108 protein-coding genes, 2 tRNA genes, 2 pseudogenes and 4 riboswitches (2 of these 116 cut by a window edge) are annotated in these 113941 nt (G+C 65.7%); of the genes and pseudogenes, 50 read left to right on the plus strand and 62 right to left on the minus strand.

What is annotated here, in order from left to right:
• The 6 genes from GGR48_RS00800 to GGR48_RS00825 all read right to left on the minus strand — a co-directional run.
• On the minus strand, positions 1-1101 hold the 5' portion of the coding sequence (locus tag GGR48_RS00800; protein WP_183949884.1) for a hypothetical protein. The gene continues 729 nt to the left of window position 1, outside the view; 1101 of the gene's 1830 nt are visible here — the first part of the coding sequence; its start codon is at positions 1099-1101; the stop codon falls past the left edge of the window.
• Positions 1102-1142: 41 nt separating this feature from the next.
• The gene (locus GGR48_RS00805; RefSeq protein WP_183949886.1) at positions 1143-2099 is read right to left on the minus strand and encodes a TniB family NTP-binding protein; all 957 of its coding nucleotides are present in this window, start codon (positions 2097-2099) and stop codon (positions 1143-1145) included.
• A complete protein-coding gene (locus GGR48_RS00810) occupies positions 2096-4252 on the minus strand; it encodes an integrase (RefSeq protein WP_183949888.1) in 2157 nt (718 codons plus the stop codon). Before GGR48_RS00810 ends, GGR48_RS00805 begins: the two co-directional genes overlap by 4 nt.
• Positions 4253-4375: 123 nt before the next feature.
• Positions 4376-5203: a hypothetical protein gene (locus GGR48_RS00815; RefSeq protein ID WP_183949890.1), complete on the minus strand. Its 828-nt coding sequence runs from the start codon at positions 5201-5203 to the stop codon at positions 4376-4378.
• 29 nt (positions 5204-5232) lie between these two features.
• Positions 5233-5616, minus strand: coding sequence for a hypothetical protein (locus GGR48_RS00820; protein ID WP_183949892.1), 384 nt, complete (start codon positions 5614-5616; stop codon positions 5233-5235).
• A 116-nt stretch (positions 5617-5732) separates the two neighbouring features.
• Entirely contained in the window at positions 5733-6230 is a 498-nt protein-coding gene (locus tag GGR48_RS00825) for a hypothetical protein (RefSeq protein WP_206362530.1), read from the minus strand.
• 104 nt (positions 6231-6334) lie between these two features.
• On the opposite strand from GGR48_RS00825, the gene GGR48_RS00830 reads away from it, so the two are divergent.
• Positions 6335-7510, plus strand: a complete 1176-nt coding sequence (locus GGR48_RS00830; RefSeq protein ID WP_183949895.1) for a hypothetical protein — start codon at positions 6335-6337, stop codon at positions 7508-7510.
• Here GGR48_RS00830 and GGR48_RS00835 read toward each other — a convergent pair.
• From GGR48_RS00835 to GGR48_RS00855, 5 genes are all read right to left on the minus strand, one after another.
• Positions 7505-8203 (minus strand): hypothetical protein, encoded by a 699-nt coding sequence (locus GGR48_RS00835; RefSeq protein ID WP_183949897.1) that lies wholly within the window; start codon positions 8201-8203, stop codon positions 7505-7507. The genes GGR48_RS00830 and GGR48_RS00835 overlap by 6 nt on opposite strands.
• Positions 8204-8329: 126 nt before the next feature.
• Complete coding sequence (locus tag GGR48_RS00840) at positions 8330-8821, minus strand: hypothetical protein (protein WP_183949899.1); 492 nt, start codon at positions 8819-8821, stop codon at positions 8330-8332.
• Positions 8818-10788 (minus strand): topoisomerase DNA-binding C4 zinc finger domain-containing protein, encoded by a 1971-nt coding sequence (locus tag GGR48_RS00845; protein ID WP_183949901.1) that lies wholly within the window; start codon positions 10786-10788, stop codon positions 8818-8820. Before GGR48_RS00845 ends, GGR48_RS00840 begins: the two co-directional genes overlap by 4 nt.
• Positions 10789-10865: 77 nt before the next feature.
• A complete protein-coding gene (locus GGR48_RS00850; protein ID WP_183949903.1) occupies positions 10866-11627 on the minus strand; it encodes a PP2C family serine/threonine-protein phosphatase in 762 nt (253 codons plus the stop codon).
• A 4-nt stretch (positions 11628-11631) separates the two neighbouring features.
• On the minus strand, positions 11632-12309 hold the full coding sequence (locus GGR48_RS00855) for a vWA domain-containing protein (protein WP_183949905.1): 678 nt from the start codon (positions 12307-12309) through the stop codon (positions 11632-11634).
• A 630-nt stretch (positions 12310-12939) separates the two neighbouring features.
• Between GGR48_RS00855 and GGR48_RS00860 the strand changes: the two genes are divergently transcribed.
• Both GGR48_RS00860 and GGR48_RS00865 read left to right on the plus strand, forming a co-directional pair.
• Positions 12940-14163: a hypothetical protein gene (locus GGR48_RS00860; RefSeq protein ID WP_183949907.1), complete on the plus strand. Its 1224-nt coding sequence runs from the start codon at positions 12940-12942 to the stop codon at positions 14161-14163.
• A 96-nt stretch (positions 14164-14259) separates the two neighbouring features.
• Positions 14260-15401 (plus strand): IS3 family transposase gene (locus tag GGR48_RS00865; protein WP_183949910.1). Its coding sequence is split into 2 segments (ribosomal slippage): positions 14260-14500 and positions 14500-15401, totalling 1143 coding nucleotides; the frame shifts between segments, so codons are not numbered across the junction.
• Between the two features lie 176 nt (positions 15402-15577).
• Here GGR48_RS00865 and GGR48_RS00870 read toward each other — a convergent pair.
• The 6 genes from GGR48_RS00870 to GGR48_RS00895 all read right to left on the minus strand — a co-directional run bounded on the left by GGR48_RS00870 (position 15578) and on the right by GGR48_RS00895 (position 22388).
• The gene (locus GGR48_RS00870; RefSeq protein ID WP_183949912.1) at positions 15578-16573 is read right to left on the minus strand and encodes a DUF6925 family protein; all 996 of its coding nucleotides are present in this window, start codon (positions 16571-16573) and stop codon (positions 15578-15580) included.
• 13 nt (positions 16574-16586) lie between these two features.
• Complete coding sequence (locus GGR48_RS00875) at positions 16587-17354, minus strand: ABC transporter ATP-binding protein (RefSeq protein ID WP_183949914.1); 768 nt, start codon at positions 17352-17354, stop codon at positions 16587-16589.
• The gene (locus tag GGR48_RS00880; RefSeq protein WP_183949916.1) at positions 17351-18334 is read right to left on the minus strand and encodes an iron chelate uptake ABC transporter family permease subunit; all 984 of its coding nucleotides are present in this window, start codon (positions 18332-18334) and stop codon (positions 17351-17353) included. Before GGR48_RS00880 ends, GGR48_RS00875 begins: the two co-directional genes overlap by 4 nt.
• Positions 18331-19143, minus strand: coding sequence for an ABC transporter substrate-binding protein (locus tag GGR48_RS00885; RefSeq protein ID WP_183949918.1), 813 nt, complete (start codon positions 19141-19143; stop codon positions 18331-18333). The genes GGR48_RS00880 and GGR48_RS00885 overlap by 4 nt, the downstream gene beginning before the upstream one ends.
• An 80-nt stretch (positions 19144-19223) precedes the next feature.
• Positions 19224-21173 carry a TonB-dependent receptor plug domain-containing protein gene (locus GGR48_RS00890; RefSeq protein ID WP_183949920.1) on the minus strand — a complete coding sequence of 650 codons (1950 nt, stop codon included), beginning with the start codon at positions 21171-21173 and terminating at the stop codon, positions 19224-19226.
• A gap of 182 nt (positions 21174-21355) precedes the next feature.
• Positions 21356-21578: riboswitch (cobalamin riboswitch) on the minus strand.
• Between the two features lie 78 nt (positions 21579-21656).
• Complete coding sequence (locus GGR48_RS00895) at positions 21657-22388, minus strand: acyl-CoA thioesterase (RefSeq protein ID WP_183949922.1); 732 nt, start codon at positions 22386-22388, stop codon at positions 21657-21659.
• Positions 22389-22535: 147 nt separating this feature from the next.
• Positions 22536-22735, minus strand: a riboswitch (cobalamin riboswitch).
• A 146-nt stretch (positions 22736-22881) separates the two neighbouring features.
• Positions 22882-23103, plus strand: a riboswitch (cobalamin riboswitch).
• A 126-nt stretch (positions 23104-23229) separates the two neighbouring features.
• Here GGR48_RS00895 and GGR48_RS00900 point away from each other — a divergent pair.
• Together GGR48_RS00900 and GGR48_RS00905 are read left to right on the plus strand one after the other, a co-directional pair.
• Positions 23230-24213: a DUF1852 domain-containing protein gene (locus tag GGR48_RS00900; protein ID WP_183949924.1), complete on the plus strand. Its 984-nt coding sequence runs from the start codon at positions 23230-23232 to the stop codon at positions 24211-24213.
• Between the two features lie 29 nt (positions 24214-24242).
• Positions 24243-25271, plus strand: coding sequence for a methionine synthase (locus GGR48_RS00905; protein WP_183949926.1), 1029 nt, complete (start codon positions 24243-24245; stop codon positions 25269-25271).
• A gap of 62 nt (positions 25272-25333) precedes the next feature.
• Here the strand turns inward: GGR48_RS00905 and GGR48_RS00910 are convergent, their stop codons facing one another.
• Together GGR48_RS00910 and GGR48_RS00915 are read right to left on the minus strand one after the other, a co-directional pair.
• Positions 25334-27376: a TonB-dependent receptor gene (locus GGR48_RS00910; protein ID WP_183949928.1), complete on the minus strand. Its 2043-nt coding sequence runs from the start codon at positions 27374-27376 to the stop codon at positions 25334-25336.
• A gap of 170 nt (positions 27377-27546) precedes the next feature.
• Positions 27547-27784, minus strand: a riboswitch (cobalamin riboswitch).
• A 155-nt stretch (positions 27785-27939) separates the two neighbouring features.
• On the minus strand, positions 27940-28236 hold the full coding sequence (locus tag GGR48_RS00915) for an ArsR/SmtB family transcription factor (protein WP_183949929.1): 297 nt from the start codon (positions 28234-28236) through the stop codon (positions 27940-27942).
• A 177-nt stretch (positions 28237-28413) separates the two neighbouring features.
• Between GGR48_RS00915 and GGR48_RS00920 the strand changes: the two genes are divergently transcribed.
• From GGR48_RS00920 to GGR48_RS18040, 3 genes and pseudogenes are all read left to right on the plus strand, one after another.
• On the plus strand, positions 28414-29139 hold the full coding sequence (locus GGR48_RS00920; protein ID WP_183949931.1) for a hypothetical protein: 726 nt from the start codon (positions 28414-28416) through the stop codon (positions 29137-29139).
• 209 nt (positions 29140-29348) lie between these two features.
• A pseudogene (locus GGR48_RS18035) lies at positions 29349-29522 on the plus strand (hypothetical protein); the annotation flags it as partial.
• A gap of 140 nt (positions 29523-29662) precedes the next feature.
• Complete coding sequence (locus GGR48_RS18040) at positions 29663-30034, plus strand: hypothetical protein (RefSeq protein ID WP_240456227.1); 372 nt, start codon at positions 29663-29665, stop codon at positions 30032-30034.
• A gap of 563 nt (positions 30035-30597) precedes the next feature.
• On the opposite strand, the gene GGR48_RS00930 is transcribed toward GGR48_RS18040, so the two are convergent.
• The 5 genes from GGR48_RS00930 to zorA form a co-directional block, all read right to left on the minus strand.
• Complete coding sequence (locus GGR48_RS00930; RefSeq protein WP_183949933.1) at positions 30598-30951, minus strand: hypothetical protein; 354 nt, start codon at positions 30949-30951, stop codon at positions 30598-30600.
• Positions 30952-31018: 67 nt separating this feature from the next.
• The gene (locus GGR48_RS00935; RefSeq protein ID WP_206362532.1) at positions 31019-34237 is read right to left on the minus strand and encodes a DEAD/DEAH box helicase; all 3219 of its coding nucleotides are present in this window, start codon (positions 34235-34237) and stop codon (positions 31019-31021) included.
• Positions 34234-36000 (minus strand): EH signature domain-containing protein, encoded by a 1767-nt coding sequence (locus GGR48_RS00940; RefSeq protein WP_183949937.1) that lies wholly within the window; start codon positions 35998-36000, stop codon positions 34234-34236. Before GGR48_RS00940 ends, GGR48_RS00935 begins: the two co-directional genes overlap by 4 nt.
• Positions 35988-36704, minus strand: coding sequence for an OmpA/MotB family protein (locus GGR48_RS00945; protein ID WP_183949939.1), 717 nt, complete (start codon positions 36702-36704; stop codon positions 35988-35990). The genes GGR48_RS00940 and GGR48_RS00945 overlap by 13 nt, the downstream gene beginning before the upstream one ends.
• A gap of 5 nt (positions 36705-36709) precedes the next feature.
• Positions 36710-38680, minus strand: coding sequence for an anti-phage ZorAB system protein ZorA (gene zorA / locus GGR48_RS00950; RefSeq protein ID WP_183949941.1), 1971 nt, complete (start codon positions 38678-38680; stop codon positions 36710-36712).
• Between the two features lie 206 nt (positions 38681-38886).
• Here zorA and GGR48_RS00955 point away from each other — a divergent pair, with 206 nt between their 5' ends.
• From GGR48_RS00955 to GGR48_RS00965, 3 genes are read left to right on the plus strand one after another with little or no spacing between them, the layout of a single operon-like run.
• Positions 38887-41463, plus strand: coding sequence for a tellurite resistance TerB family protein (locus GGR48_RS00955; protein WP_183949943.1), 2577 nt, complete (start codon positions 38887-38889; stop codon positions 41461-41463).
• Positions 41460-42743 carry an ATP-binding protein gene (locus tag GGR48_RS00960; protein ID WP_183949945.1) on the plus strand — a complete coding sequence of 428 codons (1284 nt, stop codon included), beginning with the start codon at positions 41460-41462 and terminating at the stop codon, positions 42741-42743. The genes GGR48_RS00955 and GGR48_RS00960 overlap by 4 nt, the downstream gene beginning before the upstream one ends.
• On the plus strand, positions 42694-44928 hold the full coding sequence (locus tag GGR48_RS00965; protein ID WP_183949948.1) for a DEAD/DEAH box helicase: 2235 nt from the start codon (positions 42694-42696) through the stop codon (positions 44926-44928). Before GGR48_RS00960 ends, GGR48_RS00965 begins: the two co-directional genes overlap by 50 nt.
• A gap of 207 nt (positions 44929-45135) precedes the next feature.
• Here the strand turns inward: GGR48_RS00965 and GGR48_RS00970 are convergent, their stop codons facing one another.
• The gene (locus GGR48_RS00970; protein ID WP_183949950.1) at positions 45136-46143 is read right to left on the minus strand and encodes a hypothetical protein; all 1008 of its coding nucleotides are present in this window, start codon (positions 46141-46143) and stop codon (positions 45136-45138) included.
• A 469-nt stretch (positions 46144-46612) separates the two neighbouring features.
• Between GGR48_RS00970 and GGR48_RS00975 the strand changes: the two genes are divergently transcribed.
• Entirely contained in the window at positions 46613-47980 is a 1368-nt protein-coding gene (locus GGR48_RS00975) for a DUF6161 domain-containing protein (protein WP_183949951.1), read from the plus strand.
• A gap of 120 nt (positions 47981-48100) precedes the next feature.
• Entirely contained in the window at positions 48101-48499 is a 399-nt protein-coding gene (locus GGR48_RS00980) for a hypothetical protein (protein ID WP_183949953.1), read from the plus strand.
• A 204-nt stretch (positions 48500-48703) separates the two neighbouring features.
• On the opposite strand, the gene GGR48_RS00985 is transcribed toward GGR48_RS00980, so the two are convergent.
• Positions 48704-49753 carry a toll/interleukin-1 receptor domain-containing protein gene (locus GGR48_RS00985; protein WP_183949955.1) on the minus strand — a complete coding sequence of 350 codons (1050 nt, stop codon included), beginning with the start codon at positions 49751-49753 and terminating at the stop codon, positions 48704-48706.
• Between the two features lie 685 nt (positions 49754-50438).
• Between GGR48_RS00985 and GGR48_RS00990 the strand changes: the two genes are divergently transcribed.
• The 7 genes from GGR48_RS00990 to GGR48_RS01020 all read left to right on the plus strand — a co-directional run bounded on the left by GGR48_RS00990 (position 50439) and on the right by GGR48_RS01020 (position 58225).
• Positions 50439-52514 (plus strand): S8 family serine peptidase, encoded by a 2076-nt coding sequence (locus GGR48_RS00990; protein WP_183949957.1) that lies wholly within the window; start codon positions 50439-50441, stop codon positions 52512-52514.
• Between the two features lie 31 nt (positions 52515-52545).
• Positions 52546-53193 (plus strand): hypothetical protein, encoded by a 648-nt coding sequence (locus GGR48_RS00995; RefSeq protein ID WP_183949959.1) that lies wholly within the window; start codon positions 52546-52548, stop codon positions 53191-53193.
• 62 nt (positions 53194-53255) lie between these two features.
• Positions 53256-53966, plus strand: coding sequence for a hypothetical protein (locus GGR48_RS01000; RefSeq protein WP_183949961.1), 711 nt, complete (start codon positions 53256-53258; stop codon positions 53964-53966).
• Positions 53966-54403, plus strand: a complete 438-nt coding sequence (locus tag GGR48_RS01005) for a hypothetical protein (RefSeq protein ID WP_183949963.1) — start codon at positions 53966-53968, stop codon at positions 54401-54403. The genes GGR48_RS01000 and GGR48_RS01005 overlap by 1 nt, the downstream gene beginning before the upstream one ends.
• A 242-nt stretch (positions 54404-54645) precedes the next feature.
• The gene (locus tag GGR48_RS01010; RefSeq protein ID WP_221211332.1) at positions 54646-55770 is read left to right on the plus strand and encodes an ABC-three component system protein; all 1125 of its coding nucleotides are present in this window, start codon (positions 54646-54648) and stop codon (positions 55768-55770) included.
• The gene (locus GGR48_RS01015; protein WP_183949965.1) at positions 55770-56288 is read left to right on the plus strand and encodes a three component ABC system middle component; all 519 of its coding nucleotides are present in this window, start codon (positions 55770-55772) and stop codon (positions 56286-56288) included. Before GGR48_RS01010 ends, GGR48_RS01015 begins: the two co-directional genes overlap by 1 nt.
• Positions 56285-58225, plus strand: a complete 1941-nt coding sequence (locus GGR48_RS01020; RefSeq protein ID WP_183949967.1) for a DUF3732 domain-containing protein — start codon at positions 56285-56287, stop codon at positions 58223-58225. Before GGR48_RS01015 ends, GGR48_RS01020 begins: the two co-directional genes overlap by 4 nt.
• 242 nt (positions 58226-58467) lie before the next feature.
• Here the strand turns inward: GGR48_RS01020 and GGR48_RS01025 are convergent, their stop codons facing one another.
• From GGR48_RS01025 to GGR48_RS01100, 16 genes are all read right to left on the minus strand, one after another.
• On the minus strand, positions 58468-59604 hold the full coding sequence (locus tag GGR48_RS01025) for a hypothetical protein (RefSeq protein ID WP_206362533.1): 1137 nt from the start codon (positions 59602-59604) through the stop codon (positions 58468-58470).
• Positions 59552-60019: a hypothetical protein gene (locus GGR48_RS01030; RefSeq protein ID WP_183949971.1), complete on the minus strand. Its 468-nt coding sequence runs from the start codon at positions 60017-60019 to the stop codon at positions 59552-59554. The genes GGR48_RS01025 and GGR48_RS01030 overlap by 53 nt, the downstream gene beginning before the upstream one ends.
• 169 nt (positions 60020-60188) lie before the next feature.
• Complete coding sequence (locus GGR48_RS01035; RefSeq protein ID WP_183949973.1) at positions 60189-61913, minus strand: ATP-binding protein; 1725 nt, start codon at positions 61911-61913, stop codon at positions 60189-60191.
• Positions 61910-63181 carry an SIR2 family protein gene (locus GGR48_RS01040; RefSeq protein ID WP_183949975.1) on the minus strand — a complete coding sequence of 424 codons (1272 nt, stop codon included), beginning with the start codon at positions 63179-63181 and terminating at the stop codon, positions 61910-61912. Before GGR48_RS01040 ends, GGR48_RS01035 begins: the two co-directional genes overlap by 4 nt.
• Positions 63182-63621: 440 nt before the next feature.
• Positions 63622-63697, minus strand: a tRNA-Phe gene (locus GGR48_RS01045).
• Positions 63698-63728: 31 nt separating this feature from the next.
• The gene (locus GGR48_RS01050; RefSeq protein ID WP_076709552.1) at positions 63729-63896 is read right to left on the minus strand and encodes a DNA gyrase inhibitor YacG; all 168 of its coding nucleotides are present in this window, start codon (positions 63894-63896) and stop codon (positions 63729-63731) included.
• Positions 63893-64843 carry a ribonuclease gene (locus GGR48_RS01055; RefSeq protein WP_183949977.1) on the minus strand — a complete coding sequence of 317 codons (951 nt, stop codon included), beginning with the start codon at positions 64841-64843 and terminating at the stop codon, positions 63893-63895. Before GGR48_RS01055 ends, GGR48_RS01050 begins: the two co-directional genes overlap by 4 nt.
• Positions 64836-65405 carry a Maf family protein gene (locus GGR48_RS01060; protein WP_183949979.1) on the minus strand — a complete coding sequence of 190 codons (570 nt, stop codon included), beginning with the start codon at positions 65403-65405 and terminating at the stop codon, positions 64836-64838. Before GGR48_RS01060 ends, GGR48_RS01055 begins: the two co-directional genes overlap by 8 nt.
• 14 nt (positions 65406-65419) lie before the next feature.
• Positions 65420-65638: a translation initiation factor IF-1 gene (gene infA / locus GGR48_RS01065; protein WP_007403889.1), complete on the minus strand. Its 219-nt coding sequence runs from the start codon at positions 65636-65638 to the stop codon at positions 65420-65422.
• A gap of 287 nt (positions 65639-65925) precedes the next feature.
• Complete coding sequence (locus GGR48_RS01070) at positions 65926-67884, minus strand: alpha/beta hydrolase family protein (protein WP_420854085.1); 1959 nt, start codon at positions 67882-67884, stop codon at positions 65926-65928.
• 103 nt (positions 67885-67987) lie between these two features.
• Positions 67988-68893 carry a thiamine-phosphate kinase gene (gene thiL, locus GGR48_RS01075; RefSeq protein ID WP_183949983.1) on the minus strand — a complete coding sequence of 302 codons (906 nt, stop codon included), beginning with the start codon at positions 68891-68893 and terminating at the stop codon, positions 67988-67990.
• 10 nt (positions 68894-68903) lie between these two features.
• Complete coding sequence (nusB, locus tag GGR48_RS01080; protein ID WP_183949985.1) at positions 68904-69359, minus strand: transcription antitermination factor NusB; 456 nt, start codon at positions 69357-69359, stop codon at positions 68904-68906.
• A gap of 180 nt (positions 69360-69539) precedes the next feature.
• Positions 69540-69956 carry an aminoglycoside 6'-N-acetyltransferase gene (gene aac(6') / locus GGR48_RS01085; protein ID WP_183949987.1) on the minus strand — a complete coding sequence of 139 codons (417 nt, stop codon included), beginning with the start codon at positions 69954-69956 and terminating at the stop codon, positions 69540-69542.
• On the minus strand, positions 69953-71248 hold the full coding sequence (hisD, locus tag GGR48_RS01090) for a histidinol dehydrogenase (RefSeq protein ID WP_183949989.1): 1296 nt from the start codon (positions 71246-71248) through the stop codon (positions 69953-69955). Before hisD ends, aac(6') begins: the two co-directional genes overlap by 4 nt.
• Positions 71245-71907 carry an ATP phosphoribosyltransferase gene (gene hisG, locus GGR48_RS01095; protein WP_183949991.1) on the minus strand — a complete coding sequence of 221 codons (663 nt, stop codon included), beginning with the start codon at positions 71905-71907 and terminating at the stop codon, positions 71245-71247. Before hisG ends, hisD begins: the two co-directional genes overlap by 4 nt.
• A gap of 177 nt (positions 71908-72084) precedes the next feature.
• Positions 72085-72810 carry a murein L,D-transpeptidase catalytic domain family protein gene (locus GGR48_RS01100; protein WP_183949993.1) on the minus strand — a complete coding sequence of 242 codons (726 nt, stop codon included), beginning with the start codon at positions 72808-72810 and terminating at the stop codon, positions 72085-72087.
• A gap of 198 nt (positions 72811-73008) precedes the next feature.
• Between GGR48_RS01100 and GGR48_RS01105 the strand changes: the two genes are divergently transcribed.
• Complete coding sequence (locus GGR48_RS01105; protein WP_183949995.1) at positions 73009-73614, plus strand: L,D-transpeptidase family protein; 606 nt, start codon at positions 73009-73011, stop codon at positions 73612-73614.
• A 107-nt stretch (positions 73615-73721) separates the two neighbouring features.
• Here GGR48_RS01105 and GGR48_RS01110 read toward each other — a convergent pair whose 3' ends face one another.
• Both GGR48_RS01110 and ykgO read right to left on the minus strand, forming a co-directional pair.
• The gene (locus GGR48_RS01110; protein ID WP_338110550.1) at positions 73722-74375 is read right to left on the minus strand and encodes an HAD family hydrolase; all 654 of its coding nucleotides are present in this window, start codon (positions 74373-74375) and stop codon (positions 73722-73724) included.
• Positions 74376-74390: 15 nt separating this feature from the next.
• Positions 74391-74516, minus strand: coding sequence for a type B 50S ribosomal protein L36 (gene ykgO / locus GGR48_RS01115; protein ID WP_003046794.1), 126 nt, complete (start codon positions 74514-74516; stop codon positions 74391-74393).
• A gap of 188 nt (positions 74517-74704) precedes the next feature.
• Here ykgO and GGR48_RS01120 point away from each other — a divergent pair, with 188 nt between their 5' ends.
• Together GGR48_RS01120 and GGR48_RS01125 are read left to right on the plus strand one after the other, a co-directional pair.
• On the plus strand, positions 74705-75322 hold the full coding sequence (locus GGR48_RS01120) for a DUF4136 domain-containing protein (protein WP_183949997.1): 618 nt from the start codon (positions 74705-74707) through the stop codon (positions 75320-75322).
• Position 75323: 1 nt separating this feature from the next.
• Positions 75324-76433 (plus strand): carboxypeptidase family protein, encoded by a 1110-nt coding sequence (locus tag GGR48_RS01125; RefSeq protein ID WP_183949999.1) that lies wholly within the window; start codon positions 75324-75326, stop codon positions 76431-76433.
• Positions 76434-76759: 326 nt separating this feature from the next.
• Here GGR48_RS01125 and pgmG read toward each other — a convergent pair whose 3' ends face one another.
• Genes pgmG through GGR48_RS01140 form a run of 3 tightly spaced genes read right to left on the minus strand, consistent with a single transcriptional unit; the run spans position 76760 to position 79217 of the window.
• Positions 76760-78133 carry a phosphoglucomutase/phosphomannomutase PgmG gene (pgmG, locus tag GGR48_RS01130; RefSeq protein ID WP_183950000.1) on the minus strand — a complete coding sequence of 458 codons (1374 nt, stop codon included), beginning with the start codon at positions 78131-78133 and terminating at the stop codon, positions 76760-76762.
• Positions 78126-78395 carry a DnaJ domain-containing protein gene (locus tag GGR48_RS01135; protein WP_183950002.1) on the minus strand — a complete coding sequence of 90 codons (270 nt, stop codon included), beginning with the start codon at positions 78393-78395 and terminating at the stop codon, positions 78126-78128. Before GGR48_RS01135 ends, pgmG begins: the two co-directional genes overlap by 8 nt.
• A gap of 12 nt (positions 78396-78407) precedes the next feature.
• The gene (locus GGR48_RS01140; RefSeq protein ID WP_183950004.1) at positions 78408-79217 is read right to left on the minus strand and encodes a division plane positioning ATPase MipZ; all 810 of its coding nucleotides are present in this window, start codon (positions 79215-79217) and stop codon (positions 78408-78410) included.
• A gap of 75 nt (positions 79218-79292) precedes the next feature.
• Here GGR48_RS01140 and panC point away from each other — a divergent pair, with 75 nt between their 5' ends.
• Both panC and GGR48_RS01150 read left to right on the plus strand, forming a co-directional pair.
• Positions 79293-80135 (plus strand): pantoate--beta-alanine ligase, encoded by an 843-nt coding sequence (gene panC, locus GGR48_RS01145; RefSeq protein ID WP_183950006.1) that lies wholly within the window; start codon positions 79293-79295, stop codon positions 80133-80135.
• A 77-nt stretch (positions 80136-80212) separates the two neighbouring features.
• Positions 80213-80521, plus strand: a complete 309-nt coding sequence (locus GGR48_RS01150; protein ID WP_183950008.1) for a hypothetical protein — start codon at positions 80213-80215, stop codon at positions 80519-80521.
• 43 nt (positions 80522-80564) lie between these two features.
• On the opposite strand, the gene topA is transcribed toward GGR48_RS01150, so the two are convergent.
• From topA to plsY, 4 genes are all read right to left on the minus strand, one after another.
• Entirely contained in the window at positions 80565-83162 is a 2598-nt protein-coding gene (topA, locus tag GGR48_RS01155) for a type I DNA topoisomerase (protein ID WP_183950010.1), read from the minus strand.
• 210 nt (positions 83163-83372) lie between these two features.
• A complete protein-coding gene (locus GGR48_RS01160) occupies positions 83373-83879 on the minus strand; it encodes a GNAT family N-acetyltransferase (protein WP_183950012.1) in 507 nt (168 codons plus the stop codon).
• Positions 83876-84955, minus strand: a complete 1080-nt coding sequence (dprA, locus tag GGR48_RS01165) for a DNA-processing protein DprA (protein WP_183950014.1) — start codon at positions 84953-84955, stop codon at positions 83876-83878. Before dprA ends, GGR48_RS01160 begins: the two co-directional genes overlap by 4 nt.
• The gene (plsY, locus tag GGR48_RS01170) at positions 84948-85553 is read right to left on the minus strand and encodes a glycerol-3-phosphate 1-O-acyltransferase PlsY (RefSeq protein ID WP_183950015.1); all 606 of its coding nucleotides are present in this window, start codon (positions 85551-85553) and stop codon (positions 84948-84950) included. Before plsY ends, dprA begins: the two co-directional genes overlap by 8 nt.
• Positions 85554-85657: 104 nt before the next feature.
• Here plsY and murI point away from each other — a divergent pair, with 104 nt between their 5' ends.
• Complete coding sequence (gene murI, locus GGR48_RS01175) at positions 85658-86455, plus strand: glutamate racemase (RefSeq protein ID WP_183950017.1); 798 nt, start codon at positions 85658-85660, stop codon at positions 86453-86455.
• Positions 86456-86706: 251 nt separating this feature from the next.
• A complete protein-coding gene (hemA, locus tag GGR48_RS01180) occupies positions 86707-87948 on the plus strand; it encodes a 5-aminolevulinate synthase (RefSeq protein ID WP_221211334.1) in 1242 nt (413 codons plus the stop codon).
• Positions 87949-88206: 258 nt separating this feature from the next.
• On the opposite strand, the gene GGR48_RS01185 is transcribed toward hemA, so the two are convergent.
• Together GGR48_RS01185 and GGR48_RS01190 are read right to left on the minus strand one after the other, a co-directional pair.
• Positions 88207-88755 carry a Uma2 family endonuclease gene (locus tag GGR48_RS01185; RefSeq protein WP_183950021.1) on the minus strand — a complete coding sequence of 183 codons (549 nt, stop codon included), beginning with the start codon at positions 88753-88755 and terminating at the stop codon, positions 88207-88209.
• Between the two features lie 44 nt (positions 88756-88799).
• On the minus strand, positions 88800-89246 hold the full coding sequence (locus tag GGR48_RS01190) for a hypothetical protein (protein ID WP_183950023.1): 447 nt from the start codon (positions 89244-89246) through the stop codon (positions 88800-88802).
• Positions 89247-89362: 116 nt separating this feature from the next.
• Here GGR48_RS01190 and rpiB point away from each other — a divergent pair, with 116 nt between their 5' ends.
• The 5 genes and pseudogenes from rpiB (at position 89363) to GGR48_RS01220 (ending at position 93082) form a co-directional block, all read left to right on the plus strand.
• Positions 89363-89806, plus strand: a complete 444-nt coding sequence (rpiB, locus tag GGR48_RS01195; protein ID WP_183950025.1) for a ribose 5-phosphate isomerase B — start codon at positions 89363-89365, stop codon at positions 89804-89806.
• A 20-nt stretch (positions 89807-89826) separates the two neighbouring features.
• The gene (gene glyA / locus GGR48_RS01200) at positions 89827-91122 is read left to right on the plus strand and encodes a serine hydroxymethyltransferase (RefSeq protein WP_276208023.1); all 1296 of its coding nucleotides are present in this window, start codon (positions 89827-89829) and stop codon (positions 91120-91122) included.
• Between the two features lie 11 nt (positions 91123-91133).
• Positions 91134-91325: a hypothetical protein gene (locus tag GGR48_RS01205; RefSeq protein ID WP_183950027.1), complete on the plus strand. Its 192-nt coding sequence runs from the start codon at positions 91134-91136 to the stop codon at positions 91323-91325.
• On the plus strand, positions 91326-91793 hold the full coding sequence (gene nrdR / locus GGR48_RS01210) for a transcriptional regulator NrdR (protein ID WP_183950028.1): 468 nt from the start codon (positions 91326-91328) through the stop codon (positions 91791-91793).
• A gap of 186 nt (positions 91794-91979) precedes the next feature.
• Positions 91980-93082 (plus strand): annotated as a pseudogene (locus GGR48_RS01220) (TrmH family RNA methyltransferase).
• A gap of 145 nt (positions 93083-93227) precedes the next feature.
• Here GGR48_RS01220 and GGR48_RS01225 read toward each other — a convergent pair.
• Complete coding sequence (locus GGR48_RS01225) at positions 93228-93536, minus strand: chorismate mutase (RefSeq protein ID WP_183950034.1); 309 nt, start codon at positions 93534-93536, stop codon at positions 93228-93230.
• A 104-nt stretch (positions 93537-93640) separates the two neighbouring features.
• Between GGR48_RS01225 and GGR48_RS01230 the strand changes: the two genes are divergently transcribed.
• The 3 genes from GGR48_RS01230 to GGR48_RS01240 all read left to right on the plus strand — a co-directional run bounded on the left by GGR48_RS01230 (position 93641) and on the right by GGR48_RS01240 (position 95136).
• Positions 93641-93865 (plus strand): hypothetical protein, encoded by a 225-nt coding sequence (locus GGR48_RS01230; RefSeq protein WP_183950036.1) that lies wholly within the window; start codon positions 93641-93643, stop codon positions 93863-93865.
• 160 nt (positions 93866-94025) lie between these two features.
• Entirely contained in the window at positions 94026-94640 is a 615-nt protein-coding gene (rpsD, locus tag GGR48_RS01235; RefSeq protein ID WP_183950038.1) for a 30S ribosomal protein S4, read from the plus strand.
• Positions 94641-94764: 124 nt separating this feature from the next.
• Positions 94765-95136: a hypothetical protein gene (locus GGR48_RS01240; RefSeq protein WP_183950040.1), complete on the plus strand. Its 372-nt coding sequence runs from the start codon at positions 94765-94767 to the stop codon at positions 95134-95136.
• A 23-nt stretch (positions 95137-95159) separates the two neighbouring features.
• On the opposite strand, the gene GGR48_RS01245 is transcribed toward GGR48_RS01240, so the two are convergent.
• The 3 genes from GGR48_RS01245 to GGR48_RS01255 form a co-directional block, all read right to left on the minus strand.
• Complete coding sequence (locus GGR48_RS01245; RefSeq protein ID WP_183950042.1) at positions 95160-95537, minus strand: lysozyme inhibitor LprI family protein; 378 nt, start codon at positions 95535-95537, stop codon at positions 95160-95162.
• Between the two features lie 81 nt (positions 95538-95618).
• Positions 95619-96077: a hypothetical protein gene (locus tag GGR48_RS01250; RefSeq protein ID WP_183950044.1), complete on the minus strand. Its 459-nt coding sequence runs from the start codon at positions 96075-96077 to the stop codon at positions 95619-95621.
• Complete coding sequence (locus GGR48_RS01255; RefSeq protein WP_183950046.1) at positions 96070-96960, minus strand: M15 family metallopeptidase; 891 nt, start codon at positions 96958-96960, stop codon at positions 96070-96072. Before GGR48_RS01255 ends, GGR48_RS01250 begins: the two co-directional genes overlap by 8 nt.
• 178 nt (positions 96961-97138) lie before the next feature.
• Between GGR48_RS01255 and GGR48_RS01260 the strand changes: the two genes are divergently transcribed.
• The 4 genes from GGR48_RS01260 to aguB all read left to right on the plus strand — a co-directional run bounded on the left by GGR48_RS01260 (position 97139) and on the right by aguB (position 101370).
• Complete coding sequence (locus tag GGR48_RS01260; RefSeq protein WP_183950048.1) at positions 97139-98782, plus strand: M28 family peptidase; 1644 nt, start codon at positions 97139-97141, stop codon at positions 98780-98782.
• A complete protein-coding gene (locus GGR48_RS01265; RefSeq protein ID WP_183950050.1) occupies positions 98779-99774 on the plus strand; it encodes an agmatine deiminase family protein in 996 nt (331 codons plus the stop codon). The genes GGR48_RS01260 and GGR48_RS01265 overlap by 4 nt, the downstream gene beginning before the upstream one ends.
• A 279-nt stretch (positions 99775-100053) precedes the next feature.
• On the plus strand, positions 100054-100488 hold the full coding sequence (locus tag GGR48_RS01270; RefSeq protein WP_183950051.1) for a hypothetical protein: 435 nt from the start codon (positions 100054-100056) through the stop codon (positions 100486-100488).
• A 33-nt stretch (positions 100489-100521) separates the two neighbouring features.
• Complete coding sequence (gene aguB, locus GGR48_RS01275) at positions 100522-101370, plus strand: N-carbamoylputrescine amidase (protein WP_183950053.1); 849 nt, start codon at positions 100522-100524, stop codon at positions 101368-101370.
• Positions 101371-101403: 33 nt separating this feature from the next.
• On the opposite strand, the gene GGR48_RS01280 is transcribed toward aguB, so the two are convergent.
• Entirely contained in the window at positions 101404-102075 is a 672-nt protein-coding gene (locus GGR48_RS01280; RefSeq protein ID WP_183950055.1) for a uracil-DNA glycosylase, read from the minus strand.
• A 22-nt stretch (positions 102076-102097) separates the two neighbouring features.
• On the opposite strand from GGR48_RS01280, the gene folK reads away from it, so the two are divergent.
• A complete protein-coding gene (folK, locus tag GGR48_RS01285; RefSeq protein WP_183950057.1) occupies positions 102098-102574 on the plus strand; it encodes a 2-amino-4-hydroxy-6-hydroxymethyldihydropteridine diphosphokinase in 477 nt (158 codons plus the stop codon).
• Between the two features lie 20 nt (positions 102575-102594).
• Positions 102595-102670 (plus strand) — tRNA-Lys (locus GGR48_RS01290).
• Between the two features lie 119 nt (positions 102671-102789).
• Here GGR48_RS01290 and GGR48_RS18260 read toward each other — a convergent pair.
• Complete coding sequence (locus GGR48_RS18260; protein ID WP_276208024.1) at positions 102790-102915, minus strand: hypothetical protein; 126 nt, start codon at positions 102913-102915, stop codon at positions 102790-102792.
• Between the two features lie 251 nt (positions 102916-103166).
• On the opposite strand from GGR48_RS18260, the gene GGR48_RS01295 reads away from it, so the two are divergent.
• Positions 103167-103865 carry a phosphatase PAP2 family protein gene (locus GGR48_RS01295; RefSeq protein WP_240456142.1) on the plus strand — a complete coding sequence of 233 codons (699 nt, stop codon included), beginning with the start codon at positions 103167-103169 and terminating at the stop codon, positions 103863-103865.
• On the opposite strand, the gene GGR48_RS01300 is transcribed toward GGR48_RS01295, so the two are convergent.
• Both GGR48_RS01300 and galE read right to left on the minus strand, forming a co-directional pair.
• A complete protein-coding gene (locus tag GGR48_RS01300; protein WP_183950061.1) occupies positions 103842-104681 on the minus strand; it encodes an HpcH/HpaI aldolase/citrate lyase family protein in 840 nt (279 codons plus the stop codon). The two genes, GGR48_RS01295 and GGR48_RS01300, sit on opposite strands and share 24 nt — an antisense overlap.
• A gap of 6 nt (positions 104682-104687) precedes the next feature.
• On the minus strand, positions 104688-105692 hold the full coding sequence (gene galE, locus GGR48_RS01305) for a UDP-glucose 4-epimerase GalE (RefSeq protein WP_183950063.1): 1005 nt from the start codon (positions 105690-105692) through the stop codon (positions 104688-104690).
• 80 nt (positions 105693-105772) lie between these two features.
• Here galE and msrA point away from each other — a divergent pair, with 80 nt between their 5' ends.
• Positions 105773-106312, plus strand: coding sequence for a peptide-methionine (S)-S-oxide reductase MsrA (gene msrA, locus GGR48_RS01310; protein ID WP_183950065.1), 540 nt, complete (start codon positions 105773-105775; stop codon positions 106310-106312).
• 116 nt (positions 106313-106428) lie between these two features.
• On the opposite strand, the gene GGR48_RS01315 is transcribed toward msrA, so the two are convergent.
• Entirely contained in the window at positions 106429-107364 is a 936-nt protein-coding gene (locus GGR48_RS01315) for an L-threonylcarbamoyladenylate synthase (protein WP_183950067.1), read from the minus strand.
• A gap of 87 nt (positions 107365-107451) precedes the next feature.
• Between GGR48_RS01315 and GGR48_RS01320 the strand changes: the two genes are divergently transcribed.
• From GGR48_RS01320 to GGR48_RS01350, 7 genes are all read left to right on the plus strand, one after another.
• Positions 107452-108270 (plus strand): arylamine N-acetyltransferase family protein, encoded by an 819-nt coding sequence (locus GGR48_RS01320; RefSeq protein WP_183950069.1) that lies wholly within the window; start codon positions 107452-107454, stop codon positions 108268-108270.
• Positions 108271-108738: 468 nt separating this feature from the next.
• Positions 108739-109053 (plus strand): STAS domain-containing protein, encoded by a 315-nt coding sequence (locus GGR48_RS01325; RefSeq protein ID WP_183950071.1) that lies wholly within the window; start codon positions 108739-108741, stop codon positions 109051-109053.
• Positions 109050-109418: a response regulator gene (locus tag GGR48_RS01330; RefSeq protein ID WP_183950073.1), complete on the plus strand. Its 369-nt coding sequence runs from the start codon at positions 109050-109052 to the stop codon at positions 109416-109418. Before GGR48_RS01325 ends, GGR48_RS01330 begins: the two co-directional genes overlap by 4 nt.
• Positions 109415-111367 carry a chemotaxis protein CheA gene (locus GGR48_RS01335; protein WP_183950075.1) on the plus strand — a complete coding sequence of 651 codons (1953 nt, stop codon included), beginning with the start codon at positions 109415-109417 and terminating at the stop codon, positions 111365-111367. Before GGR48_RS01330 ends, GGR48_RS01335 begins: the two co-directional genes overlap by 4 nt.
• Complete coding sequence (locus GGR48_RS01340) at positions 111354-111881, plus strand: chemotaxis protein CheW (RefSeq protein ID WP_420854078.1); 528 nt, start codon at positions 111354-111356, stop codon at positions 111879-111881. The genes GGR48_RS01335 and GGR48_RS01340 overlap by 14 nt, the downstream gene beginning before the upstream one ends.
• Before the next feature lie 26 nt (positions 111882-111907).
• Positions 111908-113707 carry a methyl-accepting chemotaxis protein gene (locus tag GGR48_RS01345; protein ID WP_183950077.1) on the plus strand — a complete coding sequence of 600 codons (1800 nt, stop codon included), beginning with the start codon at positions 111908-111910 and terminating at the stop codon, positions 113705-113707.
• A gap of 208 nt (positions 113708-113915) precedes the next feature.
• Positions 113916-113941, plus strand: the 5' portion of a protein-coding gene (locus GGR48_RS01350) for a methyl-accepting chemotaxis protein (protein WP_183950079.1). It continues 1657 nt past the right edge of the window; only the first 26 of its 1683 coding nucleotides appear in the window; its start codon is at positions 113916-113918; its stop codon lies off the right edge, out of view.

A 113941-nucleotide genomic window follows, 5' to 3' on the forward strand; every position in this document is an offset into this window, starting at 1 on the left:
CCACGCCGAGGCGGCTTCGTCGATGGCGCTGGATTCGTAGAGCGCGCGGCGATAGCCGCGCTCCACAACCCCTTCAGCGACAAACATGCCGGCATCGGCGTGCCGCCGGAGGGCGGCATGCGAGATGCCGAGGCGCCCTGCGGCATCGCTACCGAGCAGCCTCGCCCCGTCGATGCCGATGAACGACCGCCCTACCTCGCCTCGGATTTCCGGAAGCGCGGAGAGCAGGATGGACGGTGCCCCGGCATCATCTGACGGCAGCACGGAGGCGGCAGCCAGCATTCCTGCCCGCAGCCTGCGCCTAGCGGTACCATCCGCGGATCCGCGTCCTGCGAGTTCACGGCGGATCTCGGCTCGCAGTCCAAGCGGCCATTGCCTCAGAGCGGCGGCCCCTCGCGCCGCGGCACGGGACCGCTCAGCTGGCGTCGCATCGGTCAGGGCCTTGCGGGGAGAAGACGTCGAGTCCTGAAGAGCCAGGCCGAGCCTGAAGACGAAGTCGATCAGAATCACCGGCGGAAGTTCCGCCAGTACCGGCGCGAGGGCGGCGCGGGCGATCTCCCGTTCCTGTGGGACGGGCGAGCATAGGCCTGCGAACGTTCGATAGTCTGCCGCCAGTTCAGCGGGAAGAGGCTCTCCGATCGCGTCGAGCGGCCCGCAGCCGCGTTGGTCGCACCAGCCCAGTCCTTCGGCCGCGAGCCACCGCTGATCGCGTCCGCAACGCGCACATCGATCGACGAGCGCCTCCAGCGTTTCGGGACAGTGTCCAAGCAGCCGATTGCACCAGGTCGCGCGGTGATGCTCGGACGAGTGGAGTGAACCGGGAGCCACTCGGCGCAATCGGGAGTCCAGCCATTCTCGCCTGATGGCGCCGTCGCCCCATCGCACTACTGCCCCGTCCCGCCCGTCTATCGGAGGCGTGGAGGCGGCGACGATCGTCGCTTCCGGACAGCCGAGCCGCGCGGCGAGCGCGGCTTCGTGCCCGACGACGAGCCCCGCGACGTACCCCGGGCGAAGCGGAAGGCCGGCCGATCGGAGCACCGGCTTGACGTCCCCGAGCACGTTCAGCCTGGCGGAAGCTGCGACGAGACCCGGCAGGCTCACGCCGACCGGGGCGTATGGAACGAGCAGAAGCGGGCGCGGCCTCACCATGCCTCGGGTTCCGGGAATGGATTGGCGACGCACCAGCCCGCCGGTATGGCGAGGTGGGCGACCGCGAACGACAGGTCGAAGTCCTCGATGGAGTCCGCTCCCCGGGCGCAGGCATGCTCGAATGCAGCGGCGACGATGCGGCAGATGCGCCCCACGTGCCCGCTGCCGCTCCTTCCAATGCGCTGGACCCGCTTCCCCTTTGCGAGGCCAGAAATGCCCGTTAGCCCTGTGCCCGCCATCCTTTCGTCGAGCGAAGCGAGGAATTCACGCAGGTTCTTGACCTCGCCCGCCACCTTCGGGTTCGCCGCCGGCAGGCTCAGCGGCGCACCGAGGCGACCGCGGAGCTGGGGGTTGACCTCGAAGATCTCGCCGGCCTGCTCGTTGCCGGCGAACAGTATGCCCACCACTCCCTGATCCAGCATCGACTTGAGGGCGTCGGCGACCTCGTAATTACTCGACGTCTGTTTCCCGATAAGCTGCACCTCGTCGACCGCGAGGAGCTCGACGCCGACGCTGGGCAGCAGCTCCTCGCAGCGCTGCCGTAGGATCTCGAGGCTGTAGCGGCCGAAGGCCTCGGGATCGCCGATGCACGTCAGGATGCGCTGATACAGCATCTTGATCGTGATCCGCTCCGTCAGGCCGACATGCAGCATGCGGTTCGGGTTGGCTGGTTCCTCCGCATTGATCCTTGCCGCGCATTCGCTGATCGCCCGGCTCTTGCCGGCTTGGCTCGGAGCGCTGAGGCTGCGACCCGGCAGAGGCATCCCGTTCAGCCCGGCGCAGCTACGGTGGAACGTGCGGATCCGGGTGATCAGCGCCTCCTGCACCATGGTGGGCTGATAGAGGTCGATCGAGAAGCGGGCCGCGGCAGCGGCCCTGTCCCCGTGCGTCTCGTAGTCGCAGACGGGGGATCCCGTCTGCGGTGCGGCACTGCCCTCGACCCCGCTCAATCGTCCGCTCCCGCATCGTCCCCGTCCTCGAAGCGCGCATCGTCGTCCCAGCCGTCCGATGGCCGAGCCGTGCGGGGTGCAGGTGCACGCTCGACCCGAGGCGTGGGCCCGCCCCTTCCGAGGGTGTCGGGATGCTGTTCGATCGGCGACACGGTGAAGAGCGGCTTGCCCGCGAGTTCCCGGAGGTGGGGCGACGCGAGCAGTGCCCCCATCTTCGCCCGGGCGCGGAACTTGGACCTGGGCAGCATCTCCTCGTGCAGACGCCGCGTCTCCTGCATCGACTTCAGTCGAGCGGTCTGACTGCCGAACGCCTCGCGACGACGCTTGGCGGCCTGCGCGTACTGAAGATGCTCCCAGTAGGACAGCCCCGCCGTGTATCCGGGCTGGGTGGAGGGCAGGACCGTCCATCGCTCGGCATGCTCGTCATAGACCTCGATCCGGTCCATGTCGCCATCGGCGCGGCGAGCGCGCATGCGGAACCCGTGCGACTTCCTCGCGCCGCCCATGCGACCGGCGTTGTTGTTGTACAGGACGTCGATGACTGCGGCGTCGCGATACCGTATGCCGTCCTTTTCGACGCCGTTCCGCGTGAGGTATGCGTCGAAGTGGCTGCACAGGTTCGCCCGGACGAACGAGGCGTCCTCGAACGGATCTGTTGCGCGCGTACCGGAGCGCACCGCGAGCATCTCGATGGGGCTCATCCTGCCAGGCAGGCCCTTCGATTCCGAGACGTTATGCTGGGCGGCCGCTTGGGCCACGTGCACGCGCAGCTCGTGCATCGTCATCTCCGCCATGCCCTCCACCATCTCGAAGCCGAGTTCCGATGCCCGCCGGGGGTCCACCAGGGTACCGGGGAGCGAGGCGAGGATGCCCTTGAGCGTACGGAAGAACCGCTCCAGCGCCGCCTTCGCGGTGGGCATCCCGACGGGAGCAGGGATGACAACCATTCCCGCCGCGTTGTATCCCGGCAGCGTGTCGGGACCGATCAGCGCCTTCTCATTGTCCGGGAGCAGGGCGGCGGGCCGCCCGAACGCGAGACGCAGCTGCGGGTGCATCTGCACCATTCGCGGAGGGAACTTGTTCGGCTCGAGGCAGTGCAGGACGGCCTGAGCGGAGGTCTCCGCACGGTTCGGTCCAGCGTACACGTGCCAGCCGAAAAGCGTGTGGGTCAGGCAGTCCAGCACCGCCACGATCCGCATCTTGAGGCAGGGGATCGTACGATCCTCGTCGAACACGACGATCTGCTCGAGTTCGGTCGCGTCCATCAGGCATATTTCGAGGACGTGATCGACCAGCAGCGGCTCGCCGGCACCGCGGTACTTCCTTTCGGCGGCCTCGCGTCCATGCTTCGCTTCCCACGTCTCGATGCATTCGAGCTTCTCGATGCGGAGGCGGAGGGACTGGCGGGACGGCTTCCTGAAGCTGCGGCCGGGATTCTCTTCATTCAGCCGACAGACGAGGCCGTCCAGGTATGCATCGGCGGCGGCCTGGCTGAAGCCCGGACCAGCGCTGTAGAAGAACAGGGCCGCCTCGTTGAGCGCGGCGTCGACCTCAGGCGGAAGCTGCGAGTGGTTGCGCGGACGACCGGCCTGAGAGACGAGCGCACCGATCCGCATGCCTCCCTTTCGCAATGTACGCATCCAGCGACGCAAGGAACTGCCGGAGGGACGGGGGAAGGCGAGATCCCCCGGCTGGATGCCGTAGTTTGCGGCGAGCCACTCGGCGCAGGACGCGTCGGTACAGACGACGCGGTCCGAGCTGGCGCGCCATGCCAGCGAGTGCCTCCACGTCGCCTTCGCGTCGCGGATGGAGGCGGAGCTCGCATCCATGGACAGGAAGCGTGCCTGCCGTTCGGATACGGTCTCCTTGGATCCCGCGACCGACGACAGCCTGCCGGCGGCGTATTCTCCGCGCAGCCATTCCACGGTCGGACGCGCCGTCGTTCCGTCCGGATTGCGGACGACTAGCAGCGCGCCCGTCTTCGAACTGCGTAGATCGAGACCTCCGTCGGCTTCGATGCGTTCCAAGCGGACGCGGGCAGTGCCGTGCCAGAATTCCCTGCCCGCGGTGAGCCCGTAGTCGAGGCCGTCAACGCGTCGATCGTGCGCGAGCGGCGTCGGCGGTGCCGCGAGAGGATCGATGGAGGAAGACATTTGCGCAGCTCCTTGGTGGTGGGTGCGATCGTTCGGTGCGGCGAAGCGGGACGATATGGCGATGATTGGCATCTCCCGGTCGGAGTCCGCGCGCTGCGTCGTCCTCGATCGGTGCTGCCTGTCTCAGATCGTCAGCGACTCCAGCCGACGGTCCTCTTGAATCGGACGGGCTGCGGAAATTTCGAGATCCGGCGTGACTCCTGCAGAGAGATCGTAGGAGGCCACGCGCCGAACCAGCAGTGAATTGACGACCCTGACACGATCGGCGTCGGCCACTTCCAGCCGTTCGCCGAGGCGCGCGAGAGGGACGGAGCCGCCGGCGAGCACGTCCCGCGCCTGCTGTTCGATGTGTACGTCGAGGCGTCCGAGTCCATCGGCGAACGCGCGGCAGACGTTGAAGCGGCGGCGGCGATCGGCGCAGAGTGCGTCGCCCGTGATACGCGCCAGCCTGATGCCGGCGGTGGCCAGTCCCTTCTCTACCGCCGTCAGGAGCGCGGCCGTAGCGGGTTCGGTAAAGTAGGTGTCGCTCGCCTTCACTTCGCCGCATACGACGTGCCCATTGGCATCGCACCAGACGGCGTCGGGGCCATACGTGGTGACGCTCCCGTCTTCGTGCGTGAACCAGGCCCGGTGACCGTGGAGGCGGTAGGGACCCCCATCCGGCGTGGTCTCGAGGTGCTTCGCGAGGAGCAGCTCCCAAGGCCCCTCGCCCTGTTGCACGTGACCCGTCCGGACGCTGTGGAAAGCGAAGGTGAGGCGCTTGCGTCCGAAGTTGACGGTCCTCTCCGGCTCGACCGTCCGGAACGCGAAGCGGGCCGTGGCGGGATCCGTCAGGGGGGACGGATCGGTGGCACGCCAGTACACGTCGTGCGAGCGTCCTCCGCCGCAGCGGCAGGCAGCGGGGAGGGCGTTGAACTGGTCGATGTTGGCGGTCGGTACAGTCGTGGTCATGGTCGCGTCCTCGTGTAGGGTGGCAGGTTTCAGGCGAATTCGTGCTGCTTGGCCTCGATCTGCTCCGGGGCGGAATCCGCCCGATCCTCGATCGGCGAACCGGCGAGAGCGGCAGTTGCCGCTGGTGCAGCCGACGAGCGATCGGCATGGGCGCACGAGCGGATGCTCCGACGCGCGGCTTCGAGGAGGAGCCCGTTGACTTCGACTGCTTCGCCAACGCGGATCAGCGTCGCGACGACCGGCCAGGTCATGTGGCGCACGGCCCTGGGCGGAGAGTCGTTGAGCGGAAGGTAGTGCAGTGCGGCCGTGCACTCAGCCTTTGAGGCGGAGAGGGACGGTACGACCGCGAAGAAGTCGCCATGGATCGCCAGGACGAAGGGGGCGGCGTGGTTCGCTTCGGCAGCGTCGGTCATATGGTGTTTCCTCGGGTCGGAGCCTGTCTGAAGGGAGTGGTCGTCGGACTGCGGCACTTGTCGTCTGGGCGGCCTGTCGCCTTCCAGCAGGGGGCATCGGGAGACGGGCGGTGACGTCATGCCCCATCCCCCTTCCGGGCCGCCTTGCGGATGGCCGAGCGCCAGCGCCGGATCCGCCAGGGATCGTCGTGCTCGCCGAAGCGCTCGACGAGGTCAGGCGTCCACGCCTTGGCAAGGAACTGCCAGATGCACTTGTCGCCTTGGGGGACCCCGGCGGCGTCGAGCATGGCGATCTCGAACCGCAGCTTCTCGGTGGGACTGGGACGCGTAACCGGCCGGTGCGGCGTGATGCTGCCCTCAACCATCCCGTCCAGCAGCCAGTGGACCGTGGGAAGCTGAATGCTGCCGTCCACGTCCTGGGTGAGGCAGGGGTGGTGCGTGTCCAACGTGGTGAGAAGCACGCGGTCGTCGACGTAGGCGAGCAGGCGATGCGCCACCCCGTAGACGTCGATCAGGCTGCCGCAGGCGGGAAGCCGGTTCCGCTGATCGAGGGAGGTCCCGTTATCGGAACCGCCGCCGCTCTCGACGGGTGGATGAGTATGTCTCGTACACATGAGCCAGCAAGATATGAGTATAACACGTAGATACAAGACGCGATCGTCCTTGATCGCGAAAATACTTTTTTGACCCTCGGCCAGTGGAGACATACCGGGGTTTGATGAGCAGCGATGACATGGGTGATTCAAAGTCGACCGAGCAGTCCGCGGATGCTCTCGCCGACGCGCTGCGTGCAGCGTGGCCGGACGGGGTGCCTGAGGGGGAACTCATGCTCGCATCGAGGTTGTCCGCAGGAATGCGTGCTACGGTTGCCAGACGGTTGAGGGCGATCATGCGTCCTGACGACGACGGCGATCAGCGGCCGGGAGCCGCCGCCAGACGTGCGGCGGAGGCGGGAGTGAGCCGTAAGCGGTTCTACGCCATGGCACGGGCTTGGAGAGAGACCCGTAGCATCGTCGCTCTCGGTGCCCGCGCCGCGGAAAGTAGAAGCCGGGCATCGAAATTAGGGCAGTCGTTGCGGGCCTCGGCGGAGGAGGTGATCCTCTACATGAGCGTACACCAGCCCGATGCGAGCATAGCAGAAGTATGCCGACGCGTGGCCGAAGCCACGCGGGCGCCAATCTCCCGAACGACAGTGAGACGCATGTGGCTCGATGCCCGGCGAACCGCGCCACCTGGCCTTTTCGGAGAACGTCTCCTGCTGGATAGCGTCGGACTGGATGCATTCTATCTCAGCCACCGCCTTCGTCTCTACGTGGTCATCGACCAGGGCACAGGGCTCGTGCCTGGGTGGGCAATCGCCACCAACGACTCCCGCGCGTGGGGGCACGTGCATGCGGCGGACTTAGCGGTCGACGAGTTGTCGGTCATCGATCTCGACCCCTTCGCCGGTTTTGACGGTCGGCTCGGAATCGACCTCGTGCTGCAACGCGACGACGTCGCTGGGGGGGAGGTGCTCCGGAGGCGTCTAGCGGAAGCGGGAATCGCCTATGAGGTCCACATCGGCAGTGTGGGGCGTCGCGCCGTCGAGGTTCTGGGCGAACGCGTCGGCCCCATATGGGTTGGACCAGGAGAGCGTGGCGACGACGTGAGCTACCGCAACGGGCGGACGGCCCGGATGCCGGAACTGACGTCGGAGATGCACAGCGAGATCAACGACGCGATCCGTACGCACAATCGTGCGCGAGCGGCTGCGGCGGCGAAGGTCCACAAGGAAGGCGCCCCTGCATGTGCGAGAAAAGCCATCGACGTGTTGCGGCTATTGGGATCGGCACACGCGGAGCTCGATGTCCTCCCCGATTATTCGGAAGAGTCCCATCCTGAGAGCCTCCTATGAACTGGGCGTGGGCAGTTTGCCCGCCGCTATCCCGTAGAACCGCTTTAGACTGAGCGGCGTGATGCCTTCCTCCTCGCATGCGCGGACGAAGGCATCATATGCCTTCCTCTTGGTGTCGGTGGGCGCAGTCGTGGCGAGGGCCTCGTCGACCAGCTGAAGTCGCCGGAGATGGTCCGGTCGACGACGCCATGGGGTTCCGCGCCGTTTCGCTCCTGGCAGCATGTCGGCGGCGCCGTGCAACTGCCATGTCCGTAGCAGAACTCGGAACCTTGGGACCGATACGCCGATCTCGGCCGCGGCGGCCTCAATGTCGTCCTCGCCCTGTTCGGCCGCCGAGAGATGGCGTTGCATGATCCTGATGCGGCGCATGATCTCCTCCCGCCGGTCAGGACGCACTTGATCGAGGTCGACTTCGTGCGCCATCACCTTGTCGCGCTCCGCCTCCGAACCAATGACGAGCGCCTTCCTCATGCCCACGAGGAGGGTAGGATCGCGATGCCGCCGCCATACTTCTGCGAGGCGAGTCATGCTGTATACCGAGAGGTTCAGCTCTGATGCCGCCGAGGCGTCGTCATCCGCAGTGGGCAGGTCGATGGCGACGTACCGGTCCAGTACCGCGGCGCGGCGCTCAGCTTCCTCGATCCCCAGATCGCTCCACCTTTGGTTCTTCCTCACTGTTTTGCCTTCCGTCATCGATGCCGACCGGCATCACCGAAGACCTTCGCCTGCCTCCTCTCCTTCCTCTTGCGGCGTGGACGCCGCCGATGCCGCAAGGCGCAGCTTCTAGCCCGACACTCCCTTTCGGAACGGTCGGTGCCGTTACGGCGTCCTGATTACCCACGTCACGACACTGGCGGTGAGCAGGCCCCCGAAGTCGCGGTTGAGGGTGGTGGCGACGGCTCCGCACATCGCCTCGTCCAGGCCGCCGTCGCCGTGGGCGTCGGCCCATCGACGCACGAGCCGCCAGGACCCCTCCGCCGTCACGCCCCTGAGCGCCCTGACGCGCCGGAACGAGGAGAGCGTGCAGTCGTCGAGGAAGCGGATCTCGACGGACGATACGCCGGTGAACGGACGTTCGCGACGGTTCGCCAGGAACGGGCTTACCGCCTCCTCGGCCCGGACGGACGCCATCTCGATCGCCTCGACGGTGAACGCGTCGGTCGTCGCCCAGGCGTTGAAGGGGTGAGCGCGGTCGTAAGTCGGGGCGACCGAAGCGGCAGGCCCGAGGTCCCGTCGAGGTGCGCCATTCTTTCCCGAGGCTGTCCGCGGCCGTCGGCCGCCGCCATTGGCGGTGCGTCGTTCCTCGCTCACGGCGACTTCCGCCGTAGCGGACGTGTGCCGGTGCAGCGAGGATAGTCGGAACAGCCAAGGAAGAAGCGGTTCGGGGAGGTGCCGCCGCGAGCCCACCTTTTGGTCATGGGACCGCCACAGGACGGACATGAGGTGCCCTTCCTCAGCTTCGCCGGCTTCGGGACCGGAGCGACCGGACGGCGGTCGCGCTTGTTCGCCACGACGTTCAGCCCGAGATGGGACAGGTCGAGCAAAGCATGGGCGTGATCGTGCATCGCCTTTGCAAGGCGATGATCCGCCACTTCGGCGCGGCCCGTGAGAGCGTCGACCGCCTGATCGAGTGAGCGCACCAGTCGATGCAGTCGCTCCTCCGCGATGATCCGCCTCCTTGCCCATTCCTCGGTCATGGCCTTCGAAGCGGCATCGACGTCTTCGGGTGAGACGGTCGTACGCCTTGCGATCGCGATGGCCTGCATGTCCCGCCATAGGAGGAGGGCGGCGGTTCCACGATCACCGATGCCACGGACGCCGCTCAGGGTTTCCAGCGTAAGGTCGTTCACCACCCTTATGCCGGCCGCCGCGAGGCGCTCGATCCCGCGCGGGCCGATCGGCGCGGCTTCGGTGTCGGCGATCATCATGCGCGACAGCTCACTTTCCACCGCCGCGTCGTACAGATGGCGATGAATACGGGCGATCTCGGTCTGGTGTCGGCTGTCGGCCTGCCGCAGCCGCTCCGCCTCAATGCGAACCTCGGACGCCTGCCGCGGAACCGCCCAGGCTCCGATCCGCGCGCGCCAGGCGTCCAGCTCGACGCTGAGCGCGCGTTGGGCCTTCGCACGCGCCTTCTCGAATGTCCGCCGTATCTCCGCCTCTACGGCCGCGAAGCCCGTGCTGGTGGTTCCGGCTGCGCGATGGCGACGGAGGGTCTCGGCGGCTTCGGCGGCAGCGGGCGTGGGGCCTGCAGGATCGGCGCCTGCGGGCGGTAGCACGGCCTCCCCGCCGTTTCGATCCGCCCGCGTCGCCGCTCGCATGGCTGCCTCCAAGGCATCTACGTGGCGATAGGGTTGGGGCGTCCGCGAAGGGCGCGTGTCCGTTCCGAAGCTAGCTACCCCGGAGCAGGCATCGATCCGGCACCATGGGCAGTCGCGATCGGGATCCGGCCGCTGGTGTGACGCAATGCGTGCACAGGGCGAGATGCCGCTCTCGATGGTCTCGAGCTCGTGTACCCATTCGGAAGCGAGGGGGCGGACTACGAAACCGGCGAATGCGCGTTCGAACATCGTTGCCAGACCGAGGGGCAGGTCGGACAGGCGGAGGGTGTTCGGCGGAGGCGCGAGGCGGGAGGGCCTGATGCGTGTGTACGCGAACATGTGGTTCGCGATGGCGTCGTTCAGCGCTATTTCCCGGCGCACCGGCACCCCTGCATGCGGATGCCGGCCGAGGAAAAGTATCTGGAAGATCAGGACGGCGAGTGCGAAGGCGTCGTGCTGTTCCGTCCTGAGGACGCCGTCGAGGCTGGTACCCTGGAGTTCGGGAGGGGTGTATTCTGGGACCCCGACACGGCAGGGATGCTGCGAGCCCAGCTGGAAGCTGTCGGCATCGATGAGCGAGACGACAGCTCGATCGGAAACGAGCACGCCTGCCGCGTTAACGTCTCCGATCACGACGCCGGCGCGATGCAGGCCGGCGAAGGCACGGGCGGCGTTGAGTGCTGTCCTCACGAGGAAGCGCCAGTCGGCCAGCGGGAACTCGCTTCGTCGGGAGCGGGGAGAGAACAGTTCGTGGACCGGCTTGGCGTCGGTCACGATCGGCATCACGAACCCCGCGAAGGCGCCATCGTCCGCACGAACGACGAACTCGGGAAAGGCTGCCGCGGGGCAGCGCTTGCGCAGATCCGCGGCGATCATGGCGCGGACCTTCGCATCCCGCGCCGTGTCGGGCGCGTGGTAGAGCTTCACCGCCCGTGTCGGATCGTCCGCGAGCGCCATGACGCATCCTTCGCCACCGCGCCCGAGAAGTTCCCCGATCCGGAGATAACCATGCGGCCCGACGTAGGTGGGCGGGTTCATGCGAAGCACGCCAGCAGGAGCGTCTTGTCGTCGTCGGTGTGCTCGTTGACGCGGTCGGACCCTAGGTACGCGCGAAGGGCGCCTGACAGTTCCGCGTCAAGACCGCCCACGGCCCTAACGGCGAGGGGGGCCGCCATCGGTTCCATGAACGCCGCGTGTGCCCGCGTGGTCGTGAAATCGAGGGCGAGACGCTCCAGACCGTCCGTCATCGCCGCGATCCGGTCGATGCGCCCGTCGTGGACGGCGATGCGGATCGCGGGACCGTCGGGATCGGTAAGGAAGCGGGTGGTGTTCGCGTACTCCCCGTGCTCGGGCCAGCTCAGCGCCAGCCAGTCGCGGGTAGCTGCATCGCGTGCCACGACCGCCCCGTCGCCCACGTGCGCCGTCAGCGTGAGGGAAGCGTCGCTCAGGGTCATGACGGCGGTCGTGGCGAATTCGCACGGCTCGAGTTCATGCGCGGCGGCCGCCTGGGCGATCCGCCGCCTGGCCAGCAGCATCCAGCACGCCAAGGCGTCGGGATGCGGAAGACGTCCGGCATGATCCAGCCATGCCTGCGCGCAGCCTGCGAGGACGCGCGCGGCGATCGTCGCGCCGACGCCCCCGCGGGGGGCGCTGCCCGCTCCGTCACAGGCCACGGCGGCGAACACGCCCGCACCGTCGGGCGTACCGACGATGCGGAAGGCGTCCTGGCGAGGTTCGCCGTGGCGTTCGTGGGAGACGCCACGACGGGAGGCAGCGGCCCAGCTCCATGCGGTCATGCGCTCAGTCCACCATCGCCCAGCCGCCGGGTGCGGCGGGATTGGCGAGCGGTACGGCGGCGTTCGCTGCCGATCGCGACACCGATCCGAGCGAGCTGGAGAGCCAGCGGAACAGTTCGGCGAAGGCCAGACCCCGCAGGCGGAGCGGGGTGCGGACGGAGAGGCGTCCGAGCATGTCCATGTCCGCGCCTTCGACGCCGACCGCGTAGAACGCGACCTGTCGCCTGTCCTCGGCGTCGGCGACGGCCCGGGCTGCTCCCTTCCACTTGTCGGTGGGTTCGCCGTCCGTGATCAGGAAGATCCAGGGGCGGTAGTAGGGGATTCCGCTCTGGCGGTACTGGTCCTTGCGCGCGTCGAGGAGGTCGAGGCCACGCTCCACCGCTTCGCCCATCGGAGTGCCTCCGGCGGCCGTCAGGCGAGGGGGATCGAACGTCTCGACCGTGCCGAACTGGCAGACGGTGTCGACCCGGTCACCGAACGTGATCACCGCGACGTCGACGCGCTTGGCCGCCAGACGGTCCTGCGCGAGTTCGGTGCGGAAGGTCTGCAGCCCTTCGTTGAGCTGCGAGATCGCGTCGCCCTGCATGGAGCCCGACGTGTCGAGGAGTAGCAGGCATGGGCATCGCTGCTCGGCGTTGTCGGCGAATTCGGCGTCCCCGAAGGGCATCTGTACGTCGTCCATGTGGTTGGCGCTCCTGATAGGTTCGGGTCCGCCGGACCGTCCTATCGGCGGCGGTCGGCGTCCGTCTGGCAAGTGGCCCGCGACGGGGCTGTTTGCCATCTGTTCCGCGGTACGCTGGACGCACATCGCGGTACCCTCGCAGTCGACGCCATTCCGATCGCTTGGCACACGTGCAGCAGGACTGGTATTTGATGAAAGTTCTGCGGATCGGGGAAAATCCTCGGTCCCACCACAAGCGAAAGGTGGCTGAAGGGTCTGGTCACGACAGCAGCCTTCGTTGGCCCTTAACAAGTTCGGTGACTAGAGCATGCCGAATGGAAGACCGTCTGCACCACTCTCGAAACCAGGGCCGTGATCCGACCCGTTGAAACGCTGGGTGGGTAGCACCCTGTCCGATTTCGGGTGGTCGCTCGCGGTAAGCAGACGCTCGTCCAGCATTAAGCACTAGCCCTCGTTGAAGCCATCGGGATGCTACCGCCCTCCTTGCACGACGTACCGCTCCCCCCGTGGTTGGATCCTAAGGGCGTGGTGACCCCTCTTACGTGGTCGCGTTTCATCACATCGCAGACAGATCATTGTTGCTTTAAGAATCTTGGTCGCCAACAATGCGGCATGCGAAGATCAATCGACGTGGAGGTCGACCAGAATACTTGGCCGGCCAAAGGAGCGGGTTTGCCGCCGTTCCCCGCCGCTTTTAGTCACGGCGTCACTCCGTATGACCTGGACGTGTTGAGCGCGTTGCTGGTCATTGGGCAGCTCACCACACCACCGATCGCCTCCGGCGCTACTTTGAGTGAGTTCTGGGCGTGGGTCCGCTACGCGACTGCGATCGCCAGCACGTCGGATCTAAGGATCACGAAACCATTTGCAGACCTGGACAGTCATCAGAAGACGATCCTCAGCGACGATTTCGGTATGGGTGTGCCTGTAACCTGGTTGATCGGCGCGCTCGATCTTGTAGCCTGGTGCGATGGGCGGTACTTCCGAGAGCGCATGTCGGCGTTACTGGCGATAGCGCCGCCGCCAGCCAAAAAGAGCGGCCCAGAGAAGTCGCCCGATTTCGTCTTTGAAGATCGCGCTGGTTTTCTTCACGTTGTTGAATGCAAGGGTACGCAGGGCACGCCAAAGGGGCGGGAGACTCAGTTCAACAACACTGATAAGAACGGGAAACCCACTGGCGGTTGTGTTCAGAAGAAGAGCTTCGCGATCGCGCCACCGCTTGCGGGGCAGCGACTGGTTTGCGGACTTGTGCTCGATCATGAGCACGGCAAGGGTTCAAGCAGTATCAAGGTCGTCGACCCGGAGTTTGACGAAACTCCTCTACCCGAAAAGATAGAGATCGAACTCTGGCGGGATCCTCTTGTCCGCGCGACGCTCGCCAAGGCGTTGCGGGCGGCAGGGCTGCTTAATTCGGCCTCAGTCGTGGCGGCACCGAGCGGCGAAACGGCAATCGCCCGACGGCTAACGCAGCCGATCACGGTTCGCCGGGAAGCGGCGAGGGCCGGGACAGTCGAACGTCGTCGCGCTGTCGCACGCGCCGAGTTGACCGCAGCGCTTGATCGCCCACGTATCCAGGTAGGGGATACGGAGCTGGTTGGGCGATCTCTAACTTTCACCTTTCCAGTTCCGTTGATCATTGAGGGGGAGGCGTTTCAGGCGGTGTCGGTTCGTCAAGGTGTCCGGCCGGACTTCCTCGAGAGACTTGCTGATGAAGGCTTTGTCGATGCGCCTGTCATGGAGGGGGCGCCGTGGTTGCGCGAGAGCGCGCTGGGTCTTGGGTTGCACGATCAAGGAAATCGGGGGCTCTTGAAAGTCGGCCAGGAGTTCGTTGCAGAGTTGACGCTTGACCCGTGACGCTTCCGTGGAGAGACGGAAGGTGTCAGTCTCGGACTGAGTAGCCCCTAGATTTCTGGACGCCTTCGATCCTAATTTTGAGGACAGGAGGCGATGATGGGGAAGCCGAATTTCAGTGATGCCTTAAAACGTGACGCGGTGGCCCAGATCACCGAGCGCGGGTATCCGGTATCAGAGGTTTCGCAGCGGCTCGGGGTCAGTGCGCACTCGCTGTATGCGTGGAAGCGGCAGCTGGCGAAGGTCGTATCCGGCGATGTCGGCAAGGATGCCGAGATCCGCCAGCTGAAGCGCGAGTTGGCTCGGGTAACCGAGGAGCGCGACATCCTAAAAAAAGCCACCGCGTATTTCGCTCGGGATGCAAAGTGAGATACGCGTTCATTGCCGAGCATCGTGATCGCTTTGGCGTGCGGGCAATGTGCCGCTGCCTCGCCGTGCAGCCCAGCGGTTTCTATGCTTGGCAGAAGAGCCCGCTGAGCCGGCGGGCTCAGGAAGATGCTCGACAAACGGAGCTGCTGCGGCGGGCCTGGAGAGACAGTGGCAAGGTCTATGGCTACCGCAAGCTGCACGACGACCTGCTGGATCACGGCGAAACCTGCTGCCCGAACCGGGTTGCCAGATTGACCAGATTGGCGGGCATCAAGGCGCAGATCGGCTATAAGCGCCGGCCCTGGAGCCATGAGGGCAAGCCGTCCCTGGCGGTCGACAACACGCTGGACCGCCAGTTCGACGTCGCTGCGCCAGACCGGGCCTGGGTGACGGACATCACCTACATTCGCACCCTGGAAGGCTTCGCCTATCTGGCGGTCGTGATCGACCTGTATTCCCGCCGCGTGGTAGGCTGGTCGATGCAGAGTCGACAAACCACCGATGTGGTGCTGCAGGCGCTGCACCTGGCGGTATGGCGGCGCAAGCCGAAGCAGCTGGTGCTGATCCACTCCGACCAGGGCTCGCAGTTCACCAGCATGGAGTGGGCTACCTTCATCCGGGCTCACAATCTTGAGCACTCAATGAGCCGACGCGGCAACTGCCATGACAATGCCGTCGCCGAGAGCTTCTTCTCCTCGCTCAAGCGCGAGCGCATCCGGCGCCGCACCTATAAAACCCGTGAGGAAGCCCGGCAGGACGTGTTCGATTACGTCGAGATGTTCTACAACCCTGTACGCAAGCAGGTCAGGAACGGGATGCTGTCGCCCGTCGCGTTCGAACGGCAGCAGCTTTTGAAGGCGGAAGGCGTCTAGAAAACTAGGGGCTACTCACACCTAGGTCTTCGCGGCCGACACTGCCCGCAATTAAAATAACGATGTGGGACCTGTCAACCTTATTGGTATTGATAAGTTAATAAAATAGGGCAGTTGCAACAACGCCGGCTACGCTTTTCTTACTGCCGCGGCTTATCATCATGGGCAATCCGCAGCTAAAGACCGATTGGATCATGATCGTGTACTAGAACGGCGTCTGCTTCAGTCCTGTCAGTCCTGCTGTCATGGATCATCCTCCATGCACTCGCTCGAATGTCACCAGCGGCATACAGCCGCCGCAGGACAACCCGGGCCTTATGTCTTCCACGCCGGCTGTCCGGCCATGGCAGTTCCACCTCATCCAAGGCTGTAATGATCGCCGCGCGAACGGCTTCGTCTTCCGCCGACTGATAACACTGGAGCAGCGGCGCGAACATCGCGTCAGTCCTGGGACAGAAGGGACGACGTTCGCCCAACGGGGTCCGCCACGGTGATGGCGGATGCAGGGTCAGCGCCGACTGCCACCCTTCCGGGATGGGCGTGTTCGCGGAATGGGGGCGATCTTTACCGATCAGCTTGGGCAGGAGGTGGGTGTGCGGTCCCTCCGGGCTCTCGCCGCCCGGCATCGGGATCGGCTGGTACACCTCGACCCGTCCGGCTGGCGATATAAGGACGCGGTGGGGTTGGGAGCGCAGGATGCATTCCATAACATCCCCGCTGGCCAGCACCGGCTGGCCCACCGCAGCGTCAAGCGCCGCGATGAGTTCTGCATCCTGGGTGCGGATTGCCATCGTGACGCACCCGGTCCCTACGCCCAGGTCGTAAAGCAGGCCATGCCGATCCTCGTCGCGCAGGGCTTCATGATCGGGACCTCGCGGTCGTATCACCTTGGCGGAAGGCGGTGGCACTGCCACGCACAAGGCCAGCGCATGGCCCCAGGTCTCGCCATCGCTCGACAGCGTGTCCCAGGCGACGCCCGTCAATTCGGTATCGACGACACGGATCGCTCCACGGCCCGTCACTACCTCGATACAATCGGTCGACCGGCGGATGGTCGTTGGCTCGTCGGGATCGCGCATGAACTCCCCGATCGCGCCGAAGCTGCCGATGCTCCAGCCATTGGCTGGATCTTCGATCAGGTCGGCGATCAGGGAAAAGGGTGCGGGTTGCATGTCGATGCTCCGGTCAGGCGTGGAAACGGATCGTGGCGCCATCGGCAGTTCGGGAAACCCGCGCCTCGATGTCGTACAGATCGCTCAGAATCGGGTCGGTCAGCACGGTCTCGGCGAGGCCGTGGGCTTCGATCCTGCCGTTCTTCATGGCAACGACGTCGTCCGCGATCCGCGCGGCAAGGTCGAGATCATGGAGCGCCACGATCACGGCGCATCCCCCATCAGCCAATGTCCTGAGCCGACGCGCCGCATCGAGCGCATGGCGCGGATCGAGACCGGCGGTGGGTTCGTCGACGATCAGCAGCGCGGGGTCGCCGACCGTCGCGCGCGCCAGCATCACCCGGGCGAGTTCGCCGCCCGAGAGTTGCGTGGCAGGCCGGTCGCGCAGATCGACAAGATCAAAGCGATCAAGTGCGAGGTCGATCCTTTCTCGCCATGTCGCCGGAAGGCCGCCAAAAGCCGGGAGATGCGCGGTCAGGCCAAGCGCCACGACGCGCTCGACGCTGATCGCCCAGTCGACCTGGGGGCTCTGGGGCAGGTAGGCGCGGCGCTTCGCCAATTCCCGCCTCGATAGCGAGGAAAGCGACTGCCCGTCGAGCAGCACCCGTCCTGTACCTGGCGGCAGCAGCCCCGCCGCCACGTCGAGCAGCGTCGATTTGCCCGCCCCGTTCGGACCAATGACCACGGCCAGCCGACCCGCGCCGAACTGAACACTGGCCGCATCGAGGACGGTGCGACGTCCGCGCCTGACGGTGACGTCTTCGACCGAGACCATGGTCATGCCACCGTCCTCCGCACGTGAAGGACAAGCCAGAGGAAGAACGGCGCGCCGATGACCGACACGAACACGCCGAGCTTGATGTCTGGACCGAAGCGCAGAACGCGGGTCGCGATGTCGGCGGCCAGTATGATGGCGGCTCCCGCCAGGGTCGCCGGTATCAGCGTTCCGCCCGGACGATGGCCGACAAAGCCGCGGACCAGGTGCGGCGCGATCAGGCCGACGAAGCCGATCGCGCCCGTCACCGCCGTCGCCGCACCGACACCCAGTGCCGTTCCGAACAGTGCCAGGAGACGGACCCCACTCAGGTCGACGCCAAGGCTTTCGGCCTGCCGCTCGCCCAGCGCATGAGCGTCGAGCCCGCGTCCCGTGCATAGAAGCATGGCGGCTCCGACGAGGATGAACGGCCCCGCCAGCAGGACGTGATCCCAGCTGCGGTCGCTGAGCGAACCCATCAGCCAGGTCATGATCTCATAGGCCGCGAACGGATTGGGTGCGAGGTTCAGCGCCAGTGTCACCCCCGCCGATGCGATCGTGGACACCGCGACCCCGGCCAGGATCAGCGACAGCGTGCCACCGCTCCGCGACAGCAGCAACGCGACGCCGATCGTGACCAGTGCCCCGGCCAAACCGAAGAGCGGTGTCGCCAGGGCGAAGGTGGCGGCAAAGCCGTAATAGATGGCAATGACGGCTCCCAACGAGGCCCCCGACGACACGCCCAGCAGACCCGGCTCGGCCAGCGGGTTGCGCAACAGACCCTGCAGCACCGCACCCGAAAGCCCCAATATGCCACCGACGAGCAGCGCGAGGACAAGCCGGGGCAGTCGTACCTCGACGATGACCAGCTGGGCCAGATCCGGACTTGGGTCGAGCAGCGCGGCCAGCGTCCGTCCGGGCGACAGCCAGATGGTGCCCGCCAGCAGCGAGGTGCCAGACAGGGCGAGCAGCAGGAGGATCAGTCCCGGTACCAGCCATCGGTTCACTGTATCGTCTCCTCGATGGGGCGTGCGGGACCCGTCCGTTTCGTGTCGGCGCGGAGCTGGTCGCGCAGCCGGATCGCGGCGTCGCCGATCATCGGCGTGCCGCAGACATAATAGGCCTGGGCCATGGGCAGGATGCGATGCCCCCAGATGCGGCGCACCACGCGGTGCTGCAGGACATCGTCCCCCAATCCCGGCCCTTCGGAGGCCGCCGACCCCTGGACCAGCATCGTCGGGTCCGCCTTCAGCAGGACCTCGACATCGGGCTTGCGATAGCTGAGGGTCATCGGTTCGCGGACCAGATTGCGCGCGCCCGCCGCCCGAAGGATGGTGTCATACAGCGTTCCCTCCCCGGCCGCGAAGCCGGAGCGATCCCAGGCGACCACCCGGATCGGGGGACCGGGATCACGCGCGAGGTCCGCAAGCTGAGCATCCATCCGGGCGATCAGCGCCTCCCCCCTCGCGCGCTCGTCCACCGCGGCGGCCACCTGCCGGGTAATCCGGCGGATGTCGTCGATGCTGCTCGCATGGTCGACCTCGATCATCGGATAGCCCAGGCGCTTCAACATGCCGCGCAGGGCGGGTGTCGTGGAGGTGCCGGCGATCACCAGATCCGGCTTCTGCGCCAGCACCTCTTCGGCCAAGCCATGGTTGACGCCGACCCGCTTGGCCTCGGTGGCCATGACCGAGCCGCCTGGGTCGCGCGACAACCAACTGACCGAGGCGATCCGCTCGGGTGGCAGCAGCGCCAGGACGAGCTGATCGGTGCACTGGTTCATGCTCATCACCGCCAGCGGATGTCGCGTCGCCACGGGAACGGCCGATCCGCCCCCGCTGCAACCACCCATCGCAAGGGAGGCCACCAGCGACAGCAGGATCGGCCGAAACCGCATCAGAAGCGAACCCGAACGCCGCCATAGGCGGCCCGCCCTGGGGTTGCGAAGCTGAACACCTCCTCATAGCGTTCGTCGAACAGGTTCTCGACGCGACCAAATACCGAGATCCGGTTGGTCAGCTTATAGTCGGCGTTCAGGTTCACGAGGACGAACTCCTGCATCGACACGCGGACCGGCACATAGCTCGGGTCGGTATAGGCGACGTCGGTGTTGCGCCCGTTATACCGCACCGTCAGTGTGCCGCTGAACCGCTGATCGGTGCTGAACACCGTGGTGTTGAGGCTGGCGACGTGCTTCGGGCGGCGGACCTCCTCCAGCCCGTTTTCGCGGGCATGAAGATAGGTGTATGCGAGGTCGAACTTGATCTGCGGGATGGGTCGCGCCGACACGAACGCCTCGACGCCGTGCTGCCGCGACTTGGTCGTCCGGTTCGAGGGCGTCGCGATGAAGCTCGGGGCAGGATAGGCCGTGTAGATCTCGTCTTCGAGCTGGCTATCGAAATAGGTCGCGCCGATCGTCGCCTTGCCCCCGGCGAAGTCCTGGTCGACGCCCGCCTCCCAACCTTCCGACTTCTCGGGGCGCAGGTTCGGATTGCCGATATAGCGACCATCGGAATAGCCATAGAGCTCGAAATAGCCGGGGTTCTTGACGCCGGTGCCATAGGCGCCACGCACCCGCAGGCCGAAGGGCAGGCGGTAGCCCGCCTGCGCGCGCCAGGTGGTCGTATCGGCAAAGCGGTTATTTTCGTCGCGGCGGATGCTGGCGCCCGCCGAAAAGGCGTTGTCGACGGTCAGTTCATACTGGCCGACAAAGCCCCAATTGTCGGTCGAGCGTCGCCCCTGGAAGGCGAAGGACGACGGCGTCGTGTTCTGGAATTCCTCACGCTCGAAATCGACCGCGCCGGTCACCCGGTTGACGACGCGCTCGGTGCCGAAGCGATAGCTGGTCTCGAACGTACCCTTGTAGCGCCGCCCCTTGTCGCCATAGTCGAAGCCCTGGGCGTTGTAGCCGCGCCGCGTCGTGTCGGCGAACTGACCTGTCAGCGCGCTGGTCCAGCGACCGTCCGCCAGCGCCAGTTCGGCACGGGTCAGGCCGTAAAAGGCTTCGTTGACGAACCGCACGCCGGGGCGGTCGACGGTGTAGCCGAACAGCGGGCTGGCGGGATCGATCTCGCTGTTGTTCGTGTCGGCGGCGGTGTTGCTGTAGCGACCGACGCCGGTGATCTTGAAGATGTCGGACGGCGTCCAGGTGACCTTGCCGCTGGCTCCGACGCTGGTCGATCCGATGTCGCGGATTCCGCCACGCGCCGTCGGAGTGCCGTCGGTCCTGTAGAGCGAGCCGGACAGGGCATAGTCGAATGTGTCCGTGAAGCCCGCGGCCCGCGCACCGCCGGAGAATGTGCCGAACGATCCGCCCTCGGCCCGCGCCGAGAAGCCCGGCGCTTCGCGGCCGGTCAGCGTGATATACTGGATGACGCCGCCGATCGCATCCGACCCGTAGAGCGAGGACTGCTGTCCGCGCAGCACCTCGACCTTCGCTGCTTCGTCGGCGATCAGGGTGCCGAAGTCATATTCGCCATAATAGGGGTCGGAGGCCTTGATGCCGTCGATCAGGACGAGAACATGGTTCCCCTCGCTGCCGCGAATGCGAATCTGGGTCAGGCCGCCGATCGCGCCCGTCCGACTGACCGCGACGCCGGGCACGTCGCGCAGCACGTCGGACACGATGCGCGTCTGCCGTTCCTGCATATCCTCGTTGCTGATGAGCGTCACCGAGGCGGGCAGGTTCTTCACCTCCGTGCCGTCACCCGAGCGCGAGGCGGTGACGACAATGTCGTTTCCGGCATCATCCTTGGTCGGCACCGTCGGGTTGCTCTGTGCCGTTGCGGGCGCAGCGATCGTCCCGGACAAGGTGAGCGCCAACAGCGATACGAACGTCTTGGTCATTGATAGTCCCCCCGCGTCGAGTCAGAAGACGTGGCGGGGCCGTCCACGCGTGCGGACGCCAGCGTGCGACGAGCGAGCGAACGCGGTGCCCGGCATCACACGACTGTCTGCGGCCCCGGGCCGCGCAGCTTTCGTCGCTCGAACGGAAGTTTCCGTGCCGTGGCCATTCCCTGGACCCAGGCATTGAGCGACCCACGCCGGCAGGTCTCCTGGCTCGCGGGTCATCGCTCGGTGCGCGCCTTCCCAGGTTTCCCCAGTGGCTGCCCGGCGCTTTCGGCCGGTGCATGCGCATCTCGCTCGCCGCTCACAGTTGCAGGGACAGCTGCGGATCGGGGCGACATCAGACCGCCCGTACCGCATTCCCGTTTTCATCCCCTCTCGGGGAACCGGCGCGATCTGTCGTCCCGGTTGGCCGGGTCGACGGACGGTCTGTATCCGCATTTGATCGCTTGGCCAAGTTGACCTGAATCTGGCCGCTGGGGATCAGCCTGGCGTGACTTCTTCCCCGAAAGCCTGAGGGCGGCCGTCTGCGTCGACGCCCACCATCGTGAACAGCGCGGTTGCGGCGTGCCGCCTTTCGCCGGTGATCAGATCTTCGGCAGAGAGGTCCACACCGATGCGCACGGAACTCCGCCCGGTCATGCGCACCTCGGCGGTCAGTTCGACCATCTCGCCTTCCCGGATGGGCGAACGGAAGTCGATCCGGTCCGAGGCCGCCATGACCATCACCGCCCGGGCATGGCGGGTGGAGGCGATGAAGGCCGCCTTGCCCATCATGCGAAGCGCGTCGCCACCATAGAGGGTGCCGTAATGGTTGGTCTGGTTCGGGAAGATCATGTCGACCATCCGAAAGGGCGCCGCCGCATCCTGCGGGACCATCTCCACCATCGGGGGCAAGGGGTCGTCGGTCCCGACCGCGACAAGCGTGAATAGGCCCCGCGTACACAGCCGTCGTTCGCCTGATACCGGTGCCTCCGCGATCAGTTCGACCTCGACGTCGAGCGACTTCCGCCCCACCCGCACGACCCGGCCCGTCACCTCGACCATGTCGCCGATCCGGGCTGGCGCCGCGAAATCGATCTTCTCCGAAGAGGCCGTGACGAAGGCAGCTCGGCCATGACGTGAGGCTGCGAGAAAGGCGACCTTGTCCATATGCGCCAGGGCCACACCGCCGAACAGCGTGCCGTGGTGGTTGGCGTCACCGGGAAAGACCATGTCGATCAGCTGGATGGGAGTGCTGCGATAGTCCTGTGGCATCCTGGTCCTCAATCATTCGCGAGGGCATCCAGACGCCAGCGACCAGCGAGAGAGGCACACCTCCCCCGCAGCAACGCAGCGGCCAGACCGGGCACCCCGCCGGTGGTCGTTATGGCGTCGAAGGCAGGTCTCCTGGCTCGCGGGTCGTCGTCGAAATCCCGGCCTTCCCAGCGCCGAAGCGCCAGTGGCACACGAGGGAATTTTGACTCGCCGCTTACAGTTGCGGGGGCAGCATCGGCATCGAACCGATTTCCCGTCTTAGCCTTCGACCATCCGGCGAAGGAACCTTGACCGTGCCGGGGTCGCAGAAAACGTCGCTTCAGGTCAAGATTAGGCAGTTTCCGGCAGCGCATGGCATGGTCGACGTCATCGCGATCACGAATGTGTTTGGTATGAAATCAAGATATAAAGATATCTTTATATGAATGTTGACACCATCGAACCGATGGTGTTGAAGGGTGGTGTCGAGGTTCTCCATCCCAGGCATGGCGATGGGGCTAAGACGGGAAGCCGGTGGTGTCCTTCGGGGCAGAATCCGGCGCTGCCCCCGCAACTGTAAGCGGCGAGCGGCGGCTCCATTTCGTGTCACTGGGTTCCCGCAAGGAGCCTGGGAAGGCCGGAGCCACCGCGTTGACCCGTGAGCCAGGAGACCTGCCTTCGACGCGATAACGTTCCTCGGACGGGGGTTCCTCCGGTGGATCGCGCTTGATGCGACGGTCCGTGGCTTGCCGCCATCCGGGCCCGTTCATGCCTTGCGCGCTTTCGCCTGACCTCCCGCCCGCAAAGCCAGGGTTGAGTCATGACGAATAGCGGGTTCACATTCTCGATCAGTAGTATCCCGTTCGACGAGGATTATCGTCCGGCCGACAACACGCGGATCACCACCAACTTCGCCAATCTTGCGCGCGGGGACAGCCGGCAGGAGAATTTGCGCAACACCCTGGTGATGATCGACCACCGCTTCAACGCGCTGATGCACTGGGATAATCCCAAGGGTGATCGCTACACGCTAGAGCTGAAGATCGTCTCGGCCGCGCTCACGCTCGGCGACGGCGCGAACGACGAAGCGTTTCCACTGATCGAGATCCTGCACACGACCGTCACCGACCGGATCAGCGGCGAGCGGTCCGACGGCATGGTCGGCAACAACTTCTCGTCCTATGTCCGCGATTACGACTTCAGCGTCGTCCTGCCCGATCACCTGGAGGCAGGGGGTGGCGGCACGCCGGAGGGGTTCGGCGACCTGCACGGCAACCTGTTCAAGCACTTCCTCGCGTCGAGCGCCTACCGCGACCACTTCCGCAAGCCCCCGGTCATCTGCCTCAGCGTGTCGAGCAAGGAGGTCTATCACCGGACCGCCAACGTGCATCCGATCCTGGGCGTCGAGTATCGCAACGACAAATTCTCGCCCACCGATCAGTATTTCGCGAAGATGGGCATGAAGGTGCGGTATTTCATGCCGCCGCACAGCGTCGCGCCGTTCGCCTTCTACCACACCGGCGATCTGGTCAGCGACTACACCAACCTCGAACTCGCCAGCACCATCGCGACGATGGAGACGTTCCAGAAGATCTATCGCCCGGAAATCTACAACGCGAACTCGGTCGCGGCGGAGCATTATCAGCCGAGCCTAAGGTATCAGGACTATTCGCTGACCCGCATCGTCTACGATCGTGAGGAGCGCAGCCGCCTCGCCATCGAGCAGGGCAAATTTGCCGAAGAGCATTTCATCAAGCCGCACTGGCCCGCGCTTCAGCGCTGGTCCGCGACCTGCGGCCTCTGATCCCCACTCACACGACAGGTATTTGCATCATGACGACATTGTTGCCGACGACGACCGCGGGCAGCCTGCCCAAGCCATCCTGGCTGGCTCAGCCCGAGACCCTGTGGTCGCCTTGGAAGCTGGAAGGCGAGGAACTTGTCGCGGGCAAGCAAGACGCGCTGCGCCTGGCGGTCGACGATCAGCGGCAGGCTGGCATCGACATCCTGGGGGACGGCGAGCAGACCCGCCAGCATTTCGTCACGACGTTCATCGAGCATCTGGACGGCGTCGATTTCGAGAAGCGCGAAACGGTGCGCATTCGCAACCGCTATGACGCCAGCGTGCCGACGGTCGTCGGCGCCGTCTCGCGCCCGAAGTCGGTCTTCGTCGACGACGCCTGTTTTCTGCGCGCGCAGACCGATCAGCCCATCAAGTGGACGCTGCCCGGGCCGATGACAATGATCGACACCCTGTACGACGCGCATTACCGGAGCCGCGAGAAGCTGGCATGGGAGTTCGCCCGCATCCTCAACGAGGAAGCACGCGAGCTGGAGGCCGCCGGGGTCGACATCATCCAGTTCGACGAGCCCGCCTTCAACGTGTTTTTCGACGAGGCGAACGACTGGGGCATCGCCACGCTGGAGCGCGCGGCCGAGGGACTGAAGGCCGAGACCGCCGTCCACATCTGCTACGGTTATGGCATCAAGGCCAATACCGACTGGAAGAAGACGCTCGGTTCCGAATGGCGCCAGTATGAGCAGACCTTCCCCAACCTCCAGAGGTCGAAGATCGATATCATATCGCTCGAATGCCAGAACTCGCGCGTGCCGATGGACCTGATTGAGCTGATCCGCGGCAAGAAGGTGATGGTCGGCGCGATCGACGTCGCGACGGACACGATCGAGACGCCGGAGCAGGTCGCCGACACGCTGCGCAACGCGCTGCGCTTCGTCGATGCCGACAAGCTCTTGCCCGCTACCAACTGCGGAATGGCGCCGCTGTCGCGCGACGTCGCACGGGGCAAGCTAAAAGCGCTGGGTGCTGGCGCGGAAATCGTGCGACAAGAGATACTCGGCTGACCACGGCGGTGTTGGATCGCCAGCGTGGGACGTGTCCCCGGCTGGCGATCCGCTCGACCGTGTTAGAAATTGACTCTGGTACCCAGACGCAAGGTTCGTGGCTCGACCACGCGGCTCAACCGTCCATTGGTCGGTCCCGCTGTATCGAAGGCGGGGATATAGGACTCGTAGAAATAGGCGATGTCCTTGTCGCGGCTGTTCAGGATGTTGAGCACTTCGCCATACACCTCGAACCGACCGATCTTGCGGGCGGCACGGACGTTGACGACCGTGCTCCCGGAGTCGCGAACGCTGTTGTCCTCGATCAACGGATAGGGGCCGAGGTGCCGTACGCGGACGCTCGCCTCCCACGGATCGAGCACCAGCGCGATGCCCGCCGATGCCGCGTTCTCAAAGGCATTGGGAATGCGGTCGCCATTGTCATAGCGTGACCGGCTCGCCGTGTAGTTTCCATCTAGCGCAAGCCAAGGCTTCGGTCGCCAGAACGCGACCAGCTCATAGCCGCGCCGCTTGCTGGCGCCCGTCGGCTCCACCGCGTTGGAGTCGCCCACGAAGCGGAGTTCACTGCCCACATCGAGCCACCAATAGGTCGCAGTCAGCGAAAAGCCGGACAACTGCCAGCGCGCGCCGAGTTCACGACCGTCCCCGCGCACCAGCACAGGCACCGGAGTCTCGACATTGACCGCGCCTCGCACGTCGTTCGAGTGAAAGCCACGTCCCCAATTGGCATAGAATTCGAGGCGATCGGTCGGCGAATAGGCCACCGATGCCTTGGGCGACAGGATTGCGTCGTCTCCGCTGCCTTGGCCTGCGATCGCAGCCGCTTCGTCGCGCGCGCGTACGGTGTAATGATAATAGTCCCCTCGGACCCCGCCTATCAGGCGCAGGCCATTGATCGGTGTCCACGTCATGTCGCCGTAAAGGGCAGCCGATGCCTCCTCGACGTGATACCGCCCCAGCGACGACAGGAGCGACCGCGCGCTCGTGCGATAGACGCCTACGCTTCCGATATGGTCATAGCGTTCCTCGGTGCCGATCGACACGGCAAGCGCAGGCCCGAGCGTCCAGCGTTTTTCTCCCCGCGCGCCGACGATCCATCGTCTGTCGAACTGGCGGATCTGCGCACTGGTGCCGTCCGGGTCGGTGTAGGTCGGATTGGAATACATCGACCAGTCGTAGAACTGACCATAGACATTGGCGTGCCAGTCGGGCTGGCGCACCGCGACGTTGCCGACGAGCCGCGTCGTTTCACCCCGCGCCGTCGGATCGGGCGAGCAAAACACGTCCTTGCACAGCGCCGTGCCGATGATCCGCTCGGGGATCTGCTCGGTCGGACGCCAGGTCGCGCGATAGGCGGTGAGCGACGCTTCGACCTGGCCCGCACCGGCGGGAGCGATGTATTTTGCGAACCCCGATGCGTGACGCAGATGCTCGGGTTCCTGCCATGGTCCGTCATAGACCTTGGCCTGCGCCACCAGCGTTAGCTTGCCTGACCCGACATCGTCGATCGTGCCGCCCGCCGCTATCCGGCCATAGCCGTAGGAGCCGCCCTCGACCGACATCCAGGGCCGGGCATAGCCATCGATCGTGGTCATGTAGGCGGCACCCGCCAGTGCGAAATCGCCGCCATCGGCGCGGTACGGCCCTTTGCGAAAGTCCTCGCGCGCGACGATCTCGGGGATCAGCCCGTTCAGATCGAGATAGCCCTGTCCATGACCATGCGTCCGCAGGTTCATCTGGACGCCATCGATATAGGTCGTGAAGTCGGAGCCGTGGTCGAGGTTGAAGCCGCGCAGGAAATACTGGTTCGCCTTGCCGCTTCCGGAGTGCTGCGCGGCGACCATCCCTGGGACCGCTTCGAGCAGTTCGGCGACGCGAAGCAGCGGTCGAACCAGCAGGTCGGCACCGGCAACGGTACCTTCACTCGCCGCGTGCGCTACCCCGATCTTTGCCTCGCCCCGACCGAAGACGACGACCTCGTCGGCTGAAGCCTGTGTCCATCCGGCGTCCGCATCTTTGGTCTGCGCGACTGCGGGCGTGGCGCTGCACGCGATGATTACCGCTGCGCATCCGAGTAACCCTGCGCGTAATTTCAAAACCGTCATGTTCGTCCCCCCATGCGCCAAGCGACTTTGGGCAGGAGCGTCCGCTGCGAACGGTCGGCGCGTGTCGACGGGCGGACGCAGACGCCCCCGACACGAACCGATGCGGCCCCCGCCGCTCGTTCGTCGCTCAGACGGAAGAACCGTGCCCCGACCATCCCCTGGACCAAAGCAAGAGCGACCAGACGCTGGCAGGTCTCCTGGCTCACGGGTCGTTGCTCGACATACGGCCTTCCCGGATCGTGGCCGATGTGGCGGCCGATCCAGTGGCTGCACCTTGCGAGGAAGATGCGCTGTACGTCTCGCTCGCCGCTTACAGTTGCAGGGACAGCCTCGGCTTGGGGGAGATTGCCTCCCTTACCGTGTTCCCTTTTAAACCCCTCTCAGGGCACCAGCGCGATCATTGCCTTTGCCGGAGATAGCCCGACGCGGCAGTTTGCGCGTACGCGTGAGATTGCTGTTCTGCAAGACAGGCCCATGATGTCGAAATTGCCCGGTCGAGAACCTGTCTCCCTTGAAGACGGTGACTGTCGAAACAAGTGGGGCCGCGGTGCTCCTTCAGAGCGTTATGACGACGTTCCTGGGCTGTCGGCCATCCCGGCAAGATAATCCGCAAGCTCTCGGAGCACGTTCCGCCGGACCGTATATGTCACCGTACGACCAGTCTTTAGCGTGTCCACGAGGCCTGCTTTGCTCAGCACGGCGAGATGGGCACTCATCAGGTGCCGGGGCACGCCGACCGCATCGGCGATGTCGCTCGATGCCATCCCCGGATCGGCCAGCCCAGTGAGGATGACGAGCACCTTGAGCCGGGTTGCCTGGGCCAGCGCACTCAGGGTCGTCAGGGCTTCAGTCTGGTGCATCACTCGTATGTATGTGGGTGAAGCCAATGAAGCAACGTTAAATCATTAGAAATCGCATCAATTAAAAATGATGCAAGATCCATTGAATTAAAGTTAACGGGTCGTTATGTATGTTCCTGTCCGGCGCGTCCGCCTCCGGACCCCACGACGGTACATGCTGGCGGCAGGAACTCGGACATGCAGATGGACATCATCGGAAAGAACGTCTCGATCGCGGAACAGGACACGTTCGGCCTCCTGTACGAAGACCCCCTCGAACAGGATGCCCATGACGACGCGCTGGTCGTGATGACCAGGCGCAGTCTCCTGCGCATGGCGCTGGTCGCGACCGAGACTGCGACGCGGTTCGCGCGGGAGCGGATCGACGTCGATCCGATGGCGTGGATGCTGGCCCCTCGGAGGCTGTTCGATGGTCGTTCCGCTCTCGACGGCTGCCTTGATCGCGATGACTGTCTCCGCGCGATCCTTCTCCACGGACTGTCGATCGGTCTGGACGCCGATCCGGACGAGATCGACGCGCTTGGTGAAGACGATGGCGACGACCATGCGTTCGACGAGGACCGGGTGGAAGCGTCTGCCCCGTCCGGTTCGGCCGACGATGCGCGTCGCCCGCAGTTGTGGACGTCGCTGCTGGTCGGCCGATCCGAGTCGGACGAGGTGCAGGCCTTCGATGCCGTCGTGGCTGACGATCGCGTCGAGGCAGAAGCGCGGCTGCGTGCGCGGCACGGCGATGCGCTCGCCGGTGCGATCGAGATCGTGGAGGGCTTCGATCCGAGCCTGCCGCTGGTCGAGGCGCTCGTCTCGTCCGCCCTCACGGACATGCTCGTGCAGGTCGCGAGCGACCCGGCCTCCGCGTTGGCAAAGGGTTTGAGCGTCTCGATCAGGCAGCGGTTCGCCGCATGAGCCCTGTATCGATCTTGGATGCCGCCAGCGCGGATGCGCTCGCTGAGATCGTTGACGGTCACCCGGACTTCCGGGTTCTCCGCCGCATGCGTCCGATGGTCCGTTTCGGCGGATCCTACGGACGATCGAGCAAGACTGTCTGCGGCTGTGCTCTCGACGTCGAGACGACGGGCCTCGATCACCGGGAGCATGCGGTGATCGAGCTCGCGATGCAGCGATTCCAGGCGGACGAGCACGGACGAATCCTGGACGTCGGGCCATCCTTCCGGTGGCTGGAGGATCCGGGGATGGCCATTCCGCCCGAGATCACCGCATTGACCGGAGTCACCGACGCGGCAGTCGCAGGCCGCCGCATCTGCGATGCGGAGGCGACGTGCCTGATCCTGGATGCGGACTTTGTCGTGGCACACAACGCGGGCTTCGACCGTCCGTTCGTCGAGGCCCGTCTGCCGGCGGTGGCCGGCCGTCCGTGGATCTGCAGCATGCGCGACGTGGACTGGCGGTTGAGGGGCTTCGGGGGCGAGTGCTGTCCCACCTCCTCTCGCAGGTCGGCTGGTTCTACGAGGCACATCGGGCCGATGCGGACGTCACCGCACTGCTCCACCTGCTTGACCATGCGCCTATCGGACAGGAGCGGACGGTACTGGCGGAAGCCATCGGCACCGGCGCGCGAGCGGGCTGGATCGTCGAGGCCTCCCGAGCCCCGTTCCATGCCAAGGACCGACTGAAGGCGCGCGGCTATCGATGGGATGCAGCGAAGCGCCACTGGTGGCGGGAGGTGGCGCATGCGAACTTCGACGAAGAATACGGATGGTGCGTCGTCGAAGTCTACGCCGGCGAGGGTAAACCCCGGTTCCGGAGCATCGACTGGACTCAGAGGTACTCTGCGCGCTGACAGCGCTTGGAGAGTGGTTCAGGCGAGCAGAAGGACATGGGCACGGCAGTTTTCGAGCGATTGGTCGTCAACCGATGCTATCAGCCGAGGAATGGGCGGATGCGGCTTGGCTGGCAGTCGACTGGTGCTGTCCTCTGCGTGACAGGCGTCCCGCCAACCCCGGTGTAAATCACCGTCCGAGATGCGAAGTGGTCCGCCCGCCGCGCCAAACGAAAGTTCCGAAATGAAACTCTACCTGAACCCTATTCCTGTCCGAAAGCACGAACTTCCTTGCTGATCTGGACGCCTTCTACGCATTTGAGGCAAATGCCCCTGTCAGGACGGCGTTTGAGGAAGCGTCCGACTGGGCCGGTAATCACCGGGTAATCCAATGGAAACACATCAACGGTCATGGCGATTCTAGGGTGGCTACAGTTTCATGAAGGTGACGTAATCATCTCCGCTGAACTCGCATCAGCGTTACCGATGGGATCTCCTATGGCAAATGGCCGGGTCGAATCGTTGAAGGGCTGACTGCTTGATATCAGTCTGGTTTGCCTTTCCACGGCTTCCCACACGGCTCTCTATTCCGTACTCCTGCCCATCACGATCGCGACCGCCTTGGGTTGACTAGGACCGTTCTTCCCCGAGCCGAGACAATCCATCAGATATGGTTTCGACCCGACATATGCCCACGCGATTCCATTTTCGAGATACCCCTTCGAGAAGAGGGCGTCGTCATCCGCCAAGCCTCCCGAAGAATGAGTCCCACCGTCTTCGAGCGCGAACAAATTGTATGCCGAGACGATTTGAGAGGCAGCCTGTTGGCCGCAGAAGCCTTCGCGTTGTTCGTGGATTCCGGAGAAGAGTGCGCGGGCAAGAGCGAGGCCGATAAACAGGATCGCACCGAAGATGCCGCAAGGCAGCTTGCTGGACACGCTTACCCTTAATCCGTTCCAATGGAAACTTTCTTGCCGGTAAAAGGCGGCACACTTGCCGGTGCGGCTACACGTCGTCGGGGCGCAGTTCATCCACATCGAAGTCGCGAGCGCCGATCTCCCCGGAGCCGTTCAGCATGTCACCGGCGAGCGCACGCTTTCGCTCGAGGAGTTCGTCCAGCTTGACGTCGAACGTCTTGAAGTCCGGTGCGCACACGGTCGGATAGTAGACGAACACGTCCTTGGTCTGACCGATGCGGTAGGCTCGATCGGTGGCCTGGTCCTCCTTGGCGGGGTTCCACGTCCTCGTGAAATGGACCACATGGTTCGCCGCCTGCATGTTCACGCCGAAGCCGACGGCCACGGGCGACAGGATGATCACCCCGAAGCCGGGCCGTTCTTGGAATGCCCTGATGCGGGCCTGCCGCCCGTCCGCAGCCCCGGCGGCGGCCGACGTGTCTCCGTTAATGACATCGACAGGAATGGCGAACGTGATCCTGACGTAGTGGCGGAGCAGGCGCTGTATGTCCTTGAACTCGCAGAAGACGATCGCCTTCTCGTCCCGTCGACGTATTTTCTCGAGCGTCGAGACGAGCCAGTCCAGCTTCGGTGATCTCGTCCTGCAGTCCTCCAGGGGAGGAAACGAGGCTTGACCGCCGGTGGGCTCGGAGCAGAGCATCCGCAGACGATGCAGAAGAGCGAGATGTGCCCCCGGGCGCTGCTCACGCCGGAAGGAATCTATCGCTCCGACGTAGAGGCCGCGTTGGAAAGGGCTCATCGGAAGCAGTCGGCTCGGCTCGTCCACGACCTTGCTCTTGAGGTCGGCGGCGACCTCCGACTTCATTCGTCTCAGCAGCTGAGGCGCGACGAGGGCCCGCAGCTCCTCCACCTTCGTCCTATCGTCGGGCCCGTCCGCCTCGATCGGGCGACGGTAGGTTGCGCCGAACTCGTTCAGGGCACCCAGCAGCCCGGGTTGGACGAAATCGAACAGGCACCACAGATCCACCAGACTGTTCTCTACCGGCGTGCCCGTGCACGCGATCCTGAACCGTGCCTGCTGCTTCTTCGCCGCGCGGGTCATGGCGGCATTGGGATTCTTGATCTTCTGCGCCTCGTCGCAGACCATAACCGACCACTGCTCCCGCGCGAACGAGAACTCGAGATCGCGAAGCGTCTCGTATGTGGTGAGCACCAGGTCCGCATCACCTCGCCAGTCCGGCCGGAGGAACCGGACGAGACCTTCACGTCTGAGCTGCTCGTCCACCAACGCGCGGTCCACGCGGAGCGACGCGAGATCCTCGCCGTAAGCGGTGAGGATGCAAAGTGTGCCATCCTTCAGGAACTTGCCCGCCTCCTCGCGCCAGTTCTCCAGAAGGGAGAGGGGCGCCACCACCAGGGCGGGCGGCATGGAGGGATCCTCCTCGCGCGCACGCGCTATCAGTGAGAGGATTTGCAACGTCTTGCCGAGGCCCATGTCGTCGGCGAGCAGAGCTCCGCGGCAGCGGTCGGGAGCGAGCGCGAGGAGATGCTGCATCCACGCGAGGCCGGCGAGCTGATGCTCCTTCAGCTCGACGCCGGGGCGCAGGCGCTCGGGGAGGCGGGGGGCACCGACCGGCTCGCTGAGAGCAGCGAGCCGCTCCTCGCGATAGTCGACCTGGCCGATGTTGCTCTTCAGGATCAAGGTCGGCTTCGGGCCGCGAGGTGCGCTCTTCGTGGGATCGAGTCCGCCGCTCGCGGCGGCATCCTCCGCGCGGCGGAACGCGGACACAATCGCCTGCGCCTCCTGAAGGGGTATCGGTCGCGGACAACCCGTCAAGGGCACGACGTCGACTTGGTTTAGGACGGCTGCTTCCACCCCGGTCTTCAACTCGGCTGCGAGATCGTCAGTCAGAGGTAGGAATTCGGGTTGGCCAGTCGCCGGATCGGTCCAGCCCACGACGGGAACCAGATTTTCCGGGAACCAGCCCTCGTCGTTCTTTTTGCGGGCGACGTGGGGCGAGTAGAAAGATTTCTCCTGCCCTATGCCCTCTACCCGATCCGAATAGCCGGCGAGATCGTAGATCTCGCCGTGGCTGATCAGGTCGGCACCGCGCCTGCCCAACGCCGACATCAACGCATCGCAGTGGAGTGCGCTGTCGCCATCCAGTTCGAACTCGTATCCGTCCCACGAGCAGAGTTGCAGGCCGCGTTCGATGTTCGTGCGAACGAGCGTCACGAACTCGCGGACGTCGTCGTCTTCCAGCCAGAGCTCCTCGGTCGCGAGTTCCTCGCCATAGCCGGAAGTCACCAGGAGTCCGATGCCCGAGCCCTCGCGAAGATCGGGAGTGATGGCGGCGAAGCGGTCGAAGGAGATGCCCGCCTCTTCGCGCGCCGCCTCGAACTGCGCCGCGTCGACCACCTCCGCGGCATCCGGGCCGAGCGCCGCGGTCGGATTGAGCAGGAAGGCCTGTGCACGTGCGCCTGCGATCCTGCGGCCGGGCATCCGCTTGATCTCGCGCAGGACGGTCGCGACCTGAGGCGACACGATCACCTGAACGACGCCCTCGGCGGTCGGCAGATCGTATCGGTCGCGCACCTGGGCCGACCGATCGAAGGCTCGAAGCCAGTCGGTCGGGGCGCCCTCGAACCAGGGTTCGATCTCGACCAGACCAAGGTCGGTCGAGCGCCGCAGCGCCATCTGCAACCGCTCCGGCGTGAGGACTACGCTTCTGAACAGGAAGTCGTCGAGCGCGGCGCCAGCGGCGAGTGCATCCGATCTGATCGCGCCCCAGGCGCTGCGCTGCGTAGCCTCGCCGCGTTCGACTTCCGGTCGTCTGGCGAAGGAGCGAACGCGTTCGATCAGGCGCCACACCGCAGGATCGAGGAGGTTCGGTTTTCCGCCCACGTCGAGGATGCCGCCACGAAGCTCGGCCGACGGTAGGGATCGCCTGTCGCCATCGAGCCAATCGTCGATGGCGACGACGAACGAGGCATCGGTCAGTGAGCCGCGACTGACCAGCCTTGGCGTCGCGTAGGTCATGGGAGGGAGGCCGAGTACGGAGAGTTCCGCCTTCGCCTCCTCGTCTTCGAGGAGCAGATACAGCTGACGCCATGGAAGCCGATGGCCGTCGTCCAACCGCTCGGCGAGGTTTTCGTCGGCGAGCTGCTCCATCAGAGCCGTCACGATCGTGCCCTTCTCCGGGTGTGCCGACCCGGTGACCACTAGGCCCAGATCGTCAATCACGATGCGCGATATCTCCGCCGGCGCGGGCGCGGGCGCGATCCTGCCGCCTCGTCGCCAGATCATGACTTGAGCCACCATGCCTTCTTGCGCTCAGCCCAGGCGAAGCCCCGACGCGCCAGCTCGGTGGATGCCGGATCGTTCTTGCCCGTGTACGCCCAGAGCGCACCGCCGCGGTCACGCAGATCGATCGATCTGATGCCTCGGGCCCGGAGGAACGCCGAGGGGTCGTCCGTTGGCACCGGCGAGGGTGCTGGCGTTGTCGCCCCGGCCATCGGTCGACGGATCGACGCGTCGGCCAACCAGGCTGGCGTCGTGGCTTGCGCCGTGGACCATGACGACGTCAATGCGCCGCGGGCCGGGGCGGACGCCGACGATAGCGCGGCGGGGGAGGGCGGTGATCCGGAACCCTGCGAAGGAGCCGTGGCGGCTGGGGCCCGCGCGCTGAGCCTCCTCAGCTCGCGTTCGATCTTCCGCTCCCAGCTCTCTCCCGCGCTGTCCATGTGGATGACCCGCGCCACGTTCGAGGGGTGCTTCAGGGCGCTCCGGTTGCCGGAGATGCTTCGGCGGGAGAGATCGAAGGGAAGCTGCTCGCCGTCGAAGGCGAACATGGCGTTACCCTTCTCTCCGAACTCCACGAAGACGTGCCCACCGATGCGCATGATGAAGGCGTTGTTGCGCGCGCCGCCGCCGTTCTCCAGCTTGAGGAGGCGCCCCCTCATCTCCTGATGCAGGGCACGGAAGTCGGGCCTCGGGTCATTGTACGCTGTCTCACCAAGCGCGAAGTACATGTCCTGGATGTCGTCGACCTGCTTCTTCCAGAACGCGATGCGGCGCTGGTCGTTCGCCTTGTCCTCGGACAGCAGTCCGAAGAACGCCTCGATCAGGCGCAGCTTGAGCCAGGATGATACCATCTGGCGGGTTTCGGGCCTGACAAGCGTCCACTTCTTGTCGTTCCAGCCGAGCCATGGATTGCCCCATCGCGACACGGAGGCATCGCGCAGCCGAGGTTCGATCTCCAGCGGGTCCACGTTCGCGTAGCGATCCAGGACGCGCGCAAGCGCTGCGTCGGCGAGAAGGGGGTGCGCGTCGATGAGCTCCAGCACGCGCGGCAGCGAACGGCGCAGCCGCCGGTCGTCGAATCCGACCGCGGCCGCGATCTGGGCTTCGAAGATTCGGCGTACCAGCCAGGACGAGTCGCCTGCCGACAATTCGCGACGAAGCGGCTTCAGGGGGTCGTCTGTATCCTCGACGAGCTCAGCCCCGTAGCGACCGCACGGATCCTCCGTGAGGATGTTCGCATGCTCGTCGACCACCGCAAGCCAATCGGGCGGCTGTCCGCGCCGCTCGAGGCCGGATAGATTGTCGTTCAGATACTCGCGCAGCAGGCTCCAGTTGCTTCGGCCAGTCTTCGCCGCCTTGTCGGGATCGTAGCGTAGGTACCCGTCGAGGAGCCCGCGCCAGCAGCTGCGGTAGGGACGGGGGAAGGTTCTGTAGCCGTCGACCTCGTCGAGGAACGGGGCGAAGCGATCGCCATCGTCGAGCAGCGCCGGCTGCGACGGGGTCGCGATCCTGGTCCCCCAGCAGACCAGCCGCGCGTTCCGGGTGTCCGGCAGTCGACCGGTCTCCCGGAACGAGGCGACGGCCGCGCCGATGCGATCCAGGGAGCCGCCCGAAGCCGCGCCGGCGCCGCCGACGAGCGCGCGAAGCGCCCGGACCTCCGCCCTGATGTCGGTGAGGTCAGGCTCCGGCATCCCGCCGAGGATGGACGCCGCAGCCGCAGCCATCCGGTCTCGCATCCGGGCGGCGCGGCGACTCAGAGCGCGCATGCGCCGAAATCCCCTTCGAACGCTTGCGTGGCGGAGCGCGACGGCTCCTCGACGCCGAAGAACTCGAGCCGAAGCTCGATGCGCCGGGAGGCGTCGAGCGAATCCTTGGCCGAGTTGGACGAGTATCCGCCCACCAGGAAGAGGCGGCGGATCTCCTCGAGCTCGTCACGTCCCATCGGCCGCTCGCCTGGGGTGGGCGGGGCCATGAGCGCGCACAGCACGCGTTGGCTGCGCTGGAGGCTCAGATTGAGGTTGTACAGGTAGCTGCCCCGGCGGTCGGTGAAGCCCTCGACCACGATGCGCTTCAGCCAGCGACGGCCACCCTCGTCCCGCGCAATCGAGAGCACCTGCGGCACGAACGCCCGCAGCAGCCGCTCCTGATCCGGGCTGAGGGTGTTGCTCGAGGTGTCAAAGCGTGCACGATCCCCGAAGTCGATCACCGCGCGACCCCGGTCGACGTGGATGCCCTTCTCCCGTTGGGCCGCCGTCTCGATCCGGCCGAGCAGGCGTTCGATCGCCGTCTGTCGTTCGGTCTCGAGGCGCTCCCTTTCGGTTATGGTTTTCGTCACGGCGAGCAGTGCCACGCTCATGACGAGGAGGAACAGGACCATGAGGGCCGTCATGAGGTCGGCGAAGGAGATCCAGAACGGCCTCTCCCCCTCCTCCCGCGCCCGCGTGGGCGTCCAGGCTCGCTGACCGAACATTTAGCTCAGGCCGCGTGCCGCGTGGCGGGGGTCACCGCGGATTCGAGCTCCTGGATCGCTTCCTTGAGAAGCCCGGTCGCGGACGTGAGCTCCTTGTGGAACTGGCGGTTCGCTTCGACCACGGTCCCCTTCATCCCCTCCGCGAACTTCAGGTGGGACTGCTCGATTACCTCGGCGACCTCGTCGAGGAAGCCGTCGGCTTCGGCCTGAGCGGCGGCGAGCTTCTGCGACGCGCCCTCGATGCGTCCAAGCACGTCCGCGGTGATCGAGGCCTCCCTAGACGCCGCCTCGACGGTTCCGCGCAGGCTTTCGACCATCGCGGCGACGGAGTCGCGCGCCGCCCGGTGATCGGCAACCACGCCGTCGAGACCGCGTGCCGCTCCCGCGACGCTGCCAGCGGCCTCGGCGAGGCCGCTCGTCACGCCCGCCACACGGTCGAAGCTGCTCGCCGCATCCTTGCCGGATGCCTCGAACCGGCTCGCCGCAGCGAGCAGCGTGTCCGCTCCGCCGTTCAGACGTACGAATGCGTCGTGGGTCGCGCGCTCGACGCGCGAGGCCATCTCCTTCGATGCCTCGAGCAGCTCCGCCACGCCCGACGACAGACCGTCGACGGAGTCGCGCATGCGACCGACATGACCAACGGTCTGCTCGACGCGGCGGCTGTCCTCCTCGGATGCCAGGCGGCTGCGTTCGGCCGCTTGGCGTTCGAAGGCCGTCACGGCCTCGGTCATCCGTTCGCCCATCTCCGTCAGCATGGCCTGGAGGCGCTCCTGCGTTTCGGCCTGCATGGTGCCCGTCGTCGAGCGGATCTCTCCCAAGACCGCCCGAAGCTCGTCGGTGGTCGCCGCCTGCCGCGCCTCGATCGCCTTGACGCTCTCCTCGATCCTCGTCGCCATCGCGTCCGTGGTTCGCGTCCCGGCCGCCTCCACGTTGTCGGTCAGCTCCTGCAATTTGGCGACGGCGGTCTGCATCGCGTCGACAGTGCGCTGCTGCATGTCGCCGATGCCGGAGAGCTGGCTTCCGAACATCTTCTCGAGCCGCTCGCTGAAGCTGGCCAGAACGTCCGTCAGCAGGCTCGTCACCGCAGAGGACTGATCCTGGCTCACCTGGCCGACGGCTCCCGCGATCTGATCGAGCGGCGTCTTGAGAGCGTCGGTGAGGGCGCCCGCGATGGACGCGCCGAGTTCGCTGGAACGTGTGTTCGTCGCCTCGATCTGACGCTCGGCGAGATCGGTGAGGATCTCCTTGAGATCTGAGACGAGCGCATCCTTCAGAATGCGCGTCTGGCTGGCCGACTCCTCCGAGGAGCTGACCAAGCGAGCGAGATACTCCTCGCCGGCGCCAGCGATGTAGGTCTCATCCACCGTGTGGGCGAGACGGGCAAGCTTTCCGTAGAGTCGGTTGAGAAGGTACTTCTCCAGCACGGTCGCGATCATCGCGAGGAGGATGGCGGCGGCTGACACGAAGAACGCCTCGCTCACTCCATGGAGGAGTGACGTCAGGCTGTTGCGGACGACCCCGGAGTCTTCGGAGATCTGGAACGTCCGCAGCCCGGTCAGCAGTCCGGAGAAGGTGCCGATGATGCCGATGCCCGTGAAGATGCCGGGCAGGTGCTTGAAGAATTCCGTGTGCACTCGCGCGTCGACCACGGCATGTGTGGAAAGGTACGCTTCGGCCGGTACGGTCGAGCGCACCGCCTTGACCTTCATCTCGCCCGTCGTCGGATCGAGTTCCTTCTGGACGTGAAGGGTCTCCTTGAATTCTCTCCAGATCGACAGGATCTTCTCGTCGTCCGCGAAGCATCCGGTGAGCTCGATTCCGCCCGCGGCTCTTTCCGAGTCGAGCCGCGCGTTGATGTCGTCGAGCACCCTGTCGAGCTTGCGGGCGGGAACCAGGAACCAGCGCACGAATGCCGCGGCGAACCCGAGCAGGAACAACCCGACGATAACCGGCACGACTGGAAAACCGTTCAGCATGATCTTCGTGGAACCCCTTGCGACGCGTCGTTCTATGGACGCGAATCCCCCGGCATATCGCCGGCCCTTATGCATACCCTGCCGCAATGTTGGGCCAAGCGCCATGCCCGAGGTCGTCTGGCATCGACGCGAAAGTCGTCCCGATGCGTCGATCCCACTGGAAATCTGCACCTTTTCGGGGCAGCATCCCTTGGGGGAGTGACGGAATGGCTTCAGGTTGGCTTGCGCGGGTGGCGCGCAGATTCGGCGAAATTCTGGGCGCGGAGGCCCGCGAAGAAGGTATCTATGCGGCCGGCAACCCGTCCTTGGACGACGTCTGTGAGCATGCGTCCGATGTCGCCGGAGACTCGATCGTCGGCAGGCGAACCGCATCGGAGCCAGAGCGAACGCTGTTGACTGCAGCGGTCGCGCCCGAATCTCTGCTGGGCGACGTGCCAAGTTCTGTCGCCGATCCGAAACCTCCACGCGCCGATTCCGAACTGCCTGACGGCGTGCGTCTGGACGAGAACGGCCGCTACGTTGTTGGAGGCTACTCGTTCTCCACTCTCAGCCAGGCGCTTGGCCACCTCGACCGAAAGTCGCCACGGCCGGCGGTCGTCCCCACGCTGAGGAACTGGCGCGATTTGGAACGGGAGCGCCTCCAGTTTGCACCGCCGCCGACGGCGGCGACACCTAAGCCGCTGGCCGACGAGGTTCAAGGAAAGGCGTCGGCGGCATCGATGCCGTCGCATCAAGGTCGAACGTGGTTGCTTGAGCGTACCCGGATCGCGGTGGGAGGCTTGGAGTTCCTCGTCGACATGGTGCCCTATGGTGCGGCACGGGACTACGAGGGGCGGCGCGACCACAGTCGCATCGATCCGGCGCTTCCGGTGAGCCCGAGAGGCGATCCAGCCGGCGACACGCTTTCCTACTGGCCGTCGTATGCGAACCTCGATCCGCGTGCACGGTGGACCTACCTTGACTGGGTGTCGCGGGGACGCACCGATCCTACGATCCCGATCGGTTACGTCTTCCTCTTCTTCTATGGTCTCGAGCAGCGGCTGCTCGTCGATGACGAGCGCGACGAGGCCGAAGAGATTTTCGCGGAGGTGAGACGGCTTCTCGCCATCCACGGGGGCAACTACTCGTTCCAGGGATACGCCGCGAGATTCCTCGCGCTTTCGCCGATCTACGAGGAGCGCGACGACGGTCCGCCGACCGCGGATTGTGCGTCATCTTGGGATGCGGAGATTCCTCTCGATGTCCGGCTGCGTCTTGGCGAGCGGCTCCGTGACGGCGTGCCCTTCGACGCCGACGATGCGCTTCTCTGGGTGCTGGCGCTCCCCGACGTCCACCTTCGCACGCCCGGTCAGCGGTGCTTCGACGAGCTGCGCGCGCTGTGGTCGAAGCGCTACGCTGAACGCCATCCCGGGGGGTTGAAGATCCGCACCCCGAAGGCGATCGTCCGCCACGAGTATCGCGCGGCCAGCGGCACCTTCAACGTGAAGCTCGCCATCGACGGTCTGCCCGACGTGTCGGGCGTCTCAGCCCCGCTCGGACCGCTGCGTGCCATGCTGGATGCCTGCATGGAGGAGCTCTCGGCCTACAGTCGTCTGCTCGGCCGCGACCCGGCGGCGAGGGGGCGACTCAGAGGAGATCTGCTGCTTCCCGCCGCGATCCGCGCCGAACGCGTGTCGCTCGAGGAGTGCCGTAGGGCGTTGAGCGACCTCGTCGGACACGGTTCGTGCCTCACGGCGACGGACGTCGCCGTTCTGCTCGAAGTCGAGATCGGCGCAGCGGGCGAGAAGCTCGGCGCCCAGGCCGTTCGCCAGCTCGGCGGCGCTCTCGACGCGCTTGGTTACGGGTTCGAGCCCGATCGTCGCTATGGGATCGCATCTGCTCTGAGGGGTGGTTCCTTCATCAGCATCTTCCACGCGGATGACGGGTGTCCGGTCGATCACGAGCGCGCGCCGTACGCTTCCGCCAAGGGGGTGGTTGAGGTCGCGGTGCTGGCCGCCGCTTCGGACGGGCAGGTCGACCCGACCGAAATGGCCGCCCTGGAGAGGCGCCTCCGCGGCACGCCGGATCTTTCGAGCAGGGAGGTCGATCGCCTTTTGGCTCACGCCCGGGCGCTGGCCGCCGATCCGCCCAAGATCCGTTCCACACTGAAGAAGCTGGCGGAGGTCGCACCGCATAGGCGATCCAAACTCGCCGAGGCGGCGATCGAGGCCGTCCTCGCAGACGGACGCGTGCAGCCTGAAGAGGTGAGGTTCCTTGAGGCTTTGCACGTCGCTCTCGCTCTACCTGCCGCGGATCTGTATTCTGCGCTCCATCGGGGCGCCGAGGACGACGGGCCGGTATCGGTCGTCGAGACTAGGCCGGAACGCGACGTCGGGCTGCCCGCAGAGGCCGAAGGACGTTCTGTCTCGATCGATACGGTTAGGCTGGAGCGTATCCGCGACGAGACCACGCGCGTGTCCGCGCTGCTCGCCACGATCTTCACCGAGGACGATGTCGAGGCCCCGCTGCCGACGGCACCCGCCCGTGCGATGGTCTCGACATCCTTCCAGGGACTGGACGGACCGCATTCGGCGCTGCTCGAGCGACTGATGGCCGGACCTCTGGCGAGGAACGACTTCGAAGCGGCCGCCGCGGAGCTTCGCCTTATGCCCGAGGGGGCGATGGAGACGATCAACGAATGGGGATTCGATCGCTTCGGCGATGCCGTCCTCGAGGATGACGACGCCGTCGGGATCGTGCCCGAGATGATGGAGGAACTGAAGCCAATGGGAGTCGCCGCTTGAACGCCATTCGTCGCAGGGACCGGGATCTGATCGTGCAGGCCCTCTCGGCGGGAGTGGTGCCGCGCGTCGGCTTGCGCCACATCCAGGTCGGCCGCTCTCGCGAGGTGGAGGCCCTTGTCCGCGACGTCGACAGGATCGTCGATGCGGGCTCCGCGGTGCGCTTCGTCATCGGCGAGTACGGAGCGGGCAAGACGTTCTTCCTCAATCTCGTTCGGCTCATCGCGTTGGAGCGCAAGCTCGTCACCATCCACGCTGATCTCGCGCCGGACAGGCGGCTGCATGCGACCGCGGGGCAGGCGCGTGGGCTCTACGCGGAGGCCGTGCGCAACATGGCCACCCGCACGAAGCCCGAGGGCGGAGCACTGCCAAGCCTCGTGGAGCGGTTCGTCACCGACTGCGTGCGCGAGGCGGAGGACGCGGGTCTTCCGGTCGAGCGCGTGATCGACCGGCGTCTCGCTCCGCTCCTCGACATGATCGGCGGCCACGACTTCGCAACCGTCCTCAAGGCCTACTGGCGCGGCCACGAGGACGGCGACGATGCGCTCAAGGCGGCGGCGCTCCGTTGGCTGAGGGCCGAGTTCCCGACGAAGACCGAGGCGCGGCAGTCGCTCCCCGTCCGGAGCATCATCGACGACGCGGACGTCTACGACAGTCTGAAGCTGCTCGCCGGCTTTGTCAGGATCGCGGGCTACGGTGGCCTTCTGGTTGTGTTCGACGAGATGGTGAACCTCTACAAGCTGCAGAGCGCCCAAGCCCGCAACCAGAACTACGAGCAGATCCTGCGCATCGTGAACGACGCGCTGCAGGGGAACGTCGAAGGCCTCGGTCTCGTGTTCGGCGGTACGCCCGACTTCCTTCTCGACAGCCGGCGAGGCCTGTATAGCTACCAAGCCCTGCAGTCCCGTCTCGCCGAGAACAGCTTCGCCGTGGATGGCCGGATCGACATGAGCGGACCCGTCCTCCGTCTCCAGAGCCTTTCGCCCGAGGATCTGCTCATTCTGCTGTCCAACATCCGCTCGGTGTTCGCTCTGGGCGATGCGTCAGCTGGCCTGGTTCCGGACGAGGCCCTGACGGCCTTCATGGAGCATTGCGACAGGAGAATCGGGGAGGCGTACTTCCGCACACCTCGAAACACGATTAAGGCATTCGTCCAATTTCTTTCGGTACTCGAGCAGAACCCCGGCACCGATTGGCGCGAGCTGCTCGGCGGCGTGGCGCTGGAACCCGAGGATGCCGACGAAGCGGAAGCGGACGACGAGCTTGTCGACCTCCGGATCTGAGCCATCCTCCTTCGATCGCCTGCATCCCGAAGTCCGGCGCTGGGTACGCGACCAGGGCTGGACCGGACTTCGGCAGGTGCAGGACGACGCCATCCGTACCATCCTCGGATCGCGGAACGACGTGATCGTCATGGCGGGCACCGCCTCGGGGAAGACCGAGGCGGCGTTCCTGCCGCTGCTCACGCACGCGGCCGCCGCGGGGACCGGCGGCCTCAGGCTCCTCTACGTCAGTCCGCTGAAGGCGTTGATCAACGATCAGCATCGGCGGCTGGAGGATCTTTGCGAACGTCTCGAACTGCCGCTCACACGGTGGCACGGCGACGCACCCCAGGGTCCCAAGGCCAGGCTGCTCCGGTCGCCTGCTGGCGTAGCGCTCATCACGCCGGAGTCGATCGAGGCTCTGCTACTGAGAAAGCCCGCCGAGGCGGCGCGCCTCTTCGCCGGCGTGCTGGCGATCGTGATCGACGAGCTCCACGCGTTCTTGCAGGGTCCAAGGGGTCTGCACCTCTCCTCGCTGCTTCGCAGGATCGACGCACTGGCCGACGCGCGACCGCGACGGATCGGACTGTCCGCGACGCTGGGTGATGCCGACATGGCGCGCAAGTGGCTGGATAGGGCGGCGCCGAACCGGGTGACCGTGCTGAAGGCCGCCGCTGGCGGCCCGGGTGTGCGGCTTCAGGTGCGCGGCTACGAGGAGCCACCTGACGCCGAGGGCATCGACGAACTTGCGGACGACGACGCGCAGGACGCGCTCAGCCGTATCGCGGACCACCTCTTCGCCAATCTGCGGGGATCGAACAATCTCGTGTTCGGAGGCTCGCGGCGCACAGTTGAGGCGCTCGCCGACCGGCTTCGTCAACGCTGCGAGCGGGCGAGGGTGCCAGAGGAGTTCTTCCCCCACCACGGCAGTCTATCGAAGGAGCTGAGGGAGACGCTCGAGACGAGACTGAAGGAGGGATCTCTGCCGACGACGGCCGTGGCCACGACGACGCTCGAACTCGGCATCGATCTCGGAAGCGTGAAGTCGGTCGCCCAGATCGGGGCGCCGCGATCCTTGGCGGGCCTCAGGCAGCGGCTGGGTCGCAGCGGGAGGCGCGGCGAGCCGGCGGTCCTGAGGATCTATGTGCGCGAGAAGCATCTGGCCGGGGACGAGGATCCGCTCGAGCGGCTTCGCCTCGACACGGTACGGGCCGTCGCCTGCGTCCGCCTGCTCCAGGAGAACTGGGTCGAGTCGGCGCGATCCGATCCGTCGCTCGCCACCGTCGCGCTCCACCAGACCCTTTCGCTCATCGGATCCGGCGGGGCGGTGAAGCCGGCGGCGGCTTACCGGGCGCTGTGCGGCCCGGACAGCTTCCTGGCGATGCGGCCCGCCGACTATGCGGACCTGCTGCGAGGGGCGGGGCGACAGGGCGTCGATCTCCTCGAGCAGTCACCGAACGGCCTCCTGATGCTGGGGGCCGAAGGAGAGAAGCTGGTCGCCGGGCGAGACTTCTACGCGGTCTTCTCGACCGATCGCGAGTGGCGCCTGATCTCCGGTGGACGCACTATAGGCACGGTACCGATCGTGAACGTGCTCGGGGTCGGCTCGATCGTGGGGTTCGCGGGCCGTCGCTGGCGCGTGATGGCCGCAGACGACCGCGCGATGGTGCTGGACGTCGTTCCGCACCGTGCTGGCAAGCTGCCGAAGTTCGATCGTCCCGCGAGCGAGGCGCTGGACGATCGGCTCGTGGCGACGATGCGGAGGGTGTTCGAGGACGACGACCGTCCCGCCTATCTCGATCCGGCGGCTCTCGAGTTCCTCGATCAGGGGCGCGCGGCCTATCGAGAATTAGGGCTCGGTCACGGCTCGATGGTGACGGCGGGCAACGACACGCATCTGCTCACGTGGGCCGGCACCGCCGTGAACGATCTGCTCGGGATCCTGCTCATCTCCGCAGGATTGGAGACAGAGGTGCACGACATCGGCGTCGCCGCGATCGACACGACCCCAGATGAGCTGCAGGCCCTGCTTTCGAAAGTGGACGAGTGTCCGCCGATCGAGGATCTCGCCGGCTTCGTCCAGGGGCTGCGCGAGGCCAAGCTCGACGAGTTCGTGGACGAGGAACTGCTCCGACGTCTTTGGGCGCTTCGGAACGACGTTCATCGGGAAGGCGTCACGTCGGTGCTGAGGGGGTTCGACCGATAGGTTCTCGATCGAGCCGCACCGGGTAGTTCACTTTGAATGCGCGTGATCGCGTGGCCCACGTCTAGCGGTCAGGGTGTTGTGTGCACGGATCGTCGTCGGAGGTCGATCGCTTACGGATTGCATGCGCCAGTCGTGGTTCTCGAACCGTTCGCGCACCTTGGCCACCTCGGCGAGGACTTCTCGACGACCGTGGTCCTGACGCATGCGTCAACGGGCTTCCCCGACGAGCGCTACGACGACCGTTTTCGATGGCTGCAGCGTTCCGCGCACTCTGATCCTGACGAATCGGACCTGCGAAGGATCGGTCGGCTGCAGGGTCCAGTCCTTTCCATCGAGCGTACATTCCACGTCGTCGGACGGATCACGCAGACCGCGATAGGATACGTGCATGCCGTCCTCCGCTCCGCGGAGGACCTCGATCGCCTTGATTCCCTCGATCTGGTCGGAGACCATCATGATCTGGTCGACAGGAACATTCAGCAGGATACTGTCGGCGTCGATGGGAACGACATCCGGATTTACCACGGTGACGGTCATGATCCGGTAAGGTGCCGAGGGGACCTGCGACGACGTTCCTCCTCGATCGCCAAAGACTGTCTTGACGGCCATCGTGACAACAGGTGGGCGGGCCTCGACCTCCATCGACAACTTCAAGGTCGTGATGGCGGTCCCATCCGAATGCGCGCGGCAGACCGACGTAGACGCTTCCACGTCTTCGCACGTCCGCCAATGCCACTCGATCGTGAGCTCGTCCGAATACGTGCCAGCGGGAAGGCCGGTGCCTTGGAAGCCGAGGAAGCGAATCGGTATGGCGATGGCCTTTCCGTTGGTCCGCACCGAGAGCTTCTGCAGGATTGCATTCGTATACTCGATCGATCCGCCTTGGGTTATCCGGTGTGCGTTGTCACGGTCGCTGCTGGCGATGTAGCGGATGCGGGCATCGACGCCGGCTCGGCGAAGTTCGAAGCTGTTGGCGCTCCGGATCGTGGCGACGATCCGCGTCTCCGTATCGTTGGCGAGATGGGCGACGTCGCAGCGCATCCCCGCCAGAGTGCTCAGCGTGGCGGGCCTGCTCGTGCTCAACTGTCCCGATGTCCAGCGTCCGACGTCGGCAGTGGCGATAGGATCGGCGAAACAGGCCGCTTCCGCCGCCACCGAATAGATCGTGATGAAGGCTATAACCGCGATCAATGATCCCAGCATGCGCGTAAACATCGAATTTTCTCCTGAGTATCGATACGCAACCTTCTCACTCACGAAGCTGTCACTTATTCATCCGACCGTTGATCGGGCGAGGACCTGGACCGTTATCCGAGGATCCCCGCAGCCCGTCGGACGTGGGTATGGCGTTTTCATCGTCGGTCCTCCCGTGGCAGGGCTGCAACCTCGACCGACCGTCGCTTCTCGACATCCACCCGGCACGGAATTCTTCAGTGATCTAGCAATCTCGATTCTGCCGCAGGCATATGCTGTGCATGACTGCGCACTCTTCACCTGAGGTGCGACGCGAGGCATTCTGATAGATGGCGGGACCACAAGCCGCGGAGGAAGCTAAACACATGATGATCTGGCGGCGATGTCTGATCCTGCTTTACCATGCGTATTACGAGGGTGATCGCGTAGATGAAGGATGGGGTTCAGGCGGTGGCACGGACCTGACGGCAGACTTCGGGACAGCGCGCTCATGAGCAGCGCATCCTACGTCATCAGCTACAGGACATTGTCCCCTGTCAAGCGCTCCACGCGACGTACGATGGTCGATCACCTCGATCGCGAGGAGGCGGCGTGGAAGCCGCTCCTCGACTTCTTCGCGAGCGAATATGGGGACATGCAGATACCGGCGAGACGTCAGGCGATGACGGGTCGGCAGATGGCCACGGCTTTCCACCAGCTGCGCGCGGTGCTCGACGATCCGAACGCCTTCGCCGCCATCACCGCCGACTCCTTCCGCAGGACCGCGGTGGCGCCGCCGCCGAGCGGATCGACGGAGGGGCAGCTGATGCTGGGACTGCATGCCGCTGGGCGAACGGAGGACGCGGCCGCCGTGTTTGCGAGGTTCGTCTCGACGGAACTTGCCGCCGATCAGTACGCCCAGCGTTCCACGGGGGATATGGCTTCGGTCCTGCAGCGAGGCGAAACACTACTCGCCGCCGGTCATGCCGCTGTTGCGCTCCCGGCATCGAAGCTGGCATCCTCCGGCATTCGCACCTCCCAGGTGCGCGCGGAGCAACTGTTGGCATCGCTGGACGAACAGGTGGCCGGAGCGGCGGAAATCAATGCCGAACACGCTGGCGGCCTGTTGGACCTGCGCTCGTCGATTGCTGCGGGCATTGTTCGGGTCAGAGGGACGCTCCTCCGAGCCGAACGTGGACGAAGCCGGCGCGACCGCGAATGGCGCGCTGCAATCGAGGCTGAGGTGCAACGACGCTTCGACGAGGCGGAGGCCCGGCTGCAGGCACTGGACCGGCTCGGACGCAGTCAGCAGCAGAGCCGCGAGAAGTCGTTTGAGGAGTTGAAGGCCCTCTTCCACACGCAGCTACGCCTGCGCGCGCCCGTGGCGCTTTGGGAGAAGCGATCGGAGACACATCGCGCACGAGCGATCATGGCCCAACGGCTGTTCTGGATGACGGCCTTGTTCGCTGTCGTGGTCGGCATCGGCGTTCCCTACTGGTTCGGTGACTACATCGCCGGCAGCTTCCACGTCGGCGGCTGTTCTGCCGGTGCGCCTCGTCCATGCGTTGGACCGTTCTCGGCCAAGGGGCCGTTGACGGTCGCTGGACTGCTGCTGACGAGTTCGCTCGTCCTGTGGGCAACCAGGCTCCAGTACAAGATCTTTTTGAGTGAGAGGCACCTGTCGCTCGACGCCGATGAGAAGAAGGCGTTCGCGGAAACCTACATGGCATTGAAGGAGGGGGCATCGGTCGACACCGCGAACGAGACAATCGTGCTGGCCTCGCTTTTCCGACCGACACAGGACGGCATCATCAAGGACGAACCCGGCAGCTTCGACCTCTCCGCCGCGGCGATGCTTGCCAAGCAGATGGCGCGTTGATGGGGCGGATGCCACATCGACCGACAGCAACCGGGAAGATCGCTGCACCTCGAAGCGGGCGGACGATTCGGTGGGTGCGCAACCGCCCTGTCACCGGAGATGGATCCTTTAAGGTGCTTCATGGTCACCACTGAGTTGAGCGGTTTCAATGCTGCCGTGATCCGACGACTGGACGCTGCTCACGTCGTGGTGGTGTTGGATACGGGTGGAACCGAGGTGTTCCACGGGATCGATCTCGCCATCGAAGAAGGAAGGGAGGAGGTGATCCCGGACGATGACGGTGGGTCGCAGGCATCCATCCTGCGCTACTACTGCGGCATTCGCCCCCATGGAGCAGCCGAACCGGACGTTTGGATCGGAACCGGTGCGATGATCACCATCGTTGGCATGGGTTCGGGCGGGACAACGTTCACGATGGCCGGGCGCGGTCTATACGATCGAACCGAAGGCTCGACGTTCCAGATCGAGTTTGAAGCGCCTCCCATGATGACGATGAGGCGCGGCGACGAGCCTGCTTGAGCCGGTCGGGAATGGCAGACCCGCGGTCGACATATGGACCACTGTTGAAGTCTGCCTGGAAGAGGCTCGGTCATACTCGCCGCCATGCTTTTCCTACTGAACCGGAGGCGTTCATCGGCGTCCGCCAAACAGGAGAGGAAGCGATGCACGGGCGTCTCGACCAATGCTTCCGCCGATGACGATCATCGCCATGGTGCTTGGCTCTCAGCCGATGCGGGCCCGAACATGATCCAGGAAACCGTCCCAGAAGTATGTGGCGGCGCCTTCCGCATCGAGTGGTCCGTCCACGCGCCTGTGCGACATGGCGTTGCGGGCGCCGAACGCCAGACCCTCCCGGGTGTCCTCCACCGGCAGCCAGTCGTTCATCGAGTTTCGGCCGCTGGAAATCGCATCGTAGCTCAGGCAGAGGGCGTTTCTCCAAGTGCCGCCGCCGTACCAGATTCCGATCTGACCTACGCGCTTGCCGTCGAGATAGACGCTGGCCGCGAAGGACCGGCTGTCGATCCGCTCGAAATCAGTATCAATCCTCGGATCTGACGCCTTCAGTTCCGCAAGGTTCCGTTCGAACAGGTCCGCAGTCGCAGTGAAGCCTGAGCGCAGGAAGCGATCACGGTCCAGGTCAGTAGGCTTGGCAGGGATGCCGAGCATGCTGGAAGAAGCGGAGGCGACCGAATTTGCGGACGGTATGACTGCAGCAGACCGCACTTCCTTGGCTGCTAGATCAGCGGTTCTATGATCGGCCTTCAACATGGCGCGTATCGCTCCGACGGCATCGTCGAACGCCGCGTCGAGATCGGTCCACTGGGTCACCGGCTTGCCGTCCTTGGGCAGCGCCACGAATTCCGAAAGCGTCTGTCCCTCGCCGATCGGGACGCCCTTCCACTGGCAGGGGCGTAGGATGACGGGGACGACCCTGACGTTTCCGGCGCGCTGGCGTTCGAACGCGCGCAGCATCTCCTGCTCGTAGCAGTACTCCGAGTTCATGAAATCCGAGGATACGAGCAGGATCACGATGTCGGATGCCGCCAGCGCCGCCTGCACGGTCGGATCGAGATGTTCACCCGGGCGGAGCATGCCGTCGTGCCAGATGTCGATCAGACCTTCACGACGAAGCGGGGCAAGATGCCGGACGAACTGTTCCTTCAAGGCGCTGTCGGCGTGGGTATATGAGATGAAGCCCGTGGTCATCGACCGAACGTAGGTCACCACGGTACGGAAATCCATGTTGCGCATGCCGGTGTTGAGGTGCGCCATACTTCGAATGGCTCGTGAGCTGCGTTGGTGCCCCCCATTCTTGTCGTGCTAGGATGCGTAGACCGAGGGCGGATTGAGTTGTCTACTCCTCATGATCATCTGCGCCATGCAGTTGGCGGGACATGAGCATTGTCGATCGAAAAGATGGTCCGTGCCGCAACCGATGGATTGATCGTGTTAACATTCTCCGCGTAGAGCGGATGCGTTCGCCAGCAGGCGGACCGAGGCGTCAGAACCTCGCAACGACAGCCGATGCCCGGCCCGAATTCCATTCGGCCGGGGAGCGGGCGTGCATGTCCAGGGCGCAAGCCTAAAGACGCTCGCGCCTGTCTCGTTGCAGGTTCTGAATCCCCGGCTCACGGGCCGGCACCGCCTCGTCAACAGGGGCGGTGCCGCCGGCTGGGATCAGCCTGACGGCACCGACGCGAACGGGGGTTCGAGCGTGGGTGCAGATTATAGGTGCCGCAACAGGCGGCTCGCCATCATCAGAAACTCGACGGCGGTGGCGGGAGCCATGATGCTCGGCGCCTGTGGCGGCGGCGGGAGCGTCAACTCCCCAGGAACGACGCCGGTCGTCACCCCGACGCCTACTCCAACGCCTGCGCCCACCCCGGCTCCGACACCCGCCCCTACGCCTACGCCTACGCCGACCGCAGAGGATACGAAGAGCGCGGCTGCCATCGGGATGAAGGCCGACTACGCCTACGCGCGCGGCATCACGGGCAAGGGCGTGACGATCGCGATCGTCGACACCGGCATCGACCGTGATGGCCCGGAGTTTGCGGGCCGCATCTCGGCCGACAGTACCGCGTTCGACCAGAAGATCGCCCGATGCGCGACCTGCCCGGGCGAGACCATCCGGTTCGAGCTCGACGACAAGGATGGTCACGGCAGCAAGACCGCCGCGGTCGCCGCCGGTGCGCGCGATGGCAACGGCATGCACGGCGTCGCCTACGACGCCACCATCCTGGCGCTGAAGATCAGCGGCCCGAACCTTGAGGGCATCGTCGCGGGTTCGACCGGTCCGATACCAGAATCCGATGCCCCGAACGTCGCCCTGATCGCTCCGGCGATCAGGTATGCGATCGACAAGGGCGCCTTCGTGATCTCCATGAGCATCAACGGCTCGGGTGGTGGCGAGCAGCTGGCCGCTGATCTGAAGTCGGCGATGGATCTGGTACGCGGCGGCAACCGGTTGTTCGTCGAGTCGGTGACGAACAACGTCGGCGAGGACAGCTTCTCGGGCAAGGTCGCGGAGGACCTCGTCGGCAAGGACCTGTCGAACAAGGACTGGTTCCTGTTCGGCATCCGCGTCGAGGCGAACCTGCAACCGCCCAGCGGCAACGGCACGCCGGGAGCATTGGCGGACCGCACCCTGTCGGTCGTCGCGAGCAACGTCGCCACCGTGGACCAGAACGGCCAGCAGGCCACCGTGACGGGCAACAGCTTCGCGGCACCGGGGATCGCGGGTGCCGCGGCCCTGCTGAAGCAGTACTGGCCGCAGCTCGGCGGCAGGGAGATCAGCCGCATCATGCTCGATACGGCGACCGATCTCGGCGCGCCCGGGGTCGATCAGGTCTACGGCGTCGGACTGCTGAACGTCGAGAAGGCGATGCAGGCGCAGGCACCGGCAACGTCGTTCGCCGCTGCACGGACGGTGCTGGCGCGCTATTCATCGTTGGTCGTGTCCGCGCCGTTCGGCGGTGCGGCAGTTGCGGCCGACCTCCGTTCGCACACGTCGACGATGACCGTGTTCGACCGCTATGGCCGCGACTATCTGATGACGGTGCCCGGCGGCATTCGCGCGCGGTCCTCCGGTCTGCTCGCGGGAACGCTCGCCACATCCGCGCCTCCCTATCCCCTTCAGTCCTCGTCGTGGTCGGACGGGAGACTGGGCATCGCGACGTCGACGACGACAGGGCCCTGGCAGGCCGCTGCGTCCGGCCGACCGGCGATGGTGACGTTCTCGCCGGCTGCGGGTCAGACGGTCACGCTGGGCTCGAACGTCGCCGTGGGTCCGGGTGGCGGCTCCTCGCTCGCCGGTTCGTATCTGCGCGGCGCCATCGGACAGCCGATCGGCATGTCCTCCCAATGGACCATCGGCGGTTGGTCAGCGTCGTTCGCCTCAGGCTCATCCATCGCCGCGACGGCCTCGTCATTCCGGCGCGGGTCGCGGAGCCGCGAGGCCGGTCTGCGCACCGTCGCGATCTCCACCCCGTTCGGTCTCGGCCTGGAGGTATCGGAACTCGTCGAGCGGGGTCAGGTGCTCGGGTTGCGGGACGATGCGGGGTCCGGTGCGGCCGGTGCCCGGACCGTGCTGGCGACCACGATGGTGCGCCGGAACGTCGCGGGCGTGCTGCTGTCCGGCCGCGCCACCGTCGGCAGCAGCAGCCCTACCGGCGCGGTCGCAGGCGTCCGTTTCGATGGTTGCATCGTCAGTACCGCCTTCGCGGTGGAGGGCGCGCAACCGCTACTGGGCGGGTTGGCGACGCTCGGCCTGTCATCACCGCTGCGCGTCGAGCGGGCACGGGCGTCGCTGCTCGTGCCGGTGTCCTATGACCTGATGTCGGGTGCACTCGTCGAAGAGCGCCGGACCTTCGACCTAACGCCGACCGCACGCGAGATCGATCTCGAGCTCGGCTGGTCGACCGCGCTGGCATCCACCTCGACGCTGCGGCTCGGCGTCGCGCGGGCTTTCGACGCCGGCCATGTCCGCGGCGCGTCCGATGTCGCCGCCTTCTTCAATCTCGTCGTCCGCTGAAACGCAAGGAACACCCATGTCCAGATCATTCATGTCCGCCGCTGTCCTGCTCTTCGCAACCGCCACCGGCTTGAGCGGGTGTGGCAATTCCAAGGCCCCGAGCAAGGAGGCGTTCGCCGCCGCGCTCGGACCCGTAGTCCGCGACGTCTTCTGCCATCCCATCGACGTGATGCGGTACGATATCGAGGGCGAGTCTGGCGGATCGGGGTTTCCGATCGTCACCTCACCGAGGGCGCCGATGGCAGGACCGGGTTCCGACGGAAAGGCGGTCGCGATGCTGGACGGTCTGGCTAATGTCGGGCTCGTCACGCGCACGACGTTCGAGAAGTCCGCACGGTGGAGCGGGTCCACCAACGCGTTCGTGCGCCAGCCGCTGATCTCCTACGCGCCGACGCCGAAAGGCGCGCCCTATCTGCATACGGTCGAGCGCAAGGCCACGAACGCCATGGTTTCGGTGCCGTCCTTCTGCCTGGCAAAAGGCGAGGTTGTCGACGTGGTGCGCTGGACCGAGCCGACCGACTTCGCCGGTCATCGGGTCAGCCAGGTCACCTACACCTATCACGGCGTCGATCCGATCCCGGTCATGCCGCCGGCGGAACAGGCGCGCATCGCCGAGCCGAAGGAATCGACGATGCCGTTCGAGCTGCGGAGTGACGGCTGGCGCCCCTTGGCGCGCTGACCACCCGCATACCCCGATCGATGCTGCTGGCGCGGGTCGTCGGCCAAGGAAGGAACACGACCATGAAGATGACCTCGACCGTCGCCCACGGCACCATGCTCATTCTGGTCCTGGGATCGGCCGCCCCCGTCGCGGCGCAGGCGCGTGCCGACTCGCCTGCCGCGAAGCTGATCGATCGGCTCCTGACGGGCGGCCCCCGCTGGGCGTCGGTCGGCACTTTCGACGTCGCCGGCGTGAAGCTGGGGATGACGCCGGAGGAGACGCGTGCCGCGCTGAAGGCGGGAGGTTTCACGCCCCAGGCAACCGATCCGACGCAGGATTCCTGGGCGTCGGTGGTCTCCAGGCGCATCGCGGAACGCATCCCCGGCAAGGTGGACGAGACTAGGGTTCCCATGTTCACCCGTGCTAGCGGGCAGCAGGGTGAGACGGTCGAGGTCTGGTACACCGCCACGCCGGAAGGCGCGCGTGCCACCTCGGTCGAATACACGATGCCGACGAACCGCATGGAACGGGCGGCGTTCGTCGCCAGCGTATCCGCCAAGTATGGTCGGCCGACCGCTGAGGATCCCGTGCATGGCCTGTACTGCACGAAGGGCGAGGCCAGCTGCGTGACTTACGGGAACAGGAATCTTCCGCATCTCCTGACGGAGAGCAGCTATTCGTTGCATTCGATCAAGCTGATGGAAGGCATGCGGTATGGTGACGAGCTGAAGGCGCGGACGGCTGCGGCGGTCGAGGCTGCGGCCCCCAGGAACGCGAAGGCGTCGTTCTGATGATGAAATGGTCGCTCGTCCTGACGATGGCATCGGCGTGTCTGCCGATGGCGGTTGATGCGAGGCAGGCCGCTTCGACCGCATCGTCGCTGCCGTTGGAGCCCATGAGCCACGCCGACGCGGAGCAAGCCGGTGCCGTGGGCACCGGCTGCACCTGGCGGGGCGGACCTGGCCGCAAGGCACGCTTGTCGATGGCGGACGACCGGGCGGCCGTCAGGCGGAACGGCATCGTCGTCGCGTTGAAACCGGCCGCGGACGCGAAGGGGCTGTTCTTTACGTACGATCGTTGGATCGGCGTTGGGATCAGAATCGTCGTTCGCGACAGCGGAAAGGTGGTGAGCAGGGGGCATGAGTTTTCGGAAACCGTCGCTTGGATTACGATGACCGCCGACGGCCTTACACGAACTTGGCAGGGCCACCTCAACTGCGGTTCGTGAATCATCGATGCGGTTCGCGAGCAGAGGGCGTTTGGACAAGGGCGTGTGTCAAGAACAACCGGGAGGGACTGCTACGTTTCGCCGTCTGTCGGAGCCAGCGCGTTCCAGTAGGTTGACATTCTGGCTCCAAAAGTCCCGAATGGTCGGAGGGAGATTGAACGATCGCGGGGACCAACATCTTCGGTGCAGCGCCTTCGGCGGCCGGTTACCTTTATCAGGCCCGGCTGGCGCTCTATCGTTGCATGCCGCACCTGAACACCGGTGTGGATCTGGAGGTGTCGATCGAACAACTCGACGACGTGGCCTTCGCGAGCGACGGGGAACCGGTTGAGCGTCTACAGGCCAAGCACCATCTGACCCGGGCAGCAAGCCTATCCGATTCCAGCGCCGATCTCTGGAAGACCCTGAGGGTCTGGTCGGAAGCGGCGGCAGCCGACCCGTCTCTGCCTTCACGGGTCAAGTTGCTGCTCGTCACGACTGCGAGGGCACCTGAAGGATCGGCGGCTTCCATGCTCCGGCCTGGACGTACAGATGGTGAAGGAGCAGGTGCCAACCTTCGCGCCGTGCGTGACGTGCTGATCGGCGTGGCAACGACGTCTCGGAACCTCTCGCTTCGCCCTGCCTTCGACGCCTTTCAACGGCTGACCGAGCGCATGCAGCTGTCGTTGCTGAGTGCCATCGAGATCCTCGACGGCCAGCCGACGCTGGTCGATCTCGAGCACGCGCTGGAATACGAACTGCGTTTCAACGCGCCTAGCGGGAAGGCTGCGATCGCTCGGGAGATGTTGGAGGGTTGGTGGTGGCCACGCGTATGCAGAGCCTTGACGGCCGTCCCGCCTGAAGCGGTGCCACTGTCATCCATCGAGACCAAGCTGGATGAGATCAGGGATCTGCTCAAGCGGGACGCGCTGGTCGCCGATATGGAGTTCGCGGAACCGACCTCGGATGAGATCGCGAGCTATGAGGATCTCCGATTTGTGAAGCAGCTACGCGGGATTGGACTGGGCTCCAACCGTCTAGGATATGCCAAGCAGGACTTCTACCGCGCCTTTGCACAACGTTCGCGCTGGACCCGACAGCACGTCGTGCTGGACGACGAACTCGCAAGGTTCGAACGGATGCTGATCGAGGAATGGCAGCCGCGTCATGCGGCGATGTGCGACGACCATGAGGGCGACGACGTCGATGACGCCAAGCTGAAGCAAGGCGGTCAGGCTCTCTATTCCTGGGTTGAGACGTCGGCGCGGTTCCAGTTTCGCACGCTCACCGCCAAGTTCCTCAACGTCGGTTCCTATCACATGCTCGCCAACGACGCTCGGGTAGGCTGGCACCGTGATTTCCGTCGACTGTTCGGTGACGATGTCTGATGGAAGCGGCAAGGGAGCGTTGGAACCTTCCTTGGAGTGCCCGGCCGCGCGAGGAGGCCGCCCTGTTCAACCCGGCCTTCTGCCTCGAGTGCATCTCACGGTCGGTGATAGACTATGACAAGGTGCGGGCGGCACCTCTGCCTCTGGCCCTGGTCTTCCTGATCGTGCCACTCGCGCTTCATCCCGGCATTCGCGACGTTCTTCCACGAAAGGCGAACACCGCGTTCGGAAGCTGGGCGATGGTCCATCAGCATATCCTCGTCCATGTCCCCAGAAGGGTGATGGCCTTGAGGCCCGTCGTCAGGGAGGCGCTCATGTTCGGGATGAGCGTGGACGCGATCGCCCTTCAGAACGGCGGGATCGTGACAGGCGATCGGCCGGTTAGGCTGAGTGCGAAGCTGAAGGCATCGACGGACGAGGCCGAGGAGATCAGACGGACCGCGGCGCTTCTGGGGCGCTGGTTCGGGGCACAGGCGGGCACGGCGTCCGTGCTTCAGGGGTTCGGAGTGCGACCATGACGATGCAGCTTCAGGGTATCGCCATCTACTCGAACGATGGGGAGCGGCGCGACGTCAGGTTCGACCTTGGTCGGTTGAACATCGTCACAGGTGCCGCCAAGACTGGCAAGTCCGCACTTCTCGGGATCGTCGACTACTGCTGGGGACGGGAAGAGGCCGTGATACCCGGAGGTGAGATCAGGCGCGCTGTATCATGGTTCGCGGTGCTGTTCGACGTGGATGGGGAAGGCGTGCTGGTGGCCCGGGCAAACGCGCCGTTCGGTCCGCGAGGAAGCGACCAGATATATGTCGAGCGGAACGTTGACGACTTCCCCGAAAATCCTGATCGGTTCGTGAAGACGGAGACGCTCGACGGTCTGAGGTCGACGCTTTCGGCGCTGCTCGGCATCACTGAGAACCTGTTCGTGCCCGAGCCTGGAGCCCTACGTGTCCCTTTGGAGGCTTCGGCAAGTCAGGCCATACTTTTCTGCCTGCAGGAGCAGGACGAGATCGCGAACAAGCGACAGCTCTTCCATCGTCAGGGCGAGGAACGCCTGCCGCAGGCGATCAAGGACGCGATCCCCTACTTCGTCGGGGCGATAGAGGACGACCACTATCTGAAGCAGCGACGCCGGCAGGATGCCCGTGCGCGTCTGCGCAGGCTCGTGCGGGAACTCGAGGAGGCCAAGGCCCTTTCGAAGGACGCGTCGCAGACCGCCCGTACCCTCGCGACGGAAGCACGCCGTCTTGGACTCGCTTCGGGGCCTGTTCCCGACGGGGTCGAGGAGACGCGTGCCTTTCTCAGGCAGGCATCGGCTCCGAGGACCATGTCCTATGCCCGCTCAGACCGTGCCGGGACCGATCTCGCGGATCTCGAGGATAGCCGTCGGAAGCTGCGTGGCGAGCTTCAGGAGATCAGGAACGAAATAAGGGAACTGCAGCGGATCAGGATGGAGGTTTCCGACTTCGAGGTCGAAGGGAGGGAGCAGGAGGCCAGGCTCGTCTCGATCGGACTGGTCAACGGCGCGAGCGGCCCCATCGACACGTGCCCCCTCTGTGCCGGCCACCTCGATGCTCCCATACCGGCCGTCGCTGAATTGAAGCGTTCGCTGGAGGGGCTGGATCTCCAACTGGCGACCGCACGTCGGGACAATCCACGCTTGCAGAAGCGGATCGCCGAACTCGAGGAGCGGCGTACGGCGATCGACGGTGAACTTTCGGCGGTGCAGACCGGCATACAGGCTCGTATCTCCCAGAACGAGCGGTTGCGCATTGAGCAGGACCAGTTGACCGAGCAGGCCCGTCTCTGCGGACGCATCGAGTACTTCCTGGAGAACGTCCACGCGGTCGTGGAGGACCGAACGCTGGGCATGCGCATCTCCCGAATCAGGGCCGAACTGGATGAACTGGATCGGGCGCTGGATCAGGGAGCGCTGGAGGAACGCCTGATCACCGCCCTGAATCTCATCGGGCGGGACCTGACGGATTGGGCGACGGAACTCCAGCTGGAGCATGGTGACCGCAACGTCAGACTGGACAGGCGACATCTCACCATCGTGGCGGACACCCTGACCGGTCCGCTGCCGCTCTCGCAGATCGGCAGCGGCGAGAACTGGGTCGGCTATCACGTCGCGACCCATCTCGCGCTTCACAAGCTTTTCCGTGCGCGCAATCGTCCGGTGCCAGCGTTCCTCATGCTCGACCAGCCTTCACAGGCGCACTATCCCCGTGATCGCGACGTGGGCGAGATCGGCGGCGTCGACGATGAGGATCAGGTCGCTGTCGCGCGCCTGTATCGGCTGCTTTGGGAGTACTGCGACCGACTGGTGCCGAACATGCAGATCGTCGTGACGGACCATGTGGACCTCATGCAGGACTGGTTTCAGGACTCGGTGCAGGAACGCTGGCGCGATGGCATCAAGCTGGTTCCGGTGCCGTGGTTGAAGGATCTAGATTGAACGCTTCGATCGACACCTTGCACCGGTTGATGATTTCGCAGACCCACACCCCGGCCGAACCACCCCATGCGACAAGTTATACGAATAGTCTTATGACTGGTCGCACAAGAAATTTTGCCCTAACGTATTGATCGCTTCCTCGTAAAAGGCGGCCAGCATCCCCGATGATAGGCCTATAGCATGGTGTCAGTTAAAGTACGCTTACCCGGAAGATGCATGCGAGATACAAGCCGCTATAATAATTAGTCTGCGAATGTCTCCACGAGCACGATGGCGATCGGCCCGCCCTCTCCTTCGGTGTCGACGCGTTCAGACTTCGGAGGTTCGGTTCCAGATCCCACTGCGGCGGTTAGAAATGCCAGAGGGCTGTCGGATATCAAGCCGAGCGAATCGACGCCCATGAAACTGGTTTCTTGGCCACGCCTTCGCGCGTGACGTCCTCGCTTCGTCGTCAACAAATCCTTGCTAAAGGTCTTTGTCAGGAGTTCGTGTACCGTGACGTCGAAGTCTTCATCTATGCCAAGTTTCAGCGTGTCAGTCGGCAAATAGCGTTTCGTCGCCTTTCCGCGGGGAGGGTACACATTGAAGAGCATGTTGACGAACGTCGTTGCAAGGTCTTCGCTGCCAGGGAGGCCTACGGTCCCGCGCGGATCACTGACCAGCCAACCATTTACATGATCACAGGCCGAATCACACCAAGGGCAGTAGCACCAATTGCAGCACCTTGATTTGTGGCTTGGATAGCGAGCATCGTCGAAGATCAGGTAGCGAACGCCATCTCGGCAACCGTCGAAGTGGCGGTCGCCATCGATGAAGTTCGATCCATTACCCCCCTGACCCCGAAGTTTGAAGGGCGGCCACTCCGAATACAGTCGAGCCTGCTCCGGATTGTCAGCCTTCAACAGGGTGTTCTCCATCCGCTTTGCCTGCATCAAGAGGGCTTGGCGTCCTGCGTTTCGTCCAATGCGATCATGTACCAGGAGAAGGTCGCCGAGTTCTCGTCGTATTTTCGGCCCTGAAGGGTTTTTGCTGTCATCATAGACCGCAAGCGGGGTCTTGTGGCAGAAAACCCCTGACAGTCGCATGGAGATGCCTGAGCCTTTCATCAGCGGGATCCAATGCTTCTCTAGTCTTGGTAAGGCCGTGTCGATCAACCAGAACAGTTGATCCTCTTCGATGGGGGCATCGCCGACCATATTGTCCCATGCTTCTTGACGGGCGGCGCCGAATGCCTCTTGGGCTGTCGAAAGTAATTTAACGTAGCAATCTGCTTTTAACATGATTTTCCCCTTGCTGGGATCATGCCTGATTGCTGTTAACTGATGATTACGACTGAGTAAGCCGCGTGTTGGCAATTCGGCGGAGAAGACCGTCTTCACCGAATTCGAGCATGAAGCCCGCCAGATGCTGCGCTTCGATCGGCATTCGGCATCGATGAGGGTGGAGGCGATAGGTGAGAACGGTCATGGCACCGTTGGCTGTCTCTGACAGTGGAGCGCCGAAAACAGCGATGGCATGCTCTATGGTGGAATACCCGTTGGTCAGTCTCGAAGACTGCAACGGCGTCGAGAGATCGATCTCGTCATTATCCTCAGGCATCAGGATGCGGCCTGCTTGAGCAAGCCGCCGGATGGCAGATGTCAACTCGGTGCGGTCATCGCCGACGAAGCCCATGTCGTGAATCAGCGAGAAAAAACTGACCGGTATGTTAGCAGGAAGGTCGTCCAACTTAGACATTACTCTAGAAGTGATCTGATATTCCGTTCCGATCGGCATGGAAACTTTGGTCTGCATGTAATTTCCTTAGATCATACCTATAACTCCCAGCAGCAACAGATTATTGTCTCTGAATATTTTGCACGCGACGAGCATTGCCGCTCGAGCTCGACCCCTGACGGAATCATTCGTCTTCGCCCACCTGTTTGCCGAAGTGGTCGTTCCGTGTTGGTCGATGTCGCGCATGTCAGACCTGCGCGGCTTCAGGTTCATCACCTGCACGCCTCAGTCGACGCTCTTTCCAAGAGGACTGGAAGGAGGGGCCGCTCGAGTCGGGTGGCGACGAGGGTCGGCGTACGAAGATGGGCACCGGCGCAGGCAGTTCGGGTCCGATTACGATCGCCTCTCCCGGCGCGAGCATCGGTACGAACTGTGCAGCCCCGCGGTCGAGATCCCCACAAGCGCGCTCCACCGTCTCGCGGTCTTGGTCGTTGGTGAGGCGATGGACAATCAGGGTGCCGAGCTGGCTCAGCACGTCAGCGGGTACGTCGCGCGGTCGTTGCGTGGCCAGCACGCAGGTCAGTCCGTACTTCCGGCCCTCCTTCGCGATGATGCCGAACGCATCGAGCTTGACCGATGCGTAGTCGTCTCCGACCGTTCGGCCGAGAAACTGATGCGCCTCGTCCAGAAAGACGACCAGCGGTGCCGCCCTGAATGTTCCTGATCGAGCCTCCGTCAAAAGGAACCGACCGATGACATTCAGGAGGATTTCACGGGTACCGTGTTCGAAGCGCACGTCTCGGAACGAGACCACGGCGACGTCGCTGGCATCGTCGGCGACGAAGGCGCGGATCGCCTCCACGAGGGAGAGACCCTCGCGCCCGAACACGCATCTGAGTTCATGCGATGCCGTCAGCGTGTTGATCCTGGCTACGAGCGTCTCGCAGAACGCGATGCTGCCCTGATCGGCGTTGCCGAAACGGCCCATGTCTCCGGTGAGGAAAACGCACTCCGCCCGCACCTGGTCGGCCAGACGCTCAATGTCGAATTCGCACCCCGGAGCCTGAAGGGCGGCCGCGTGCTGGCGCACGGCGTTGAAGAAGGCTGCGCGGGATTGTCCCCGCTTCATGATCACGCCTTCCTGCACCACGACGCCTTCGGGTGGACCGGCCTGCATCGCACTGACGAGCTTCAGACTCCGGATGGCCTCGCGCAACTTGGGACCCTGGCTCTGTCCCGAGGGACGGAACAGAGAGAAGAGATCGTCCTCCGTCATGTGACGATACGGGAAGTGCACCTGCTCCTGATGCTCCTGGGCGGCATCGAACGTGAAGACGGTGTCGACGCATGCCATGCCGCTGAACTCGCCAGTGGGATCGAGCACGATCGCCTTTCCGCCGGCGCTCTTGATCTGCTCGACCAGCGTCGCGACCGTCCAGCTCTTTCCGCCGCCCGTCGCACCGAAGACACCGCAGTGGCGACCGAACAGCCGGTCCGGAGGCAGGCACACGTCGACGCCGTCGGCGGTGTCGATCCTGCCGATGCTGAGCGTGAGATCGTCGGAGCCCGCCACCGCGTTGCGGATAAGGGTGGCCAGCAGACGCGGTTCGGCAAGATACACGCCGTCTCCGATCCGAGGAAACTGGACCAGACCGCGCTTGAGCCGATTGGATCCTTGCTCGACCGCTGCAAGGAGCTGGATGCGGCCGATCGGGTTGATCGCGCCTGCGTCGCCGACCTTAGGTTCGACCGTCAACCGTTCACCGTCGGGCAACCTGGTTTCTACGATCCTTCCAAGGACGTAGGAGCGTTCGCAGTCCACGAACACGAAGTCGCCCACGGCGCCCAGCGAGGTGCCGCGCCGCTCTCGTCCAAGAGACGCGTTGGGAAGATTGACGTTAACGTGGGCGGCCGTGACCTGCGTCACCGTACCGACGTAGCGGTCGGCATCGATCGGATTCACCTGGGTCATGCCACGCCCTCGGCAGCGTCCCGCAGGCTTCTCATCCTCTGGACATGACGCTCACGATCGGTCTCCCCCACCAGATCGGGAAGCGCGACGGCGACGTCTTGGAACCGGCCGTTCATGAGATGGACCCGGGCATCACCTGAATCCGCCAGCCGCTTGAAGCCGGCGAGGAACCTGTTGGCGGGAGGCTGCAGGCCTTCGATCTCATACTCCCCCGCGTCAAGCCGATCCGATGATATGAACGCCGGGTCGCAGACGACGACCCTGAGCGACATGTTGGACTCCACCGCCGACATGATGGGGCTGCTGATGTGATCGTCGTTGAAGCCAAAGCCGGACACGAGCAGCGCGGTGTCGGGTTCGCGCAGGGCGGCTTGGAAGGCGGAGAGCATGTCCAGATAGGGAGCGTCGAAGCTCTCCTGATACTTGCTCGAGCGGGGGTATATGAGGACCGGCGTGCCCTCGGACGCTCGGGTCCGTAGGATCTCGCCTCCTACGCGTCGCCAGTCGAGTGAGCCGTGCAGCTTGTAGAACTGCATGACGTTCTGGATGTAGTCAGGACTGTCGCGCCCCATGTCGCGGCGGACGACGTCGAGTCCGAAGTTGGTGCGATCGTACGTCTGATCCAGATGATGGGAGAAGCCGTCGATCAGCACGAAGCGGGATCTGCGGGCGGCCTCCTCGAAGCAGAGGTCGTAGTTGGTCGTGAACAGCTTGGCCCGGGGTTTGCGTACCCCGCGCCGCCCGATTTTCTGGATGAGGGCGCCATGCGCATCGAGCCGGGTGTCGACATCCACGAAGTCAACGCGGTGGAGGATCGCATCCTCGGCCCTGCGTGCGAAAGTCGCCATCCGGTTGTACTCGGGATCGCCGAAATTGCCGGTGTGCAGCTCGAGATAGAGCTTGCACAGCGTGAGCAGCTTTTCGATGTTCCCCGCGACCCGCGCCTCACCAAAGGTTGCGACCACCGCATTGAACTCCGGCATGCCGACAGCTTGCTGCACGGCGGTCCAGACGTCGCCCATTCCGGCGGGCGTCGGTCGTCCTGGTGCATTGCTGGCTGCGAACGACGATCCGGTGCCGGTCAGGACGACGACGTTGGTCGCATTCAGGACATTGAGGAGGATGCTTCCGATCTCGCTGGATGCGCCCTTCCTGGCTACGGCATCTAAATCTTCCGGTACCTCCTCAACGGCCGTACGCCAACCACCGCGAGGCATGTACAGTCGGATGTTCGACATGCTTGCTGCGCGATCATCCCAGTATGGCATTGCCCCTCCTTTTCGATGGAGAGCGTATCGTAACGGAAGGTCCTGTCGTGGCGAGTAAATATCTCAACGCATGGGTAATTACGCGGGGCCAGCTTTTCAGCCTATGAACGTTCAGAAGCCGGCAGAGGAGCTCGGCCCGCTGCCGATATTCCGTTTTCTGCTTTGCAGACGATCCGGTCTGTTCCGAGCATTTGTCGGGAAGTTCGTTATCCAGCGATGACGCCGAGGCTCCTTGAGTCGCTGGCGCCACAGTGGATCTGCTTCAGAGAGTACCGCGAGCGAAAGAATCGCCGGGCATATCCAGACGGCCGTCTTCGCAGTGTTGCGCCTATTTTAGGCTGTTGGAGCTCCCATTGGGTGCTCAAGAAGCTGCACCAGGGGCATAATAAGGCTATACTAAGGGCAGGGTTAGCTAGCGCCAACATCGATATAGGGAAAAATGGTGCCCAAGGGCGGGATCGAACCACCGACACTGCGATTTTCAGTCGCATGCTCTACCAACTGAGCTACTTGGGCCCACACCGCGATTGCGATTGGAGGCGTGCCTTTACGGGTGGCTTTCGCCGCTGTCCAGCCCCTCTTCGTCATTTTCTTTGACTGGGATGCGATAACCTTCGCCCAGCCATTGCAGCAGGTCGCGGTCCTTGCATCCGCGCGAGCAGAAGGGCGCGTGCTCGGCGGCGGTCGGTTTGTCGCAGATGGGGCAGGTGGTCATGCGCGTTCCAGTTGCAGCGGGCGGCCCGTGCGGCGGGCGAGTTCGTCGCGCCAGTCGGGGTTGGCCATCAATCGATCATAGAGGGTGGCGGAGAGCCGGTGCACGGGCGCGGGGCCGGGCGGCTCGCGCTCCCACTGGCGCAGCAGCGCGCGGGCGCGGGCGCCGATCGGGTCGATGCCCAGTCGCTCGGGGATCGACGCACGCGGGCGCGGGCGGACGATCTGGAGGAAACCGAAGCCGTTGACCGCCGTCCGCTCGAAGGGAAGGGGGAGCGCGGCGTCCAGCGCCTCCGCCACCGCCTGGCGCGGGCCCTTGCCCTCCAGCGTGGGGAAGTCGATGCCGATCGACCCGCCAATGCCGTGGCGCAGGATCGCCTCCGCCACCGCGCGGGCAGCGGCGATCGACAGCGGCTCGTGCGGGGGCGAGCCGTCGACGTCGAACAAGGTCATCGCCGGGGTCGGCGTCATGCGCAGCACGCCCGCGCCGAAGCCGATCTCGCCCGTCACCGCCTCGTCGAGCAGTTCGGACCAGCCCGCCGCTTCCAGATCGTCGGGCTGATGGGCCAGGAGTTCGCGGACCGGAAAGCCGGTCGCGGCGATTCGCATGCGCAGATCGGGGCCGGGGGCGGGGAGGGCATCTTCGGGGGCGACCTGCGCCTTGGGCAGCTTGGATCGGCCGCGTTCGGGAATCGCCTCGCGGGTGACGATGACGGTCAGTGCCGACCCTTGCGTCATCCCCTTGGGCACCGGCGCCAGCAGCACGTCGCCGCCCTGCGCCAACGTCACCCGGCCCTGTCGACCGGGAAGCAGTTCGACCAGCCGCCCCTCGGCCACGGTGCCGACCGTGAGCGTGCCGGTCAGCTCGATCGCGGCTTGGACAATCCGGCCGTCCTCGACCAGCGCGGCGCGCGTCTCGCCGATCCCGGCCTCATAGAGCCATTCAGACAAGCGGCAGTCCGGCGGACTTCAACAGGGCGCGGGTCTCGAACAACGGCAGGCCGACCACGCCCGAATGGCTGCCTTGCAGGAAGCGGACGAACGCCTCGGCGCGGCCCTGGATGGCATAGCCTCCGGCCTTGCCCAGCCCTTCGCCGCACGCGATGTACGCGTCGATTTCGTCGTCGGAGAGGGGCTTGAACGCGACGATCGTGTCGGCCAGCCGGGTGCGGACCGTGCCGCCCGCATCGATGACGCACACCGCCGACAGCGCATGATGCCGCCGCCCGGACATCAGGCGCAGCAGCTTGCGCTGCACCTCTTTGGTCTCGGCGGGGGGCAGGATACGGCGGCCCAGCGCGATGGTGGTGTCGCCCGCGACGACGATCTCACCCTCGGCACGGTCAACCGCGTGCGCCTTTTCCACCGCCAACCGCAGCGCATAACTACGGGGCAGCTCGGCGGGACGCGGCGCTTCGTCGATGTCGGGCGAGGCCACGCGGTCGGGCACGACTCCCAGCCGCGCCAGCAGATCGCGGCGGCGCGGGGAGGAGGATGCAAGGACGATCGGCATAGGGGGCCGGTCGGTCACTTGAAGCGGTAGGTGATCCGGCCCTTGGTCAGGTCGTACGGCGTCAGCTCGACGAGCACTTCGTCGCCGACCAGCACGCGGATGCGGTTCTTGCGCATCTTGCCCGCCGTGTGCCCCAGGATCTCGTGATCATTCTCGAGCTGGACGCGGAACATCGCATTGGGGAGGAGTTCCACCACGCGGCCGCGCATCTCGAGCAGTTCTTCCTTGGCCAAAAAATACCTCGGTTCGTCGTGTTATAGGGTATGTCGAAGAGGCGCCGCCATAGCCGCAATGGCCTCAAAAGGAAAGGCGCGCCGAATCAGTCCCGGATATGGGGGTGGGTTAGGCGTGGGGCAAGGTTGTTTGGCCCCTAATTCCTCCCCTGTAAGGGGAGGGGGACCAGCGAAGCTGGTGGAGGGGTATCAGCCGTGGTGAGTGAGGTCTTTCCTCGCCTACCGGGACACCCCTCCGTCAGGCCTTCGGCCTGCCACCTTCCCTTGCAGGGGAGGAATTGGCGCCCTTACGCCGGATTATACTTGGCCAGGAACGCCGCCATCGCCTTCAGGAATTCCAGCCGGTCCTCGCCGCGGGTGAAGTGGTGGTCGGCCAGCGGCTGTTCGATATAGTTCACCGGCTTGCCCGCCGCCTTCAGCGCGGCGACCATCATGCGCGACTGGTTGACGGGCACGCGCTTGTCCTCCTTGCCATGGACGATCAGCAGCGGGATCGTCATGTCGGCGGCACCGAAACGGGGCGAGACGGCGCGGTAATCCGGGGCCTGTTTGTGCAGCCAGTCGGCACGCGTCTTGCTGAACAGGAAGCGCGAGTCGTAGCGCTTCATCGCCTGCAGATCGGACACGCCGGCATAGGAGATGGCGCAGCGATACAGCGCCCCGTCGCGCTGCGCCGCGCGCATCGCGGCATAACCGCCATAGGACGCGCCGACCATGCACACCCGCTTGGGGTCGGCGATCCCTTCCTTGGCCAGATAGGTGACGGCGTCGTTCAGGTCGTCCTGCATCTTCAGGCCCCATTCGCCCTCGCCCTTCCTGGCGAAGTCGGTGCCATAGCCCGACGAGCCGCGATAATTGGGCTGGATCACCGCATAGCCCAGCTCGGCGAGATACTGGGTCCACCAGTCCCAGCTTTCCGAATCGCGCGCGAACGGCCCGCCATGCGGCAGCACGATCAGCGGCAGATTCTTGTCGCTGCGACCGCGCGGCAGGGTCAGCACCGACTCGATCTTGGTGCCGTCGCGCGCCGTATAGGTGACGCTGCGCACCGGCGACAGGCGCCGTCCGCGCAGTTGCGGGTTGTTCCAGGTCAGGAACTGCATGTTCCCATAGGCGATGTCCCAGTAATAGAGCGCCCCCGCCTGGGAGGGGCCGCCGACCTCGACCAGGAAGCGGTCGCGCGCCTTGTCCCAGGACGTGATCTCGGCACGGCGCGGGGTGACGGCCTTGTCGATCAGGTCCTGCAATTCCTTGATCCGGGGATCGGTCCAGGCATCGTGATAGCGCTGGTCGGTATAGCGGATGGCGGCGATGTCGTTGCCATCGGCGTTGCGGATGACGCCGTCGATGTCATAGCCGGCCACGCTGCTCAGCTTGCGGCCCAGCTTCAGGTCGGGGAGCGTTACCTCGTAGAGCGCGTCATAGCCGTCGCTGTCGTCGATCGCGAGCGCGGTGCCGTCGGCGCGGAAGATGCTGGGGATCAGCACCGATTCGTCCTTGCGACCATTGGCACGCGCGATGGTGCGGAAGGATTCGGCATTTGTCTGACGATAGAGGATGCTCTTCTGCCGCGTCTCGTCGCTGTAGCGCACACCCATGCGCAGCTGGCCCTGGCCGTCCGCATACCAGTCCCACACATCGGTCTGGCCGCTGGCGATGCGCTTGACCCGTCCGGTCGAGACATCCGCCTCATAGACCGACGGATAGACGTCGGACATGTTGTAGATGCCGGTCTGCTTGGCGAACAGGATACGCGGGGTGCCGTCATGCGCGGTCCACAGCACCTCATCGGCGCGGAAGCCCGAATTCTCCCAGTCGATCCGCACCATCTTGGTCATGTCGGCGCGGATGCCGATCAGGCGGGTGACATAATATTCCTCGCCCTGGATCACGTCCTGGCTGCCCAGCCCGACGACCAGCCATTCGTCATTGACCCAGCGCCACCAGTTGACGTCGACCTTGTCGCTGAGCGCGGCGAGCGCGGGTTTGCCATGGTCCTTGACCAGCGGCGCGACCATCAGGAACTGCTTGCCGTTGAGCGCGCGCTTGGCGGCGATGCGGGTGCCGTCGGGCGACAGCGCGGGGCTTTCGAACTCGGGCAGCAGCGCGAAGGCCTCGACCGGAACGGGGCCGGCGGCCGCCGGTGCGGGCGCGGGCGTGTCGGTCGCAGGCGGCGGCGCGGCCTTGTCCTGCGTCATCGCGGTCAGGCTCATCAGGGCGAGCGCCGTCACCGACGCGCCCAGCATCTTCATCACACCCTTGGTCACGCAATCCCCCCTTGGCCGGACGCTCTCCCCTATGTCCGGCTGATGCAGATTAGCACCGGGCGGCGGCGGCGAGAAAGCAAATTCAGCGTGGGGCTGCGTGCTCGAAGCCCAGGCGCGGTGGCAGGGGGATCGGGCCGGCGGTGTCGAACAGGCTCAGGCCCGCACCGGCATCGAACCGGCCGACCCGCGTGGCGGCGACCGGCGGCGTAACGTCGGGCGGCAGCGCGAAGAGGAGTTCGTAATCATCCCCAGCGGTCGCGGCGGCCAGCCGTGCCGCCCGGTCCTCTCCGCCAAGCGCGCGCGCGGCGGGGGAGAGGCGCACGGCATCGAGATCGATGGTGACGGCCAGACCGCTGGCCTGCGCCATGCGGGCGGCGTCGATCAGCAGACCGTCCGAGACATCCATCATCGCATGGACGACGGGTGCCAGCGCGCGACCCTCCGTCAGCCGGGGCTGGGGGCGGCGATAGGCGTCGCGCAAGGCCTCGGGGCCGGTGCCGCCCATGGCGATGGCCAGTCCCAGCCCGGCATCGCCGATCGTACCCGTCACCCAAAGCGCATCGCCGGCCCGCGCCCCGCTGCGCACCGGGGCGGCGGCTTCGCGGCCAAAGGCGGTGAGCGTCAGCACGCGGGGACCCCGCAACGACACCGTGTCGCCGCCGATCAGCCGCGCGTCGAAGCGGGCAAGGGCGAGCGACAGCCCGTCGAGAAAGGCATGGTCCCAGGCGGAATCGCCCAGCGGATAGTTGAGCAGCACCCCCTCGACCAACGCCCCCTTGGCGGCAAGGTCGGAGAGGTTGGTGGCGACCAGCTTCCACGCGACATCGCCGGGCGGGTCCTGGGGCAGGAAATGCACCCCCTCGACCAGCGTGTCGGTGGTGACGACCAGCGGCCCGGCATCGATCACCGCGCTGTCGTCCATCAGGCCATGCGCGCCGGGATGCAGCGGCATCCGGCGCAATGCGGCGATGAACTCCGCCTCGGTCATCGGGAAAGGATCAGGTGCGCGCGACCTTGGCGATCGCGTCGAGCAGGCCGTTGACGAAGCCCGATTCGCGCTTTTCGTAAAAAGCGTGGGCGACATCGACATATTCGCTGATCACCGCACCGACCGGCACGTCATGCCGCGCGATCAGTTCATAGGTGCCGGCGCGCAGGATCGCCTTCATCGGCTTGTCGAGCCGGTTCAGCGTCCAGCCCTTGGCCAGCTTGCCCTCGATCATCACGTCGATCTCGCCCAGGCGCGCCTGCACGCCCTTCACGATGTCGTCGAAGAAATCGATATCGGCATCGGCATATTCGACATCCTCGATCGTCGCGCCGATGCGGTGATTGTGGAATTCGTGGAGCAGCGTGGCCAGCGGCGTCTGTTCCATGTCATGCTGGTAAAGCGCCTGAACGGCGGCAAGGCGCGCGGCGGCGCGCGCCTGGGTACGGGCGGTGGGACGAGTCATTGGCGGGCCTTTACCGGGCTGTCGCCAATTCGTCACGTATTTTGGGAGCGGGGGTGTTGCGGCGGGGGGCAGGGCGTGGCCTTCGACTTCGCTCAGGCTGAACGGAGGTTGGTATGCTGGGTCTCAATCCTTTCGCTCCGTTCAGCGTGAGCGAAGTCGAAGGCCAAGGGATGCCAGACGTCACAATTCCCGACGAAAATACACTACCCGCTCTGTCTCGACGAACCCCAGCGCGCGGTGCATCGCATGGGAGTCAGTGTTGTCCAGTTCCGCATCGGATGCGAACTCCGAACAGCCCCGCGCCCGACCCCAATCCGCCACCGCCGCGATCAGTGCACGCGCAACGCCGCGCCGACGATGGCCCGGATCGACGAACAGCCCTTCCAGAAACAGCACCGGCGATCCATCGCAGCCATTGACGTAATCCTGCCGCACCGCCGCCTCGGCAAAGCCGATGACCCGGTCATCCGCCAGCGCAACGAAGTTTCCGTCGCCCTCGGGTAAGTCCGCCGGATCGCCCGCTTCCTCGCCCCAAAGCGTCGCCCGCAGCGTCAGCCACCGCTCCCGATGCTCCGGCGCGGCGGGCGCGACGATCACCGGTTGAGCCGCAGCCGCAGCGCCACCGACTTGGCATGGGCGGGCAGCCCCTCGGCATGCGCCAACGCCACCGTGGCGGGGCCGAGTTCGTTCAGCGCCGTCTCGGTCAGGCCGAGAAAGCTGGTGCGCTTCATGAAGTCGAGCACCGACAACCCGCTGGCGAAGCGCGCGCGGCGGCCGGTCGGCAGGACATGGTTGGGCCCCGCGACATAATCGCCGATCGCCTCGGGCGTATGGCGGCCCAGGAACACCGATCCGGCATGGCGTAAGCGGTCGAACAGCGCTTGCGGGTCGTCCACTGCCAGTTCGAGATGCTCGGGCGCGAGCCGGTCGACCAGCGGCATGGCGGCTTCCAGCGAATCGACCACGATGATCGCGCCGTTCGCGTCCCAGGCGGTGCGCGCGACGCTGGCGGTCGCGAGTTCCGGGATTTGCCGGTCGACCGCGTCCGCCACGCGCTCGGCGAAACCGGCATCGTCGGTGAACAGGATCGACTGGGTGACAGTGTCATGCTCGGCTTGGCTCAGCAGGTCGGCCGCGATCCAGTCGGGGTCGTTCTTGCCGTCCGCGACGACGACGATCTCGGAGGGGCCAGCCACCATGTCGATGCCGACCATGCCGTAAACCTGCCGCTTGGCCTCGGCGACCCAGGCATTGCCGGGGCCGGTGACGACATCGACCTGCTGGATGCGGCCTGCGCCATAGGCCAGCGCGCCCACGGCCTGTGCGCCGCCGACGCGCCACACCTCGTCCACCCCCGCCAGATGCGCGGCGGCGAGGACCAGATGGTTGATCTCGCCCTTGGGTGTCGGCGTGACCATCACCAGCCGCTCGACCCCCGCCACCTTGGCGGGAATCGCGTTCATCAGCAGTGAGGAGGGATAGGCCGCGCGTCCGCCGGGCACGTATATTCCCGCCGCATCCACCGCCGTCCAGCGCGCACCCAGCCGGACGCCCTGCGCATCGACATAGTCGGTGTCGGTCGGCTTCTGCTTTTCGTGATAGGCACGGATGCGCGCGGCGGCGAGATCGAGCGCGGCGCGCAGTTCGGGCTCCAGCGCGTCATAGGCCGCGCGGCAATCCGCCGGTTCGATCCGCCAGCCGGTCTCGGCCAGGTCGTGCCCGTCGAACTGCTTGGTGAAGGCCGCCACCGCCGCCTCGCCATCGTCGCGGACCGCGCGCAGGATCACCTGCACGTCGCGCGCGACATCGGCATCGCTCTCGCGACGGGCATCGACCAGTTCGTCGAAGGCGGCGGCGAACCCTGCGTCTTGCGTGTTCAGCCGGATCATGCGGCTTCCCTTTCGGCGACGGCGCGGCGGAACGCCTCGACCAGCGGCACGACCTGGCCCCGCGTCTTCATCGCGGCGCGGTTGACGACCAGGCGCGACGTGACCTCCTCGATCACCTCGACTTCGACCAGCCCGTTTTCCTTGAGCGTCCGGCCCGACGACACCAGGTCGACGATGCGCGGCGCCAGACCCAGCGTGGGGGCCAGCTCCATCGCGCCGTTCAGCTTGACGCACTCGGCCTGCACGCCCCTCGCCGCGAAGTGGCGGCTGGTGATGTGCGGATATTTGGTTGCGACGCGGACATGGCTCCAGCCGCGCGGATCGTCGCTTTCCGCCATGGCGGCGGGCTCGGCGACCGAGATGCGGCAATGGCCGATCTTCAGGTCGACGGGTGCGTACAGCTCGGAATAGCCGAACTCGGACAGCACGTCCGACCCGACGATGCCCAGCTGCGCCGCGCCGTGGGCGACGAAGGTGGCGACGTCGAAGGCGCGGACGCGGATCAGCTCGATGCCGGGGACATCGGTGGCGAAGCGCAGCGCGCGGCTGTCCTTGTCGGTGAAGGCCGGTTCGGGCCGGATGCCGGCGGCGGCAAGCAGCGGCAGCGCCTCGGCCAGGATGCGTCCCTTGGGGACGGCGATGATCAGCGGTTGGGCCATGAGGATCGGGGGCTTAACCCCCGCCACCGGGGATCGCAATTCTTATCCTCCCTGGTACGGGGAGGGGGACCATCCGCAGGATGGTGGAGGGGGAGTGCCGCAAGGGACGTCCCGCGTGGCGATCCCCCTCCGTCAGGCCTGCGGCCTGCCACCTCCCCGTGCCGGGGAGGATTAAGATTACACCTTCGCGGCGTAGATCATCCGACCGGGGCCGAGATTGGCGAACACGCGGTCCAGGTCGTTCTCGCCGACCGCGAAACAGCCCTGGCTGCGGCCCAGCATGCCGTGCGTCTTGATCATGTCGCGATTGGCGTACCAGGCCGAGTGGATCACGATCGCGCGGCCCAGCGCATTGTCGTTGGTCGGGTCCAGCCCGATCAGCCGCTGCGACCGGCCATGCTTGCCGACATAATAATTGTCGGTCAGGAAGGCGCCCTCGCTGCTGGCGTTCGAGTTGAACGCGTTGGAGAAGCGCTGGAGATAGCCGCTGTGCGACGGGTCCGACCCGCTGCCGTGCGAGACGAGCAGCGACTGGCTCTTGCCGCTGACCAGATCGATCAGGTGCAGGCGCGGTTCGGACGAACCGACCGCGAAGTCGACGATCGCCATCCGGTCGCGCTGGTGCACGCGGCTGCCATGCTTTTGCAGCGCGGCCATCGCCTCGCGGAACAGGGCGGGGCGGACGACGCGCGGCGACGCCATGACGGGGCGCGACGCGACCTCGACCGGGTTGGGCATGGTCGGGTGATTGGGCAGCGGCGGCTGCCGCATGGGCTGCAGATCCCGCCCCGTCAGACGCTGACGCGCATTGACCGCCCCCGGCACCGCCAGTGCGCCGGCTAGAACCAGCGCGTTCTTCAACAGCGCGCGCCGACCCGGCGCCGCGTCCAGATTTTCGAGCATTATGATCCTTCTAACCCCAGAAGTCCCGCGACTCCCTAGATAGCAGAACAGAGCCGGAATTTCTGCCCATCGGGCATCGGTTGATCGTTCTGTTCCATCAACTCGACGAAAGTTCCGTCGCACCGCAAAAAATTTCGCTCGGCACAAATTGTGGCTTGACGGGTTTAAGAATTTATGAACTCGCCAAGGAAAAGGGATATGAAGGCTCTCGCTTTTGCCGCCCTGCTGGGCGCGACGACGCTGGGTTTCGCCGCACCGGCCATGGCCGCCGACGATGGCGCGGCGACCGCCACCATCGCGCAGGCCGCCGCCGCACTTGCCCCGAATCGCTTCGTCTGGGCCGATCCGCAAGTCGACGCTGTCGACCCGGTCGCCATGCCGGTCACGGTCGTCGTCAGCCTGCCGATGCAGCGTGCCTATGTCTATCGCGGCGAGACGATGGTCGCGGCGGCGTCCGTGTCGACCGGCAAGGATGGCAAGGATACCCCCGTCGGCATCTTCCCGATCCTGCAGAAGCGCGAAATGCATCGCAGCAACCTGTACAACAATGCGCCCATGCCCTTCATGCAGCGGCTGACCTGGGACGGCGTGGCGCTGCATGCGGGCAATAATCCGGGCTTCCCCGATTCGCATGGCTGCATCCGCTTGCCGGCCGCGTTCGCCAAGAAGCTGTTCGAGACGACGTCGGTGGGCACCACCGTGGTGGTAACCGACCAGATGGTCGGCGATCATCTCGATCCGATGCTGTTGCAGACCGAGGCCAGCCAGGCGAATCAGGCGCAGTTGGCGTCGCTCAATCCGTAAGCGTCTCGCGTGGCCTTCGATTGCGCTCAGGCTGAACGGTCGTGGGATTTCAGCACCGCACTCCGTCCACGCTGAGCGAAGTCGAAGCGCAAGGGCTGTCGCTGCGGCTAGACTACCAGACCCAAGTCCCGCAGACGCGGTCGCAAGGCTGCCGCATCAGTGAAGTGCAGCGCCACGATGCCCAGCTTCGCCGCCGCATCGATATTGGCCTGATTGTCGTCGATGAACACCGCTTCCCGCGGCTCCAGCCCGAACCGGGCGAGCGCGAGATGGTAGATGGCGGGATCGGGCTTCACCAGCTTCTCGGTCCCCGACACCACGATGTCGCGGAATCGATCGAACAGCGCCGCTTCCTGGATGCGGAAGGGCGGCCAGAATTCATGGCTGAAGTTCGTGATCGCGAACAGCGGGATGCCGGCGGCATCCAGTTCGGCGACGAGTTCGTGCATGCCCGGAATCGGGTCGCCGATGCTCTCGCGGAAACGCGGCCCCCAGGCGCCGATCAGGTCGGCATGGTGCGGATGCAGCGCGATCAGCTCCGCCGAGGTGTCGGCGAAGTCGCGGCCAGCATCATGCTGGAAATGCCATTCGGTGGTAACCACATCGCGCACGAACGCATCGAGCGCCCGATCGTCCGCGATCAGGCGCCGATACAGGATGCGCGGGTCCCAGTCGTACAGGACGCGACCGACGTCGAAGATGACGGCGGTCGGCCGATCGGGACGCGGATCGGCCAAGCGGCCGGACGCGTCCTGGTCGATCGGCGGCAAGGCTGATTAGCCCTGGCGCGCCTTGAAACGACGGTTGGTCTTGTTGATGACGTAGGTGCGGCCGCGACGGCGGATCACGCGGTTGTCCCGGTGACGATCCTTGAGCGACTTCAGGGAATTGCGGATCTTCATGATCGATTCGCTTCTTTTTGAACTGGAGGTGATCTGGAAAGCGTCGCCGCCTAGTGGCAACCGGCACTGAAGTCAAGGTTCCGGCATGACGGATGGGTCATGATCGCCATGCCCTCTTCCGCCGCCGGATCATCCCCCATATGTCATGCGTTGCCCATCCGTAACATCCTTCAAGGTGTCTTCAACGCATGAAAGCCCGCTCGCTCCTGATCCTCGCGGCCGCCGCCGGAACGCTGGCCGCCTGTTCCACCACGGGCGGGCGCCTGCCGCCGACCGAGGTGATCCGCTATCACCTGGGCGAGCCGATCGCGCGCGGCACCATCCGGGTCGAACCGCTGTCGAGCACCGGCCCGGCCAGCATCGAGTTCAAGACCTATGCTGCGGCGGTCGAGACCGCGCTGCTGCGTAACGGCTATGCGCTGCCCCAGGGGGATGCGCAGCCCGATTATATCGCGACCGTGGCCTTCACCCGCGCCAACCGGCTGGGGCCGCCGCGTCCGTCGCCCTTTTCGATCGGGCTGGGGGGCGGCAGCTTCTCGGGTGGTCGTGGCGGCGGTGTCGGCCTGGGTGGCGGGCTGAGCCTGCCCATCGGCAAGAGCCGCCCGCAGGAGATCATCGGCACCGAGCTGTCGGTCCAGATCAAGCGCCGCATGGACCAGTCGCCGATCTGGGAAGGCAGCGCGCGCAACATGGCCCCGGTCGAAACGCTGGCCAAGATCGACGCCCCGTCACAGGCGGCCAAGCTGGCCAATGCGCTGTTCACCGGCTTCCCCGGCGAATCGGGTCGCACGATCGAGGTGAAGTGAGGTGAGCGACCTGACGATCAACGCCGCGTTCGACAGCGGCAATATCCGCGTGGTCGCGATCGAGGGCGACCGGGTCGACCTGGAGATCGTCGCCGATCACCAGTCCGATTTCTACCAGTGGTTCTATTTCCGCGTCGGCGGCGCGAAGGGGCGGACGCTGACCTTCCGCATCCTGAACGGCACCGATTCCGCCTTTCCGCAAGGCTGGCCCGGCTATCACGTCCGCGCCTCGACCGACCGGCAGGACTGGCGGATGACGCCGACGACCTATACCGACGGCGTGCTCACATGGCAGTGGACGGGCGAGACGGATCTCGCCTGGTTCGCCTATTTCGAGCCGTACACCATGGAACGGCACCATGATCTGGTCGCGCGAATCGCGGGCCGCGGCGTGCATCACGAGGAACTGGGCCAGACGCTCGACGGCCAGCCGATCGATTATTTCCGAATCGGTTCGGGACCGAAGCAGGTGTGGCTCTATGCCCGCCAGCATCCGGGCGAATCGATGGCCGAATGGTGGATGGAAGGCGCACTCGACTGGCTGACCAGCCCGGCCGCCGAATCGCTGCTGGCGGCGGCGACCGTGCACGTCGTGCCCAACATGAACCCGGACGGCACGCGGCGCGGCCATCTGCGCACCAATGCCGCCGGCGTGAACCTCAACCGCGAATGGCACACGCCCACGCCGGAGCGCAGCCCGGAAGTGCTGTGCGTGCGCAACCGGATGGACGAGACGGGGGTCGACTTCGCGATCGACGCGCATGGCGACGAGGCGATCCCCGCCAACTTCATCGCCGGCTATGAGGGCATTCCCAGCTGGACCGAGGATCACGGCGCCAAATTCTATGAATTCGGCCGTCGCCTGGCCGCCCACACGCCCGATTTCCAGACCCAGATGGGCTATGAGAAGGCGAGTGCGGGCAATGCCAACCTGTCCATGTCGACCAACCAGCTCGCCGAGCGGTTTGGTGCGGTGTCGGTGACGCTGGAAATGCCGTTCAAGGATCATGTCGCCAATCCGGACCGCGTCCACGGCTGGTCGGGCGAACGCTCGGCGAAACTGGGTGTGTCGTGCCTGGAGGTATTGAGCGAGATGATCGGGGAGATTTGATCTGGGGTAGGGGAGGTCCTCCGGGAGAGGGCTTCCCTTGGCCTTCGACTTCGGCGCGAGCGCCGAAGTTTATCCTGAGCGGCTGGCTTGCCAGCCAGTCGAAGGGCTCAGGCTGAACGAAGGGTGAGCAAGGTCTGTGTTCGCGCAGAGGCGCAGAGGACGCAGAGAGGTTTGCGGGCGGCAGCCCTCCGTTTCCCTACAAGCGTTAAGATGACAGTGCCGCAGCTGCGGCGGGACCAGACACCTCTGCGTCCTCCGCGCCTCTGCGCGAACCTTATCCTGCCCTCCGTTCAGCCTGAGCGAAGTCGAAGGCCACGCGCCGGCACCTACCGCGCAACCCCCTCCGCCGCGAGATAACGGTCCAACTCCGCCAACACTCGCGCAAGCCCAGCCGCATCCCCCGCCTCGGCGCGCACGGTCAGCGCCGCCTGGGTATTGGACGCGCGCAACAACCACCAGCCGTCCGCCGTCCGCACCCGGACGCCGTCCGTCTCGTTGATGTCCGCGCCCTGAGCGCGCAACGCCGCGCAGACCCGCTCGACGATGGCGAACTTGTCCGCCTCAGCCACCGTGATCCGTGTCTCGGGAATATCGACTATCGCCGGCATGGCCCCGCGCAGCTCGGTCATCGATCGGCCTGCTAGATGCGCCGCGCGGATCAGGCGGATCGCGGCGTAATGGGCGTCGTCGAAGCCGTACCATTCGCCGGCGAAGAACATATGCCCCGACATCTCGCCGCCCAGCGGCGCCGCCGTTTCGACCATTTTGGTCTTCATCAGGCTGTGCCCGGTCTTCCACATCACCGGCTGTCCGCCCAGGCCGGCGACATGGTCGAACAGCGCCTGGCTCGCCTTCACATCGGCGACGATCGGCGCGCCGGGATGCTCGGCGAGCGTCGGGCCGGCGAGGATCATCAGGATCTGGTCGCCCCAGATCACCCGGCCCCGACCATCGACCGCGCCGATTCGGTCGCCATCGCCATCGAAAGCGAATCCGAAATCGAGGCGTCTGTCGGCGACCAGCCGTTTCAGCGCCTCTAGGTTCGCCTCGACCGTCGGATCGGGGTGATGATGCGGGAAATGACCGTCCACATCGGTGAACAGCGTATGGTGCTCACCCGGCAGGCGCTGGACCAGCTTTTCGATGACGGGGCCGGCCGCGCCGCTGCCGCAGTCCCAGCCGATGCGATATTCGCCGCCTTCGAAACCGGCCAGCAGCCGGTCGACATAGGCGTCGAGGATGTCGACCGCCTCGACCGTCCCTGCGCCCTCGGTCCAGTCGCGTGCCGCCGCCATGCGCGCGAGGTCCTGCACATCCTCGCCAAAAAAGGGGCGATGCTGCAGCACCATCTTGAAGCCATTGTCGTCGCGGGGATTGTGGCTGCCCGTTACCTGTACGGCGCCGTCCACCCCTAGGGTCGCTTCGGCGAAATAGACCATCGGCGTTGGGCCGAGGCCAAGGCGAATGACATCGACGCCGCTCGCCGTCAGCCCCTCGATCAGCGCCGCCTCCAGCGCGGGCGAGCTGAGCCGGCCGTCGCGGCCGACCGCGATACGGGTGCCACCGGCGCGCCGCACCCGCGTGGCGAAGCCGCGCCCAACGGCATAGGCCGCGCGCTCGTCCAGCGTTTCGGGCACGGTGCCGCGCACGTCATATTCGCGCAGCGCCGTGGGATGGATGGCGGCGGCGCGCCTAGCCATGCCGGCGGTCCAGCAGCAGGTCGCGCGCGGCATTGACCCGCCGCGTCAGATCGGCCGAACCGCCACGATCGGGATGGACCTGCGCGACCAGCCGGCGATGCGCCTGGCGAATGGCCTCGGCATCCGCCTGGGGCGGCAGGTCGAGGATCGCCAGCGCCTCCGCCTCATCCTGCGGCAGGCGCGGGGGTGGTGCCGCCTTTTTGGGGCGGGGCAGATAGCGCCACACCAGCCAGATGACGAGCAGCGCGAGCAGCCATTTCACGGGTGCGCCCGATCAGGCCGCATCGGGCCGCGCGCCGGCTTCCGCCCAGGCCTCGGGCAGTTGCAGCGCGGCCATCATCTCGCGCAGCTCCTGCCGCGCGGCGACATGGCCGAGACCCATCGCGCCGAATTCCTTGGCGTCGATCATGGTCAGGCCGTTGGGGAACATCTCGCGATAGATGACGCGCTCGCCCAGGCCCGGGATCACCCGGAAGCCGACCCGGCGCGACAGGTCGGTCAGCGCGTCCGACACGCGGCGCATGTTGCGCGCCTCGATATGCTGCAGGCGGTTGCGCAGCACGACCCAGTCGATCGTCGTGCCATCGGCGCGGGCCCGCTGCTTGCGCGCGTCCCAGATCAGCTCCGAATAGAAACTGGGGCGCGTCACCTGGAACGTCTCCGGGTCGACCTGTCCGATCAGGTCGAAGTCGACGAAGCTGTCGTTCATCGGCGTGACCAGCGTGTTGGACAGCGCCGCCGCCGTCCGCGCGAAATGGTCGTCGCGGCCGGGCGTGTCGACGATCAGGAAGTCGGCATCCTGCGACAGGCCGAACCAGAGTTCCTCGAACCCCTCCTCGGTCTGGCTGCTGTGCGTCGCGTGCACCGGCATGGGCAGCTTGTGCCCGGTGCGCTTGATCGTCTCGGCCCGATTGTCGAGATAGCGGCCCACCGTCCGCTGGCGATGATCCAGATCGAGACACGCCACGCGTGCGCCCTTCGCGGCCAGCGCGATCGCCACATGAACCGCCGTCGTCGATTTGCCTGTGCCGCCTTTTTCATTGGCAAAGACAATGACGTGCGTTGAAGATAGCCGTTCCGGCAACTCGTCGCTTCCTTATTGATCCCCGTTGCCACCCTACATAGAAGCCCTCGGCGTGGGGAACGAGGGGTAAAATCAGTGCAAGTCATTCGGGATCGCGAAGCCTTGGTTGCGGCGCTTGCGGCGCTGCGGGCCGATGGCGTGCGCATCGCCTTCGTACCGACCATGGGCGCGCTCCATGCCGGGCATATCGCGCTGATCGAGGCGGCGAAGCGTCCGGGCACCAAGGTGGTGGCGTCCATTTTCGTCAATCCCAAGCAGTTCGGGCCGAACGAGGATCTGGGCCGCTATCCCCGTCGCGAGCAGGCCGACATCCGGATGCTGACGGAGGCGGGTTGCGACCTGGTCTGGATGCCGGGCGTCGAGGCGATGTATCAGGACGGGCATGCGACGACGATCCATGTCGCCGGCGTCAGCGAAGGCTATGACGGCGAATCGCGCCCCGGCCATTTCGACGGCGTGGCCACGGTAGTCGCCAAGCTGTTCAACCAGGTGAAGCCCGACGCCGCCTATTTCGGCGAGAAGGATTTCCAGCAGTTGGCGGTGATCCGCCGCATGGTCGCCGATCTGGACTTCGGTATCGAGATCGTCGGCGTGCCGACCCAGCGCGACGATGACGGCCTGGCCCTGTCGTCGCGCAACATCTATCTCGACGAGGAACAGCGGGTCAAGGCGGTGGCGCTGCCGCGCGCCCTCGGCGTCGCCGCGCGCGCGATCGGGCGGGGCGAGGAGGCGGCGACCGTGCTGGCTGATGCCCGCGCCACGCTGACCGCCGCGGGGTTCGAGGTCGACTATATCGCGCTGGCCGATGCCGAGACGCTGGCACCCGATCCCGCCGCCGATCGTCCCCGCCGCCTGCTCGCCGCCGCACGCATGGGCGCGACCCGATTGATCGATAACATCGCTATCACGGACGGTTAATCGATTAACCAATTTGTGACCGTATTGGGCATATTCTCCGAGTCGAACACGAAGGATGTTCGACAACGGGGGCTCATATGGCCAATAGCAGCAAGAGCGCGCAGTTCCTGACGGAAAGCCGGCTCGTCGATCAGGCGACCGGCCAGAACGGCGCGATGATGTACGATCTGGGGGTCGCCTATTCGACCGGGTCGGGCGGGGTCCGATACGACCTGATCGAGGCGCACAAATGGTTCAACCTGGCGGCGGTGGCGGGCTTTCTGCCGGCGCAGATCGCCCGGGCCGAGATCGCGACGGACATGAGCCCGCGCGACATCGCCGAGGCGCAGCGTCAGGCCCGCAACTTCCTCTACAGCAGCCGTACGCCGCAGATGCGCGCGGCCTGACCGATCCGCGCCGCGCCGATCCGCCTCGTTGGGGAGGACGGGATCAGGCGTCGCTCTTCGGTTTCGCCGCCGCCTTCCTGGCGGGCGCCTTCTTGGCCGCCGGTTTCTTTTCGGCCGCCGTCTTCGATGTGGCCGTCTTGGTCGCCGCCTTCTTGGCCGGGGCCTTTTTCGCCGGCTTCTTGCGCGCCGGTGCCGCCGCCGCCCGCGCGTCGATCAGTTGCGCGGCTTCTTCCAGCGTCAGCTGATCCTTGTCGACCGTCTTAGGGATGGTCGCGTTCGTCTCGCCATCGGTGACGTACGGGCCATAGCGCCCTTCCATCAGCTTGATCTCCGCCTCGGTGCGCGGATGCTTGCCCAGTATTTTCAGCGGTTCGCGCGACGCGGTCCCACGCGCCGCCCGTCCACCGCCCGCCGCCGCCTCGGCCAGCTTGACCACGGCGGCGTTCATGCCCGTTTCGAACACATCCGATGTCGACGTCAGCCGCGCATATTTACCCGCATGCGCCAGATAGGGACCATAGCGCCCGATCGACGCGGTGATCGGCTCGCCCGTCTCCGGGTGATTGCCGATGGTGCGCGGCAGGCTGAGCAGCTTCAATGCCCATTCCAGGTCGAGATCGACATCCTTGGGAATCGAAGCGCGCTTGGCGTCCTTGCCCTCGCCCAGCTGGATATAGGGGCCGAATCGCCCCGACTTCCGCTCGACCGGCAGCCCGGTTTCGGGGTCCTGACCCAGCGTTTCGGGGCCCGAACCCTCGCCCGCGCCTTCGCCCCCTTGCGCGAATCGGCGGGTATATTTGCACTCGGGATAGTTGGAGCAGGCGATGAACGCGCCGAATCGACCGCCGCGCAGCGCCAGCTTGCCCTCGCCGCAGTTCGGGCACAGGCGCGGGTCCGCCCCGTCCGCCCGCTCGGGGAAGAGGTAAGGCGCGAGGAATTGATCCAGTTCGGCGGTAATGGCCGAGGGCTGCTGCTCCATCACCTCCGAGGTGCGCGGCTTGAAGTCGCGCCAGAAGGCGTCGAGCACCGCCTGCCACTGGGCGCGGCCGCCGGACACGTCGTCCAGCTCCTCTTCCAGTTCGGCGGTATAGTCATAGCCGACATATTTCTCGAAGAAGCGTTCGAGGAACGCCGTCACCAGCCGCCCGCTCTCCTCGGCGAAGAAGCGGTTCTTCTCGACGCGCACGTACGCGCGGTCCTTCAGCGTCTTGATGATCGAGGCATAGGTGGACGGACGCCCGATGCCGAGTTCCTCCATCCGCTTGACCAGCGACGCCTCGGAGAAGCGCGGCGGTGGCTGGGTGAAGTGCTGCTCGGCCTTGACCTCCTTCTTGGCGGGGGCATCGCCCTCGCGCAGGCGGGGGAGGCGGCGCGCTTCCTCATCCTGGCTGTCGTCCTGACCTTCCTCATAGAGCGCCAGATAGCCGGGGAAGAGCACGACCTGGCCGGTCGCGCGCAACACATGACGCCCGGTGCCGTCGGCCATGTCGATGGTGGTCCGCTCCATCCGCGCCGACGCCATTTGCGACGCCAGCGCGCGCTTCCAGATCAAGTCGTAGAGGCGGCCATGATCGCCCGATCCGGCATGGTCTCGGGAGAAGTCGGTGGGGCGAATCGCCTCGTGCGCTTCCTGCGCGTTCTTCGCCTTCGACTGATAGACACGCGGCTTGTCCGGGACGTATGACGCGTCATAGCGGTCGGCCACGGCCTTGCGCGCCGCCGAGATGGCCGAGCCGTCCATCTGGACGCCGTCGGTCCGCATGTACGTGATCGCGCCGTCCTCATAGAGCTGCTGCGCGATCCGCATCGTGTGATCGGCCGAGAAGCCCAGCTTGCGCGCGGCTTCCTGTTGCAGGGTCGAGGTGGTGAAGGGCGGCGGCGGGTTGCGCGTCGCGGGCTTGGTTTCGACCGACTGGACCTGGAACCGGCCCGCCTCGACATCCGCCTTGGCGCGGGTGGCGTCGCCTTCATTGCCGATCGACAGGCGGTCGAGCTTCTTGCCCTCCCACTGGACCAGCCGCGCGACGAAGGGGGTGCCGTCCTGCTCCATATCGGCCGTCACCGACCAATATTCCTGGGGCTTGAACGCCTCGATCTCACGTTCGCGCCCGACGATCAGGCGCAGCGCGACCGACTGGACGCGCCCCGCCGACTTGGCGCCGGGGAGCTTGCGCCACAGCACCGGCGACAAAGTGAAGCCGACCAGATAGTCGAGCGCGCGGCGTGCGCGGTAGGCGTCGATCAGGTCGGTATCCAGCTCGCGCGGATTCTGCATCGCGTGCAGGATGGCGGGCTTGGTGATCGCGTTGAACGTCACCCGCTCGACCTTGTCGGGCAGCGCCTTGCGGTTCTTGAGCACCTCCTGGACGTGCCACGAAATCGCCTCGCCCTCGCGATCAGGGTCGGTGGCCAGGATCAGACGGTCGGCCTTCTTGGCCTCGTCGGCGATCGCCTTGAGCTGGCGCGCCTTGTCCGCGTAATTCTCCCACTCCATCGCGAAATTCTGGTCCGGGTCGACCGAGCCGTCCTTGGGCGGCAGGTCGCGGACGTGACCATAGCTCGCCAGGACGCGGTAGTCCGAACCCAGATATTTCTCGATGGTCTTCGCCTTGGCGGGCGATTCGACGATGACAAGCTGCATGAGTGGTAAAACTACGTCCCTTACGTGTGTACGCGAGGATGGGGAGGGGGCGGGGGGCCGTCAAGCGGGGTTGGCCGTGCCCTTGGTCAGGGCTGGGACGGGGGTGGCGTTGGGGTGTGGCCTTCGACTTCGCTCAGGCTGAACGGCTGATGGGATAGGTGTCGGGCACCCCAAACCTCCGTTCAGCCTGAGCGAAGTCGAAGGCCACGCTCAACCCTCTCGCAGGAACCGCAACGCCGGACCGCGATAATGCGGCCGGTCATGCAGGACATAGCCCAGCTTCTCCGCCAGCCTGATCGAGCCCGAATTGGGGGGGGCGATAATGCATTGGGTCGCCGCCGGCGCATGTCTTTCCGCCATCCAGCGATGCGCGGCGTCGGCCGCTTCGAACGCATAGCCCTTGCCATGCGCGGCGCTGGTGAAGACCCAGGCCGCCTCGGGCGGGGAGGGCAAGAGTTTCGGGTCGACCTCTCGCCTAAAATCCATGAAGCCGGTTTCGCCGAGATAGGCCCCGCTGGCCTTGTCCAGCACCGCGAACAGGCCATGGCCGAACACCGACCAGTGGCCGATATAGCGCAGCAGCCGCGCCCAGGCTTCCTCACCGGTCATCGGCGCACCGGCATGGCGGACCACCACCGGATCGGCGACCATCGCCGCATAGGCGTCGAAATCGCCGGGCGTATAGGGGCGCAAGGTCAGGCGCTCGGTCTCGATCATGCCAGCGCCACCCGGCCGCCCGCATGGCGTTCCAGTCGACCGGCCAGCTCCAGCTCCAGCAGGATCGTCTGGACGATCGCAGGCGGGCGGCCGCTCTGGCGGATGAGTTCGTCGATCGTCACCGCGACCGGGCCGAGCAGGTCGCTCACCCGCCGGCGGTCGGCGTCGCTGGCCTCCTCGGGCGGCGGGGGCGTGTAGGGCATCTCGGGCGCGCGGACCATGCGCGGGTCGATGGGGCGGATCTGTTCGAGGATGTCCCCGGCCGACTGAATCAGCGTCGCACCTTCCCGAATCAGCATGTTGCAGCCTTGCGCGCGCGGATCGGCGGGGTGGCCGGGGACCGCCATCACCTCGCGTCCCGCCTCGCCCGCCAGCCGTGCGGTGATCAGCGAGCCGGAGCGCGGCGCGGCCTCGACCACCACGGTCCCTTGTGCAAGACCTGCGATGATCCGGTTGCGCGAAGGGAAGTGGCGGGCCAGCGGCTGGGTGCCCGGCGGTTGTTCGGCGATCAGCAGGCCACGCGTCGCCACCTCCTCCTGCAACCGGGCGTTCTCGGGCGGAAAGGCGATGTCGATGCCGCTGGCGATGACGCCGATCGTCCCGCCGTCGAGCGCGCCGATATGCGCCGCCGTGTCGATGCCGCGCGCCAGTCCAGAGGTGACGGGCACGTTCTGCGCCGCCAGGTCCTGCGCCAGCCCGCGCGCGAACCGGCACGACGCGGCCGAGGCATTGCGCGCACCGACCAGAGCGACGCCGCCGCGCCGCGCCAGACCGATGTCGCCGCGTATGATCAGCGCGGGCGGCGCGGTGTCGAGTTCGGCGAGGAGCGGTGGATAATCGGCCTCGCCCAGCATCACATGCCGTGCGCCGAGCCGTGCCACCGCCTCGATCTCGCGCGCGATCACGGCCGGATCGGCGGCCTTCGGCGCTTCGCCGCCGCCACGCCGGGCGAGCTGGGGGAGGGCGTCGAGTGCGGCTTCCGCCGTCCCGAATCGCGCCATCAACTGGCGCCAGGTGACGGGTCCGATGCCATGCGTCCGCAGCAGCCGGAGCCGCGCGAACCGGGCATCAGTCACGCTTTTTACCGATGCGCGGCTCGGTGCCCGCCAGCAGCCGATCGATGTTCGAGCCGTGTTTCCAGATGACGATCAGCGCCAGCGCGATCAGCAGCAGGACCAGGTCGAACCGCCCCATCACCGCCGCCGCCAGCGGCGCGCTGATCGCCGCCGTCATCCCCGCCACCGCCGAGATGCGGATGGTGGCGAGCAGGCCCAGCCAGACCACCGCATAGACCAGCCCCAGCGGCCAGTAGAGCGCGGTGACGACGCCCATCAGCGTGGCGACGCCCTTGCCACCACGGAATTTCAGCCAGATCGGATAGCAATGGCCGACAAAGGCGGCCGCCGCCGCCAGCGCCTCCTCGCCGGGCAGCCAGTAACGCACGACCAGCACGGCGACGACGCCCTTCAACAGGTCGAGGATCAGCGTCGCGGCGGCCAGACCCTTCCGGCCGGTGCGCAGCACATTGGTCGCGCCGATATTGCCCGATCCGATACTGCGAAGATCGCCCGCGCCGGCCACGCGCGTCAGGATGACGCCGAAGGGAATCGACCCCAGCAGATAGCCGATCAGCAAGGCCCAGGTCGGCGGCCCCCAGATGATTTCGGTCGGCAATAGTCTTCCCCTGTGCTCCGGGACAGACATAGAACATCGATATCGGCCTGTCCAATGTCGGGCGGTACTGGCCTCGCACCGGAGAGCGTCCTAAAGACCATCGGATGAGCGATGCGCGACCCATCCTGTTCTTCGATTCCGGCGTGGGCGGGCTGTCGATCGCGGGGCCGGCGCGCGCTGTCCTGCCGAGCGCGCCCTTCGTTTATGTCGCGGACAGCGCGGGCTTTCCCTATGGGGAAAAGACCGAGGCCGAGATTGCGGCGCGGGTGCCCACGTTGCTCGGCCGACTGGCGGAGCGATACCATCCGCGGCTGATCGTGATCGCGTGCAATACCGCCTCGACCATCGCGCTGCCCGCCGTGCGTGCGGCGCTCGACCTGCCGGTCGTCGGCACGGTGCCCGCGATCAAGCCGGCGGCGGCGATGAGCGGGACGCGCACGATCGGCGTGCTCGGTACGCGCGCGACAGTGCGGCAGGCCTATGTCGATGACCTCGCGGCGAAGTTCGGCGGGGATTGCCGGGTGATCCGGCACGGCTCGGCGGAACTGGTCGAACTGGCCGAGGCGAAGCTGCGCGGCGAGACGCTGGCGCCCGAATCCTTCACGGCGGTGCTGGACGGGCTGTTCGGGCAAGAGGGGGGCGAGCAGATCGACGTCATCGTCAATGCCTGCACCCATTTCCCGCTGGTCGAGGCGGAACTGGCGGCAGCGGCGCCGCATGCGGTGCGCTTCGTCGATGGTGGGCCGGGCATCGCGCGGCGAATCGCATTCCTGACGCAGGGACAGGACTGGCCCGCTGATCCGGGCGAGGGGGTAGCGGTGTTCACGCGACCCGGCGAGCGGGAAGAAGCGCTGCGTCCGGGATTGGCGGCGCGAGGTTTCACGCGGATCGAGGCTCTCTGACCTCCCACCTCCGTTCAGGCTGAGCGAAGTCGAAGCCCAAGGGAAAAGCCTGGCCGCCCGCGCGTCCCGTGCACTTCGACTTCGCTCAGTGTGAACGGAGGTGGGGTGGTTTGGCCGGGTGCCCGTCGCCCTGCGAACCACCCGCATCAGGAACCGATCGATCCTTGGGACAATATGTCCACCATGATCGATCACAGTGAGTGCAGTTCCCGACTCGATTCATGCGCGGCTTGCGCCTACATTCGCTTCCCATGAGCATCGAGGGCACGGACGCGCGCGTGGATTATTCCCGCGTCTTCACCCAGGCGATCGACCGCCTGCACGCCGAGGGACGTTACCGCGTCTTCATCGACATTTTGCGCAACAAGGGCATGTTCCCGAACGCCCGGTGCTTTGCCGGGCATAACGGGCCCAAGCCGATCACCGTCTGGTGCTCCAACGACTATCTGGCGATGGGGCAACATCCGAAGGTCATCGCCGCGATGGAGGAAGCGCTCCATGACGTGGGCGCAGGCTCGGGCGGCACGCGCAACATCGGCGGCAACACCCATTATCATGTCGATCTGGAAGGCGAACTCGCCGACCTGCACGGCAAGGAAGCGGCCTTGCTGTTTACCAGCGGATACGTCTCCAACGAGGCGACGCTGGCGACGCTGGCCAAGATCCTGCCGGGTTGCGTGATCTTCTCCGACGAACTCAACCATGCCTCGATGATTGCTGGTATCCGCAATTCGGGCTGCGAGAAGCAGGTCTTCCGCCACAACGACCTGGCGCATCTGGAGGAACTGCTCGCGGCGGCGGACCCGGCGGTGCCCAAGTTGATCGCGTTCGAGAGCGTGTATTCGATGGAGGGCGATGTCGCCCCGATCGCGGCGATCTGCGACCTGGCCGACAAATATAACGCGCTGACCTATCTCGACGAGGTGCATGCGGTCGGCATGTACGGCGCGCGCGGCGGCGGCATTTCGGAGCGGGACCATGTCGCCCACCGGCTGACCGTGATCGAGGGCACGCTGGGCAAGGCGTTCGGCGTGATGGGCGGCTATATCGCGGCCGACCGGATGATCGTCGACGTGATCCGCTCGTACGCGCCGGGATTCATCTTCACCACCTCGCTGTCGCCGGTGCTGGTCGCGGGCGTGCTGGCGAGCGTGCGGCACCTGAAGCAGAGCTCGGTCGAGCGCGAGGGCCAGCAGGCCGCCGCCGCCAAGCTGAAGGCGATGATGCGCGACGCGAACCTGCCCGTCATGCTGGGCGAGACGCATATCGTGCCGGTGATGGTCGGCGATCCGGTCAAGGCCAAGAAGATCAGCGACATCCTGCTCGCCGAATACGGCGTGTACGTCCAGCCGATCAATTACCCGACCGTCCCGCGCGGCACCGAACGCCTGCGCTTCACGCCGGGGCCGGCGCACGACGAGGCGATGATGGCGGAACTGGTGTCTGCGCTGGTCGAAATCTGGGAGCGGCTGGAGCTGAAGATGGCGGCGTAAGCCGCACTGTCTTTTGTGCCTTGGCGAATGCCGGGTTTGGGTACCGCTCGGCGTTTCGTTCACGCGAAGCCGCGAAGCCACGAAGAAGAGCAGTTCGCGCAGAGGCGCGGAGGGCGCAGAGATTTGCCCAGCTTTGCGCGTATCGCTTTTATCACATGCCTGATGAAAGTGTCATGCGGGTCGCGATCAGGCGTGACACCTCTGCGTCCTCCGCGCCTCCGCGCGAACGAAAAATCATCGCGGCTTCGCGCGAACCCATCAATCCAACGTAATCGCCGCCTCGTTGCCCGGCACCGCGAGTGGCTCGCCAAATCGAACAGTGCGGATGCTGGTATATTCCCCGTCAACCGGCTCGCCATGGACATGCACGACGCGGCGTTGGCCATCGATCGTCCAATAGGTCGGGATGTCCGCGCTTGCGTAGAGCATTCGCTTTACTCCCAAATCGCGTCCCTGCGTCGTCTGCGCGATTTCGATCACCAGCAGAATATCCGCCGGGGTCAGGAAGCGATTCTCCGTCACTGTCTGTCGCAAAAGCGCTGCATCGCAGGAGACGACGTTCGAGTCGTTCAGGACGATACCCGTTTCGCCCCGGACCAAAGCCGGTCCCATCTTCTGCGCAAGGTAGAAGACGACGTTGGCCTGCGCTGCGGAATGGCCGTTCATCGGAGGATTCATCCGTGCCAGCTCTCCGTCGATCAGTTCGACCTTCATGCCGTCAAACGCGCCGCTTTCGACCATGTGCAGGAACTCGGCGCTGGTGAAGCGCGCGCGGGTGTCCGGGGAAAGGCGGGCCAACTGGTTCACGGACGCAATCCTATCATGAGGCCAAGCGCAAACCTAGCCGCACCTCATTTCTTGCAATAGCCCTCGCCAGGTTTCACCGTCAGGCACTCGGTCTTGCCCGCGAGATACTTCAACCCCGTCGCATCGCCGTTGGTCGGACGCAGCGTTTCGCGCACGCCGTTCCGCTCGAAGACGATGGTGTCGCCGACCGCATCGCCCTTGAACTCACCCTTGTTGTCGAGGTCCCATTGCATCTCCAGGCGGTAGCGGCCCGGTGTCGCGGCGTGCTTGATGTTCAGGTACATGCCCTCCACCCCGACATAGCGACCGACATAGTCCGGCGCCTTCTTCTTCGGCAGGCCGGTGAAGGTCGATCCGTCACCGGCCGGGCCGGCGGTCGCCGCGGCGCTGGGTCCGCCGACCGATGCGGCGGTGTTGTTGGCCACCTCCGGCGTTTCACGCGAGCAGGCGGTGACGGCGATCAGGGCGGACAGCAGGATGATACGTTTCATGCCGCCAAAAACCGGCCGGGCCGGACACATGTTCCCTCTCCAAGGGGTAGCCATCGCCAGCGCGCGCGCGTAAAGGCGCACCCATTCCATCCTTATCTGCCAGGAGCGCCCGTCCCATGCGCATCGCGATCGCATCCGATCATGCCGCCGTCTCGTTGAAGACCGTGCTGGCGGACTGGTTGCGCGGTGAGGGGCATGAGGTGCTGGACCTGGGAACCGACGGCAACGCCAGCGTCGATTACCCCGATTTCGGCCGCGCGGTCGGCGAGGCCTTGGCCGATGGTCGCGCGGAGCGCGGCGTGGCGCTGTGCGGCTCGGGCATCGGCATCTCGATCGCCGCCAACCGCAACCCCGCCTGCCGCTGCGCGCTCGTGTCCGAGCCTTTGTCGGCCGCGCTCGCCCGCCAGCATAACGACGCCAACGCCATCGCCATGGGCGCACGCGTCATTGGCGAGGAAATGGCCAAGGCCTGCCTCGCCGCCTTCCTGTCCACCCCGTTCGAGGGCGGACGTCATCAGCGCCGTGTCGACATGCTGTCCACTGCGCCCGCCCAGAATTGAACGCCAAGGATACCGCCCTCATGAGCATGAATGACGTCCAGCCCGCCGGTTTCTTCACCCGCACCCTGGCCGATGCCGACCCCGCCGTCTTCGCCGGTGTGTCGCACGAACTGGAGCGCGAGCAGACCCAGATCGAGCTGATCGCCTCCGAGAACATCGTCTCCAAGGCGGTGATGGAAGCGCAGGGCTCGGTCTTCACCAACAAGTACGCCGAGGGTTATCCGGGCAAGCGCTATTACCAGGGCTGCGCGCCGTCGGACGAGGTCGAGCAGCTGGCGATCGACCGCGCCAAGCAGATTTTCGGCTGTGAGTTCGTCAACGTCCAGCCGCATTCGGGCGCGCAGGCGAACGGCGCGGTGATGCTGGCGCTGGCCAAGCCCGGCGACACGATCATGGGCCTGTCGCTCGACGCCGGTGGTCACCTGACGCACGGCGCCCGGGCGGCGCTGTCGGGCAAGTGGTTCAACGCGGTCCAGTACGGCGTCGATCCCGAGACGCACCTGATCGACTATGACGAGGTCGCCCGGATCGCGCGCGAGAGCCAGCCCAAGATCATCATCGCGGGCGGCTCGGCCTATCCGCGCACGATCGACTTCGCCAAGTTCCGCGCCATCGCGGACGAGGTCGGCGCCTATTTCATGGTCGACATGGCCCACTTCGCCGGGATCGTCGCGGGCGGCCTGCACCCGACTCCGTTCGGCCATGCGCATGTCGTGACCACCACCACGCACAAGACCCTGCGCGGTCCGCGCGGCGGCATGATCATGACCAATGACGAAGCGATCGCGAAGAAGATCAACTCGGCGGTCTTCCCCGGCCTGCAGGGTGGCCCGCTGATGCACGTCATCGCCGCCAAGGCGGTCGCGTTCGGCGAAGCGCTCCAGCCCGAGTTCAAGACCTATATCGCCGCCGTGGTCGAGAATGCCCGCGTGCTGGCGGCGACGCTGAAGGCGCGCGGCGCGAACCTGGTCGCGGGCGGCACCGACACGCATCTGGCGCTGGTCGACCTGACGCCGCTGGGCATTACGGGGCGCGACGCCGACGAGGCGCTGGAGCGGGCGGGCATCACCTGCAACAAGAACGGCATCCCCAACGATCCGCTGCCCCCGATGAAGACCAGCGGCATCCGCGTCGGTTCGCCCGCGGGCACCACGCGCGGTTTCGGCCCGGCGGAGTTCGAGCAGATCGGCCATATGGTCGCCGATGTGCTCGACGGTCTGAAGGCCAAGGGCGAGCATGGGGACCCAGAGGTCGAGGCGAACGTTCGTGCCCGTGTGCGTGAGCTTTGCGCACGCTTTCCGATCTATCAGGGATAAGGACGTTTCAAATGGCCAAGTTCGACCAGAAATTTGCCGAGGTGCAGAGCGACATCAAGTCGACCCCAGGCCTGGGCAAGAGCATGGCGAAATGGGGCGCGCTGGGCGCCGTCGTCGCGATCCCGGTGCCGTTCGTTGGCCCGATCTTCGGCGCGGCGGCGGGTGCCGGCTACGCCTATTTCAAGGCCAAGAAGAAGATCTGAATGCGCTGCCCCTTTTGTGGCCATGAAGACAGTCAGGTAAAGGACAGCCGCCCCACCGAAGATGGGGCGGCCATCCGCCGCCGCCGCCAATGCGAGGGCTGCGGCGCGCGCTTCACGACGTTCGAGCGCATCCAATTGCGCGAGCTGTTCGTGCTGAAGAGCGAGGATCGGCGCGAGCCGTTCGACCGCGAGAAATTGCTCCGGTCCATTTCTATCGCGACGCGGAAGCGGCCGATCGATCCGGTGCGGGTGGAGAAGCTCGTGTCCGGAATCCAGCGCCAGCTGGAGACGAGCGGCGAGGGCGAGGTGTCGTCCAAGCGGATCGGCGAGATGGTGATGGAGGGGCTCAAGGGGCTGGATTCGGTGGCCTATATCCGGTTTGCCAGTGTGTACCGCGAGTTTGGCGAGGCCAAGGATTTCGAGGCTTTTGCCGGGACGGTGGAGGAGGTGGCGCCGCGGGGGGAGTGAGGCGGGGGGCAGGGCGTGGGCTTCGACTTCGCTCAGCCTGAACGGCTGTTTGTATAGAAGCTCTCCGCCCGGCGCTCTTCATCCTCAACCCCCGTTCAGGCTGAGCGAAGTCGAAGCCCACGGGAATCGTTTGCTCCAAGCTGTTGCTTCGATAGCATCGGGTCATTGGCTGATGGGAACCGGGCGATGGCCTTCTACTGTTACATCCTCCGCTGCTCGGACGGCAGCTATTACACCGGCCACACCGACAACCTCGAACACCGCATCGCCCAGCACCAATCCGGCGAACTCCCGTGTTACACCCAAGCCCGCCGCCCCGTGACGCTCGCCTGGTCCCAGGACTTCCCCTCCCGCCACGAAGCCCTCACCGCCGAACGGCAGATCAAAGGCTGGTCCCGCACCAAGAAGGCCGCCCTGATCGCAACCGACTGGACGGCGCTCAAAGAAGCCGCGATACCGCGGGCCGAACGTGCCCTTCGACTTCGGCGCAAGCGCCGAAGTTTACCCTGAGCGGCTGGCTTTGCCAGCCGGCCGAAGGGCTCAGGACGAACGAAAGAGTGACCGTGAACAAATCCCAGCCCCCCGTTATCGTCCTGGTCCGCCCGCAGCTCGGCGAGAATATTGGCAAGGCCGCGCGTGCCATGCTGAATTTCGGGCTGGTCGAGATGCGGCTCGTCACCCCGCGCGATGGTTGGCCCAATCCGCAAGCCGGTCCTGCCGCGTCGGGGGCCGACATCGTGCTGGAGCAGGCCAAGGTCTATGAGAGCGTGGCCGACGCGGTCGCCGACTGTGCACAGGTCTATGCCACCACGGTGCGCAAGCGCGGCGTGACCAAGCCGGTCGTGACGCCGGAAGAAGCCGCGCGCGAAATCCATGCCGATACCGTTGGGCGTGCCGCTTTCCTGTTCGGGCCGGAGCGGTCGGGGCTGGAAACCGACGATGTCGCCATCGCGCGCAAGATCGTCACCGTGCCGATCAACCCGGAATTCGGCAGCCTGAACCTGGCGCAGGCGGTGATCCTGATCGCCTATGAATGGTCGAAGGGCGTCGAACTCGCCCAGCCGCCCGAAGTCGAACTGCCCGAGGTCGCGCCGCAGGGCGAGTTGGACGGGATGATCGGCCAGTTGGAGGAGATGCTCGACGGCGCGGGCTATTTCTTCCCGGAGGACCGGACTCCCGCGACCAAGCGGACGCTGCGCACTTTGCTGACCAAGCCGGGCTGGTCGAGCCAGGAGGTGCGGACCCTGCGCGGGGTGCTGTCGACGCTGGCGCGACCGCGCCAGCGGTAAACCCCACGTCCGTTCAGCCTGAGCGTAGTCGAAGGCCACGCCGTGAAGCCCGTCACCGGGGGCGCTTGGCGGAAGTTATCCCTTGGGCTTCGACTTCGCTCAGCCTGAACGGCGGTTGGGGACGGGATAGGCGGGGAGGGCTCGCTTACCCCCGCGTCCGGTCGAACGCCGCCAGCTCATAGGCGATCGAGCCTTCGACCAGCGTTTCCCACATCGCCGCAACCACCGCCTCGGGCACGCCCAGCCGCTGGGCTTCGGCGCGGGCCTGGTCGATCACCTGGGTCTTGCGATCCTCGTCGCGCACGCGATCGCGGCTCGGTTTGATCCGCGCGGCGGCGTCCATATAGGCGAAGCGGCGCGCGAGCATCGCCACCAGTTCGCGGTCGAGCTGGTCGACGCCCGCGCGGACCTCCGCCATGGTGGTGCAATCGGGGCCGGCGAGAATCTGGGTCATGGCCGCAGGCTCTGCCGGGTGGCGTTCGCGCTGTCCAGTGCGGCTTGCCGATCGGGGCGGGCGCGGGATAGCATGGCCGCGCGTTCCAATGGGGAGATAGGACGATGCTGACCACCTTGCTGCTGCTGGCTCTGACCGGCCAACAGGCCGAACCGGCCCCCGCGCCGGTGAAGGAAAAGAAGATCTGCCGCGTACAGGAAACCACGGGCTCGCGGCTGGCCGCCAAGCGAATCTGCAAGACTCAGGCGGAATGGGACGAAATCGCCGCCAATGCGCGCAACGACGTGGAGACGGCGACCGGCCGGCTGAATACCGCGAACGGCCGCTGATCGACCGCTTCGCTTGACTCGCGGCTGCGCGTCGTCTAGGCGCGCCGCTTCGCAATTGCCCCCGCATCCCGGTGAAGCGGTGGGCCTGCGCTTGTCCCCATAAAGGCTTGCATGGTGCGATACCGGGACCAACGTCGTTCGTAATTGCCAAGGATTACACATGTCGAAGCGTCAGAGCGCGAAGTACAAGCTCGATCGCCGTATGGGCGAGAACATCTGGGGCCGCCCCAAGAGCCCCGTCAACAAGCGTGAATACGGCCCCGGCCAGCACGGTCAGCGTCGCAAGGGCAAGATGTCGGACTTCGGTCTGCAGCTGCGCGCCAAGCAGAAGCTGAAGGGCTATTATGGCGACGTGACCGAGAAGCAGTTCAAGGCCTGCTACCAGGAAGCCGCCCGCATGAAGGGCGATACCTCGCAGAACCTGATCGGCCTGCTCGAGCAGCGTCTGGACATGATCGTGTACCGGGCCAAGTTCGCGCCGACGATCTTCGCCGCGCGCCAGCTGGTCAGTCACGGCCACATCCGCGTCAACGGCGTGAAGTGCAACGTCGCGTCGCGCCGCTGCTTCGTCGGCGACGAGATTTCGCTGGGTTCGAAGGCGACCGAAATGGCGCTGGTCATGGAAGCGCAGCAGCTCGCCGAGCGTGAAGTGCCCGACTATGTCACCGCCGACGGCAACACCAAGGTCGCGCTGACCCGCATCCCGACCCTGGACGAGGTGCCCTATCCGGTGAAGATGGAACCGAACCTGGTCGTCGAATTCTATTCGCGCTAAGTTTCGGGTCTTACCGAATTTACGAAAAGGGCGGTCCCGATGGGGCCGCCCTTTTTGTTTGGACGTCGCTTGTCGGGTGCCATGGCGCGGGTCATACTCACCCGAAATTTTGGGGGGTGGGGCCATGAAGCGACTGGGAATCCTGGCGATCGGTGCACTGATGCTGGCGTCGTCGGCGCAGGCGCAGGCGGGCGAGCAGGGCCTGTATGCAGACCAACTTCGTGCGATGTTCACCGCGGTCGCGGACGGCACCTGTCCCGAGACGCTGATGGGGCCGGAACTGCTGGGGGCCTGTCGCCAGCAATTGCCGCAAATGTCGGCCATGCTGAAGGCGGCGGGCGCGATCCAGTCGATGACCCTGGTCAAGGCGGAGGACGCGGACGGCCGACATTATGAAAACTACAAGGTCACCTTCGCCAACGGCGCGCCGTCGCACTGGACGATCGGCGCGTTGCAGGACGGCCGGTTCAACGCGGTCTATTCGCTGGGCGACTGATCCCCAGCCGCCCAGCTTCGCGATCAGAAGCGGACCTGGCGTTCCAGTTCGTCCGCGCGCAACGCTGTCTTGGTGACGATGCAGCCGGTGTCGATCGTGTCGCCGTTGATCTTGCAGCTATAGTCACGCTCGCGAATCCAGCGGCGCTGCTGATCGCGCAGCGCGATCTTGGCCGCCGGGCGCGATGCGAGCTGGCGCATGACCTGCTGATAGGACTTGTTCAACCGATCGTCCTGCACCGCCGATTCCCGCTGCGTACACACGCCGCTCTGCACCGTGTTCCCGCCCGCGCGCTCCATGCAACGGACATAGGCGGCCGAGAGATTGGGCGATTCCTGCGCGGTGGCGGATGCCCCGATGCCGGCGACGATCATGGCGGATATGACGGCGATCACTTTCATCTGTCCCTCCTTTTATGCGGGCAGATGCTTTCACTGGCCCGCGGGGACATAAAACCATCTGTTGCCACGACGGTTGCCGGATCAGTCCAGCGCTTCGGCCAGTTTCCGGCTTTGCTGGTCATAGAAGCGCGCAGAATCGATATTCCCGGCCGCGCGGTAACGGCGGCTCGCCTCCCGCGCACCGCCAGCGGCAAGATCGAAGGTCTGAAGACTGCTCTGCCGATCGCCATTGGGGTCTTCGCGAGGCTGCAGACGAGCGTCAAATCGCCAGGCCGGTCGCCAATCACCTGTGTCGGTCGACATGACACCGCTGAAGGGGCGGCCTTTGACCATTTTGCCGAAGAAAAGCCGGGGTGCCTGGTTGCGCCGGGCGACCCGTAAAACGCCCAGGCCATCGGCGCTTCCATGGAGGCACGGACCGATCCAGGTGGCCGGTCCGTTGGCTATCGGGGCGGGAGCCTCTGCACGGCAGGGCGGCGCTGCGGGCGCGGAGCAGGCCGCCAATATGCCAAGGCCGATCGTCGACAGGATTTTAAGCATGGAAGGTCTCCAGCAAATCCGCTCCGCATTCGAAGTGATGCGGGTCGCGCGTTGAGAATGCCGCTCCCCAATACCAACCATGTTTGTTGAAGATCGGTGCCAGCAATTGCAGCCCGAGATTGGCATAATGCGCCTTGCGGGGAACCAGAATGCCGTCGATCTTCATGTCGATGGCGGTGCCCCAGGCATGATTGGAAATCGATCGTGTCGATCCCCTGACGTAGCGGCAACACATCATGCCCGCCGTGCCCAGTTTTGCATGAAGGTCGGGATGCGTCTTCCTGACTTCGGCAAATATGGCCGTCAGGCTCAAGACCGCCGGCCGCAAGCCCGTGGCTCGAAACGGCCCGACGTCCCCCGTGACCACCATCCGCTTCAGCGCGGCGTTGGTCGGAGGTTGGCATTGTTGCGAGTAACTGTCTCTCGGCTGGCCCAGCTGGGCGATGATGGCCTGATTCGACGCGGGCCGGATGCCGACATTGACCGAGCCCTTCTTCGGGAGAGGTACGTGATCCGTATAGTTGAGCGTCCGGCTCGGTAAGGGGCGGATCGCGCGCTCGTTAGATGGTGTTTCGGGCGGAACCGGGCGCCGCAAAGGCGATGCGGGGGACGATCGCGATCCGCTTTGGGATGGCTGTTGATGCGATCTGCCGGCATGCGCCGTAAGCCATCGCCAGGTCGGACCATGGACCTCGACCAAGCCATCGGGCTTGCCCAATAGCTGCCGCTGAACCGATATGATCGCGCTGATCGTATGTCGCCCGCATAGGCCGTCGATCGGTCCGGGCGAATGGCCGGATGCAAGCAAAGCGGTCTGCACCATCGCGACGTCGTTTCGACGATTGCGGCCATGAAGCCCGACGGAACCGTTCAGATGTGTCATGTGCAACACTCCGTTCGGTGAGCATCATACGCCATTCTGGACGCGGTACTGAAGGCTTTTGGCACCCATCCGGACCAAATGCCCGTCACGTTACCGGTATCGGGGCATGGCCTCTCCCTACTTGCCCGTGAGCCGGTGGCTGGGCACAACATCCCCCATCACAAGGGGAATGTCTGTCATGCGCCGTCTGGTCCTATTGTCCCTCCTTCTGTCCGGCAGCGCGATCGCGCAGGACAGGCCCGCCATTTCGGTCGAGACGCTGAAGACCGTTACGCAAACCCTGTCCTCCGACGCCTATGAGGGCCGCGCGCCGACTACGCCCGCCGAGGACAAGACGGTCGCCTATATCATCGATCGCTTCCGGAAGGCCGGCCTGAAGCCCGGCAACAAGGGCAGCTGGACCCAGGACGTGCCGATGGTCGAGATCACCGCCACCGACGTCCGGCCCTTCACCGTTCAGGGCAAGGGCGCAGCAGGGGAATCGCCGATCACGCTCGACTATCGCACCGATATGGTCGTCGGCACCTATCGCGTGACCCCGCGCATCGACGTGAAGGACAGCGAACTCGTCTTCGTCGGATATGGCATCACCGCGCCCGAAAAGGGCTGGGACGATTATGCCGGGGTCGATGTGCGCGGCAAGACGGTGGTCATTCTGGTCAACGACCCCGACTGGCAGACCATGGGGCGCGATGGCCCGTTCGAGGGGCGGGCGATGACCTGGTATGGTCGCTGGCCCTATAAGTTCGAGAACGCGGCGAAGCATGGTGCCGCCGCCGCGCTGATCGTCCACCAGACCGAGCCGGCCGCCTACCCTTGGGCGGTCGTGCAATCCTCCTGGACCGGGCCGCAGCTCGAACTGGACGAGCCGGGCGACCATGCCGACCAGAGCCAGGTCATAGGCTGGCTGCAGCAGCCGGTCGCCGAGCGCATCCTGACGGCGGCGGGGCGCGACCTGGCGACGCTGACCAAGGCGGCGCAGACCAAGGGGTTCAGGGCCGTGCCGCTGGGCCTGACCCTGTCGGGTGGGTTCAACAACACGATCCGGCGGCAGGCGTCGAAGAACGTCATCGGCGTGCTGCCCGGCACCAGCGTGCCGGAGGATTATGTTCTCTATTCGGCGCATTGGGACCATCTGGGCCGCTGCGACGCGGTGGACGGCGACGACATCTGCAACGGCGCGCTCGATAATGCGAGCGGGATCGCCGGGCTGGTCGCGCTGGCCGAGGCGCAAGCAAAGGCGGGGCCGGCCAAACGCTCGATCGCGTTCCTGGCGGTGACGGCGGAGGAGAGCGGGCTGCTCGGCTCGGGCTATTATGCGCAGCATCCCGTCTTCCCGCTGGCGCGCACGGTGGGCGGCGTGAACATGGACGTGCTGAACGTGACCGGCCGGTCGAAGGACTTCGTGTTGGTCGGCAAGGGCAAGTCCGAGATCGAGGATATGGTCGTCCCCTTCGTCAAGGCGCAAGGCCGCTACATCGGCGAGGAGGCCAATCCCGAGCGGGGCGGCTATTACCGCTCGGACCATTTCTCCTTCGCCAAGCTGGGCGTGCCGATGCTCGACGGCGGATCGGGCGAGGACAAGGTCGTCGGCGGCAAGGCGGCGGGCAAGGCCGCCAGCGACGATTATGTCGCGCATCGCTATCACAAGCCGGCGGACGAATATGATCCCCGCTGGGATTGGACGGGTGCCTTGGAGGATTTGACCGTCTATTATCAATTGGGCAGGACGCTGGCCGACCGGCCGGGCCTGTGGCCCAACTGGTATCCCACCGCCGAATTTCGCGGCATTCGAGACAAGAGCAGGAAGAACGCCCAGTGACGACGCCCTCCACCACGTCTTCGAAGACCACGCCTCCGCCCGCCGAATGGGCGCCCCACGCCGCCGTCTGGATCGGTTTCCCGAGCCATCCCGAGCTGTGGCAGGAGGATCTGGAGCCCGCGCGCGAGGAGGTGCTGGCCTTTGCCCGCGCGGTTCACGCCGATGGCCGGGGCGAGCGCGTGATCCTGGTCGCCGCCGATGGCGAGGCGGCCGAGGCGGCGCGGACGATGGCCGGCGATGCGGCGGACGTGGTGGTCCAGCCGTTCGGTGACATCTGGCTGCGTGATACCGGCCCGATCGTCACCGGGGACGGCTCGGCGCGGTTGTTCGAGTTCAACGGCTGGGGCGGCAAATACGACCTGCCCGGCGACGATACGGTGGGCGCGCGGCTGGCCGAGGATCGTGGGCTATCCGCCACGCCTTGCGGCTGGGTGCTGGAGGGCGGCGCGATCGATGGCGACGGCACCGGGCTGGTGGTGACGACCCGCCAGTGCCTGCTCAACCCCAATCGCAACCCCGATCTGGACGAGGCGACGATCACTACTCGGCTGGCCGAGGATCTGGGGCTGACCCGCGTGGTCTGGCTGGGCGACGGGCTGCTCAACGACCATACCGATGGCCATGTCGACAATCTGGCGCGCTTCGTCGGCCCCAACCGGATCGCGATCCCCGAAGCGGCGGAGAACGACCCCAATTGGCAGGTCTATGCCGCCGCCCAGCGCGACGCCAAGGCGGCCGGGCTGGAGTTGGTGACGATCCCCTCGCCGGGCCGCGTCCTGCGCGACGAGGAGATCGTCCCGGCCAGCTATATGAACTTCTATATCGGCAATGCGGCGGTGGTCGTGCCGATTTACGGGAGCGAGAATGACGACGCGGGCGTGGCGGCGATCCAGGCCATCTTCCCCGACCGTCAAGTCGTCGGCCTGCGCGCCGATGCGATCCTGACCGGCGGCGGCAGCTTCCATTGCATCTCGCAGCAGATTCCGGCCTGATCCGAAGCCGATCACCGGCGAGGCCCGCGCTTTCTTCGGGAGCGTGGGCCTTTTTCATGGTCCCTATTTCTCCGCTCCGTTCGGGCTGAGCGAGCCCCAAGGATGGGCTGGTTCGCCAGGGAATCCCATGGCCTTCGACTTCGCTCAGGCGGAACGGAGGTTGGGGTGATGGGATAGGGGGCGGCTTGGTATTTCGCCCCGGGCATGGATGATTTTTACCCCCCGTCAACCGGTCCGGGCGTATCGCGAATGATCAATGTCGGGGATCGGAGTCCTGCGGTGAAGGCCACGATCGATCAGCTCAGGACCCAGCAGAATGACATCGCCGGCGCGATGGCGGAGCTGCATGTCCTGTTCGACAAAAGCTATGCCGAGGCCGCTCCGCACCTCGGCGCGGTGCGCACGCGGGTGGCGCGGGCGATCGCCAAGCATTTGAACACCGAGGACGAGGCGCTGCTGACCCCGCTTCGCGAGCGGCGGTTGATGGGCGAGCTTCCCGGCTGTGAGACGATCGTCGCCGAGACCCGCGATCTGCGGCTCGCCTATTCGACGCATATCCGGGTCTGGACCGCCGGCGCCGTCGCGGAACGCTGGGACGATTATATCGACGCCACCCGCCAGCTGAACGCGCGCATGGCGGTGCTGTGCCAGCAGAAGATGCGCAGTTTCTATCCGGCGGTGCTGCGGCGGCTATTCCGCGATTCCGGGGGCTGACGCGCCGGGTGCGAACCATTAAAGGGCGTGGCCATGACCCAGATCACCGTCGCCGCGCTGCAACTGGCCTTCACCGCCGATATCGACCGCAACATCGCCGAGGTCTCGCGCCTCGTCCGTGAGGCGGCCGCCCAGGGCGCGCAGGTGATCCTGCCGCCCGAATTGTTCGAGGGCGAATATTTCTGCCGCGTCGAAGACGAGGGGCTGTTCGCGAACGCCAAGCCCACCGGCGAGCACAAGGCGGTGCGCGCGATGCAGGACCTGGCCGCCGAGCTGAAGGTCCATATCCCGACCAGCTTCTTCGAGGCGGACGGCCCGCATCATTACAACTCGCTGGCGATGGTCAATCCCGACGGCAAGGTCGCGGGCGTCTATCGCAAGAGTCATATCCCGGACGGTCCGGGTTATGAGGAGAAATTCTATTTCCGCCCCGGTAATACCGGGTTCAAGGTGTGGAACGGCCCCGAGACCACGCTGGGCGTCGGCATCTGCTGGGACCAATGGTATCCCGAGACGGCGCGCGCCATGATGCTGATGGGCGCCGAGATCCTGTTCTATCCCACCGCGATCGGCAGCGAGCCGCATGACGACAGCCTCGACACCGCGCGGCTGTGGCGTCGCGCCATGGTGGGGCATGCCGTGTCCAACGTCGTGCCGATCGTCGCCGCCAACCGCGTCGGTTGCGAGCATGGCCAGACCTTCTACGGCACCAGCTTCATCTGCGACGAGCGCGGCGACATCCTGGCCGAGCTGGACCGTGAGGAAGAGGGCGTGATCGTCGCCACGCTCGACATCGACCGGGTGAAGCGCCACCGCGCCGCCTTCGGCTTCTTCCGCGATCGCCGGCCCGAGCTGTACGGGCGGCTGGTGCAGGACATCTGACCGAAAGTCCCCCCCTTGCGGGGGAGGACTGGTTTACCCTCGTAATTCCACGGCCCGCGCGAACACGGCCTCGAACATCTCGGGCGTCAGTTTTCCGGTATTCTGGTTGTAGCGCGAGCAGTGATAGCTATCGATCACGACCGGGCTGCTGGGAATGCGATGTTCGGCCAGATGCGCGAATCGCGCCTTGGGCAGCTTTCCGCCGAGCGCCTTGACCACCGATTGGTGTGCGATGTCGCCTAGTGCGATCACGACCGACAGATTGGGCAAGGCGCGAAGCTCCTGCTCCAGGAACCGACGACAGGTCGCGCGTTCCTCGGGCATCGGCTTGTTCTCGGGCGGCAGACATTTGACCGCGTTCAGGATCACCGCGCCCTTCAGCGCCAGGCCGTCATCGACCTTGGCGGCGAATTCCCCCTCGGCCAGCCCGAACTTGGCGAGCGTTCCATAAAGCAGCGGCCCCGCGCCATCGCCGGTGAAGGGGCGGCCGGTGCGGTGCGCGCCGTGCTTGCCGGGAGCCAGGCCGACCACCGCGAGCCAGGCCTGATCATCGCCGAACGGTGGCACCGGGGCGTTCCACCAGCTGGGATATTCGGCGGCGACCGACTGGCGAACCTCGACCAGGCGGGGGCAGAGCGGGCAGTCGCGCGGCGGCTGGATCGGGGCCAGCGTCGCGGGGATGACGGGAAAGGATGCGTCGGACATCGCGCTCGGGTAGTCGGGGGCGATGACGACGACAAGCTATGCCATCGCATTGGGGTCCAACCGTCCGGGGCGGCATGGCGGGCCACGCGACGAGATTCGCGCGGCGCTGGCGGCGCTGGACGGGGTCTATGCCGTGTCGCCGATCATCACCACCGCGCCCGTCGGGCCGTCGATCCGCGCCTTCGCCAATGCCGCCGCGCTGGTGGAGAGCGATTTGACCCCGCCGCAGATGCTGGCGGCGCTCAAGGCGATCGAGCGGCGCTTCGGCCGGCGGCGCGGGCAACGCTGGGGCGCGCGGGTCATCGACCTGGACATCATCCTGTGGTCGGGCGGGCGGTGGCGCTCGGCGGGGCTGACGGTGCCGCACATCGCCTATGCCGACCGCGCCTTCGTTCTGCATCCGCTCGCACATATCGCCGCCGACTGGCGCGACCCGCGTGACGGGCGACGGATAGGACATATGCGACAGAGTGTTGACCGGAGGCGTCCGCGCCCCTAGGTCGCTTCCACCCCGATGGAGGGTCCGTAGCTCAGTCGGTAGAGCAAGCGACTTTTAATCGAGAGGTCCCGGGTTCGAGCCCCGGCGGACCCACCACGGGGGCGATAGGGTGACGATCCACCCAATCCCGGTGATTTCCGATTGTATCGCGCGAGGACGGTCCCAGCCGCCCGAATGGCTTCGGCCCGTGGGATGACGAGCCGAAGACCGGTTGGTCAGAACAGGTGCTGAACGAGCTTCGATGCGCCAAAGGCGACGCCGCCGACCGCGATCCAGCTTGCCATGGCGCCAAAGGTCAGGACCATCAGGCGATCGAGCGGGGACATGATGTCGTCGTTCATGGTGTTGCCATCCTCTCCCACCGGTCTGTTCGCCGGTGTGAGACAAAAATGCGACCAAATGCGGGAACACGCAAACCCGTTTTTCGAATAACGTTGATCGAAATACTGATCGCAAAGCCATGCAGTGGAGCGGTTGAGAGAAAATCTCGTTCGATCAGCATGATGCTGTGCCGATCCTTGATGTCATGCGCCCGATGGAGGAAAGCCCGACCCCTATGAGCGATCCCCATTCCTTGAAAATGCCATCGATTATGCCCGAATCGGCCGAACCCGAAGTTCGACCCTCGGCGATGCCGCCGGCGCTTCGTGGCGCCGTGGCGGGCGCGGTGGCGCTGGCGATCCTGCTGATCGCCGGATTGCTGGTCGATCACTGGCCTTTCGACTGGGACCGGGCGATCCTGGTGGGCCTGCGCGAACATGCCCATTCGCGTGCTCTTGCGAAGGCGGCGGTCGACATCACCGCGCTGGGCAGCGTGCCGGTACTGGTGCTGATGGTCGCAGGCGCGGCGATCCTGTTGCTGGCGCGGGGGCTGTGGCTGACCGCGCTCGCGGTGGCGGCGGCGGGGATCAGCGGCGGCGCGGTGGTGACCCTGGTCAAGAACGCCGTGTCGCGCGCGCGGCCCGATCTGGTGCCGCATTGGGTGGACGTGTCCAACGCCAGCTTTCCCAGCGGGCATGCGGCGGGCAGCGCGATGGTCTATCTGACGCTGGCGGCGCTCGCGACCCAGGTCACGCGGCATCACCGCATGCGGCAGGCCATCATCCTGCTGGCGCTGCTGCTAGTCGGCGCGATCGGTGTGAGCCGGGTGTATCTGGGCGTGCATTGGCCGTCCGACGTCGCCGCCGGGTGGAGCTTCGGCACGCTTTGGGCGCTGGGCTGGTGGTGGGCGACCGCGAAGCTGCGCGTGTCTTGGGCCGCCGGTGGATCAGCCGGCCGCGCGCGCCAATAGGGTCTGCGCCGCCTTCAGGTGCGGCGCATCGACCATGCGCCCGTCCAACTGAAGCGCGCCGGCCCCGGGATTCGCGGCGAACAGGTCGACGATCGCCTGCGCGCGCGTCAGTTCGTCGGCGGAAGGGGTGAAGGCGGCGTTGATCACCGGCACCTGCGCGGGGTGGATCGCCATCATGCCGGTAAAGCCGTCGCGCCGCCCGCGCGCGGCATAGGCGGCAAGCCCGTCCAGATCGCGGAAATCGGGATAGACGGTCTCGATCGCGGCAACCCCGGCGGCATGCGCGCCGAACAGCGTCAACGACCGGGCGAGCTGATAGGGGGTGGTATAGCCGCCATCCGCCTCGCGCGCGGCCGTCGCACCGATCGCCGCCGGCAGGTCCTCGGCACCCCAGGTCAGCCCGGCTAGCGGCACGCTGGCGCCCGCATACTCGCCCAGCTTGAAGATGGCGGCCGGCGTCTCGGTCGCGATCGGCAGGACGGGGATATGGGTGAGGCCGCGCGCCGCCAGCGCGTGCAGGCTGACCAGCCCTTCCGCCTTGGGCAGGACGATGCCGTCGGGGCGCGCGTCGGCGATGGCGGCGAGGTCGTCGGTCGCCAGCGGACCGTCGATCGGGTTGATGCGGACGAACAGCCGCACCGCCGGGTCACGCGGCGCGGCGAGAAACGCCGCGACCGCCGCCCGCGCGGCCGGTTTGGCCTCGGGCGCGACCGCATCCTCCAGATCGAGGATCAGCGCGTCCGCGCCCACCCCCATGGCCTTGGCCATCCGGTCGGGCCGGTCACCCGGCACGAAGAGGAGCGAGCGCAGCCGCATCACCCTTTAGCGGCCCATCTCGGCCAGCTTGCGCTCCCAGGCGAGCGCATCGCGGACGATACCGTCCAGATCGTCGCGCTCGGGCCGCCAGGGCAGGGTGGCGAGGATCGCGCTGTTATCGGCGACCAGCTCGGCCGGGTCGCCCGCGCGGCGGCCTTCCATGCGGCGCTGGATGGTGTGGTTGGTCACCCGGTCGACCGCGTCGAGCACTTCGAGCACCGAGAAGCCGCGACCATAGCCGCAGTTGAGCGTGTGGCTCTCGCCCGGCTGTTCGACCAGCAGTTCGAGCGCGGCGACATGCGCGGCGGCGAGGTCGGAGACATGGATATAGTCGCGCACGCCCGTTCCGTCGCGGGTGGCGAAGTCGGTGCCATAGACGCCTACGCCATCACGCTTGCCGATCGCCGCCTCGACCGCGATCTTGATCAGGTGCGTCGCGCCGACCGTCGACTGACCCGTGCGGCCCTTGGGATCGGCACCCGCGACGTTGAAATAGCGCAGCGCGCAGTAGTTGATCGGATGCGCGGCGGCGACGTCCTTCAGCATGATCTCGGTCATCAGCTTGGACATGCCGTACGGGTTGATCGGCGCCTTGGGATCATTCTCCGACACCGGCACCTTTTCGGGCGTGCCATAGGTGGCGGCGGTCGAGGAGAAGATGAAGTGGGGTACGCCCTCGGCCACCGCGCTTTCGATCAGCGAACGGCTGGCCGCGGTGTTGTTGCGATAATATTTGAGCGGGTCGCTGACCGACTCGGGCACCACGACCGACCCGGCGAAATGCATGATCGCGCGCACCCGGTGTTCGCGGATCGCGGCGCGGACCTTGTCGTCGTCGGCGACGTTCGCCACGACCAGCGAGGCACGCGGATCGACCGCCCAGTCGAAGCCGGTGACAAGATTGTCGAGCACGACGACCTCATAGCCCGCGTCCAGCAGCGCCAGCACGGCATGGCTGCCGATATAGCCGGCCCCGCCGGTCACCATCACCTTGCCGTCGATCGCCGCCATCATCTTTTGTCCCAAGTCGTTGGATTGCCGTCGCCTAGCCGCTTCCTATCTAGGCAGACAAGACGACAAGGAGATTCCGAGTGACCGAATATGTGACGCTGGCCGGCGGTTGTTTCTGGTGCACCGAGGCGGTGTTCAAGGACGTGATCGGGGTCGAATCGGTCGAAAGCGGCTATATCGGCGGCAGCGTGCCGAACCCGACCTACAAGCAGGTATGCGGCGGCGATACCGGCCACGCCGAGGCGATCCGCATCGGGTTCGATCCCGAACAGCTGGCGCTGGACGATCTGCTCGACATCTATTTCGCGACGCATGATCCGACGCAGCTCAATCGCCAGGGCAATGACGTCGGCACGCAGTATCGCTCGGCGATGTTCCCGGCGGACGAGGACCAAGAGGCCGCGATGAAGGCGGCGATCGCGCGGACGCAGGCCGGGCTCGACAAGCCGGTCGTCACCGCGATCGAGCCGATGGCGCCGTGGTATCCGGCCGAGGATTATCACCAGGATTATTGGGAAACCTCGGGCCGCGCCAATCCCTATTGCATGGCGGTGATCCCGCCCAAGCTCCAGAAGCTGCGCAAGAGCTTCGCCGCGCGGTCGAAGGCGGTGACGGGGTAACGCTATTTCCCTTGGCCTTCGACTTCGCTCAGGCTGAACGGGGGACGGGAATTGATCCTGGTCTCCGTTCGCACTGAGCGAAGTCGAAGTGCACGCGTGACGCGCGCGCCCACACCCTATCGCGTCGCCGCGCGCCGCAGCCGGTCGTTGATCGCCTCGCCGATCCCCTCCGCCGGGATGGGGGCCACCGCCAGCCGCGCATAATCGCTCGCATCCGCGCGATGGAGCGCGTCGAACAGCCGGGCGGCGGCCTCGACCGGATCGCCGTCCGCCGACAGGCTGTCCTGCCCCGCGACCGTACCGAAGCCGATCAGCCATTCGTCGGCCTCCGCCGCCATCGCGTTCAGCCGCAGGGGTTTGCGCGGTGCGTAATGGCTGGCCAGCTGTCCCGGCGCGGTGACGATGGCGGGGGCCTGGGGGCCTTGCTCGACCGAACCCAGTACGCTCGCCAGCATCGCCGCCGTGATCGGGCCGGGACGCAGAATAGTGCGGCCCGCGACGATCGTCGATTCCAACCCCGCCTCGGTCGCGCCGTCGTCGAGTACGGGCACGCCCGCCCCCAGGCTGGCGCGGACATGCGCGGCGCGGGTCGGGCTGATCCCGCCGCTGGCATTGGCGGAAGGGGCGGCGAGCGGGCGGCCGCTTGCCGCCAGCAGCGCCTGCATCGCGCGGTGGCGCGGCACGCGGATGGCAACGGTATCCAGTCCCGCTGTCACCAGCGAGGCGATGCCCGACCCCGCTTTGATCGGCCGCACCAGCGTCAGCGGGCCGGGCCAGAACGCCTCGGCCAGCGCCAGCGCGTCGGCGTCGAACATGGCCAGGTCGCATGCCGCCGCCAGATTGGGGACATGGACGATCAGCGGGTTGAAGGACGGACGCCCCTTGGCGGCATAGATGCGCGCGACGGCGTTCGCATCGGTCGCGTCGGCGGCCAGGCCATAGACCGTTTCGGTCGGCACCGCGACGATCCCGCCCGCGCCGATCACCGTCGCGGCCGCCCGGATCGCGGCGGGGCTGAAGGGCAGGGTCGGGTCGTGATCGGGAAAAGTCATGGTCGCAAGGGGCTATAGCGCCTCGGATGCGCGCGGATAAGGGGCCGCCCTTCGACAATCGGCGCGGGCCATCCTATCTCGGGCACCATGTTCGACCTTGATACCTATCTCACCCGAATCGCCCTGCCGTCCCGCGTCACCGTCGATGCCGATGGGCTGGCGCGGCTGCAATGGGCGCACCGGCTGGCCATCCCGTTCGAGAATCTCGACGTCCGGCTCGGCCGGCCGATCGCGATCGACAGCGCCAGCGTCTTCGCCAAGCTGGTCGGTGCCAAGCGCGGCGGCTATTGCTTCGAGCAGAACCGGCTGTTCCTCGATGCGCTGGCCGCGCATGGTTTCACCGCCCGGCCGCTGCTCGCGCGCGTCTGGCTGCGCGCGACCGATGTGCCGCCGACCACCCATACGCTCAGCCTGGTGCATATCGACGGGCAGGACTGGATCGCCGATGCCGGTTTCGGTGGCAGCTATTCCCCGCCGATGCCGCTGGTCGACGGGATCGAGGCGGACGGACCCGATGGCGCGCGCTTCCGCCTGGTGCGTGACGTCCAGCATGGCTGGATGCTGCTGCGCGATGGCCATCCGGGGCTGACCGACGGCCGTTCGGCGGGCGAGGGGTGGGAGCCGCAGTACAGCTTCACCACCGAACAGGTCTGGGACGCCGATCTGGCGATGGGCAATCACTGGACCGCCAATCACGAGGACAGCCGGTTTCGCCAGGCCAATATCGTCAGCATCATCCTGCCGCGCGGCTTCGCGACGCTGACCGACCGCCACTATCGCCGCCGTGTCGGCGACGAGGAGACGAGCGCGACGATCACCGATCCGCGCGTCTATCGCATGCGCATGAGCCTGATGTTCGGGATCGACCTGTCGGCCGAGGATAACGCGACGTTGTTCGCGGAATAATCGCGCGGCGCTATCGCCGGAGTCGTCCGGGCGCACGGGGCGGGAAGGCCATTCCCGCCTCGTTTTCATGGCCCCGACGCCGTTCGCAGCAATCAAAATATATCGATACCATCGCGACGGCCGACCGATCGGACCGCCGCATCGCGCTATCGTCGCCATTTTGGGGACTTTTGCATCATTCAAGTATTTGAAAGGCCGGCCTTTCCCTGCAGGGTAAAGGACGAAGCGGCAATATTTATCCACTCCCGTTACATTTAAGCGCGATTTTACCTTTGTCGCCTATTTCCAATAGGAACATGGGGGGGATTACACATGACAAGCCTCAAGGCCGATCCACGGCCTGATACGGAACTGCACCACCGCTGACATGACATCGCCGTCATGACCGGCATGGGCTGCTTCGTGTGACCTGAATTCGGTGGGCGCGTATGGTCGCGCGTCTCGCCCCCTTGCGTAAAGGATTATCCGATGTCGATCACCCTGGTGACGGCGGCCGAGGACCTGTGCCTGCCGACGATCGGTCTGCTCGCGGACCAGCTGGAAGGCGCGATCGCGCCGTGCGGCACCGTGCGGCTCGACCTGTCCGCCGTCGCCGCGCCCGACCTCAGCGTCGTCCAGCTCGTCCAGTCGGCGCGGGTCACCGCCGACCGGCGCGGCTGCGACTTCGCGCTCGCCGCACCCGCCGGCGAGCGCCTGCAAAAGCTTCTCGACCGGGCGGGTTTCCTGCCCTGTCCCACCCCCGAACATACCCAATTCTGGTTCCACGGAGATTCCCCCCAATGAGCGCTTCCATCCTGACCGTCGACGACAGCGCCAGCCTTCGGATGGCGATCCGAATCGCGCTGACCGGTGCCGGCTATGCGGTGACGGAAGCCAGCGACGGGGCCGAGGGATTGGCCAAGGCGACCGCGACCCGGTTCGACCTGATCGTCACCGATCTCAACATGCCCAACATGGACGGCCTGTCGATGATCCGCGCGCTGCGCCAGCAGCCGGCGCAGGCGGGCGTGCCGATCATCTTCCTGACCACCGAATCGGATGACGCGATGAAGGCGCAGGCCAAGGCGGCGGGCGCGACCGGCTGGCTGGTCAAGCCGTTCCAGCCCGAACAGCTGATCCGCGTCGCACAGAAGGTGCTGGCGCGATGAACGGGGAAGATCCCGCCGCCGCCTTTCGGGTCGAGGCGGGCGAGCTGCTCGAACAGGTCGAACAGGGCCTGCTCGACCTGGGGCATCGCCTGGACGATATGGGGCTGGTCAACGCGGTCTTTCGCGGCCTGCACACCCTGAAGGGGTCGGGCGCGATGTTCGGCTTCGATGCGCTGGCCGCCTTCACCCATCATTGCGAAAGCGCGTTCGACCGGGTGCGCAAGGGCGATGTCCGGGCGACGCCGGAACTGGTCGACGTGATCCTGTCGGCGGGCGACCATATGCGCGCGCTGGTCGATGGCGACGCACCGGCGGCCGAGGGGCAAGCGATCCTGGCCCGCCTAGCGGCGGCGGTCGACGCGGCGGCGGGGGGCGGTGCGTCCACTCCGACAGTGTCGACGAAGCGCGGCTGGACCCTGTCCTTCCGCCTGCCGCCCGATGCCATGGCCAACGGCACCAATCCGCTGGCCCTGCTCGACGAGCTGCGCGAGCTGGGTGAGGCGACGATCGTCGCGCGGGTGGATGACGTTCCGTCGCTGGGCGAATGCAATCCCGCCCATTGCCTGATCGGCTGGGACTGTACGCTGATCGGCGACATTTCCAAGGACGCGATCGAGGACGTCTTCCTGTTCGTCATGGACGATATGGACATCACGATCACGCCGCTGACCGTCGAGGACGCGGCGCCGGTCGCCGAGGCGATCGTCGAGGAGGTGATACCGACCGCCGAACCGGTCGCCGCCAACGATGCTGCCACCCGTACCGCCCGTACCCAGGGCGAGAATGTCCGCGTTCCCGCCGAACGGCTCGACGAGCTGATGGACCGGGTAGGCGAGCTGGTGATCGCGCAGAGCCGGTTGTCGCAGCTGGCCGCGCATGGCCATGACCTCAGCCTGCGCTCGGTCTCCGAGGAGATCGAGCGGCTGACCGGCGAGATGCGCGACACGATGATGATCCTGCGCATGGTGCCGGTATCGACGCTGTTCGGCCGCTTCCGCCGCCTGATCCACGACTTGGCGATCGAGACCGGCAAGGCGATCGAGCTGGTCACCGATGGCGAGACGACCGAGGTCGACAAGACGGTGATCGAGCGGCTGTTCGATCCGCTGGTCCATATCATCCGCAATTCCTGCGACCATGGGCTGGAGACGGCCGAGGCGCGCCTCGCCGCCGGCAAGCCGGCCTCGGGCGTCATCCGGCTGAGCGCGCATCAGGCGGGTGGCGAGGTGTTGATCACCATCACCGATGACGGGCGCGGCATTGATCGCGAGCGGGTGCGGGCCAAGGCGGAGGCCAATGGCCTGATCCAGCCGGGGCAGGCGATGAGCGACGACGAACTGCTCGGCCTGATCTTCCATCCCGGCTTCTCGACGGCGGCGCAGGTGACCAACCTGTCCGGGCGCGGCGTCGGCATGGATGTCGTCAAGCGCACCATCGAGAGCCTGCGCGGGTCGATCGACGTGAAAAGCGTCGACGGCCGGGGATCGATCATCACGCTGCGTATCCCGCTGACGCTGGCGATCATCGAGGGGCTGCTCGTCCGGGTGGGCGAGGGGCGCTACGTCATCCCGCTGGCGGCGGTCGAGGAATGTCTGGAGCTGTCGCTGGAAGACGATCTGCGCTCGCGCGGACGCAGCCTGATCACGCTGCGCGACACGCTGGTGCCGTTCGTGCGGCTGCGCGAGATGTTCGCGACCGGCACCAGGCCCGATCCCTTTCAGAAGATCGTGGTGGTCGCCACGGGGCGCGAGCGCGTCGGCCTGGTCGTCGACCAGATCGTCGGCAACCACCAGACCGTCATCAAGTCGCTGTCCGCCTTCCACCGGGGCGCGGCCAGCTTTTCGGGGGCGACGATCCTGGGCGACGGCAGCGTCGCGCTGATCCTCGACGTGGCGCAACTGGTCGCCATGGCCCAGCCGCAGGAGGAGATGCTTCGTGCCGCAGGATAAGATGCGCGCGTCGGACGGACCGACGCCGGACGGACTCATCGCGTGGAACGCACATGGTGAGCTGGAGGTGCTGATCTTCGACCTGGGCGGCGAGACCTTCGCGCTGGAGGCGACCCTGGTTCAGGAGATACTGGACCTGCTGCCCGAAACCTTCATTCCCGGCGCGCCCGCGCTGGTCAGCCATGTCGTCAATTTCCGGGGCAAGATCGTGCCCGTCGCCGACCTGCGGCTGGCCTTCGGCATGGAGCCGACCCCGCCGAGCGCGGACAGCCGGATCGTGGTGATCGAACTGGAACTGGCGGGGGAGGCGACGCTGCTCGGCCTGCGCACCGACCATGTCCATGAAGTCGCGACCCTTCGCCAGGCGACGAGCGAGGCGGTGCCGACCGTCGGCATAGGCTGGCGTCGCGATCATGTGCGCAGCCTGATCCGGTGGAAGGACGATCTGGTCGTCCTGCCCGACCTGGCCGCCATCCTGGTGCCGGCGATGGGGGCTGCGGCGACCCGTCAATAGATTTTCACAGGTTTTTGGAGGGGTGTATGAGAGCGACGATCAAGATGAAGCTGGGCGCAACATTCGCGTTCATCATCTTCTGTCTTCTGATCGTGGTCGGGCTTGGTATCACCAAGCTGAGCACGTTGAACGATACGACGACCGACATGGTCAGCGGCCCGGCGGCGCGGCTCGACCGCGCGCAGACGCTGAACGAACGCGTCAGCTTCATGGTGCGTGCCGAGAAGAATATGGCGCTGACCGAGGACGATGCGCTGACCAACAAGTTCGACGGCGATCTCATGAAGGCGCGCGGCGAGGTCGAGGCGCTGATTGCGGCGGGGCTGAACGGGACGACCGAGAAGGGCCGTCCGCTGTGGCTCGACATCCAGGCGGCCTATCGCAACTTCGTACCGGTCAACGACACGATCCGCGAACTGGCCAAGCGCAATGAGAACGCAAAGGCGGGTGCGCTGTCGATCACCAAGTCGCGTGATATGGCGATGCGCATGTCGGCGCTGTCCGCTCAGCTGGTGTCGTTCGCCAAGAACGATCTGCAGACCGCCAGCAACGATGCGCAGACCACCTATGACAATGCCCGCAACGTGATGCTGGGGGTCGCCGCGATGGCGATCCTGATCGCGGTGGGCGGCGCGCTGTGGATTTCGCGGATCGTGTCGATGGGCCTGAAGAAGGTGTCGGTCGCGGTCGAGGCGGTGTCGATCGGCGATCTCGATCAGGAGGTCGCTGTCACCAGCAATGACGAGATCAAGGACCTGGTCGAGACCGTCAACCGCATGACCACCAATCTGCGCCAGAGCGCCAAGCTGGCCGATACGATCGCGGCGGGCGACCTGACGGTCGAGCATCAGCCGCTGTCGGACAAGGACAAGCTGGGCCATGCGCTGGTGTCGATGGTCGAGCGGCTCCGCGGCGTCGTCGGCGATGCGACCCAGGCGGCGCAGAATGTCGCGGCGGGCAGCCAGCAGCTATCCTCCTCCTCCGAGCAGGTGAGCCAGGGCGCGACCGAACAGGCCGCCGCCGCCGAGGAAGCCTCGGCGTCGATGGAGCAGATGGCCGCCAACATCAAACAGAATGCCGACAACGCGACCCAGACCGAGAAGATCGCACGCCAGTCGAGCCAGGATGCCGAACAGAGCGGCGTGGCGGTGCAGGAAGCGGTCGTCGCGATGCGCACCATCGCCGAGAAGATCGGCATCGTGCAGGAGATCGCACGCCAGACCGACCTGCTGGCGCTGAACGCGGCGGTCGAGGCGGCGCGCGCGGGCGAACATGGTCGCGGCTTTGCGGTCGTCGCCGCCGAGGTCCGCAAGCTGGCCGAGCGCAGCCAGACGGCGGCGTCGGAGATCAGCGGCATGTCGTCGGCCACCGTCACCGCCGCGACGCAAGCCGGCGAGATGCTGACCCGGCTGGTGCCCGACATCCGTCGCACCGCCGAACTGGTCGCCGAGATCAGCGCGGCATGCCGCGAACAGGATATCGGCGCGAACCAGATCAACGAGGCGATCCAGCAGCTCGACAAGGTGACGCAGCAGAACGCCTCGGCCTCCGAACAGATTTCCTCGACCTCCGAGGAACTCGCCAGCCAGGCCGAGGAGCTGCAGGAAAGCATCGCCTATTTCACGGTCACCCAGGCAGCACGTGCGAACCCCGGCCGCGGTGCGGCGCCGGTCCGCAAGCCGGCGGCACCGGTGAAGAAGGGCAAGGCGGCAGCGTCGCGTCCCGGCTCGGTCGCCGACCAGCAGGCGCGGGTGCGCGGCTTCGCGCTCGACCTGACCAATGGCGGGCCGGACGGCGAGGATGCCGAGTTCGGACGCGCCGCCTGACCTTGCGGGCGGCGAGGCGGGAGTATCGCTTCGCCGCCGGCAAGTGAAGATGTCGGGCTGCTATTATGTATTTGTTATGACAACAGATATATTCACTTTGAACGCAGAATACCAAAAGCAAACCAATCTTTCATTTCTTGCACTGTAAATCGATTGCAGGGGCCGGCGAGGGGTATGGTGTCGGCCTGTGTTTCAACGGGGATTTGCTATGCGCGCGACGATCAAGATGAAATT

The organism is Sphingomonas pseudosanguinis (genome assembly GCF_014196255.1).
GTDB lineage: Bacteria > Pseudomonadota > Alphaproteobacteria > Sphingomonadales > Sphingomonadaceae > Sphingomonas > Sphingomonas pseudosanguinis.

Coding starts and splice junctions, on each gene's coding strand:
- GGR48_RS01120 (WP_183949997.1), top strand. CDS start 74,705: ATGAAAGCCCGCTCGCTCCTGATCCTCGCGGCCGCCGCCGGAACGCTG.
- GGR48_RS01150 (WP_183950008.1), top strand. CDS start 80,213: ATGGCCAATAGCAGCAAGAGCGCGCAGTTCCTGACGGAAAGCCGGCTC.
- GGR48_RS01345 (WP_183950077.1), top strand. CDS start 111,908: ATGAGAGCGACGATCAAGATGAAGCTGGGCGCAACATTCGCGTTCATC.
- ykgO (WP_003046794.1), bottom strand. CDS start 74,516: ATGAAGATCCGCAATTCCCTGAAGTCGCTCAAGGATCGTCACCGGGAC.
- GGR48_RS01240 (WP_183950040.1), top strand. CDS start 94,765: ATGAAGCGACTGGGAATCCTGGCGATCGGTGCACTGATGCTGGCGTCG.
- GGR48_RS00870 (WP_183949912.1), bottom strand. CDS start 16,573: ATGCAACCCGCACCCTTTTCCCTGATCGCCGACCTGATCGAAGATCCA.
- hemA (WP_221211334.1), top strand. CDS start 86,707: ATGAGCATCGAGGGCACGGACGCGCGCGTGGATTATTCCCGCGTCTTC.
- GGR48_RS01010 (WP_221211332.1), top strand. CDS start 54,646: ATGCCGCACCTGAACACCGGTGTGGATCTGGAGGTGTCGATCGAACAA.
- GGR48_RS00965 (WP_183949948.1), top strand. CDS start 42,694: ATGCCGACGAAGCGGAAGCGGACGACGAGCTTGTCGACCTCCGGATCT.
- GGR48_RS00810 (WP_183949888.1), bottom strand. CDS start 4,252: ATGTCTTCCTCCATCGATCCTCTCGCGGCACCGCCGACGCCGCTCGCG.
- GGR48_RS01335 (WP_183950075.1), top strand. CDS start 109,415: ATGAACGGGGAAGATCCCGCCGCCGCCTTTCGGGTCGAGGCGGGCGAG.
- GGR48_RS00820 (WP_183949892.1), bottom strand. CDS start 5,616: ATGACCGACGCTGCCGAAGCGAACCACGCCGCCCCCTTCGTCCTGGCG.
- GGR48_RS00985 (WP_183949955.1), bottom strand. CDS start 49,753: ATGGCGCACCTCAACACCGGCATGCGCAACATGGATTTCCGTACCGTG.
- GGR48_RS01040 (WP_183949975.1), bottom strand. CDS start 63,181: ATGCCATACTGGGATGATCGCGCAGCAAGCATGTCGAACATCCGACTG.
- GGR48_RS01325 (WP_183950071.1), top strand. CDS start 108,739: ATGTCGATCACCCTGGTGACGGCGGCCGAGGACCTGTGCCTGCCGACG.
- GGR48_RS00990 (WP_183949957.1), top strand. CDS start 50,439: ATGAAGGCCGACTACGCCTACGCGCGCGGCATCACGGGCAAGGGCGTG.
- GGR48_RS01015 (WP_183949965.1), top strand. CDS start 55,770: ATGGAAGCGGCAAGGGAGCGTTGGAACCTTCCTTGGAGTGCCCGGCCG.
- GGR48_RS00975 (WP_183949951.1), top strand. CDS start 46,613: ATGAGCAGCGCATCCTACGTCATCAGCTACAGGACATTGTCCCCTGTC.
- GGR48_RS00875 (WP_183949914.1), bottom strand. CDS start 17,354: ATGACCATGGTCTCGGTCGAAGACGTCACCGTCAGGCGCGGACGTCGC.
- GGR48_RS00815 (WP_183949890.1), bottom strand. CDS start 5,203: ATGACCACGACTGTACCGACCGCCAACATCGACCAGTTCAACGCCCTC.
- GGR48_RS00920 (WP_183949931.1), top strand. CDS start 28,414: ATGCAGATGGACATCATCGGAAAGAACGTCTCGATCGCGGAACAGGAC.
- GGR48_RS01105 (WP_183949995.1), top strand. CDS start 73,009: ATGAAGGCTCTCGCTTTTGCCGCCCTGCTGGGCGCGACGACGCTGGGT.
- GGR48_RS01315 (WP_183950067.1), bottom strand. CDS start 107,364: ATGACTTTTCCCGATCACGACCCGACCCTGCCCTTCAGCCCCGCCGCG.
- hisG (WP_183949991.1), bottom strand. CDS start 71,907: ATGGCCCAACCGCTGATCATCGCCGTCCCCAAGGGACGCATCCTGGCC.
- nrdR (WP_183950028.1), top strand. CDS start 91,326: ATGCGCTGCCCCTTTTGTGGCCATGAAGACAGTCAGGTAAAGGACAGC.
- GGR48_RS01295 (WP_240456142.1), top strand. CDS start 103,167: ATGCCCGAATCGGCCGAACCCGAAGTTCGACCCTCGGCGATGCCGCCG.
- GGR48_RS01060 (WP_183949979.1), bottom strand. CDS start 65,405: ATGCCGATCGTCCTTGCATCCTCCTCCCCGCGCCGCCGCGATCTGCTG.
- pgmG (WP_183950000.1), bottom strand. CDS start 78,133: ATGGCTAGGCGCGCCGCCGCCATCCATCCCACGGCGCTGCGCGAATAT.
- GGR48_RS01050 (WP_076709552.1), bottom strand. CDS start 63,896: ATGACCACCTGCCCCATCTGCGACAAACCGACCGCCGCCGAGCACGCG.
- zorA (WP_183949941.1), bottom strand. CDS start 38,680: ATGCTGAACGGTTTTCCAGTCGTGCCGGTTATCGTCGGGTTGTTCCTG.
- rpiB (WP_183950025.1), top strand. CDS start 89,363: ATGCGCATCGCGATCGCATCCGATCATGCCGCCGTCTCGTTGAAGACC.
- GGR48_RS00905 (WP_183949926.1), top strand. CDS start 24,243: ATGACGACATTGTTGCCGACGACGACCGCGGGCAGCCTGCCCAAGCCA.
- folK (WP_183950057.1), top strand. CDS start 102,098: ATGACGACGACAAGCTATGCCATCGCATTGGGGTCCAACCGTCCGGGG.
- GGR48_RS01230 (WP_183950036.1), top strand. CDS start 93,641: ATGCTGACCACCTTGCTGCTGCTGGCTCTGACCGGCCAACAGGCCGAA.
- GGR48_RS00935 (WP_206362532.1), bottom strand. CDS start 34,237: ATGATCTGGCGACGAGGCGGCAGGATCGCGCCCGCGCCCGCGCCGGCG.
- galE (WP_183950063.1), bottom strand. CDS start 105,692: ATGGCGGCGATCGACGGCAAGGTGATGGTGACCGGCGGGGCCGGCTAT.
- GGR48_RS00945 (WP_183949939.1), bottom strand. CDS start 36,704: ATGTTCGGTCAGCGAGCCTGGACGCCCACGCGGGCGCGGGAGGAGGGG.
- hisD (WP_183949989.1), bottom strand. CDS start 71,248: ATGATCCGGCTGAACACGCAAGACGCAGGGTTCGCCGCCGCCTTCGAC.
- GGR48_RS00955 (WP_183949943.1), top strand. CDS start 38,887: ATGGCTTCAGGTTGGCTTGCGCGGGTGGCGCGCAGATTCGGCGAAATT.
- topA (WP_183950010.1), bottom strand. CDS start 83,162: ATGCAGCTTGTCATCGTCGAATCGCCCGCCAAGGCGAAGACCATCGAG.
- GGR48_RS01280 (WP_183950055.1), bottom strand. CDS start 102,075: ATGTCCGACGCATCCTTTCCCGTCATCCCCGCGACGCTGGCCCCGATC.
- GGR48_RS00970 (WP_183949950.1), bottom strand. CDS start 46,143: ATGTTTACGCGCATGCTGGGATCATTGATCGCGGTTATAGCCTTCATC.
- GGR48_RS01260 (WP_183950048.1), top strand. CDS start 97,139: ATGCGCCGTCTGGTCCTATTGTCCCTCCTTCTGTCCGGCAGCGCGATC.
- rpsD (WP_183950038.1), top strand. CDS start 94,026: ATGTCGAAGCGTCAGAGCGCGAAGTACAAGCTCGATCGCCGTATGGGC.
- GGR48_RS01320 (WP_183950069.1), top strand. CDS start 107,452: ATGTTCGACCTTGATACCTATCTCACCCGAATCGCCCTGCCGTCCCGC.
- GGR48_RS18260 (WP_276208024.1), bottom strand. CDS start 102,915: ATGAACGACGACATCATGTCCCCGCTCGATCGCCTGATGGTCCTGACC.
- GGR48_RS00995 (WP_183949959.1), top strand. CDS start 52,546: ATGTCCGCCGCTGTCCTGCTCTTCGCAACCGCCACCGGCTTGAGCGGG.
- GGR48_RS01330 (WP_183950073.1), top strand. CDS start 109,050: ATGAGCGCTTCCATCCTGACCGTCGACGACAGCGCCAGCCTTCGGATG.
- GGR48_RS01005 (WP_183949963.1), top strand. CDS start 53,966: ATGATGAAATGGTCGCTCGTCCTGACGATGGCATCGGCGTGTCTGCCG.
- GGR48_RS01030 (WP_183949971.1), bottom strand. CDS start 60,019: ATGCAGACCAAAGTTTCCATGCCGATCGGAACGGAATATCAGATCACT.
- GGR48_RS01020 (WP_183949967.1), top strand. CDS start 56,285: ATGACGATGCAGCTTCAGGGTATCGCCATCTACTCGAACGATGGGGAG.
- GGR48_RS01205 (WP_183950027.1), top strand. CDS start 91,134: ATGGCCAAGTTCGACCAGAAATTTGCCGAGGTGCAGAGCGACATCAAG.
- GGR48_RS01100 (WP_183949993.1), bottom strand. CDS start 72,810: ATGCTCGAAAATCTGGACGCGGCGCCGGGTCGGCGCGCGCTGTTGAAG.
- GGR48_RS01160 (WP_183950012.1), bottom strand. CDS start 83,879: ATGATCGAGACCGAGCGCCTGACCTTGCGCCCCTATACGCCCGGCGAT.
- murI (WP_183950017.1), top strand. CDS start 85,658: ATGAGCGATGCGCGACCCATCCTGTTCTTCGATTCCGGCGTGGGCGGG.
- GGR48_RS01190 (WP_183950023.1), bottom strand. CDS start 89,246: ATGAAACGTATCATCCTGCTGTCCGCCCTGATCGCCGTCACCGCCTGC.
- GGR48_RS00940 (WP_183949937.1), bottom strand. CDS start 36,000: ATGCGCGCTCTGAGTCGCCGCGCCGCCCGGATGCGAGACCGGATGGCT.
- GGR48_RS01300 (WP_183950061.1), bottom strand. CDS start 104,681: ATGCGGCTGCGCTCGCTCCTCTTCGTGCCGGGTGACCGGCCCGACCGG.
- GGR48_RS00855 (WP_183949905.1), bottom strand. CDS start 12,309: ATGGACGACGTACAGATGCCCTTCGGGGACGCCGAATTCGCCGACAAC.
- GGR48_RS00980 (WP_183949953.1), top strand. CDS start 48,101: ATGGTCACCACTGAGTTGAGCGGTTTCAATGCTGCCGTGATCCGACGA.
- GGR48_RS00850 (WP_183949903.1), bottom strand. CDS start 11,627: ATGACCGCATGGAGCTGGGCCGCTGCCTCCCGTCGTGGCGTCTCCCAC.
- glyA (WP_276208023.1), top strand. CDS start 89,827: ATGAGCATGAATGACGTCCAGCCCGCCGGTTTCTTCACCCGCACCCTG.
- GGR48_RS00915 (WP_183949929.1), bottom strand. CDS start 28,236: ATGCACCAGACTGAAGCCCTGACGACCCTGAGTGCGCTGGCCCAGGCA.
- GGR48_RS00900 (WP_183949924.1), top strand. CDS start 23,230: ATGACGAATAGCGGGTTCACATTCTCGATCAGTAGTATCCCGTTCGAC.
- GGR48_RS00830 (WP_183949895.1), top strand. CDS start 6,335: ATGAGCAGCGATGACATGGGTGATTCAAAGTCGACCGAGCAGTCCGCG.
- GGR48_RS01070 (WP_420854085.1), bottom strand. CDS start 67,884: ATGCTGGGCGCGTCGGTGACGGCGCTCGCCCTGATGAGCCTGACCGCG.
- thiL (WP_183949983.1), bottom strand. CDS start 68,893: ATGACCGAGGCGGAGTTCATCGCCGCATTGCGCCGGATGCCGCTGCAT.
- GGR48_RS00835 (WP_183949897.1), bottom strand. CDS start 8,203: ATGACGGAAGGCAAAACAGTGAGGAAGAACCAAAGGTGGAGCGATCTG.
- GGR48_RS01250 (WP_183950044.1), bottom strand. CDS start 96,077: ATGCTTAAAATCCTGTCGACGATCGGCCTTGGCATATTGGCGGCCTGC.
- GGR48_RS00890 (WP_183949920.1), bottom strand. CDS start 21,173: ATGACCAAGACGTTCGTATCGCTGTTGGCGCTCACCTTGTCCGGGACG.
- GGR48_RS01245 (WP_183950042.1), bottom strand. CDS start 95,537: ATGAAAGTGATCGCCGTCATATCCGCCATGATCGTCGCCGGCATCGGG.
- nusB (WP_183949985.1), bottom strand. CDS start 69,359: ATGACTCGTCCCACCGCCCGTACCCAGGCGCGCGCCGCCGCGCGCCTT.
- GGR48_RS00910 (WP_183949928.1), bottom strand. CDS start 27,376: ATGACGGTTTTGAAATTACGCGCAGGGTTACTCGGATGCGCAGCGGTA.
- GGR48_RS01000 (WP_183949961.1), top strand. CDS start 53,256: ATGAAGATGACCTCGACCGTCGCCCACGGCACCATGCTCATTCTGGTC.
- GGR48_RS01255 (WP_183950046.1), bottom strand. CDS start 96,960: ATGACACATCTGAACGGTTCCGTCGGGCTTCATGGCCGCAATCGTCGA.
- GGR48_RS00845 (WP_183949901.1), bottom strand. CDS start 10,788: ATGGCGCTCGCGGACGATCCGACACGGGCGGTGAAGCTCTACCACGCG.
- aguB (WP_183950053.1), top strand. CDS start 100,522: ATGACCCAGATCACCGTCGCCGCGCTGCAACTGGCCTTCACCGCCGAT.
- GGR48_RS01035 (WP_183949973.1), bottom strand. CDS start 61,913: ATGACCCAGGTGAATCCGATCGATGCCGACCGCTACGTCGGTACGGTG.
- GGR48_RS00895 (WP_183949922.1), bottom strand. CDS start 22,388: ATGGTCTTTCCCGGTGACGCCAACCACCACGGCACGCTGTTCGGCGGT.
- GGR48_RS00825 (WP_206362530.1), bottom strand. CDS start 6,230: ATGTGTACGAGACATACTCATCCACCCGTCGAGAGCGGCGGCGGTTCC.
- GGR48_RS01225 (WP_183950034.1), bottom strand. CDS start 93,536: ATGACCCAGATTCTCGCCGGCCCCGATTGCACCACCATGGCGGAGGTC.